Annotated in this window: 94 protein-coding genes, 1 pseudogene and 2 riboswitches; of the genes and pseudogenes, 66 read left to right on the forward strand and 29 right to left on the reverse strand. The window is 72.5% G+C overall.

The window, feature by feature from the left end:
• The first annotated feature begins 571 nt into the window (after nt 1–571).
• From ABEB07_RS08850 to ABEB07_RS08890, 9 genes are all read left to right on the forward strand, one after another.
• The gene (locus tag ABEB07_RS08850; RefSeq protein ID WP_345667750.1) at nt 572–1,759 is read left to right on the forward strand and encodes a L,D-transpeptidase; all 1,188 of its coding nucleotides are present in this window, start codon (nt 572–574) and stop codon (nt 1,757–1,759) included.
• A 180-nt stretch (nt 1,760–1,939) separates the two neighbouring features.
• A complete protein-coding gene (locus tag ABEB07_RS08855) occupies nt 1,940–3,199 on the forward strand; it encodes a L,D-transpeptidase (protein WP_345667751.1) in 1,260 nt (419 codons plus the stop codon).
• A gap of 223 nt (nt 3,200–3,422) precedes the next feature.
• The gene (locus ABEB07_RS08860) at nt 3,423–4,190 is read left to right on the forward strand and encodes an enoyl-CoA hydratase/isomerase family protein (RefSeq protein WP_345667752.1); all 768 of its coding nucleotides are present in this window, start codon (nt 3,423–3,425) and stop codon (nt 4,188–4,190) included.
• A 291-nt stretch (nt 4,191–4,481) separates the two neighbouring features.
• Entirely contained in the window at nt 4,482–4,985 is a 504-nt protein-coding gene (locus ABEB07_RS08865) for an ATP-binding protein (protein ID WP_164582827.1), read from the forward strand.
• A 97-nt stretch (nt 4,986–5,082) separates the two neighbouring features.
• Nucleotides 5,083–5,880, forward strand: coding sequence for a polysaccharide deacetylase family protein (locus ABEB07_RS08870; protein ID WP_345667753.1), 798 nt, complete (start codon nt 5,083–5,085; stop codon nt 5,878–5,880).
• Nucleotides 5,880–7,115, forward strand: coding sequence for a YVTN family beta-propeller repeat protein (locus ABEB07_RS08875; protein WP_345667754.1), 1,236 nt, complete (start codon nt 5,880–5,882; stop codon nt 7,113–7,115). The genes ABEB07_RS08870 and ABEB07_RS08875 overlap by 1 nt, the downstream gene beginning before the upstream one ends.
• A 98-nt stretch (nt 7,116–7,213) precedes the next feature.
• Nucleotides 7,214–7,840 (forward strand): ADP-ribosyltransferase, encoded by a 627-nt coding sequence (locus tag ABEB07_RS08880; RefSeq protein WP_345667755.1) that lies wholly within the window; start codon nt 7,214–7,216, stop codon nt 7,838–7,840.
• Between the two features lie 132 nt (nt 7,841–7,972).
• Nucleotides 7,973–8,185 carry an EF-hand domain-containing protein gene (locus ABEB07_RS08885; protein ID WP_164589436.1) on the forward strand — a complete coding sequence of 71 codons (213 nt, stop codon included), beginning with the start codon at nt 7,973–7,975 and terminating at the stop codon, nt 8,183–8,185.
• 82 nt (nt 8,186–8,267) lie between these two features.
• Nucleotides 8,268–8,996 (forward strand): NADPH-dependent F420 reductase, encoded by a 729-nt coding sequence (locus tag ABEB07_RS08890; protein WP_425588975.1) that lies wholly within the window; start codon nt 8,268–8,270, stop codon nt 8,994–8,996.
• A 16-nt stretch (nt 8,997–9,012) separates the two neighbouring features.
• Here ABEB07_RS08890 and ABEB07_RS08895 read toward each other — a convergent pair whose 3' ends face one another.
• Nucleotides 9,013–9,567 carry a GH25 family lysozyme gene (locus tag ABEB07_RS08895; protein ID WP_176150569.1) on the reverse strand — a complete coding sequence of 185 codons (555 nt, stop codon included), beginning with the start codon at nt 9,565–9,567 and terminating at the stop codon, nt 9,013–9,015.
• A 1,007-nt stretch (nt 9,568–10,574) separates the two neighbouring features.
• On the opposite strand from ABEB07_RS08895, the gene ABEB07_RS08900 reads away from it, so the two are divergent.
• Entirely contained in the window at nt 10,575–14,123 is a 3,549-nt protein-coding gene (locus ABEB07_RS08900) for a hypothetical protein (RefSeq protein ID WP_345667756.1), read from the forward strand.
• A 197-nt stretch (nt 14,124–14,320) separates the two neighbouring features.
• Here ABEB07_RS08900 and ABEB07_RS08905 read toward each other — a convergent pair whose 3' ends face one another.
• The 9 genes from ABEB07_RS08905 to gcvT form a co-directional block, all read right to left on the reverse strand.
• The gene (locus ABEB07_RS08905) at nt 14,321–14,740 is read right to left on the reverse strand and encodes a PIN domain nuclease (protein ID WP_345667758.1); all 420 of its coding nucleotides are present in this window, start codon (nt 14,738–14,740) and stop codon (nt 14,321–14,323) included.
• Complete coding sequence (locus ABEB07_RS08910) at nt 14,740–14,994, reverse strand: type II toxin-antitoxin system VapB family antitoxin (RefSeq protein WP_345667759.1); 255 nt, start codon at nt 14,992–14,994, stop codon at nt 14,740–14,742. The genes ABEB07_RS08905 and ABEB07_RS08910 overlap by 1 nt, the downstream gene beginning before the upstream one ends.
• Before the next feature lie 437 nt (nt 14,995–15,431).
• On the reverse strand, nt 15,432–16,202 hold the full coding sequence (locus tag ABEB07_RS08915) for a nucleotidyl transferase AbiEii/AbiGii toxin family protein (protein ID WP_345667827.1): 771 nt from the start codon (nt 16,200–16,202) through the stop codon (nt 15,432–15,434).
• 1 nt (nt 16,203) lies between these two features.
• Complete coding sequence (locus ABEB07_RS08920) at nt 16,204–16,329, reverse strand: hypothetical protein (protein ID WP_345667761.1); 126 nt, start codon at nt 16,327–16,329, stop codon at nt 16,204–16,206.
• Nucleotides 16,329–16,940: a type IV toxin-antitoxin system AbiEi family antitoxin domain-containing protein gene (locus ABEB07_RS08925; protein WP_345667763.1), complete on the reverse strand. Its 612-nt coding sequence runs from the start codon at nt 16,938–16,940 to the stop codon at nt 16,329–16,331. The genes ABEB07_RS08920 and ABEB07_RS08925 overlap by 1 nt, the downstream gene beginning before the upstream one ends.
• 221 nt (nt 16,941–17,161) lie before the next feature.
• Complete coding sequence (locus tag ABEB07_RS08930; protein WP_164589433.1) at nt 17,162–18,529, reverse strand: L-serine ammonia-lyase; 1,368 nt, start codon at nt 18,527–18,529, stop codon at nt 17,162–17,164.
• A 91-nt stretch (nt 18,530–18,620) separates the two neighbouring features.
• Nucleotides 18,621–19,883, reverse strand: a complete 1,263-nt coding sequence (gene glyA / locus ABEB07_RS08935; RefSeq protein WP_164589432.1) for a serine hydroxymethyltransferase — start codon at nt 19,881–19,883, stop codon at nt 18,621–18,623.
• A gap of 12 nt (nt 19,884–19,895) precedes the next feature.
• Nucleotides 19,896–20,273 (reverse strand): glycine cleavage system protein GcvH, encoded by a 378-nt coding sequence (gene gcvH / locus ABEB07_RS08940; RefSeq protein ID WP_164589431.1) that lies wholly within the window; start codon nt 20,271–20,273, stop codon nt 19,896–19,898.
• 112 nt (nt 20,274–20,385) lie between these two features.
• Complete coding sequence (gcvT, locus tag ABEB07_RS08945; protein ID WP_345667764.1) at nt 20,386–21,513, reverse strand: glycine cleavage system aminomethyltransferase GcvT; 1,128 nt, start codon at nt 21,511–21,513, stop codon at nt 20,386–20,388.
• Between the two features lie 78 nt (nt 21,514–21,591).
• Nucleotides 21,592–21,708: riboswitch (glycine riboswitch) on the reverse strand.
• Nucleotides 21,709–21,809, reverse strand: a riboswitch (glycine riboswitch). It abuts the riboswitch before it with no gap.
• A gap of 165 nt (nt 21,810–21,974) precedes the next feature.
• Here gcvT and ABEB07_RS08950 point away from each other — a divergent pair.
• From ABEB07_RS08950 to ABEB07_RS08995, 10 genes and pseudogenes are all read left to right on the forward strand, one after another.
• Nucleotides 21,975–22,673: an AAA family ATPase gene (locus ABEB07_RS08950; protein WP_345667765.1), complete on the forward strand. Its 699-nt coding sequence runs from the start codon at nt 21,975–21,977 to the stop codon at nt 22,671–22,673.
• Nucleotides 22,674–22,714: 41 nt separating this feature from the next.
• Entirely contained in the window at nt 22,715–23,518 is an 804-nt protein-coding gene (locus tag ABEB07_RS08955; protein ID WP_176150577.1) for an enhanced serine sensitivity protein SseB, read from the forward strand.
• Between the two features lie 128 nt (nt 23,519–23,646).
• Nucleotides 23,647–24,402 carry an enhanced serine sensitivity protein SseB C-terminal domain-containing protein gene (locus ABEB07_RS08960; protein ID WP_345667829.1) on the forward strand — a complete coding sequence of 252 codons (756 nt, stop codon included), beginning with the start codon at nt 23,647–23,649 and terminating at the stop codon, nt 24,400–24,402.
• 413 nt (nt 24,403–24,815) lie between these two features.
• Nucleotides 24,816–25,814: an ABC transporter permease gene (locus tag ABEB07_RS08965; protein ID WP_164585047.1), complete on the forward strand. Its 999-nt coding sequence runs from the start codon at nt 24,816–24,818 to the stop codon at nt 25,812–25,814.
• 58 nt (nt 25,815–25,872) lie between these two features.
• Entirely contained in the window at nt 25,873–27,627 is a 1,755-nt protein-coding gene (locus ABEB07_RS08970; RefSeq protein WP_459115376.1) for an ABC transporter substrate-binding protein, read from the forward strand.
• 69 nt (nt 27,628–27,696) lie between these two features.
• Complete coding sequence (locus tag ABEB07_RS08975; RefSeq protein WP_345667767.1) at nt 27,697–28,704, forward strand: ABC transporter permease; 1,008 nt, start codon at nt 27,697–27,699, stop codon at nt 28,702–28,704.
• Entirely contained in the window at nt 28,701–29,801 is a 1,101-nt protein-coding gene (locus ABEB07_RS08980; protein ID WP_164585050.1) for an oligopeptide/dipeptide ABC transporter ATP-binding protein, read from the forward strand. Before ABEB07_RS08975 ends, ABEB07_RS08980 begins: the two co-directional genes overlap by 4 nt.
• Nucleotides 29,798–31,055 (forward strand): annotated as a pseudogene (locus ABEB07_RS08985) (ABC transporter ATP-binding protein); the annotation flags it as partial. The gene ABEB07_RS08980 and the pseudogene ABEB07_RS08985, both read left to right, overlap by 4 nt.
• Before the next feature lie 787 nt (nt 31,056–31,842).
• Nucleotides 31,843–33,234, forward strand: a complete 1,392-nt coding sequence (locus ABEB07_RS08990; protein ID WP_164585715.1) for a M1 family metallopeptidase — start codon at nt 31,843–31,845, stop codon at nt 33,232–33,234.
• 56 nt (nt 33,235–33,290) lie between these two features.
• The gene (locus ABEB07_RS08995; RefSeq protein ID WP_176150580.1) at nt 33,291–33,947 is read left to right on the forward strand and encodes a trimeric intracellular cation channel family protein; all 657 of its coding nucleotides are present in this window, start codon (nt 33,291–33,293) and stop codon (nt 33,945–33,947) included.
• On the opposite strand, the gene ABEB07_RS09000 is transcribed toward ABEB07_RS08995, so the two are convergent.
• The gene (locus ABEB07_RS09000; protein WP_345667768.1) at nt 33,856–35,136 is read right to left on the reverse strand and encodes an alpha/beta hydrolase; all 1,281 of its coding nucleotides are present in this window, start codon (nt 35,134–35,136) and stop codon (nt 33,856–33,858) included. The two genes, ABEB07_RS08995 and ABEB07_RS09000, sit on opposite strands and share 92 nt — an antisense overlap.
• Nucleotides 35,137–35,312: 176 nt before the next feature.
• Here ABEB07_RS09000 and ABEB07_RS09005 point away from each other — a divergent pair, with 176 nt between their 5' ends.
• Entirely contained in the window at nt 35,313–36,173 is an 861-nt protein-coding gene (locus ABEB07_RS09005) for a thioesterase family protein (protein WP_345667770.1), read from the forward strand.
• Nucleotides 36,174–36,334: 161 nt separating this feature from the next.
• Here ABEB07_RS09005 and ABEB07_RS09010 read toward each other — a convergent pair whose 3' ends face one another.
• Nucleotides 36,335–36,934: a TIGR03086 family metal-binding protein gene (locus tag ABEB07_RS09010; RefSeq protein WP_345667771.1), complete on the reverse strand. Its 600-nt coding sequence runs from the start codon at nt 36,932–36,934 to the stop codon at nt 36,335–36,337.
• Between the two features lie 152 nt (nt 36,935–37,086).
• Here ABEB07_RS09010 and ABEB07_RS09015 point away from each other — a divergent pair, with 152 nt between their 5' ends.
• Nucleotides 37,087–38,058 (forward strand): helix-turn-helix transcriptional regulator, encoded by a 972-nt coding sequence (locus ABEB07_RS09015; protein WP_176150583.1) that lies wholly within the window; start codon nt 37,087–37,089, stop codon nt 38,056–38,058.
• 36 nt (nt 38,059–38,094) lie between these two features.
• Here the strand turns inward: ABEB07_RS09015 and ABEB07_RS09020 are convergent, their stop codons facing one another.
• Entirely contained in the window at nt 38,095–38,721 is a 627-nt protein-coding gene (locus tag ABEB07_RS09020) for a TetR family transcriptional regulator (protein WP_345667772.1), read from the reverse strand.
• Between the two features lie 151 nt (nt 38,722–38,872).
• Between ABEB07_RS09020 and ABEB07_RS09025 the strand changes: the two genes are divergently transcribed.
• The 4 genes from ABEB07_RS09025 to mnmA all read left to right on the forward strand — a co-directional run bounded on the left by ABEB07_RS09025 (nt 38,873) and on the right by mnmA (nt 41,884).
• On the forward strand, nt 38,873–39,037 hold the full coding sequence (locus ABEB07_RS09025) for a hypothetical protein (protein WP_176150585.1): 165 nt from the start codon (nt 38,873–38,875) through the stop codon (nt 39,035–39,037).
• A 31-nt stretch (nt 39,038–39,068) separates the two neighbouring features.
• The gene (locus tag ABEB07_RS09030) at nt 39,069–39,335 is read left to right on the forward strand and encodes a DUF4190 domain-containing protein (protein WP_176150586.1); all 267 of its coding nucleotides are present in this window, start codon (nt 39,069–39,071) and stop codon (nt 39,333–39,335) included.
• A gap of 137 nt (nt 39,336–39,472) precedes the next feature.
• Nucleotides 39,473–40,642 carry a cysteine desulfurase family protein gene (locus ABEB07_RS09035; protein ID WP_345667775.1) on the forward strand — a complete coding sequence of 390 codons (1,170 nt, stop codon included), beginning with the start codon at nt 39,473–39,475 and terminating at the stop codon, nt 40,640–40,642.
• Nucleotides 40,643–40,753: 111 nt separating this feature from the next.
• Nucleotides 40,754–41,884, forward strand: a complete 1,131-nt coding sequence (mnmA, locus tag ABEB07_RS09040) for a tRNA 2-thiouridine(34) synthase MnmA (protein WP_345667777.1) — start codon at nt 40,754–40,756, stop codon at nt 41,882–41,884.
• Nucleotides 41,885–41,915: 31 nt separating this feature from the next.
• Here the strand turns inward: mnmA and ABEB07_RS09045 are convergent, their stop codons facing one another.
• From ABEB07_RS09045 to ABEB07_RS09055, 3 genes are all read right to left on the reverse strand, one after another.
• Entirely contained in the window at nt 41,916–42,455 is a 540-nt protein-coding gene (locus ABEB07_RS09045) for an SRPBCC family protein (protein ID WP_345667779.1), read from the reverse strand.
• Nucleotides 42,456–42,559: 104 nt separating this feature from the next.
• The gene (locus ABEB07_RS09050; protein ID WP_345667780.1) at nt 42,560–43,339 is read right to left on the reverse strand and encodes an alpha/beta fold hydrolase; all 780 of its coding nucleotides are present in this window, start codon (nt 43,337–43,339) and stop codon (nt 42,560–42,562) included.
• Nucleotides 43,340–43,484: 145 nt separating this feature from the next.
• Nucleotides 43,485–43,817, reverse strand: a complete 333-nt coding sequence (locus ABEB07_RS09055) for a DUF427 domain-containing protein (protein ID WP_345667781.1) — start codon at nt 43,815–43,817, stop codon at nt 43,485–43,487.
• 76 nt (nt 43,818–43,893) lie between these two features.
• On the opposite strand from ABEB07_RS09055, the gene ABEB07_RS09060 reads away from it, so the two are divergent.
• The 5 genes from ABEB07_RS09060 to ABEB07_RS09080 all read left to right on the forward strand — a co-directional run bounded on the left by ABEB07_RS09060 (nt 43,894) and on the right by ABEB07_RS09080 (nt 51,113).
• Entirely contained in the window at nt 43,894–44,433 is a 540-nt protein-coding gene (locus ABEB07_RS09060) for an LOG family protein (protein ID WP_164587256.1), read from the forward strand.
• A gap of 23 nt (nt 44,434–44,456) precedes the next feature.
• Nucleotides 44,457–45,146, forward strand: coding sequence for an SDR family oxidoreductase (locus ABEB07_RS09065; protein WP_345667782.1), 690 nt, complete (start codon nt 44,457–44,459; stop codon nt 45,144–45,146).
• Between the two features lie 42 nt (nt 45,147–45,188).
• Complete coding sequence (locus tag ABEB07_RS09070) at nt 45,189–46,196, forward strand: methionine synthase (RefSeq protein WP_345667783.1); 1,008 nt, start codon at nt 45,189–45,191, stop codon at nt 46,194–46,196.
• A 15-nt stretch (nt 46,197–46,211) separates the two neighbouring features.
• Nucleotides 46,212–48,482 (forward strand): NAD-dependent DNA ligase LigA, encoded by a 2,271-nt coding sequence (ligA, locus tag ABEB07_RS09075; protein WP_345667785.1) that lies wholly within the window; start codon nt 46,212–46,214, stop codon nt 48,480–48,482.
• A 360-nt stretch (nt 48,483–48,842) separates the two neighbouring features.
• Nucleotides 48,843–51,113: a putative bifunctional diguanylate cyclase/phosphodiesterase gene (locus ABEB07_RS09080; protein WP_345667787.1), complete on the forward strand. Its 2,271-nt coding sequence runs from the start codon at nt 48,843–48,845 to the stop codon at nt 51,111–51,113.
• A 181-nt stretch (nt 51,114–51,294) separates the two neighbouring features.
• On the opposite strand, the gene ABEB07_RS09085 is transcribed toward ABEB07_RS09080, so the two are convergent.
• Nucleotides 51,295–51,882, reverse strand: a complete 588-nt coding sequence (locus ABEB07_RS09085) for a TetR/AcrR family transcriptional regulator (protein ID WP_345667788.1) — start codon at nt 51,880–51,882, stop codon at nt 51,295–51,297.
• A gap of 101 nt (nt 51,883–51,983) precedes the next feature.
• Between ABEB07_RS09085 and ABEB07_RS09090 the strand changes: the two genes are divergently transcribed.
• The 12 genes from ABEB07_RS09090 to ABEB07_RS09145 all read left to right on the forward strand — a co-directional run bounded on the left by ABEB07_RS09090 (nt 51,984) and on the right by ABEB07_RS09145 (nt 64,197).
• On the forward strand, nt 51,984–52,355 hold the full coding sequence (locus ABEB07_RS09090) for a DUF4267 domain-containing protein (RefSeq protein ID WP_345667789.1): 372 nt from the start codon (nt 51,984–51,986) through the stop codon (nt 52,353–52,355).
• 126 nt (nt 52,356–52,481) lie between these two features.
• Nucleotides 52,482–52,778, forward strand: a complete 297-nt coding sequence (gatC, locus tag ABEB07_RS09095; RefSeq protein WP_009190762.1) for an Asp-tRNA(Asn)/Glu-tRNA(Gln) amidotransferase subunit GatC — start codon at nt 52,482–52,484, stop codon at nt 52,776–52,778.
• A gap of 3 nt (nt 52,779–52,781) precedes the next feature.
• On the forward strand, nt 52,782–54,275 hold the full coding sequence (gatA, locus tag ABEB07_RS09100; RefSeq protein ID WP_345667790.1) for an Asp-tRNA(Asn)/Glu-tRNA(Gln) amidotransferase subunit GatA: 1,494 nt from the start codon (nt 52,782–52,784) through the stop codon (nt 54,273–54,275).
• A complete protein-coding gene (locus ABEB07_RS09105) occupies nt 54,272–54,514 on the forward strand; it encodes a hypothetical protein (protein WP_164587284.1) in 243 nt (80 codons plus the stop codon). The genes gatA and ABEB07_RS09105 overlap by 4 nt, the downstream gene beginning before the upstream one ends.
• A gap of 16 nt (nt 54,515–54,530) precedes the next feature.
• A complete protein-coding gene (gatB, locus tag ABEB07_RS09110) occupies nt 54,531–56,042 on the forward strand; it encodes an Asp-tRNA(Asn)/Glu-tRNA(Gln) amidotransferase subunit GatB (protein ID WP_176150601.1) in 1,512 nt (503 codons plus the stop codon).
• A 197-nt stretch (nt 56,043–56,239) separates the two neighbouring features.
• On the forward strand, nt 56,240–56,683 hold the full coding sequence (locus tag ABEB07_RS09115; RefSeq protein WP_345667791.1) for a hypothetical protein: 444 nt from the start codon (nt 56,240–56,242) through the stop codon (nt 56,681–56,683).
• Nucleotides 56,684–56,878: 195 nt separating this feature from the next.
• A complete protein-coding gene (locus ABEB07_RS09120; RefSeq protein ID WP_345667792.1) occupies nt 56,879–59,107 on the forward strand; it encodes an MMPL family transporter in 2,229 nt (742 codons plus the stop codon).
• Nucleotides 59,085–59,669, forward strand: coding sequence for a GNAT family N-acetyltransferase (locus ABEB07_RS09125; protein ID WP_345667793.1), 585 nt, complete (start codon nt 59,085–59,087; stop codon nt 59,667–59,669). The genes ABEB07_RS09120 and ABEB07_RS09125 overlap by 23 nt, the downstream gene beginning before the upstream one ends.
• Nucleotides 59,670–59,704: 35 nt before the next feature.
• On the forward strand, nt 59,705–60,307 hold the full coding sequence (locus tag ABEB07_RS09130) for a hypothetical protein (protein ID WP_345667794.1): 603 nt from the start codon (nt 59,705–59,707) through the stop codon (nt 60,305–60,307).
• 206 nt (nt 60,308–60,513) lie between these two features.
• A complete protein-coding gene (locus tag ABEB07_RS09135; protein ID WP_345667795.1) occupies nt 60,514–60,684 on the forward strand; it encodes a hypothetical protein in 171 nt (56 codons plus the stop codon).
• Between the two features lie 203 nt (nt 60,685–60,887).
• The gene (locus ABEB07_RS09140) at nt 60,888–63,947 is read left to right on the forward strand and encodes a helix-turn-helix transcriptional regulator (RefSeq protein WP_345667830.1); all 3,060 of its coding nucleotides are present in this window, start codon (nt 60,888–60,890) and stop codon (nt 63,945–63,947) included.
• A gap of 37 nt (nt 63,948–63,984) precedes the next feature.
• Complete coding sequence (locus ABEB07_RS09145; protein WP_345667796.1) at nt 63,985–64,197, forward strand: DUF6191 domain-containing protein; 213 nt, start codon at nt 63,985–63,987, stop codon at nt 64,195–64,197.
• A gap of 24 nt (nt 64,198–64,221) precedes the next feature.
• Here the strand turns inward: ABEB07_RS09145 and ABEB07_RS09150 are convergent, their stop codons facing one another.
• On the reverse strand, nt 64,222–65,382 hold the full coding sequence (locus tag ABEB07_RS09150) for a PQQ-dependent sugar dehydrogenase (protein WP_345667831.1): 1,161 nt from the start codon (nt 65,380–65,382) through the stop codon (nt 64,222–64,224).
• Nucleotides 65,383–65,454: 72 nt separating this feature from the next.
• Nucleotides 65,455–66,453, reverse strand: a complete 999-nt coding sequence (locus ABEB07_RS09155) for an aldo/keto reductase (RefSeq protein WP_345667797.1) — start codon at nt 66,451–66,453, stop codon at nt 65,455–65,457.
• Nucleotides 66,454–66,531: 78 nt separating this feature from the next.
• Between ABEB07_RS09155 and ABEB07_RS09160 the strand changes: the two genes are divergently transcribed.
• The 6 genes from ABEB07_RS09160 to serA all read left to right on the forward strand — a co-directional run bounded on the left by ABEB07_RS09160 (nt 66,532) and on the right by serA (nt 76,903).
• The gene (locus tag ABEB07_RS09160; protein ID WP_345667798.1) at nt 66,532–67,521 is read left to right on the forward strand and encodes an NAD(P)-dependent oxidoreductase; all 990 of its coding nucleotides are present in this window, start codon (nt 66,532–66,534) and stop codon (nt 67,519–67,521) included.
• Nucleotides 67,522–67,929: 408 nt separating this feature from the next.
• Complete coding sequence (locus ABEB07_RS09165; RefSeq protein WP_345667832.1) at nt 67,930–71,250, forward strand: putative bifunctional diguanylate cyclase/phosphodiesterase; 3,321 nt, start codon at nt 67,930–67,932, stop codon at nt 71,248–71,250.
• 279 nt (nt 71,251–71,529) lie between these two features.
• Nucleotides 71,530–73,374, forward strand: coding sequence for an acetolactate synthase large subunit (locus ABEB07_RS09170; RefSeq protein ID WP_176150610.1), 1,845 nt, complete (start codon nt 71,530–71,532; stop codon nt 73,372–73,374).
• A 20-nt stretch (nt 73,375–73,394) separates the two neighbouring features.
• Nucleotides 73,395–73,919, forward strand: coding sequence for an acetolactate synthase small subunit (gene ilvN / locus ABEB07_RS09175; RefSeq protein WP_164589093.1), 525 nt, complete (start codon nt 73,395–73,397; stop codon nt 73,917–73,919).
• Between the two features lie 119 nt (nt 73,920–74,038).
• Nucleotides 74,039–75,037, forward strand: a complete 999-nt coding sequence (gene ilvC / locus ABEB07_RS09180) for a ketol-acid reductoisomerase (protein ID WP_164589094.1) — start codon at nt 74,039–74,041, stop codon at nt 75,035–75,037.
• 276 nt (nt 75,038–75,313) lie between these two features.
• Nucleotides 75,314–76,903 (forward strand): phosphoglycerate dehydrogenase, encoded by a 1,590-nt coding sequence (serA, locus tag ABEB07_RS09185; protein WP_164589095.1) that lies wholly within the window; start codon nt 75,314–75,316, stop codon nt 76,901–76,903.
• 92 nt (nt 76,904–76,995) lie between these two features.
• Here serA and ABEB07_RS09190 read toward each other — a convergent pair whose 3' ends face one another.
• Nucleotides 76,996–78,555 carry an MFS transporter gene (locus tag ABEB07_RS09190; protein ID WP_345667799.1) on the reverse strand — a complete coding sequence of 520 codons (1,560 nt, stop codon included), beginning with the start codon at nt 78,553–78,555 and terminating at the stop codon, nt 76,996–76,998.
• 96 nt (nt 78,556–78,651) lie between these two features.
• Between ABEB07_RS09190 and ABEB07_RS09195 the strand changes: the two genes are divergently transcribed.
• A complete protein-coding gene (locus ABEB07_RS09195; RefSeq protein ID WP_345667800.1) occupies nt 78,652–79,260 on the forward strand; it encodes a TetR/AcrR family transcriptional regulator in 609 nt (202 codons plus the stop codon).
• Here ABEB07_RS09195 and ABEB07_RS09200 read toward each other — a convergent pair.
• On the reverse strand, nt 79,257–80,690 hold the full coding sequence (locus ABEB07_RS09200) for a PucR family transcriptional regulator (RefSeq protein WP_345667801.1): 1,434 nt from the start codon (nt 80,688–80,690) through the stop codon (nt 79,257–79,259). The genes ABEB07_RS09195 and ABEB07_RS09200 overlap by 4 nt on opposite strands.
• A 179-nt stretch (nt 80,691–80,869) precedes the next feature.
• Here ABEB07_RS09200 and ABEB07_RS09205 point away from each other — a divergent pair, with 179 nt between their 5' ends.
• Both ABEB07_RS09205 and pruA read left to right on the forward strand, forming a co-directional pair.
• Nucleotides 80,870–81,850 (forward strand): proline dehydrogenase family protein, encoded by a 981-nt coding sequence (locus ABEB07_RS09205; protein ID WP_345667802.1) that lies wholly within the window; start codon nt 80,870–80,872, stop codon nt 81,848–81,850.
• Between the two features lie 66 nt (nt 81,851–81,916).
• Complete coding sequence (pruA, locus tag ABEB07_RS09210) at nt 81,917–83,548, forward strand: L-glutamate gamma-semialdehyde dehydrogenase (RefSeq protein WP_345667803.1); 1,632 nt, start codon at nt 81,917–81,919, stop codon at nt 83,546–83,548.
• Nucleotides 83,549–83,626: 78 nt separating this feature from the next.
• Here pruA and ABEB07_RS09215 read toward each other — a convergent pair whose 3' ends face one another.
• Nucleotides 83,627–83,833: a DUF5988 family protein gene (locus tag ABEB07_RS09215; RefSeq protein WP_164583752.1), complete on the reverse strand. Its 207-nt coding sequence runs from the start codon at nt 83,831–83,833 to the stop codon at nt 83,627–83,629.
• Nucleotides 83,834–83,955: 122 nt separating this feature from the next.
• On the opposite strand from ABEB07_RS09215, the gene ABEB07_RS09220 reads away from it, so the two are divergent.
• The 4 genes from ABEB07_RS09220 to ABEB07_RS09235 all read left to right on the forward strand — a co-directional run bounded on the left by ABEB07_RS09220 (nt 83,956) and on the right by ABEB07_RS09235 (nt 87,390).
• A complete protein-coding gene (locus tag ABEB07_RS09220) occupies nt 83,956–84,495 on the forward strand; it encodes a GNAT family N-acetyltransferase (protein ID WP_345667805.1) in 540 nt (179 codons plus the stop codon).
• 288 nt (nt 84,496–84,783) lie between these two features.
• Entirely contained in the window at nt 84,784–84,915 is a 132-nt protein-coding gene (locus ABEB07_RS09225; protein WP_107058449.1) for a hypothetical protein, read from the forward strand.
• A 91-nt stretch (nt 84,916–85,006) separates the two neighbouring features.
• Nucleotides 85,007–86,050, forward strand: coding sequence for a 3-isopropylmalate dehydrogenase (locus tag ABEB07_RS09230; protein WP_164583754.1), 1,044 nt, complete (start codon nt 85,007–85,009; stop codon nt 86,048–86,050).
• 251 nt (nt 86,051–86,301) lie between these two features.
• Nucleotides 86,302–87,390, forward strand: coding sequence for a branched-chain amino acid aminotransferase (locus ABEB07_RS09235; RefSeq protein ID WP_345667806.1), 1,089 nt, complete (start codon nt 86,302–86,304; stop codon nt 87,388–87,390).
• A gap of 201 nt (nt 87,391–87,591) precedes the next feature.
• Here the strand turns inward: ABEB07_RS09235 and ABEB07_RS09240 are convergent, their stop codons facing one another.
• A complete protein-coding gene (locus ABEB07_RS09240; protein ID WP_345667807.1) occupies nt 87,592–89,037 on the reverse strand; it encodes a cytosine permease in 1,446 nt (481 codons plus the stop codon).
• Between the two features lie 157 nt (nt 89,038–89,194).
• On the opposite strand from ABEB07_RS09240, the gene ureA reads away from it, so the two are divergent.
• The 3 genes from ureA to ABEB07_RS09255 are packed head-to-tail and all read left to right on the forward strand — an operon-like array spanning nt 89,195 to nt 92,691.
• On the forward strand, nt 89,195–89,893 hold the full coding sequence (gene ureA / locus ABEB07_RS09245; RefSeq protein ID WP_176150621.1) for an urease subunit gamma: 699 nt from the start codon (nt 89,195–89,197) through the stop codon (nt 89,891–89,893).
• Nucleotides 89,890–91,614, forward strand: a complete 1,725-nt coding sequence (locus ABEB07_RS09250) for an urease subunit alpha (RefSeq protein WP_176150622.1) — start codon at nt 89,890–89,892, stop codon at nt 91,612–91,614. The genes ureA and ABEB07_RS09250 overlap by 4 nt, the downstream gene beginning before the upstream one ends.
• A gap of 36 nt (nt 91,615–91,650) precedes the next feature.
• Nucleotides 91,651–92,691, forward strand: a complete 1,041-nt coding sequence (locus ABEB07_RS09255; protein WP_345667809.1) for an agmatine deiminase family protein — start codon at nt 91,651–91,653, stop codon at nt 92,689–92,691.
• Nucleotides 92,692–92,707: 16 nt separating this feature from the next.
• On the opposite strand, the gene ABEB07_RS09260 is transcribed toward ABEB07_RS09255, so the two are convergent.
• The 3 genes from ABEB07_RS09260 to ABEB07_RS09270 form a co-directional block, all read right to left on the reverse strand.
• Entirely contained in the window at nt 92,708–93,877 is a 1,170-nt protein-coding gene (locus tag ABEB07_RS09260) for a methyltransferase domain-containing protein (RefSeq protein ID WP_345667810.1), read from the reverse strand.
• Nucleotide 93,878: 1 nt separating this feature from the next.
• On the reverse strand, nt 93,879–94,025 hold the full coding sequence (locus ABEB07_RS09265; protein WP_345667811.1) for a hypothetical protein: 147 nt from the start codon (nt 94,023–94,025) through the stop codon (nt 93,879–93,881).
• Nucleotides 94,026–94,195: 170 nt separating this feature from the next.
• Nucleotides 94,196–94,564 carry a hypothetical protein gene (locus tag ABEB07_RS09270; protein ID WP_345667813.1) on the reverse strand — a complete coding sequence of 123 codons (369 nt, stop codon included), beginning with the start codon at nt 94,562–94,564 and terminating at the stop codon, nt 94,196–94,198.
• Between the two features lie 230 nt (nt 94,565–94,794).
• Between ABEB07_RS09270 and ABEB07_RS09275 the strand changes: the two genes are divergently transcribed.
• From ABEB07_RS09275 to cimA, 5 genes are all read left to right on the forward strand, one after another.
• Nucleotides 94,795–95,055 carry a hypothetical protein gene (locus ABEB07_RS09275; protein WP_345667814.1) on the forward strand — a complete coding sequence of 87 codons (261 nt, stop codon included), beginning with the start codon at nt 94,795–94,797 and terminating at the stop codon, nt 95,053–95,055.
• Nucleotides 95,027–95,554 carry a DUF6879 family protein gene (locus ABEB07_RS09280; RefSeq protein ID WP_345667815.1) on the forward strand — a complete coding sequence of 176 codons (528 nt, stop codon included), beginning with the start codon at nt 95,027–95,029 and terminating at the stop codon, nt 95,552–95,554. Before ABEB07_RS09275 ends, ABEB07_RS09280 begins: the two co-directional genes overlap by 29 nt.
• A gap of 28 nt (nt 95,555–95,582) precedes the next feature.
• Nucleotides 95,583–96,431 (forward strand): helix-turn-helix domain-containing protein, encoded by an 849-nt coding sequence (locus ABEB07_RS09285; protein WP_345667816.1) that lies wholly within the window; start codon nt 95,583–95,585, stop codon nt 96,429–96,431.
• 223 nt (nt 96,432–96,654) lie between these two features.
• Nucleotides 96,655–97,257 carry a TetR/AcrR family transcriptional regulator gene (locus tag ABEB07_RS09290; RefSeq protein ID WP_164583770.1) on the forward strand — a complete coding sequence of 201 codons (603 nt, stop codon included), beginning with the start codon at nt 96,655–96,657 and terminating at the stop codon, nt 97,255–97,257.
• Between the two features lie 379 nt (nt 97,258–97,636).
• On the forward strand, nt 97,637–99,241 hold the full coding sequence (gene cimA / locus ABEB07_RS09295) for a citramalate synthase (RefSeq protein WP_345667817.1): 1,605 nt from the start codon (nt 97,637–97,639) through the stop codon (nt 99,239–99,241).
• Nucleotides 99,242–99,269: 28 nt separating this feature from the next.
• Here cimA and ABEB07_RS09300 read toward each other — a convergent pair whose 3' ends face one another.
• On the reverse strand, nt 99,270–99,875 hold the full coding sequence (locus ABEB07_RS09300) for a GOLPH3/VPS74 family protein (RefSeq protein WP_176150629.1): 606 nt from the start codon (nt 99,873–99,875) through the stop codon (nt 99,270–99,272).
• Nucleotides 99,876–99,942: 67 nt separating this feature from the next.
• Entirely contained in the window at nt 99,943–101,811 is a 1,869-nt protein-coding gene (locus ABEB07_RS09305) for a ricin-type beta-trefoil lectin domain protein (protein WP_345667818.1), read from the reverse strand.
• Nucleotides 101,812–102,078: 267 nt separating this feature from the next.
• Here ABEB07_RS09305 and ABEB07_RS09310 point away from each other — a divergent pair, with 267 nt between their 5' ends.
• Together ABEB07_RS09310 and ABEB07_RS09315 are read left to right on the forward strand one after the other, a co-directional pair.
• Entirely contained in the window at nt 102,079–105,099 is a 3,021-nt protein-coding gene (locus tag ABEB07_RS09310; protein ID WP_345667819.1) for a glycoside hydrolase family 3 protein, read from the forward strand.
• A gap of 151 nt (nt 105,100–105,250) precedes the next feature.
• Entirely contained in the window at nt 105,251–106,642 is a 1,392-nt protein-coding gene (locus tag ABEB07_RS09315) for a hypothetical protein (protein WP_345667820.1), read from the forward strand.
• 55 nt (nt 106,643–106,697) lie between these two features.
• On the opposite strand, the gene ABEB07_RS09320 is transcribed toward ABEB07_RS09315, so the two are convergent.
• Nucleotides 106,698–107,432, reverse strand: a 735-nt coding sequence (locus ABEB07_RS09320) for a CAP domain-containing protein (protein ID WP_345667821.1), incomplete at its 5' end; no start/stop codon positions are given.

The following is a 107,432-nucleotide window of genomic DNA, read 5'->3' on the forward strand; positions in this document are numbered from 1 at the left end:
CGACGGCGGCGGAGGCCGGCGCGAGGACGGCCCCGCGGCCGCCGGAGCGCCCCCTCCCGCCGGTCCGCCCCCGGCCGTCCACGCGACCCTGGCCGGCGCCGCGCCCACCGGGCGCTCCGTTCCCGCCCGGCGACCCGTTCCCGCCCGGTGCTCCGTTCCCGCCCGGCGGCCCGTCCCCGGGCGCGGCTCCGTCCGCGGGCGCCGGTCCGTGCCCGGGCGCCGGTCCGGCGTCCGGCGCCCGTCCCTCCCCGGTCGGCTCCGGGTCCCCGGGCGCGGCGCCGGGCACGGCCCCGTCGTCGGCGGTGTGCCCGTCCGTGGTGGCGCGCCCGCTCGCCACCGCCTCCCGCTCGGCTGCGCTGGACACCTGGTCGGCCCCTTTTTTCGGCTGTCGCGGCTCGTTCGGCGCCGGTCCGCACCTGCGGCTTCCCTCCCGGGCGCGGCTCCCCGGCGCGTGCTCCTCCCCACTGTTCTGCCCAGAGGCGGGGTCGCACTCACGTTTCCCGGAAGCGGGCCGGTCGTTGGGCAGCCCGTGAGGCACGTACAACGGCGCGCACGGCGCGCGAGGGCCGTGATGGCCGCCGTACTGACATGGACGGCCCTGCTGGCCGGGGCGGCCGGCTGCACCACGGGCGGCCCGGAATCCCTCGGCCGGGTCTTCGGCAAGCCGCCCGCGCCCGAGGACGTGGTCCGCGTCGCCCCGGCCGACGGCGCCAAGGACGTCCGCCCGGGGACCAGGCTGCGGGTGCGGGTGGCCGGCGGCCGCCTGGAGTCCGTACGGGTCGTCAGGGCCGAGGACGCGCAGGACACCCCGGTGCCCGGCCGCCTCTCCCCGGACGGCCGGAGCTGGCGGCCCGACGACGACCGGCTCGCCCTCGCCGCCAAGTACACCGTCGACGCGGTCGCCGTGGACGACGACGGGCACCGCGCCGCCCGGCACACCACCTTCACCACCTACGTCCCCGACGAACGCTTCATCGGCTACGTCACCCCCGAGAACCGCTCCGTCGTCGGCACCGGGATGATCGTCTCGCTCTCCTTCAGCCGCACGGTCACCGACCGCGCCGCCGTCGAGCGCGCCGTGCGCGTCAGCGCCGACCCGCCCGTGGAGATCCGCCCGCACTGGTTCGGCGGGGACCGCCTGGACTTCCGCCCCCACCACTACTGGCGCCCCGGCACCCGCGTCACCGTCGACCTGCGCCTCAGGGACGTCCAGGGCGCGCCCGGCGTCTACGGGCTCCAGTACAAGACGTTCTCCTTCACCGTGGGCCGCAGCCAGGTCTCCCTGGTCGACGCCGCCGCGCACACCATGCGGGTGCGCCGCGACGGCGAACTGCTGGCCACCGTCCCCATCACGGCCGGCGCGCCCGAGTCCACCACCTACAACGGCAAGATGGTGGTGATGGAGATGCTGGACGTCACCCGCATGAACAGCCGCACGGTCGGCTTCGGCGGCGAGTACGACATCCCCGACGTGCCGCACGCCATGCGCCTGACCGACTCCGGGACCTTCCTGCACGGCAACTACTGGTCGGTGCCGGACCCGTTCGGGCGGACCAACGTCAGCCACGGCTGCGTGGGCCTCAAGGACGTCAAGGGCGGCAGCTCCGGCACCCCGGCGGGCTGGTTCTTCGACCGCAGCCTCGTCGGCGACGTGGTGGAGGTCGTCAACAGCGAGGACCGCACGGTCTCGCCCAGCAACGGGCTCGGCGGCTGGAACATGAGCTGGGCCGACTGGACGGCGGACAGCGCGCTCAAGTAGCCCGGGAGGCAAGGGTTTCGGCCGGGGGGACAAGCGGTTTCCGGCAGCTGTCGAAGTTGGGACGGAACAGTGACACTTGGCGGGCGACCCGCCCCCTGACCTTGTGGTTACTATGCGCCCAAGTGCGCGTGGGACGCGCCGGGGCATGGGTCTTGACCGGCCCAGGGGAGGGGAGACGACTTGAACGTGCGGCCGATATCGGGGGCGTCGGTTGACGCGCGCGGACGCGGGGGGCGTCCGGGGCGCTGGGCGGGCAGGGGAGTGCTCGCGCTGACCACCGGGGCGATGCTGTTCGCCGTCACCGCGTGCGGCGGGGGCGACGCGGACGCGGGGTCCGGCAGGAGCGGGGGCAAGGACGGGGACACGGAGCAGAGCAAGCAGTCGCAGGCGGTCGTCACCGTCGCGCCCCGGGACGGCGCGACCTCCGTCGACACCAGCGGCGCCCTCAAGGTCGCCGCGCGCGGGGGCAAGCTCACCCAGGTCGTCGTCAAGGACCCCAAGGGCGCCGAGGTGGCGGGGGAGATAACCGGCGGCGGCGCCACCTGGACGCCGTCCTCCCACCTCGCGGCCTCGACCAAGTACACGGTCCACGCGGTCGCCAAGGACTCCGCCGGCCGCGAGGCCGCCGAGGACTCCGGCTTCACCACGCTGACCCCGAAGAACACCTTCGTCGGCGCCTTCACCCCCGAGGACGGCTCCACGGTCGGCGTCGGCATGCCGTTCTCGGTCAACTTCACCCGCGGCATCACGCATCCGGACGCCGTCGAGAAGGCCATCAGGATCAAGACCGAGCCGGCCGTCGACGTAGAGGGCCACTGGTTCGGCAACGACCGCCTCGACTTCCGCCCCGAGCGGTACTGGAAGGCCGGCACCAAGGTCACCGTCGAGATCGACCTGGACGGCGTCGAGGGCCGCCCCGGCGTCTACGGCAAGCAGTCCAAGACCGTCTCCTTCACCATCGGCCGCAACCAGGTGTCCGTCGTGGACGCCGAGAAGCACACGATGAAGGTCACGCACGACGGCAAGGTCGTCAAGACGCTCGCCGTCACCACCGGCAAGCAGGGCTACGACACCTGGAACGGCCGCATGGTCATCAGCGAGAAGCTCGCGGTGACCCGGATGAACGGCGAGACGGTCGGCTACGGCGGCGAGTACGACATCAAGGACGTCCCGCACGCCATGCGCCTGACCACCTCCGGCACCTTCATCCACGGCAACTACTGGGGCGGCGACGCCTTCGGCAACTACAACGCCAGCCACGGCTGCGTCGGCCTGCGCGACGTGCGCGGCGGCTACGACAGCGGGGTGCCGGCCGCGTGGTTCTTCAACCACTCGCTGATCGGCGACGTGGTCGAGGTCAAGAACTCGCACGACAAGACCGTCTCCCCGGACAACGGCCTCAACGGCTGGAACATGTCCTGGAGCCAGTGGAAGGCGTGAGCGCGCGGGCGGCGCGTCCCGTCCGGGAGTGACCGCCCCTCAGGGCACGGCCTTCGCAAGGACACGGCCCTCGGCATGGCACGGCCCTCGGCATGGCACGGCCCTCGGCATGGCACGGCCCTCGGCATGGCACGGCCCTCGGTATGGCACGGCCCTCGCGACCGGCCCGGTGTGATCGACCGCACCGGGCCGGTCGGCGTTAGTGGTGGTTAACCTGCTTGCCATGACCGTAACTCTGGAAGTCGCCGAGGGCGTCGGCACGCTGCGCCTTCACCGTCCGCCCATGAACGCGCTCGACGTCGCCACGCAGGACCGGCTCAAGGAGCTGGCCGAGGAGGCCGGCCGCCGCGAGGACGTGCGCGCCGTGGTGATCTACGGCGGCGAGAAGGTGTTCGCGGCCGGCGCGGACATCAAGGAGATGCAGGCGATGGACCACGCGGCGATGGTGCTGCGGGCCCGCGCCCTCCAGGAGTCCTTCACCGCCGTGGCCCGCATCCCCAAGCCGGTGGTCGCGGCCGTCACCGGCTACGCGCTCGGCGGCGGCTGCGAGCTGGCGCTCTGCGCGGACTACCGCGTCGCCGGGGAGAACGCCAAGCTGGGCCAGCCGGAGATCCTGCTCGGTCTGATCCCCGGCGCGGGCGGCACCCAGCGGCTGTCCCGGCTCATCGGCCCCTCCAGGGCCAAGGACCTCATCTTCACCGGCCGCCAGGTCAAGGCCGACGAGGCCCTGACGCTGGGCCTGGTGGACCGCGTGGTGCCGGCCGCCGAGGTGTACGAGGCGGCGCACGCCTGGGCGGCACGGCTCGCCCAGGGCCCGACGATCGCGCTGCGCGCCGCCAAGGAGGCGGTCGACGCCGGTCTGGAGACCGACATCGAGACCGGGCTCGCCCTGGAACGGAACTGGTTCGCGGGACTGTTCGCCACCGAGGACCGCGAGCGCGGGATGCGCAGCTTCGTCGAGGAGGGACCGGGCAAGGCGCGGTTCCTCTGACGCCCGGCACGGCCCGCCGGCCCCGCCCGTTACGCGCGGTTGACGCCGCGTCCGCTCGCGTGTCCCCCGAAGGGGCGGTTTAGCCGGGCCTTGAGGCAACCTCAAGGCCGACAGCCGGTATCGCGGGCCCCGCGCCGGGGGCCGTGCCGTCCTCGCAGGTCGGCACGGCCGCCGGGGCCGGCGCAGCCCCCGCGGCCCCGGGCGGACGCCCTCCGGGCGGCGGGAGCGCACGGGGGGCGTATTCCCCTGAACGGCCACCCGGGCCCGATGGGGGCCGCCATGATGGGGGGCATGGCGGGGCTGGAGGGCATGGAACAGCCGCGGGGACAGGGGCACGCCTCCGCGGCACGCTGGTCGCCCGCGGTCGAGGACGAACGGGCGCTGACCGCGCTGGAGTCGCACGGCAATCCCACGGAGGCGGAGGTTCCGCTGCCGTCCCGCCCCGAGTCCGCGGCCACCGCCCGCCGGCTGGTCCAGGTCGTCGTCCTGCGCCACTGGGGACTGAGCCCCAAGCTGACCGAGGACGCGGTGCTGCTCGTCTCCGAACTCGTCGGCAACGCCGTACGGCACACCGGCGCCCGGGTGTTCGGGCTGCGGCTGCGCCGCCGCCGCGGCTGGATCCGCGTCGAGGTCCGCGACCCCTCCCGGGGGCTGCCGTGCCTGATGCCCGTACAGGAACTGGACATCAGCGGGCGGGGCCTGTTCCTGGTCGACAAGCTCGCCGACCGCTGGGGCGTGGACCTGCTGCCGCGCGGCAAGACCACCTGGTTCGAGATCCGCACGACCGACCGCTGAGGCCCGCCCGGGCCGGCCGCCGGCGTCCGGGCGTGGCCGACGCCCACGCGGCGGCCACACGTGTGAATCGCCTGTTTTCTTACCTTCCGCACCTTAAATGGTGCGGGTGACCACCACTGATCGTCGCGGCGTGCTGCGGGCCGGCGCCGGGCTCGTCGCCGGGGGCGCGCTCGCCGCCGGGTGTTCCGCCATCGGCGCCGCCCCGCACCCCGCCGCGCCCGACGCCCCGCCCACCGGCGCCGCCACCCCCACCCCCGTCAGCTCCGCCGCCCCCGCCCCGCGCGCCTTCCCGCACCAGCCCGCCGAGATCGCCCACGGCCCCCGCGACCGGCCCCGCGTCGCCCTCACCTTCCACGGCCAGGGCGACCCCGCCCTCGCCCGCGCCCTGCTCACCACGGCCGAGCGGCACGGCGCCCGCCTCACCGTGCTCGCCGTCGGCACCTGGCTGGACGAGCACCCGGAGATGGCCCGCCGGATCGTGGACGGCGGCCACGACCTCGGCAACCACACCCAGCGCCACCTGGCCGTCAACGACATGTCCGAGGCCGACGCCCGCGCGGAGATCACCGGCTGCGCCGACCGCCTGCGCCGCCTCACCGGCTCGATCGGCGCCTGGTTCCGCCCCTCCCGCGCCCCGACCGCCACCGCGCTGGTCCAGCGGCTGGCCCGGGACGCGGGATACCCGCACGTGCTCTCCTACGACGTCGACTCCCTCGACTACACCCGGCCCGGCGCCCAGGCCGTCGTCCGCACCGTCATGGCGCGGGTCAGGGGCGGCTCCGTGGTGAGCCTGCACTTCGGTTACCCCGACACGGTCGCCGCCCTCCCCGACGTACTCGCCGAACTCGACCGCCGCGGCCTGCACGCGGTCACCACCACGGAGCTGCTGAGCTGATGCCACCCACCCCGCCCCCACCCCGCACCCGGCCCGCGCCGTCCCCCGCCCGCGCCCTCAGGACCCTGATCGCCGGCGCGGTCTGCGCCGCCGCACTGGCCGCGCTGCCCGCGTGCAGCGGGACGGACTCCGCCCACCGCGCCGACGAGGCCCTGGGCAGCCAGGCCCCCGCCCGGCCCGAACAGCCGAAGCCGGGCCGGGCCGACACCCTGCCCGGCATGCCGCCCGTGCTGGACGCCAAGGACGCCTACGCCGCCGACCGCCCGGGCCGCCTCGCCGCGGCCGTCAAGGACTTCCCCACCCGGATCTACGTCCCCAACACCCTCTCCGACACCGTCACGGTGATCGACCCCAGGACGTACAAGGTCACCGAGACCATCCCGGTCGGCCACCAGCCCCAGCACGTCGTGCCGTCCTGGGACCTGAAGACGCTGTGGGTCAACAACGACCTCGGCAACTCCCTGACCCCCATCGACCCGAAGACCGGCAAGGCCGGCAAGCCCGTCGACGTGCACGACCCGTACAACCTCTACTTCACCCCGGACGGGAAGTACGCCATCGTGATGGCGTCCAAGGACCGCCAGCTCGTCTTCCGCGACGCGCACACCATGGACCGGGTCAAGACCGTCCCCGTCACCTGCGGCGGCGTCAACCACGCCGACTTCTCCATGGACGGCCGCTACTTCATCGTCTCCTGCGAGTTCAGCGGCGAACTGCTCAAGGTCGACACCGCGAAGATGAAGGTCGTCGGGCAGCGGAAGCTCGACGTGCGCGGCGCGATGCCGCAGGACGTGAAGATGTCGCCCGACGGCAAGAGGTTCTACATCGCCGACATGGCGGCCGACGGACTGTGGATCCTGGACGGCGACACCTTCGCCAAGCCGGCCTTCCTGCACACCGGAAAGGGCGCCCACGGCCTCTACGTCAGCCGCGACTCGCGCGAGATGTACGTCTCCAACCGGGGCGAGGGCACGATCTCGGTCTTCGACTTCGCGAAGAACGAGCTGACCAGGAAGTGGCGGCTGCCCCAGGGCGGCAGCCCCGACATGGGCGGCGTCTCCGCCGACGGCAGGGTGCTGTGGCTGTCCGGGCGCTACAACTCCGAGGTGTACGCCATCGACACCCGCAGCGGGAAGCAGCTCGCCCGGATCAAGGTCGGCAACGGCCCGCACGGCCTCGCCGTCTACCCGCAGCCGGGCCGCTACTCGCTCGGCCACACCGGCATCTTCCGCTGACGGCGCCCCCAAGGACGCCGGCAACACACGGACCGGACACGCCTCCGATCAGGTGACGGTCCGCCGCCCGCCGCCGCGGGACCGGGATCGTGCTGCGCATGATCACCCTTCGTCCGCGGCGGCGGATCGCCGCCGCCGTCCTGTCCGTGTCGGCCGTCCTCGCGACCACCGCCGCCACCGCCCCCACGACCACCGCCGCCGCGGCCCCCGGCCGGGCCCTCGCGGCACGGGCCGCCGCCGCGCCCGCCTGCCCGCAGTTCGCCGACAAGGTCGAGGCCGCCGCCGACCGGCGCGTGGACGTCGGCCGGATCACGCCCGCCCCCGCCTGGCGCACCACCTGCGGCACCCTGTGGCGCAACGACAACCGGGCCCCGGAGACCGTCTTCCCGGAGGGCTTCTGGCCCCGCGACGTGCTGCGCGGCCAGTACGACGTCGAGCAGTACGTCCTGGTCAACCAGCCCTCGCCGTACGTCTCGACGACCTACGACCACGACCTCTACAAGACCTGGAAGTCGGCGTACAACTACTACATCGACGCCCCCGGCGGCGTGGACGTCAACAAGACCATCGGCACCACCCACAAGTGGGCCGACCAGGTCGAGGTGGCCTTCCCCGGCGGCATCGCCCGGCGGTACGTCGTCGGCGCCTGCCCCATCGACAAGGCCACGAAGACCGAGATCCTCAGCCGCTGCGAGAGCAACCCGTACTACGAGCCCTGGCACTGAACCGCACCCGGTCCCGGCGCCAGCCCCTACCGCCCGCAGGGCCGCCCCGGTCGTGCAGTTAATCTGACCTGCGTCAGTACCGTCGGTACGACGAGCAAGCCAGATCACACGCGACGCAAAAGGGGCGGACCGATGGCGGACATCGAGGAAGCACGCAAGCAGTTCCAGCGGATCGACGCGGACGGCGACGGGTTCATCACCGCCGCCGAGTTCAAGTCGGCCCTGGCCCAGGGCGGCGACTGGAACGTCACCGACACCGTGGCGGAGACCATCATCAAGCAGCGGGACCTCAACGGCGACAAGGTCCTCTCGTTCGACGAGTTCTGGGCCTACCTGAGCAAGTAGTGACGCGGCGGGAGCGCCCGGCGGCCGCGCCGGGCGCCTCACCCGTTCGCCCGCACCCGGAATACCCCGCCGCGCGCGGAGGTTGGCCCTGTCCTGCACAGCCGTACCACGGCACAGGCACCGACCTCCCGGAAGAGCGAGGCGAGTACAGATGAAGATCGGCATCATCGGCGCGGGCAACATCGGCGGCAATCTCACCCGGCGGCTCACCGCCCTCGGGCACGACGTCTCCGTCGCCAACTCCCGCGGCCCCGAGACCCTGACCGCACTGGCCGAGGAGACCGGCGCGACGCCGGTGCGGGTCGAGGAGGCGGCGCGCGGCGCGGAGATCGTCGTGGTCACCGTCCCGCTGAAGGCGGTCCCGGACCTGCCGTCCGGACTGCTCGACGGCGCCGCCGACGACGTGGCGGTCATCGACACCGGCAACTACTACCCGCAGCGCGACGGCCGGATCGACGCCGTCGAGGACGACGGCCTCACCGAGAGCCGCTGGACCGAGGGGCACCTCGGCCACCCGGTGATCAAGGCGTTCAACGGCACCTACGCCCAGGACATCCTGGACCGCCACCGCCCGGCCGGCGACCCCGGCCGCCTGGCGCTGCCGGTGGCCGGCGACGACGGGGCGGCCAAGGCGAAGGTCCGGGCGCTGATCGAGGAGCTGGGCTTCGACACGGTGGACTCCGGCGGCATCGACGACTCCTGGCGCCAGCAGCCGGACACCCCGGTCTACGGTCTCCAGGAAGGCGTCGAGGCGGTCACCAAGGCCCTCGCGGAGGCGTCCCCGGAGCGTCCGGCGGCCTTCCGCGCCTGAGCGGGACGGGCGCCCGTCACTTCTTGGCCCACTCCCGCAGCGCGGCCGTGCTGGCGAAGTTCGCGACGTTCGTGTCGTGCGGCTCGTCGGTGTACTGGTGGAAGAGCCACTTGGCCTTGATGCGGGGGTGGCCGGCCTTGACGTAGTCGGCGATCCACAGACCGTCGCCCGCGTACGAGGTGGTGTCGACGGTCAGCCAGAAGTGGCGGTTGGTGTAGAGCACCACCCGGTTGTGCGGGCGCAGCTGCTTCACCTTGCGGATGAAGCTGTCCTTCTCGGCGTTGGTGGCGTGCGTGCCCTCGGCCGTGTTCTCCCAGTCCACCGCCAGGACGTCGCCCCGCTTCTCGGGGGCGTGCGAGACGAAGTACTCGGCCTGGGCGCTGATGTTGCCCGGCCACAGGAAGTGGTAGAAGCCGACGACCAGACCGGCGTCCCGGCCGTGCTTGGTCTGGGCGCTGAGCCTGGAGTTGACGTACGAGCGGCCCTCCGTCGCCTTGACGAAGACGAAGGAGAGCCCGCTCGTGCCGTAGGTCGCGGACTGGAACGCGCTCACATCGATGCCCTTGAGCATGCAAACTCCCTGAGATGTGCCGTGGGGGAAGGAGTCGTCCCCTGATTCCTGCCCCACCCCGGCACGGCCGATCCCTCCGCCCCACTCGAACATCCGCCCGGCCCGCTCCCAGCCGATTCCGGCGGCACGTCCGCCTCAGCACTCGATGATGTTCACCGCCAGCCCGCCCCGGGCCGTCTCCTTGTACTTGACGGACATGTGGGCGGCTGTTGATTGCGGGATTGAGCTGCAGTTTTGGCATGTCCAGGCTTGCCTTGAATCACGTCAGGGACTTTGTGGGGACTATTTGCCGAGAGCTGAATGCAACGTATCCCATGTCGCGTGAAACGCTTGCCGAATTGAGCAGTTGACGCTCGGGTGCCACGCGATGGCTTCGGCGAGCCCCGCACTCGTCATGCGTAGGTCTCGGGTTCGAATCCCGAAGGCGGCTCCATGGCGAACCCCAGGTCAGGCCTCTGACCTGGGATTTCTTGTTCCGGATGACCTTGGAATCTCGGCAATTCGGGCACCTTCCGTCTGTGCATCGTAATGCGTAGGTCGGAGGTTTGGTTTCTGTGACGAGATCGACGGTTCAACCCTCTGACCTGGTATTTTACCTGCCCGTAGGGGGTGGAGTGTGTTGGCGCAAAGGATGCCGGTGGACACCCGGTGGACAGCTGTGCGTGACACTCCATCAGGGGGCTCTCGCTGACCCTGGGGCGAGGGTGAGATCCACCCGTCGCCGATGGGGCGACCGGCGTCGTCGAGACTGTCTGGTCCTGACAGATCTCATGTCCGGCTCGGGCCCTGGCGAAGATTGGCCGTGAGAACACTCCGTAGCTGATCTGAGGGCGAAGAAGGGGCGGCTGCGTCGGTGCGTGCGGGAGCGTCGGCCCATTTCAGGATGAGCACTATAGGTTCGGCGCTCTCGTTGTCCCTAGATCCCAGGTGCGCGGCCTGTCATCGAGCCGGGCGGCGAGCGGCAAACGGTATCAGTACGACATAAGGTGCGCGTAGCATTAGTGGTCATGGATCTCATGGCACGCGTACGCCGGGCGTTGGGTGAACAGGCTATCCACCCAACGGAGTTTGAACGCTGTGCCTGTGCGCTCCTGCAATCGCAGTACCCCGGTCTGTCCGCGGTTGAGGGCGGGCATGACTTCGGCCGCGACGCCGATATCTACTTTCCGTGGGGCTCCGAGGACGTGGACGCTCGTGGGCGTCTGCTGGTCACCACCGGTGATCCGGTGGCGAACCTGCGTACGGGCCTTCGCAGAATGCGCGAAGAGGATGTGCAGGCCGATCTGATCGTGATGGCCTGTTCACAACCGGTTGACGCAACGAAGCGCGCGTCCATGGATCGGCTGTGTACCGAACGTGACCTCCCAGCACCACACATCTACGCCCAGGATTGGTTTGTCACCCGCCTCGCCACTGAGCCGGTGTGGCGGTTCAGCCTCCTCGGCATCAGAGGAGAGCTGGGTGCTCTACTTGATCGGCCGTTGGACCTGCCTGAGGACCTGGCTGACCGAACCGACCTCCTCGGACGGGAAGCCACCCTCGCCACGCTTGCCGACGCTGTCGCCCGTGGCCAGGATGTCGTGCTGGTGGGCGTGCCTGGTGTGGGTAAGACGCGGCTCACCACCGAATTGGAAGGCCAGGTCGCTTACCTTGAGCAGGCGCAAGCGGACCGCATTCTGGATGAGCTGTTGGAAACTCGACCCGCTGCCGTTGTCGTCGACGACGCCCACATTCGCCTCGATGAGATGCGTGTGCTGCGGCGGGCGCGTCACGGGGCGGAGCATGCCTTCGCCATCGTCGCGACTACCTGGCCTGACAGGGCAGACGAGGTAACAGCGGCCCTTCCCAGAGCTCTCCGCGTCAACGTTGACCTGTTGGAGCGATCCGACATGAACACACTGGTCACCTCACTGGGCGTCACCGGTCACCGGGCCCGGATGGTGATCCTCGACCAGGCGGCCGGACGGCCGGGCTGGGCCCTCACCTTGTGTGAGATGTTCGCCAAGGGCGAGGGCAGCCAGGTGGCCAGCGGCGCAGCGCACCTCGCGAACGTAGAACGACACCTCCGCCGTATCACCGAGTCCGAGACGGCCGTCGATGCTCTGGCCTGCGTAGCGGCACTGGGAGGGGCTTCCAGCGAGACGCTGTACGCGCTCGCGCCCCTTGTCGGCGAGCCGCCGGCCAGCATGTCCGGCCTCATGGAGCGCCTAGCGCGCAATGGCCTCGTTGAGACTGTCAACGGTGTCTGGCACCTGCAACCTGCATTGCGCGCACCGCTGATTGCCCGGTGGTTCTTCACACGGCCGGCAGGCAGGCCGTGGTCCACCCTCTGCGACGCCTTCCCAGACCGGGACCGTGACCTCGCCTCCGCCGTGATGTCCGCCGCCCGAGCCTCGCCCTCCCCTGACGCTCGGATGACCGCCGATGCCTGGGTCCGAACGCTGCCCACCCCGACCGAGTGGGGCACCGGAACCTTCGCTGTAGTGTCCGAATACGCCCGGCTGGACCGGGGAGCCGCTCAGTTCGCTGTCGCCCAGGCCTGTACGGTCCTCGCCAGCCCGCGCGAGACCGAGCAGACGTGCGGGATCACCGTCGATCCGCAGGGTGATGCCGCTGCTCGTCAACTTGCGCAGTCGGCCGCTCAGTATCTGCTGCCCGAGGCCGTGACGGGCCTGCTCGACCTCGCAGTGGGAGACAACCGTCCACGCCATTCCACCCCTCAGCACCCGCTGCGCGTGCTCAGCGGTGTGGCCAATGCCATAGACCCGGACTTCGGAACCGCGTTCGAGACTCGAGGGCTGTTGCTGCGACCAGTGCTGGAGTGGCTGCGTACTCACCGCGCCCCGTCGGACTGGGCCGTGGCCACCGAGGTGCTGGCGAGTGTCTTTGCCGTTGAAACATCGGGGAACTGGTCTGACCCGGGTGATTTGAACACGGTCACCCTCGCCCAGGGTGTCGAAAGCGCCGAAAACCTGGCGCGACTCATCTCCTTGTGGGGGGAGGTTGTGCCCGTTCTCGCAGATACCGAAGTGCAGGATGACCTGAGCAGCGCCCCGGCTGCGGTGGTTCCACTACTGGACCTGGCGGGCTCATGGGTGAGACTCGGAGAAGGGTTCGTGCCGTACAACGGTGAACCGAGCGAGGCGCAGAAGGGCCAGGGAGCGGAGGGAGGAGCTCGCATCCTGGCCACACTGCATCCACTGCTCCAGACCTATCCTGGGCTCGCCCTCCGTGCCCGGCGCATGCTCAATGCTGCATACGCCCGTGGTGGCGACAGGGGCCGCAGGCTCCCGGAGCTGGACGTCGACCCTGACTTGGAGTCTTTCACCGGCTGGAGTCGTTGGGGCGACATGGATACCCGCGATGAAGCCGCACAAGGCCGGGCCCACGCAGTGGAAGCCCTAGCACAGAAGATCGCGGCGCTCGGACCGCTCGACGGAGTCGTGAGATTCGACGCCCTGGTCGAGCAATCCGAGCTTGCTGGCGACCACGGGGGCGGCGTCTGGGTAGCTGACCGAATGGTGCCTCACCTCGCCGATCCCGCTTCTTGGCACGCAGCCGCAACCGCAGCTGGTAGCCCACTCATGCTTCGCGCCGCATTGACCCGATGGCTCACCACCTCGCCCGGCATGTTGTCGGCAGATGTCCTCACTGCTGCACTGGATGATCCCCGCTTCAGGACCGGCGTCATCTCGACCGTCCTCGGACGAGGCGAAGATGACGAGGCTGCCGAGTTCGTGATCGAGGCGATGCGCACGGAGGACGCCTGGCTGCTCGACTCGCTATTCATCCAGGACGAGTCGAACGAGGTGCTGCACCGTCTGCTGCTCCATCCGATTCCGGCAATCGCCAGCAGCGCGGCGGTCACCTTCGCCGTTGGCCAACCCCACGGTCCCTCACTGCCGGAAACCTGGCGCTCTGCTTGGCGCGACGCTGTGCAGCACCTCCGCCCCGAGGACCTGTCCCAGCACGACCACTGGCGTGCAGGCCAGTTGCTCGGCCATCTAGCCGACCATGATCCTGACCTGCTCGAAGCGTGGTACACCGAACGGCTCTGCGACATGGCCAACCGCGGGTACTTCGTCGCCCCTGAACCCAACGGCTGCGATCTCCACCTGGACCGCCTTCCACAGGCGCACCGCTACCGGCTTTCTGTCCGCTGCGTCGGCCTCCCGCGCATCGGCCATAGCCCACTCATCCAGCTCGTCGGTGCAGACCGCGACCTGGCAGAGCGTCTGCTCCACGACTGCGCCGTCACTCCCGACAACCTCCTCGAAACCCTCGTGGGACAGCGCAACGAGACCCTGGAGCGCCTCGGCCCGCTGCTCCTCGACCACGGCGTACCCCCCGCCCACATCGCGGCCAACGTGGCTTGGGTCGACTCCTGGTGGGGAGATGACTCCGCCAGACATCAGCACCTCATCGACTACTTCACTACCCTCTCAACACGCGTTCCCGCCCTCGCCTCCGTCGCCACAGTGGGTCGGGCTCAGCAGGAGGAGCTGCTGCGGGAGGCGGAACGCAAGGAGCGCGCTGAGCGGGTGCGGGGGCAGTAAAGCGAGGCCGGCGGATGATCGCGACCCTCTGGTCTGGAACTTAGGCGGAGTAGATGAAGTCATGTTCGGTAGCCGCTTCTTCCCGAGGAGGCATGGCCATACGCGTCGGGCCGCGCGTTGTTCGGCCACAGCCCAACTAATCCACTCCAGTGCACCGCGTCAGACATCTCATCGGAGGTGGGGGAAGGGCGGCATTCTCATCGGTCGGCGCTGCCGGGCGGGACGACCCATTCGGTGGGTTGGCCGGTGAGGGAGGCGATCATGTCGAAGTCTCCGTCGTAGTGGAGGATCGTTCGCCGGTTCAGTTCCGCTGTGGCGGCGATCAGCAGGTCAGGGAGGGACAGAGCGCGGTGGAAGCCTGCGTTGAGGGCATGGCGCTGGATCTCGAGCGCGCGGGTGAAGGTGTCGTCGTCGGTGCGGAGGTAGTCGAAGGCATGGAGCCAGGTGCTGATCCGGGTTGCTTCTGAACTGTCCCGTGCGGAGTGGATCATCTCGAACTCGGTGGGCTGGCACACCGCGAGGAGGTAACGCTCGTGCAGGGGCTTGAGCACCTCCTTGACGCTCGGTTTCGTCCAGCGGGCGAGGGCGGACTTGTCGATCAGGTAGCGGTCCTGCATCAGGCGACCTGGCCCCCGTTGTGGTCACCGTCGTGCTTGAGGGAGCCGTCGGCGTTGCGGGGGCCGGTGCTCTCGACGATCTCGCTGAAGTCGAGCTCGCCGGCATCCATGGCGTCGAAGAACTCCTGTCGCAGGTGTCGCTTGACGGCGTCTTCCATGGCGAGGCGGACGGCTTTGGCCTTCGTTTTAGTCCCGAAGATGCGCATGGCCTCGGTGACCATGTCTTCATCGAGGTCGATGACGGTTCTGGCCATGTGGACGGTCCCTTCACAGATACTCTCGTGAGTGAAACGATACCATTTACCGACCGTTGGAGATATCGTTTTGACCCGGAGGTCTCGTCGTGGATGGAGACTGCGGCGTTCGCGGTGAAGCGCCGCCCGGTCGCTCCTTGTGAGAAATGGACAGTCGTCCTTATGTCAGGCTCCGCCCCTGCCAGGGGTCTCGTCAGAAGCGGTGGGACGGCGAGAGGTTGCCGGCCAAGCGGCCCCGCCGGTGGACAGTCGGTGGACAGACGCCTTTGGACGGTGCATCACGGGGTAGTGCGGGTCAACCTGCCGCACGCGGTCTGATCAGGAGAAGCGTCACGGGGCGGCACGACGGGGCACCACGCAACATGGACGCTCGTGGTCTCGTAATGCGTAGGTGTCAGGTTGGCGCCGCGGGGCCTGGCTGTCCTGTCAGGTCTGGTTCACGACCATGTAAGGGTCGCTGCACTCCATGTGAGTGTGGCGGCGTCGCCGTTGAGAAGTGTGTCTGCGAAGGCGGTGACCTGCCGGACGACGTCCGTGAAGCGTTCGGGGTAGCCGGTCGCGGCGGTGCCTTGCCGACGGCGCCAGGCGATGTAGGAGGCCTGGCGGCGTTCGCCGAGGTCGGTGATGGTCGTGCTGAGGGGTTTCAGAGTGATGCCGCGGTGTGTGGCGGTGGCGGTCAGCGCTGTGGTGAGTTCTTGGCCGTCCAGGTCGTTGAGGGTGAGCAGGCGGTAGAGGTCACCGTAGTCGCGGTCGCGAGTGTTGAGGTCGCCGAGTGAGACGGCAGTGGAGAGTTTTTCAGCGATCACGGTGGCGAGTGGGTAGCCGAGGAGTTGGAAGCTTTCCGCCGTGAGTTGCTGTGGATAGTCGATGATCCGGGGGCCGGGGGTGACGGGGTCGCCGAAGCTGATACCCAGTTGGAGCTTGAGTCGCGCTCGGGCGATAGAGGCGGCCATGGACAGGCGGAGACCGTGGTACTCGTCCTCCTCACGAATGGGGACGGTCTTGAGCGTCGTGGGATCGAACGCGACGCCGTCGTCGATCTCGGTGGCGGCGATGGCCGCGACCCTGCGGATGATCTCGGTTTCGGTGCCTGGGAACGAGCGGCCGAGGATGTCGATGTCGCGGGTCATTCGACGTGCGCCGAACTGGGCGAGCAGCAGGCCACCCTTGAGGACGAAGTGCTCCCGGCCCAGGGGCGATGCGGCCAGACTAGAGGAACCGTTCGAGGACGTACTCGACCATGACCTCGTCCGTGGACCGGCTGGTGCGGCGTGCCAGGTTGCGCAGGTCGTTGTAGACGCGGCCGGCGATGGTGTCGCGGGCGGGGCTGGCCATCAGGCGAGCACCGCCTCTACGGCGGGGCGGACGACGGAGAGAGCGCCCAACTCGCGTGCGATGTACTGGAGTTCGCCGACCCCGCCGCGTCCGCTCCGGCGCAGGTAGCGGCCGAGCGCGGACAGGGCGAGGGTCTCGCCGAGGCGGCTGCGGTGGCGCATCGCGTCGACGACGCTGCGGGCTGCGTTGTACATGGGGATGGTCTCTCCCGGGGCTGCTTCGAACCGTTCGATACCGAGGTCGAAGGTCTTCGCGGCGTACTGCGCCACCACGGTCGGCGGGTAGGAAATCGTCGGGCGGCGTGTACCGCGCGGCACGGCGATGTGTACCGCTGCGGGGATGTCGTCGATCAGCTCATGCAGGGCCAGGGCGGATTCACCGCACACGACGGCGCGAGGGGCCCGTGCGCACACGGCCAGCAGATCCGCGTGCGCCGTTTCCGGGGCGTCTGCCCGCCGGCCCCACGGGACGGTTCGTCTATCTCCCCCTCCGTGACCAAGTGCGCCATATAGCGAGGGGAGAGCAGAGCCTGTCGTGCCTGCGCCGTCGTGAATGTGGGCGGAGAGGCCGGCCAGCCGCTGCTTCAAGCGCGGGTTTTCCGCAGCGTTCATGTATCGAATGGCACCCCTTGAGCGGGGGTAAGGGATCGATTTGAAACATCAGCTGGTGGGTGAACGGCACATCCGGCGTTGATCACGTTCCGCGAACCTGCAGGTCAGAAGCCCCTTCCAGGGGGATGTCACAGGGACTTCCCAGGGACTTTCCGCCGCGTAAACAGGGAAGGCCCCGACAGCGCCGAAAGGCACGAACGCACTGGTCAGGGCCCACATCCTCAGCACTCGATGATGTTCACCGCCAGCCCGCCCCGGGCCGTCTCCTTGTACTTGACGGACATGTCGGCGCCGGTGTCCTTCATGGTCTTGATGACCTTGTCCAGGGAGACCTTGTGGGAGCCGTCGCCGCGCAGGGCCATGCGGGCGGCGGTGACCGCCTTGACCGCGGCCATGCCGTTGCGCTCGATGCACGGGATCTGGACGAGGCCGCCGACCGGGTCGCAGGTCAGGCCGAGGTTGTGCTCCATGCCGATCTCGGCGGCGTTCTCCACCTGCTCGGGCGTGCCGCCCATCACCTCGGCCAGGGCGCCCGCCGCCATCGAGCAGGCCGAGCCGACCTCGCCCTGGCAGCCGACCTCGGCGCCGGAGATGGAGGCGTTCTCCTTGAACAGCATGCCGATCGCGCCGGCCGCGAGCAGGAAGCGGACCACGCCGTCCTCGTCAGCGCCGGGGATGAAGTTGATGTAGTAGTGCAGGACGGCGGGGATGATGCCGGCCGCGCCGTTGGTCGGGGCGGTGACCACCCGGCCGCCGGCCGCGTTCTCCTCGTTCACCGCCATCGCGTAGAGGGTGATCCACTCCATCGAGCGGGCCGCGGCCTCGCCCTCGGCGCGCAGCTGGCGCGCGGTCATCGCGGCCCGGCGGCGCACCTTGAGGCCGCCCGGCAGGATGCCCTCGCGGGTCATGCCGCGCCCCACGCATCCCTGCATCACCCGCCAGATCTCCAGCAGGCCCGCGCGGATCTCCTCCTCGGTGCGCCAGGCCCGCTCGTTCTCCAGCATCAGCGAGGAGATCGACAGGCCGGTCTCCTTGGTGAGGCGCAGCAGCTCGTCGCCGGTGCGGAAGGGGTACTTCAGGACCGTGTCGTCGAGCTTGATCCGGTCGGCGCCCACCGCGTCCTCGTCCACGACGAAGCCGCCGCCGACCGAGTAGTACGTCTTGGCCAGCAGCTCGGCGCCCGAGGCGTCGTACGCCCACAGGGTCATGCCGTTGGCGTGGTAGGGCAGCGCCTTGCGGCGGTGCAGGACCAGGTCGTCGTCGAAGGAGAAGGCGATCTCGTGCTCGCCGAGAACGTTCAGGCGGCCGGCGGACTTGATCTTCTCCACGCGCGCGTCGGCCGTCTCCACGTCCACCGTGCGCGGCGAGTCGCCCTCCAGGCCGAGCAGCACCGCCTTCGGGGTGCCGTGGCCGTGGCCGGTCGCGCCGAGGGAGCCGTACAGCTCCGCGCGCAGCGAGGCGGTCGCCTCCAGCAGGCCCTCGCCGCGCAGCCGGCGGGCGAACATGCGGGCCGCGCGCATCGGGCCGACCGTGTGGGAGCTGGACGGGCCGATGCCGATCGAGAACAGGTCGAAGACCGAGATGGCCACGGGGACTCCTCTAGACGGGGGTGATGCGAGGGGGACGGGGACACCGCGCGGGCGCCGGGATCGCCGGCGCCGCGCGGTGCCTCCGGGCGGCTTACTTGTTCAGACCCGGGTAGAGCGGGTGCTTGTCGGCCAGGGCGGTCACCCGGGCCTTGAGCGCGTCGGCGTCGTAGGACGGCTTCAGCGCCTCGGCGATCACGTCCGCGACCTCGGCGAAGTCCTCGGCCGTGAAGCCGCGGGTGGCCAGGGCCGGGGTGCCGATCCGAAGGCCGGAGGTGACCATCGGGGGACGCGGGTCGTTCGGGACGGCGTTGCGGTTGACCGTGATCCCGACCTCGTGGAGGCGGTCCTCGGCCTGCCGGCCGTCCAGCTCCGAGTCGCGCAGGTCCACCAGGACCAGGTGCACGTCGGTGCCGCCGGTCAGCACGTCCACGCCCACCGCGCGGGCGTCGTCCCGCACCAGGCGCTCGGCCAGGATGCGGGCGCCCTCCAGGGTACGCCGCTGGCGCTCCTTGAAGTCGTCGGAGGCGGCCACCTTGAAGGCCACCGCCTTCGCGGCGACCACGTGCTCCAGCGGACCGCCCTGCTGACCGGGGAAGACCGCGGAGTTGATCTTCTTGGCGAGCTCCTGGGTGGACAGGATCACACCGCCGCGCGGGCCGCCGAGGGTCTTGTGCGTGGTGGTGGTGACCACGTGGGCGTGCGGCACCGGGTTGGGGTGCAGGCCCGCCGCGACCAGACCGGCGAAGTGCGCCATGTCGACCATCAGGTACGCGCCGACCTCGTCCGCGATGCGGCGGAACTCGGCGAAGTCCAGCTGCCGCGGGTAGGCGGACCAGCCGGCCACGATCAGCTTCGGCCTGGACTGCTTGGCCAGCTTCTCCACCTCGGCCATGTCGACCAGGCCGTCCTCGCCGACGTGGTAGGCGACCACGTCGTAGAGCTTGCCGGAGAAGTTGATCTTCATGCCGTGGGTCAGGTGGCCGCCGTGCGCCAGGTTCAGGCCCATGATCGTGTCACCGGGCTTGAGCAGCGCGAACATCGCGGCGGCGTTCGCCTGGGCGCCGGAGTGCGGCTGCACGTTGGCGTGCTCGGCGCCGAACAGCTCCTTGACCCGGTCGATCGCGATCTGCTCGATCACGTCGACGTGCTCGCAGCCGCCGTAGTAGCGGCGGCCCGGGTAGCCCTCGGCGTACTTGTTGGTGAGGACCGAGCCCTGCGCCTCCATGACCGCGACCGGGGCGAAGTTCTCCGAGGCGATCATCTCCAGCGTGGACTGCTGGCGGTGCAGCTCGGCGTCGACCGCGGCGGCCACGTCCGGGTCCAGCTCGTGCAGGGGCGTGTTGAGGACAGTCATCGCGTCCGCTCCTCAGCCGGCGTTCTGGGCGGCGTACTCGTCGGCGCTCATCAGGTCGGCCGGCTCCTCGGTGAGGCGCACCCTGAACAGCCAGCCGTCCTCGAAGGGCGCGGAGTTCACCAGCGACGGGTCGTCCACCACGTCCTGGTTGATCTCCGTGACCTCACCGGCGACCGGGGAGTACAGGTCGGACACCGACTTGGTCGACTCCAGCTCGCCGCAGGTCTCGCCCGCGGCCACCGTGGAGCCGACCTCCGGGAGCTGGGCGAAGACGACGTCGCCGAGCGCGTTGGCCGCGAACTCGGTGATGCCGACCGTCGCGACGCCGTCCCGGGCGGGCGACAGCCACTCGTGTTCCTTGCTGTAACGCAGCTGCTGGGGGTTGCTCATGGCCTGAATTCTCCTGTACGCGGGAGGGTGCTGGTGAAGGGAGGGGGACTGCGGAAGGCGCGCGTGAACAGGGGCGATGCGCCCCGGGCCACGGCGGTCGGTTACGACAGTGTCACTTCTGCCGCTTGTAGAACGGCAGGGCCACGACCTCGTACGGCTCGTGACTGCCCCGGATGTCCACGCCGACACCCTCGGCGCCGGGCGCGGCGTGCGCGGCGTCGACGTACGCCATGGCGATCGGCTTGCCCAGGGTGGGGGAGGGGGCGCCGGAGGTGACCTCGCCGACCACCTCGCCGCCGGCCACCACCTGGTAGCCCGCGCGCGGGACGCGGCGGCCCTCGGCGATGAGGCCGACCAGCGTCCGCGGCGGGTTCTGCGCGGCGCGCTCGGCGGCCCGCTCCAGGGCCTCGCGGCCGACGAAGTCGCCCTCCTTGTCGAACTTGACCACCCGGCCGAGCCCCGCGTCGAACGGGGTCAGCGACGTCGTCAGCTCGTGCCCGTACAGCGGCATGCCCGCCTCCAGGCGCAGCGTGTCGCGGCAGGACAGACCGCACGGGATCAGCCCGGCCTCCGCGCCGGCCTCGGTCAGCGCCTGCCACAGCTTCTCGGCGTCGGCCGGGTCGACGAACAGCTCGAAGCCGTCCTCGCCGGTGTAGCCGGTGCGGGCGATCAGCGCGGAGACGCCGGCCACCGTGCCGGGCAGGCCGGCGTAGTACTTCAGGCCGTCCAGGTCGGCGTCGGTCAGCGACTGGAGGATGCCGGGGGAGGCGGGGCCCTGCACGGCGATGAGCGCGTACGCGTCGCGGTCGTCGCGGACCTCGGCGTCGAAGCCGGCCGCCCGCTCGGTCAGCGCGTCCAGCACCACCTGCGCGTTGGAGGCGTTGGCGACGACCAGGTACTCCGTCTCGGCCAGCCGGTAGACGATCAGATCGTCCAGGATGCCGCCGTCGGCGCGGCAGATCATCGTGTAGCGGGCGCGGCCCACGCCGACGGAGGCGATGTTGCCGACCAGGGCGAAGTTCAGCAGGGCGGCGGCATCGGGCCCGGTGACCGCGATCTCGCCCATGTGGGAGAGGTCGAACAGACCGGCCCGGGTGCGCACCGCGAGGTGCTCGTCGCGCTCGGAGCCGTAGCGCAGCGGCATGTCCCAGCCGGCGAAGTCGGTCATCGTCGCCCCGAGCGAGCGGTGCAGCGCGTCGAGCGCGGTACGGCGCGGCGGACGGGAGGCGGAACTGCTCATCGGTCGGTCTCCAAGGCGATGGGGTCTCCCACGCGCCGGCGCGTGCCGGCGTACGGGAGGACGAGGACAGGACTCGTGTCCTCCCCATCTGTCATCGGAACCTGAGAGGTTCGCCATGACCGCCGTCGCACGGACGGGTCACGGCTTGCACCTTGGGTGGAGCCACTGCGGCAGCGGCCCGCTTTTCAGATGTGCCTCGCCCGCGCGGTAACGGGGCCTGAGAGATTCAAGGGAGGGACTTGCTCCTTCGGCGCCCCGGACAGACGTGCTGCCGGGGACTCTCCCGCGCGGATTCAAGCGGCCGGTATGCAGTTGGCGCGCCCATCATTGCACGGCTCGCCGCCGCCCGGCAGGGCCGCATCCGTAACCGGCCTGTGGCAGAACGCGCACGGGAACGCGGGCAGAAGCGCATTACGTTCTTTTTACCGGGGGTAGGTGAACCCCATCACCAGGGGAGGACGATGACGGTGAACAGACCCGTGCCGGCGTACGCCACGACCCACGCCCCCGCGCTGCCCGCCCAGCGGACCGGCCGCACCCGCGCGGCCGCCGGGCCGGCCCCCGCGCCCGTCGTCCGCGACCTGCGCGAGCGCTCCGGCCGCGGCCCGCGCGCGCTGCTCTTCGGCCCCCGCGACCTGGTCGTCGTCACCGGCCTGCCCGGCGGCGGCAAGTCGACCCTGATGCGGCGCGCGGCCGACGGCGTCCGCATCGACTCCCAGGACGCCCGCGACCGCTTCGCCGCCCGGCTGCCCCGCCGCCTGCCCTACGCCCTCTACCGCCCCCTGGTCCGCCTCGCCCACTACGCCGCCCTGCGCCGCGCCCTGCGCACCGGCGCACCGGTCGTGGTGCACGACTGCGGCACCCGGACCTGGGTCCGCTCCTGGCTGGCCCGCGCCGCCCGCCGCCGCGGCGGCGCCCTGCACCTCCTGCTGCTCGACGTCACCCCCGACGCCGCCCTGCGGGGCCAGCGGCGGCGCGGCCGCGGCGTCTCCCGGCACGCCTTCGCCCGCCACCGCCGCTCGGCCGCCCGGCTGCTGCGCGCCGTGGAGGGCGGCGAGGTGCCCGCCGGCTGCGGCTCCGCGGTCCTGCTGGACCGCGCGGCCGCCGCCGCCCTGCACCGGATCGGGTTCACCGGCGAGGACGCGGACGGCACCCGTTAGCCTTTCGGTCACATCAGTGGTTCCCAGCAGGCGGTAGGCAGATGGACTTCCCGGCGGACTTCTCCGCGGACCTTCCGGGGGATTTCCCGGTACCGACACACCCCCAGCCGCACGGCGGCTGGCCCGGCAACGAACTGGAGGAAGTGCTCTCGGCCTCCCTCGGCGTGCCGACGGCCGGCGCCCGCGTCGTCGAGGTGCTCGGCCGCAGCTTCCTGTGGGTGCCGCTGCCCGGCGGCGGCGGCCCGCACAGCGGCCCCCTCGACCTGCCCGCCCTGGAGATCGACGGCCAGGCCTACGTGCCCGTCTTCAGCTCCGAGGAGCAGCTGCGCCGGGCCGCCGGCCCGCACATGGCGTACACCATCGCGCCCGCCGTCGAGTTCGCCCGCGGGCTGCCCCCGCAGATCGGCCTCGCGCTCAACCCGGACGGCGTCGTCGGCCTCCCGCTGCCGCCGCAGGCGGTGGCCGAACTGTGCCGCTCCGGCCGCAGCGCGCTGGACGGCCCGGCGAGCGGCGGCCGGGTCCGCCTGTTCGAACCGGACTGGCAGGACGACCCGGTGGACTTCCTGGCCGCCGCCTCGGCCGAGTTCGCCGGGACGGGCGTCGTCGTCTCCGCCCGGCGCTGCCTGGCGGCCGTCGAGACCGCCGACCCGGTCATGTTCATAGGCGTCGAACTGGCCCAGTGGGAGGGCGACCTGCGCGTCCGCCCGCTGGACGCCCTGGGCCGGGCCCTGGCCGCGGCCCCGGTCGCCTGGCCGGTGAACCTGGTCCTCATGGACGTGGCCGACGACCCGGTCATCACCTGGCTCCGGGACAACGTCCGCCCCTTCTACCAGTACGGGCACTGAAGTCACGGCAGCGACCGAGCCGGTAGGCGGCCTTAAGCTAGTCGCACAGCTCGGTGAGGAGTTACACGAAGGGGCGGTAAAAGGTGAGCGCCAGCGCGAGCGGCACCGCGGCCGGGCACGTGGAGCAGATGCTGCGCCAGGTGACCCCCGGCCGCTACGACGCCTACGAGTCGCTCCTGCACGCGCTCGCGACCCCCGCCACCGGCCAGATCTGGATGCTGCTGTGGCACGGCCAGGCCGGCGCCCCGGACGCCCAGTACGGCCGCATGGAGGTCGACGGCCACGGCTACGCGCCCTGCGTCACCTCCGCCCAGGAGCTCTCCGCGAGCGGCTGGATGCGGTCCTACGAGGTGGTGGACGCCCTCGACGTCGCCCGCACCCTCTACCCCGACCGCTACGGCCTGTGGCTCAACCCGCACGCGCCGGGCGGCGGCGTCGGCGTGCCCTGGCTGGACCTGCGCCGGATCGCGGCCGGCCTGGACCGCCAGCCGGCCGGGCCGCTCAGACTGTCCGAACCGGCGATCGAGATCCCGCAGTTCTACGCCCTGCTCACCCAGAACGCCCACCGCACCCCGGCGCTGCGCTCGCTGCGCCGGGCCTGGGTGCAGCCCGCCTTCGGGGCGCCCTACCTCGCCATCGGCCTGGACGTGTACGACACCTCGCCGCCGGCCGTGGACTCGGTGCGGGCGATGATGCAGCGCTCCATCGGCGCCGTCCCGGACGGGCTGCCGGTGTCGACGGTGGCGATGTCCGACGAGTTCGACCCGGTCGCGATGTGGCTGCGCGCCAACTCCCGCCCGTTCTACGACCGCGACGCCCACGCCCTGCCCGCCCCGGGGCCGACCGGCGGCTACGGTTACCCGCCGGTCGGCGGCGCTTACTGAACGGAGCGGCCCGGTGTGGCCGCTTTCCGGTTTGCGCACAGGATCTCCGCAGGGTCCCCTCTTCTGCGCGCGTAGATTGTCGGCGATTGGCCCCGAAGAGCGCAGGATCGCCGTTGTGTCCCAACTGTTCAGTGTTCGAGGGGCGTTACCCGCTGTTCGGATAACGGAATCCCCCGGACTGCATCACGGTTGCGCATACATTCGCCGTCCCCTCTGGCGGGTGATCGCGACCACGCTGAAGACTCGCGAGTCAGACACGAGGTCGACGACCCGTGTTCAAACGCAAGTTGACGTAACAGCCGGGTCACAGTGGCCGCTCCACCCGCGGACCGAGCCCGGCAGCCACGTACCAAACGCCGCGCACAGCGGCAGGGCGCAAGCCGGTCACCACCGGCGAGAGGGGTCGGGTCACAGTGACCGCACCGATCGAGACCACCGGGGCGGCAGCCGAGGCGCAGCCGGAGGCTGTGCTCACCGGCGCCGGTGAGGGGCGGATCGAGGGTCGTTCGCTCGGGCAGATCGCCTGGTCGCGGTTCAAGAAGGACAAGGTCGCCGTCGCCGGCGGCGTCATCGTGATCCTGCTGATCCTGCTGGCGGTCGCCTCGCGCCCGCTCCAGGCCCTGTTCGGCCTCGACCCCAACGCCTTCAACCAGGACCTGATCGACCCCAACACCTCGCTGCCGCAGGGCGGCTGGGGCGGCATGAGCATGGACCACCCGCTGGGCGTGGACCCCAAGTTCGGCCGCGACACCGCCACCCGCATCCTCGAAGGCTCCTGGGTCTCCCTGGTGGTCGCCTTCGGCGCGACCATCCTGTCCAACGTGATCGGCGCGATCATGGGCGTCGTCGCCGGCTACTACGGCGGCCGGGTCGACTCGGTCATCAGCCGCCTGATGGACACCTTCCTCGCCTTCCCCCTCCTGCTCTTCGCGATCGCCATTTCCGCCACCCTCCAGGGCGGCGCGTTCGGCCTCAACGGGCTGCCGCTGCACCTGAGCGTGCTCATCTTCGTGATCGGCTTCTTCAACTGGCCCTATCTGGGACGCATCGTCCGGGGCCAGACGCTCGCGCTGCGCGAGCGCGAGTTCGTGGACGCCGCCCGGGGCATGGGCGCCAAGGGGCCGTACATCCTGTTCCGGGAACTGATGCCCAACCTGGTCGGCCCGATCATCGTCTACTCGACGCTGCTCATCCCGACCAACATCCTCTTCGAGGCGTCCCTGAGCTTCCTCGGCGTCGGCATCCAGCCCCCGCAGGCCTCCTGGGGCGGCATGCTCCGCGACGCCGTCCAGTACTACCAGGTGGACCCGGAGTACATGATCGTTCCGGGCCTCGCCATCTTCGTCACCGTCCTCGCGTTCAACCTGCTCGGCGACGGTCTCCGCGACGCTCTCGACCCGCGCAGCCGCTGACGCCTGCTCGCTGAGAGCCCATCAATTTTTCCGATCTATGGAGGGGAAGCAGACCATCATGCGAAGGTCAGCGCTGGCCGCGGTCGCGGCCATCGGCTCCGTCAGCCTGCTACTGGCAGGCTGCAGCAAGGCCGACGACAACAAGGACGGCGGCAAGCCGAAGGCGGCCGGCGCCAACGCGGCGACCAAGGGCGTCGTCAACGCGTCCGACAAGAAGGGTGGCACGGTCACCTACGAGATGTCGGACGTCCCGGACTCCTTCGACCCGGGCAACACGTACTACGCGTACATGTACAACCTGAGCCGGCTGTGGGCGCGTCCGCTGATGACGTTCCAGCCCGGCCCCGGCACCCAGGGCAACACCCTGGTCCCGGACCTCGCCGCGAGCAAGGGCGTCTCCAGCGACGGCGGCAAGACCTGGACGTACAAGCTGCGTGCGGGCCTGAAGTTCCAGGACGGCACCCCGATCACCTCGAAGGACGTCAAGTACGCCGTCGAGCGGTCCAACTTCGCGCGTGACGTGCTCTCGCTCGGTCCGAACTACTTCCAGCAGTACCTGGACGACCCGGACCACTACAAGGGCCCGTACAAGGACAAGAGCGCCAAGGGCCTGTCCTCGATCGCGACGCCCGACGACACCACGATCGTCTTCCACCTGAACCGCGCCTTCCAGGAGTTCGACTACCTCGTCGCCGCTCCGCAGACGGCCCCGGTGCCGCAGGCCAAGGACGACGGCGTCGACTACGTCAAGCACATCGTGTCCTCCGGCTCCTACCAGTTCCAGAGCTACGAGGAGGGCCAGAAGGCCGTCCTGGTGCGCAACAAGAACTGGGACGCGAAGACCGACCCGCTGCGCAAGCAGCTGCCGGACAAGATCGTCATCAACCTGAAGGTCAACGCCGAGACCATCGACCAGGACCTCCAGTCCGGCAAGGCCACGGCGGAGCTGACCGGCATCGGCGTCGGGTCCTCGACCCAGGCTAGCCTGCTCAACTCGGCGGACGGCAAGGCCAGCACCGACAACACCTTCGGCGGCCGGCTCGTCTACGCCGCGCTGAACACCAAGGTGAAGCCGTTCGACAACGTCGCCTGCCGCAAGGCCGTCGAGTACGCCATCGACAAGGTCTCCGTGCAGACCGCGATGGGCGGCCCGGTCCGCGGTGAGATCGCCTCCACCGTCGTGCCGCCGGACATCACCGGCTACGAGAAGGCCGACCAGTACGCGTCCGCGGACAGCAAGGGCGACGTGGCCAAGGCCAAGGACCAGCTCAAGGCCTGCGGTCACACCACGATCAACACCAACATCTCGGCCCGCTCCGACCGCCAGTCGGAGGTCGACGCGGCCACGGCGATCATCAGCTCGCTGAAGAAGGTCGGCATCAACGCGACCCTCAAGCAGTACCCGCAGGGCAAGTACTTCACCGACTACGCGGGTGTGCCGAAGTTCACCGAGAAGCAGAACATCGGCATCATGATGATGCAGTGGGGCGCCGACTGGCCGTCCGGCTACGGCTTCCTCCAGCAGATCCTGAACAGCAAGGCCATCAGCCAGTCCGGCAACACGAACCTGTCGCAGTTCGCGAACAAGGACGTCGACGCCAAGCTGGCCGAAGCGATCGCCAACCCGGACGTGGCCGCGCGCAACAAGCTGTACGCCGAGATCGACAAGACCACCATGGACCAGGCGGTCATCGTCCCGCTGACCTACTTCAAGGTCCTGCTCTACCGCTCGCCCTACGCCACCAACGTGGCCTCGTCGGCGGCCTGGAGCGGTCAGTACGACTACCTCAACATCGGCACCACGAAGAAGTAGCCCCGGAAGGCAGGTGAAGGCATTGGCGCCCGCGGGTTTCGCCACCCGCGGGCGCTGGCGCCGGCCCCCGTGATCTCGTACATCCTCCGCCGGACGTTCGCGGCAGTGATCCTGCTGCTGGTCGTCTCCGCGGTCACCTTCGCCATCTTCTTCCTGCTGCCGCGGCTAGTCGGTCAGACCGCTGACCAGCTGGCGCAGCAGTACATAGGCAAGAGCCCGTCGAAGGCCGACATCCTCGCGGTGAAGCACAACCTCGGACTGGACCAGCCGGTCTACGTCCAGTACTGGCACTTCATCAAGGGGATCGTGGCCGGCGCCGATTACAGCATCGGTCCCACCACGGTGCACTGCGACGCGCCGTGCTTCGGCTACTCCTTCAAGACCCACGAGGCGGTCTGGCCGCAGCTCACCTCGCGCCTTCCGGTGACCCTCTCGCTGGCCGCGGGCGCCGCGGTGCTGTGGCTGCTGTCCGGCGTCACGGTCGGCGTCGTCTCCGCCCTCAAGCCGCGCTCGCTGTTCGACCGCACCTTCATGGGCATCGCGCTCGCCGGTGTCTCGCTGCCCATGTTCTTCACGGGCCAGCTGGCGATCCTGCTCTTCGTCTTCAAGTGGCCGATCTTCGGACGCGACTACGTCCCGTTCACCGACAACCCCCAGCAGTGGGCCAACACCCTCCTGCCGGCCTGGTGTTCGCTCGCGCTGCTGTACTCCGCCGTCTACGCCCGGCTCACCCGCTCGGGCATGCTGGAGACGATGAACGAGGACTTCATCCGCACCGCCCGCGCCAAGGGCCTGCGGGAGCGCAAGGTCGTCGTCCGGCACGGACTGCGGGCCGCCCTCACCCCGATCATCACCGTCTTCGGCATGGACCTCGGCCTGCTGCTCGGCGGCGCCGTGATCACCGAGAGCGTCTTCTCGCTGCCCGGTGTCGGCCAGTACGCGGTGCAGGGCATCACCGACAACGACCTGCCCAAGATCCTCGGCGTGACCCTGCTCGCCGCGGCCTTCGTCGTCATCGCAAATCTCCTGGTGGACCTGCTCTACGCGGCCGCCGACCCGCGGGTGAGGCTCTCGTGACCGAACTCTCCAAGACCGGCGCCGCAGTGAGCGAGCCGGCCGCCCCCGCCGAGAAGAAGTCCCCCGAGGCCTTCCTCGACGTCCGCGACCTCAAGGTGCACTTCCCGACCGACGACGGCCTGGTCAAGTCCGTCGACGGGCTCAGCTTCAAGCTGGAGAAGGGCAAGACCCTCAGCGTGGTCGGCGAGTCCGGCTCCGGCAAGTCGGTCACCTCGCTGGCGATCATGGGCCTGCACCGGCTCGGCGCGCGCGGCAAGAACGTGCGGATGTCCGGCGAGATCTGGCTGGACGGCAAGGAACTGGTCTCCGCCACCCCGGACGAGGTGCGCAAGCTGCGCGGCCGCGAGATGGCGATGATCTTCCAGGACCCGCTGTCCGCGATGCACCCGTACTACACGGTCGGCAACCAGATCGTGGAGGCGTACCGCAACCACCACGACGTCAGCAAGAAGGTCGCCCGCACCCGGGCGATCGAGATGCTGGACCGGGTCGGAATCCCCGAGCCGGCCAAGCGCGCCGCCTCCTACCCGCACGAGTTCTCCGGCGGCATGCGCCAGCGCGCCATGATCGCCATGGCGCTGGTGAACAACCCCGAGCTGCTGATCGCGGACGAGCCGACCACCGCGCTCGACGTGACCGTCCAGGCGCAGATCCTCGACCTGATCCGCGACCTCCAGAAGGAGTTCGGCTCCGCGGTCATCCTCATCACCCACGACCTCGGCGTCGTCGCCGAGATCGCCGACGAGGTGCTGGTGATGTACGGCGGCCGGTGCGTGGAGCGCGGCCCGGTCGACGAGATCTTCGAGCGGCCCCAGCACCCCTACACCTGGGGCCTGCTGGGCTCGATGCCGCGCGTCGACCGCGAGACCTCCGACCGGCTCATCCCGGTCAAGGGCCAGCCGCCGAGCCTCATCAACGTCCCCTCGGGCTGCGCCTTCCATCCGCGCTGCCCCTACGCGGACCTCCCCAAGGGGAACGTCACCCGCACGGTGCGCCCCGAGCTGCAGCAGGTCGACGGCGGCCACTGGTCCGCCTGCCACCTCTCGCCGGAGGACCGTACGCGGATCTGGACCGAAGAGATTGCGCCGAAGCTGTGAGTGAGACGAAGAAGACGGACGCCGCGGCCGAGGCCGCGGAGCCGAAGCGGGCGGCGGACGACGACCGCGAGGTGCTGCTCAAGGTCACCGGCCTGACCAAGCACTTCCCCATCAAGAAGGGCATCCTGCAGCGCCAGGTCGCCGCCGTGAAGGCGGTCGACGGCATCGACTTCGAGGTGCGCAAGGGCGAGACCCTGGGCGTCGTCGGCGAGTCGGGCTGCGGCAAGTCCACGATGGGCCGGGTGGTCACCCGCCTGCAGGACCCGACCGGCGGCACGATCCACTTCGAGGGCCGGGACATCACCCGGCTCAGCGCCGGCCAGATGCGTCCGCTGCGGCGGGACATCCAGATGATCTTCCAGGACCCGTACGGCTCCCTGAACCCGCGCCACACCATCGGCTCGATCGTCTCCGCGCCGTTCCGGCTGCAGAACGTGACGCCCGAGGGCGGGGTGAAGAAGGAGGTCCAGCGGCTGCTGGAGCTGGTGGGCCTGAGCCCCGAGCACTACAACCGCTACCCGCACGAGTTCTCCGGCGGCCAGCGCCAGCGCATCGGCATCGCCCGCGCGCTCGCGCTCAAGCCGAAGCTGGTGGTGGCGGACGAGCCGGTGTCCGCGCTGGACGTGTCGATCCAGGCCCAGGTCGTCAACCTGATGGACGACCTCCAGCAGGAGCTGGGCCTGACGTACGTGATCATCGCGCACGACCTGTCCGTCGTCCGGCACGTCTCGGACCGGATCGCGGTGATGTACCTCGGCAAGATCGTCGAGCTCGCCGACCGCACCTCGCTGTACGAGGCGCCGATGCACCCGTACACCAAGGCCCTGATGTCGGCCGTGCCGGTGCCCGACCCCAAGCGCCGGGGGCAGAAGAGCGAGCGCATCCTGCTCAAGGGCGACGTGCCCTCGCCGATCGCCCCGCCGAGCGGCTGCCGCTTCCACACCCGGTGCTGGAAGGCGACGCAGATCTGCAAGACGACCGAGCCGCAGCTGGTGGAGCTGAAGCCAGGGCAGCGGGTGGCCTGCCACCACCCGGAGAACTTCGCGGACCAGGCCCCGCAGGACACCGTGCTGCTGTCGGCCGCGAAGGAGGCCGCGGAGCTGGTCCCCGAGGAGGCCCTGGCCAAGTCCGCCGAGACGTCGGCGGCGGTGGCCGCGGCGCAGCCGTCGACGGCGGACGAGCCGGCGGCGGCTCCGGCCGCCGAGGTGACGAAGGCCGAGCCGGTGGCGGACGAGTCCGCCGCCGACGCCCCGGCGAAGCCGGCCCAGGCGGACACCCCGGCCGTGACCGGGGCGGACGCGAAGCCGGCGGCGGAGACGGCGGCGGAGACGACCGAGCCGAAGCCGGTCGTCGCTGCCGAGTCCGAGGCCGAGGCCCTGGCGGCCGAGGAGTCGAAGGCGGCCGAGGCCGACGGCGAGACGGAGCCCGCGCCCCTGGCGAAGACTCCGGCCGGGACCGAGGCGGAGGCGAAGCCGGCGGCGGAGAAGACCGAGTCGGCTCCGGCCGGCACGGCCGACGTCGAGGCCAAGTCGACTCCGGCTGCCGCGTCCGACGCCGAGACCCCGGCCGAAGCCGAGCCGAAGCCGGTCGCCGCTGCCGAGCCCGCGACCGACGTCGAGGGCCCGGCCGAGGCCGAGCCGGCGGCAGCCGATGCAGCGGAGCCGGCCCCGGTCGGCAAGGCCGAGCCCGTGTCCGCGACCCCGGCCGCCGAGCCGAAGGCCGAGGCCGCCGAGCCGGTCCCGGCCGTCGCCGAGGCGAAGCCCGCCGCCAAGAAGCGCGCCCCGGCGAAGAAGGCCCCCGCGAAGAGGGCTCCCGCGAAGAAGGCCGCGGCCAAGAAGGCCGCGACCGCTGACGCGGCCCGGGACGGCGACGCGGCCCAAGACGGCGAAGGCGACAGCCGAGCCGACCGCACCGGTCAGGAGTGACCGTCGACTGAGGCATGACAAGTTGGCAAAGTCATGCACATGACCGAACGGGAGAGCGCAGAGTCGTCTCCGTACGTGCGATCCACCGATCGACGCACGCGCGAAGGGATGACCTCATGGCACTCTCCCGTTCGGCACGTCTGGGGGCCGTCGTCACCGCGGCGCTCTCCTTCCTGACCGTCGCCGCCTCCTCCGCCCCCATCCACGGCGCCCCGGGCATCGGCGACCCCTACTTCCCAGACCTGGGCAACGGCGGCTTCGACGCCCGCCACTACGCGCTCGACATCGCCTACGACCCGGCCACCGGCCGCCTCGACGGCCGTACCACCCTCACCGCCCGCGCCACCGACGACCTCGCCTCCTTCGACCTGGACCTCCAGCAGCTCCAGGTCACCGACGTCCGGGTGGACGGCAGACCCGCGCGGTTCACCCGCGACGGCGACGAGGTGCGCGTCACCCCGCGCCGCACGCTGCGCAAGCACCGCGACTTCCAGGTCGCCGTCACCTACGGCGGGGTGCCCCAGCCGCTGAGCGGCCCGATCGTCTTCGGCTCGAAGTACGGCTGGATGAAGACCGCGGACGGCGTCTTCGTCGCCTGCGAGCCCAACGCCGCCTCCACCTGGTTCCCCTCCAGCGACCACCCCGCCGACAAGGCGACCTACGACATCCGCATCAAGGCACCCAAGGGCCTGACCGGCGTCTCCAACGGCCGCCTGGTCTCGACGTACGACCGGGGCGGCTCGACGTACACCCACTGGCGCGAGAACCGGCCCATGGCCACCTACCTCGCCACCGCCACCATCGGCAAGTTCGACGTGCGCACCGGCCGGACCCCGGCCGGCACACCGATCTACGTCGCCGTCGACCCCGTACTGAAGAACAGCAACAGCGTCGACGTGTACGGGGTCACCGCGGCGGCCACCGACTACTGGTCGCAGGTGTTCGGGCCGTACCCGTTCGAGGAGACCGGCGCCATCGTCGACGACATGCCGGAGGCGGGCTTCTCGCTGGAGGTGCAGAGCAAACCGGCGTACTCGGCGGTGCGCAGCGAGGGCACCATCGTGCACGAGCTGGCCCACCAGTGGTTCGGCGACTCGGTCTCGGTGGACCAGTGGAAGGACATCTGGCTCAACGAGGGCTTCGCCACCTACGCCGAGTGGCTGTGGACCGAGCACCGGGGCACCCGCTCCGCGCACGACTCCTTCCGCGCCGCCTACGACGCCCGCCCGGCCGACAGCTCCTTCTGGCAGATCAAGGTGGCCGACCCGCAGCGCGACACCATGTTCGCCTCCGCCGTCTACTACCGCGGCGCGATGACGCTCCAGGCGCTGCGCGAACGCATCGGCGACAAGGCGTTCTTCAAGCTGCTGCCGGCCTGGACGAAGGCGCACCGCTACGGCAACGCGGACACCGCCGACTTCGTGCGCCTGGCCGAGCGCGTCTCGGGTCAGCAGCTGGACGACCTGTTCGACAAGTGGCTCTACACGACGGGCAAACCCGCCCTGTAGTCCGTACCACGCCTTGTATCGCAAGGCGCACCTCGCGTCCTGAGTAAGAATGTGGGGTGCTTCAGCAACTGTTCAGCCCCTCCGTCCAGCACACGGTCGACATGGTCGGCATCTTCGTGTTCGCCATCTCCGGCGCGCTGCTGGCCGTGCGCAAGAACTTCGACGTCTTCGGCATCGCCGTCCTCGCCGAGGTGACCGCGCTGGGCGGAGGGCTGTTCCGGGACATCGTCATCGGGGCGGTGCCCCCGGCCGCCTTCACCGACCTCGGCTACTTCCTCACCCCGCTGCTCGCCACGGTCGTGGTCTTCTTCCTGCACCCGCACGTGGAGCGCATCCAGCGCGCGGTCTACGTCTTCGACGCGGCCGGCCTCGGCCTGTTCTGCGTCTCGGGCACGACGAAGGCGTACGACTACGGCCTCGGCCTCACCTCGTCGGCGACCCTCGGCCTGGCCACCGCGGTCGGCGGCGGCGTGCTGCGCGACGTGCTCGCCAACGAGGTGCCCTCGCTGCTGCGCTGGGACCGCGACCTGTACGCGGTCCCGGCGATCGTCGGCTCCACCATGGTGGTGCTGTGCATCCACTACGACGCGCTGACCCCGCTGACCACCGCGCTCGCGGCGGTCAGTGCCTTCGCCCTGCGCCTGCTCGCGATGAAGTACCACTGGCGAGCTCCGCGGGCGTGGAACCGGCGCTCGACGGTCCGTGAGGAGTAGCCGGCCGGCCGTGCGGGCCGGCGCCCGGGGCGGCGGGTGAGCCGGCGCCCGGGTGCGCGCCGGCCGCCTTGCCGCTCAGCTCGGCGGTCAGCCAGCGGAACGCCACCGGCACCTGCGGCCGCCACAGCGCCATGGTGTGCCCGCCGGCGCTGCGCGGCAGGAACACCGGGCGCACGGTCGTGGGCGCCTTGGCGGCCTGTGCCAGCGCCACCGCGGCCTCGTAGCCGTCGCCGGCCTCGCCGGACACGTAGAGCGCGATCCGCGGCGGCGTGCGGGCCTCGCGCAGCAGCACGTAGGGGTTGTTCGCCCGGCGCAGTGCGGGGGACTGGTTGGCCAGCGAGTCGCGTTCGCCGATCGGGTCGTTGTAGCCGGACAGACTGATCGCGGCCCGGTAGCGGTCGGGGTGGGCGACGGCGAGCTTGGCGGCGCAGTGGGCGCCGGCCGAGTAGCCGGCGGCGGCCCAGCCGTCCGGGGCGGGCAGGGCGCGGAAGTTGTCCGTGATCATCTTGGGCACGTCGATGCTCAGCCAGGTGTCGGCGTTGACGGTGCCGGGGATGTTGGCGCACCCGGTGTCGGCCTTGGCGACCAGGTTGGTGCGCGGGGAGACCAGGATGAAGGGGGCGACCCGGCCCGCGCGCATCAGCGGTTCCAGCTGCTCGTGCACGTGCATCGAGCCGAACCACGCCTTGGCCGAGCCCGGGTAGCCGGACAGCAGCTCGACCACCGGGAACTTCTTGTCTTTGTAGGCGGGGTCGTCGTACTGCGGCGGCAGCCAGACGTACACCTCCGCGGAGACGCCCGAGACGCGGCCCTTGAGCTGGGTGACGCGGACCCCGCCGGCCTCGTGCATCCGGGGTCCGTCGGCCTGCTCGAAGTCCTGCTTCACCTTGGGCAGCTTGCGGTAGGCGATGCCGCCGGTGCCGTCGGCGCCGAGGTCGGCGGCCCGCTGCACGTGGTTGCCGGTGCCGAGCAGGTCGGCCCAGTTGTCGTAGAGGTTGTTGCTGTTGTTGACCAGGACGAAGACCAGGGTGACGGCCGTGGTCTGGGCGAACAGCAGCATCAGCGCCCGCAGCGCGGCGCGCACCGCCCGGGGGCCGCGCAGCCGCGTCCACAGCAGGAACGGCAGCGCCAGGGCGAGGGCGGCCAGCGCCACGGCGGTGTAGAGGAACGCGGTCCCGGTGAGGCTCATGTCCCCGTAGAGGGGATTTCGTCCCTTCGGGTTACGGGCGCGTACGGACACTTACCGGACTATTGCCGATGTCTCATCCGCGCGGAACCTATGGGGAACCTGCGGGCGGGGAGGTGTTCACCTCGGCGCAACACACAAAGCTACCGCTTAGTAGTTTCCTGCTGTACCGTTCAGCCATGTCACAAGCAGCCTCCGCCCCGGCCGCGCGGGCCACCGTCGGCGACAGCGAGTTCGACCGGGACACCGCGGTCGCCAGGCGCGCCCCGGGCGTCTACGACATCGACCTCTCCGCCGGCTGGACGATCTTCGGCGCCGTCAACGGCGGCTATCTGCTCGCCGTCCTCGGCCGCGCGCTCGGCGACGCCCTGCCGCATCCGGACCCGTTCACGATCTCGGCGCACTACCTGACCGCGTCCCGGCCCGGCCCGGCCGTCGTGCGCACCGAGGAGATCCGCACCGGCCGCACCCTCTCCACCGGCCAGGCCTCCCTCTTCCAGTACGACGACGAGGGCCGGGAGGTGGAGCGCATCCGCGTCCTGGCCTCCTACGGCGACCTGGCCGCCCTGCCCGACGACGTGCGCACCACGGCCGAGCCGCCCGTCCTCCCGCCGATGGCCCAGTGCTTCGGCCCCGAGGACGGCCCGGCCCCCGACGACAGCGTCTCCGCCATCGCCGAGCGCCTGATGCTCAAGCTGGACCCGGCCACCCTCGGCTGGGCGCTCGGCGCGCCCTCGGGCAAGGGCGAGATGCGGGCCTGGTTCGGACTCGCCGACGGCCGCGACGCCGACCCGCTCTCCCTGCTGCTCGCGGTGGACGCGCTGCCGCCGACCGCCTTCGAACTCGGGCTCCAGGGCTGGGTGCCGACCGTCGAGCTGACCGTGCACGTCCGCTGCCGCCCGGCCCCCGGCCCGCTGCGGGTGTCCATCACCACCCGCAACCTCGCCGGCGGCTTCCTGGAGGAGGACGCCGAGGTGTGGGACAGCGCCGACCGCCTGGTCGCCCAGTCCCGCCAACTCGCCCGCGTCCGACTCGGCTGACCGGTTCACTTGGGGGCGGGCTGGGGAGCGATTCGCCTGGGGTCGGGCTCGGCCGAGGGATTCGCCCGGAGTCAGACCCGGCTGACCGGCTCGCCAGGGGGGGGCAGGGCCGGCCGAGGGTCGGCCCGGGGTCTGACCCCGGCCGAGGGGCTCGCCCGGGGTCAGACCCGGTCGAGCGGGCGCCGGCCGAGCCACGCTGCCAGGCGGTCGTTGGCGTCGGCCCCCTCGGGGGCCGGCCGGGCCGCGTCGAAGGGCCGCCGCGGGTCGCGCTCCGGCTCGGGCAGCGCCCGGTGCGCGGCCGCGAGCGCGAACTCGCCCAGCTCCGGGTCGAGGACGAGCGGCCGGCCCAGCGCCTCGTTGAGGTCCCAGGTGTGGGCGACCAGCTCCATGACGAAGCCGGACAGGGCGGCGCGCCCGGGCATCTCGCCCCACGGCACCCGGGTCGGCGCGGCCATCCGCTCGTCGCTCTCCCAGGCCCGGATCACCCTGGTGCGGACCTCCTCGTAGGCGGCGGACCAGCCGTCGTCCGGCACGCCGTCCGTGGCGGTGTCCACCGCGCGCGGGACGCCGTCCGCGCCGACGGCCGCGAGCCGCAGGCTGACCACGACGACGTGGTCCAGCAGGGCCCGCACATCGAACTCGCGGCACGGCGTCGGCCCGGCCAGCTGCTCGGGCCGTACCGCCGCGATCACCGCCGCCGCCTGCTCGGTGGCGCGGGCGTAGACGGGACGGGGGTCGGGGAGGGGGGTGGTGGAGTCCATGCTGCTGCCTTCCTCAAAACATCGCGCGTTCTCGAAGCCGTCGAGCCGCACGCCGGGGGCGCCGACCCGATGACGAGCCCAGCATCGGCGTAAAACCTGACACCTGCCGTCAACATTTGTCCCCGGCCCGCGCCGGACGCGATCCTGGGGCCGTGAAGTCCGACCGCCTGCTGTCCGTCCTGCTGCTCCTCCAGACCCGGGGCCGGGTGCCCGCGCGCGAACTCGCCGAGCGCCTGGAGGTGTCGGTGCGCACCGTCTACCGGGACGTCGAGGCGCTGTCGGCCGCCGGGGTGCCGGTCTACGCCGAGCGGGGCCGGCACGGCGGCATCGCCCTGCTCGCCGGGTTCCGCACCGACGTCACCGGCCTGACCGCCGACGAGTCCCGCGCCCTGTTCGTGCTGGCCGCGCAGGGCGCGCACGCCGCGCTCGGCCTGGACGCGGCGCTCGGCTCGGCGCTGCGCAAGGTGATGGCCGCGCTGCCCGCCCCGCACCGTCCGGCGGCCGAGGCGGCCGGCCGGCGCATCCTGGTCGACGCCACCCGCTGGAAGAGCGGCCCGCACCCGCCCGTCGACCTGGGCGTCCTCCAGGACGCGGTCTTCGCCGACCGCCGCCTCAGGCTGCGCTACCGGCACGGCGGCGAGAGCGAGCCGCGCACGTACACCGTCGATCCCTACGGCCTGGTCGCCAAGGCGGGCGTCTGGTACCTGGTCGCCGACCGGCGGGGCCGGCCGCGGCTGTTCCGGGCCGACCGGGTCCGCTCGGCCCGGTCGCTGCCCGACCCGGTACGGCGCCGGCCGGGCGTCGAACTCGCCGACGCCTGGGAGGTGCTGCGCCGCCAGGTCGAGGAGCGCCCCGAGGGCTTCGAGGTGACCGTCCGGGTGCGCCGCGCCGGCCTGGACATGTTCCTGCGCCTCCAGGGCGCGTCGATGACCGGCCGCCCCGAGGACGACGGGGAGGGCGAGTGGGTCACCGTACGGCTGTCGTACGGCAGCCCCCGCGCGGTGCGCCAACTGCTCGGTTTCTGCGACCAGGTGGAGGTGGTGTCACCGCCCGAGGCGCGCGAGGAACTGCGCCGGGCGCTCACCTCGGTGGCGCGGATCTACGACGGTCCGCAGGGGGAGTGATGAAGCCGGGCCGCGGGCGCTTCGGGGCGCGCGGCGTCAGTCCCGCCAGTGCCGGCGGCCCACGCTGATCAGCCGCAACTGCCGGGCGGCGAGCCGGGCGACGCGCTCGCGCTCGGCCGAGGGGGCGGGCGGCGCCTCCAGGAACAGCGAGGCGGTGACCAGCATCTGGTCGACGTAGAGATGGGCGAGCATGAGCAGGTCGTCCGCGCTCCAGCCCGCCGACTGCGGGTCCTTGGCCAGTTCGTCGCACACCTCGCGGGCGAACCGGCCCAGTTGCTCCTGGATCGCCGCCCGCACCCGCTGGACCCCGCCGTGCCGCTCGCGGGCGATGAAGCGGACGTGGGCGGGGAAGGCGTCCACATGACGGGCGATCAGCTCGACGGCGCGCGCGATGCGCTCCTCGCTGTCGTCCGCGTCGGACACCGTGGTCCGGATCATCGGGTGCAGGCTGCCCAGCGCCTCGTCGACCAGCGCCACCCCGAGGTCGGCGGTGCACCGGAAGTGCCGGTAGAAGGCGGTCGGGGCGACGCCCACGGCGCGGGTGACCTCGCGCAGGCCCAGACTGCTCAGGCTCTGCTCCTCCAGCAGCGTCAGAGCCGCGTCCAGCAGCGCCCGCCGGGTCTTCAGCTTCTGCGCCTGGCGCACGCCGGGAGTGTGACTCATGCCATGCAGTTAACAACTGTTCTCCGGAATTTCCAAGCGATCGCGCACGCTAGACTGGGTAGTCAGTGAACAACTGTTACTACAAGCGTTCACCGCACGTTCCCGGCCGCGTCACAGAGGTCCGGGAGAACGCTGGAGGGGGATCCGTCCCATGCTGTTCCTCGTCGCCGCACTGCTGCTGTTCGGGCTGACCCTGGGCACCGTGGCCCACGCGCCGCTCGGCCTCAGCGCCGTCGCCGCCGTCGTGATCGCCGTCTGGCTGGCCGTCTTCGCGCTCCGCGAGCGGCACGCCCGCAGGCATGGCACGTCCCACTGACGCCCCGCACCGACCGCAGGGAGCACGCACCATGCACCTCACCGCACCGGCCGCCCGCCGCACCGGACTGCGCGACGCCGACGGCGCCGCCGTCGCGTCCTTCGTCCTCGGCCTGCTCGGCCTGCTCGTCCTCAACCTCGTCCTCGGCCCCATCGCCATCGCGCTGGCCGCGGTGGCCCTGTGGCGCGGCACCCACCGCCGCGGCCGCGCCCTGCTGGGCCTCGGCCTGGGCGTCGCCGACCTCCTCGTCCTGGCCGCCTTCATGCAGGCCGACCACACGGTGTCCTGGAACTTCTAGCCACCGCGTCCCGCCCCTCGCGGGCGCCGCGTCCCGCGAGGGCCGGTCCGCCGTGAGGCGCCGCGCGCGGGCGGGCGGAACCCGGCGCGACCGCGCCCCGGGGCCATGGCGGCACGCCCCGTAGAATCGGGCTCACCATGGCTTACCTCGACCACGCCGCGACCACGCCGATGCTCCCCGAGGCGGCAGCGGCGATGACCGCCGCGCTGGGCGTCACCGGCAACGCCTCCTCCCTGCACGCGTCCGGCCGCCGGGCCCGCCGCACGGTCGAGGAGTCCCGCGAGACCCTCGCCGAAGCGCTCGGCGCGCGCCCCAGCGAGGTCGTCCTGACCGCCGGCGGCACCGAGGCCGACAACCTCGCCGTGAAGGGCCTGTTCTGGTCCCGCCGCGCCGCCGACCCGGCCCGCGTCCGCGTCCTGGCCAGCCCGGTCGAGCACCACGCCGTCCTCGACGCCGTGCACTGGCTCGGCGAACACGAGGGCGCCACCGTCGAATACCTCCCCGTCGACTCTTACGGCCGCGTCCACCCCGAGGCGTTGCGCGAGGCGATCGCCCGCGACCCCGGCGACGTGGCGCTGGCCACCGTCATGTGGGCGAACAACGAGATCGGCACGGTGCAGCCGGTGCGCGAACTGGCCGACGTGGCGGCCGAGTACGGCGTCCCGCTGCACGCCGACGCGGTCCAGGCCGTCGGCCAGCTCCCGGTCGACTTCGCCGCCTCGGGGCTCGCCGCGATGACCGTCTCCGGCCACAAGATCGGCGGCCCGTACGGCATCGGCGCGCTGGTCCTGGGCCGTGAGCACACCCCCGTGCCCGTGCTGCACGGCGGCGGCCAGGAACGGCACGTGCGCTCCGGCACCCTCGACGTGCCCGCCGTCGCCGCGTTCGCCGTGGCCGGCCGGCACGCCGCCGCGCACCGCGAGCGGTTCGCCCGGGAGATCGGCGCGCTGCGCGACCGGCTGGTCGCCGCCGTCCAGGACGCCGTGCCCGACGCGATCCTCAACGGCGACCCCGCGCCCGGCGGCCGGCTCCCGGCCAACGCCCACTTCACCTTCCCCGGCTGCGAGGGCGACTCCCTGCTGCTCCTGCTGGACGCCCAGGGCATCGAGTGCTCCACCGGCTCCGCCTGCACCGCCGGCGTCGCCCAGCCCAGCCACGTCCTGCTCGCCACCGGCACCGAAGCGGACCTGGCCCGCGGCACCCTGCGCTTCTCCCTGGGCCACACCTCCACGGAGGCCGACGTAGAGGCGGTCGCCAAGGCCATCGCCCCAGCGGTGGAACGCGCCCGCGCGGCGGGCCTGACGTGACCGTGCTCCACCTGGACGACGACTTCGACACGGTGGCCCGGGTGCTGCCGGAACCGCGCGAGCAGAACGTCCGCGACCGCTGACCCCGCGTCCCCGTACCCTGTAAGGGCTATGACTGACACCCCGCAGCGCCCCCGCCCCCTCCGCGTCCTCGCCGCCATGTCGGGCGGCGTCGACTCCGCCGTCGCCGCCGCGCGCGCCGCGGAAGCCGGCCACGACGTCACCGGCGTCCACCTCGCGCTCTCCGCGAACCCGCAGTCCTTCCGCACGGGCGCGCGGGGCTGTTGCACCATCGAGGACTCCCGCGACGCCCGCCGCGCCGCGGACGTGATCGGCATCCCGTTCTACGTCTGGGACCTCGCCGACCGCTTCCGCGAGGACGTCGTGGAGGACTTTGTCGCCGAGTACGAGGCCGGCCGCACCCCCAACCCCTGCCTGCGCTGCAACGAGAAGATCAAGTTCGCCGCGCTGCTGGACAAGGCGCTCGCGCTCGGCTTCGACGCGGTGTGCACCGGCCACTACGCCAAGGTGGTGCGCGGCGCGGACGGCGCGCGCGAACTGCACCGCGCCTCCGACATGGCCAAGGACCAGTCCTACGTCCTCGGCGTGCTGGACGAGAAGCAGCTCGCGCACGCGCTGTTCCCGCTCGGCGACACGGTCACCACCAAGGAGGAGATCCGCGCGGAGGCCGAGCGGCGCGGCCTGGCCGTCGCCAAGAAGCCCGACTCGCACGACATCTGCTTCATCGCCGACGGCGACACCCAGGGCTTCCTGGCCCGTCGCCTGGGCCGGGCGGAGGGCGACATCGTGGACGAGAGCGGCGCGGTCGTCGGCAGCCACGAGGGCGCGTACGGCTTCACCATCGGCCAGCGCAAGGGCCTGCGCATCGGCACCCCGGCCCCCGACGGCAAGCCCCGCTACGTCCTGGACATCTCCCCGGTGGACAACACGGTGACGGTCGGCCCGGCCGCCGCCCTGGACGTCGACGCCCTCACCGCGATCAGGCCCCGCTGGTGCGGCGCGGTCCCCACCGGCCCCGGCGTCTACACCGCCCAGCTGCGCGCCCACGGCGGCGAGAGCGAGGTGAGCGCCGAACTCGTCGACGGCGAACTGCGGGTGACCTTCACCGAGCCGGTCCGCGGCGTCGCCCCCGGCCAGGCGATCGTCCTGTACGACGGCACCCGCGTGGTGGGCTCGGCGACGATCGCCTCGACGCGCAGGGCGACGGCCGGCGCGGTCTGAGCGTCGCGGCGCGGGGGCGGCGCACCGGTGTTCAGGGGCGGCGGTCGCCCTCCGCCGTCTCCTTGATCCCGCCGAGCGTCGCCTCCATGCCCTTGCCCAGCTCGTCCAGGCGGAAGGCGACGATCGCCTCCTCGCGCTCCGGGTGCTGCTCGATGTACGCGCTCAGGCCCGAGCGGCCGGGGCCGATCGTCACCGACTGGCGCAGCACGGTGCCGCCCTCCGGGGCGGGGGAGAGGGTGAAGGACCAGGTGGCCATGCGGGACGCGGAACCGTCGGGGGCCTTGCCGAACCGGCCGTCGACGTCCAGGACGCACCACGTGAGGGTCCGCCCGGGCGCGTACTCGGTGATCTCGGAGACGGTCCGCCACTCGCCGTTGACGGGATGCCGGTTGTGACCGGTGTACCGGGCGCCCAGGGCGGGTCCGGTCGCCCCGTCGCACCACTCCACCCGCTCCAGCTCGGGACTCCAGCGGGTCATCGCCGGCACGTCGGCCACGATCTCCCACACCCGGGCGGGATCGGCGGCGACGCGCACCTCGCGGTGCGTGGCGGGCTGGTCGGCGTAACGCATGGCGGCTCCCCGTGCGGACGCGGTCGTGCGCCGCGCCCGCCCAAGATCCTAGAGCCGCCAAGTGAGGCCGGTGGGTGTGGAGTTGGTTACAGCGAGAGCGGCGCTCAGCCGGTCAGGAACTCCACCAGCTCCGGCGCCAGTACGTCCGGGTCGACCAGGTGCGTCTGGTCCGCCAGGCAGCGGTAGGCGCCCTCGGGGGCCGCGTCCGCCGTCGCCCGGGCCGCCTCCCGCATCCACGCCGGGCTCGCGCCGCCCGCCAGGGCCAGCACCGGCGCCGTGATCGCGGCCAGCCGCTCCACCGGGACCCGGCCGCCCGCCATCACCGCGTCGTCGTGAGCGAGGGACGGCGCGATCGCCTCCATGTCCGGCCACATCGGGGAGGTGCGGGCGTGGGCGATCATCGCGGGCGCCAGCCCGGTCAGGGCCAGGAACAGCTCCACCGCGTCCCCGCGCCGCCCCTGGTCCAGCGCCTCGGTGAGCCGCGCGGTGTACGCGGCGCGCTCCTCCGCGCCCTCGTCGGACAGCGCGAACGGCGGCTCGTACACCGCGACCCGGGTCACCGGCAGCCCGCTCGCCGCCGCCTCCAGGGCCAGCGCGGCGCCCGACGAGACGCCGTACAGCGCCGCGCCGCCGCCCGCCGCCCCGATCAGCGCGGCGATGTCCTCCACCTCGCGCTCGACCGCGTACGGCGCCGTATCACCGCTCGCGCCGCGCCCCCGGCGGTCGGGGACGAGGACGTCGAAGCGGCCGGCGAGGCGCGCGGCCAGCGGCGCCAGCGTCGCGCCCGTCGACATCGCCCCGCTCACCAGGACGAGGGGCGGGCCCTCGCCGGTGCGGGCGTACGCGAGGCGGGTGCCGTCGCGTGAGGTGACCTGATGGTCCATGGCCGTCTCCCTGCCGTTCTCCATGCCTAGGCAGACTGCCACGCCGGAGGGAACTCATCGGGGAGGCGGCGAGAAGTCCGGGGACCCGGGTCCACTGGGCTCCGGGTCCACTGGGCTGGGGCTCGGCGACCCGGGCCCCGGGGGTTCACACCACTTCGGTGTCGTAGAAGCACAGGTGGTCCTTGATCGCGGCCACGTCCGGCTTGGGCTCGGGGTACGCCCACACCAGGTCCGGCGCGTCCGGCAGCGACCAGTAGGACGCGTCGCCCTTGAAGGGGCAGTGGGTGTGCGTGCCGGAGGGCGTCAGCAGGTCGAGGCGGACGTCCTCGGGCGGCAGGTAGTAGCGCGGCGGGCAGCCCGTCTCGCGCAGCACCAGGGGGCGGCGGCTGTCCGCCAGGACCTGCCCGCCGCGCACCACGCGCACGTGCTCGCCGCTCGGCTCGACGGTGATCGTGTGTCCTCGGGTTTCTCGGGTCATACCAGGGGCAGCACCGGCCGGGCCCCGCATCTTCCCGTGTGTCATACACCTACCCGCCCCGCGTACCGTGGGCCGCATGAACATCTGCGTCTTCCTCTCCGCCGCCGACCTCGACGACCGCTACACCCGCCCCGCGCGCGACTTCGCCCGGCTGCTCGGCAAGGGCGGGCACACCCTGGTGTGGGGCGGCTCCGACAGCGGCCTGATGAAGGTGGTCGCGGACGGCGTGCAGGAGGCGGGCGGCCGGCTCGTCGGCGTGTCGGTGGACTTCCTGTCGGCCAAGGCGCGGCCCGGCGCCGACGAGATGGTCATCGCGCGCGACCTCGCCGAGCGCAAGCGGCTGCTGCTGGAGAAGGCCGACGCCGTGGTGATCATGGTGGGCGGCACCGGCACCCTGGACGAGGCCACCGAGATCCTGGAGCTGAAGAAGCACGGCCGCACCGAGAAGCCGGTGGTGCTGCTGAACACCGCGGGCTTCTACGACGGCCTGCGCGAGCAGTTCCGCCGGATGGAGGAGGAGGGCTTCCTGCCCCGGCCGCTGGCCGAGCTGGTCTTCTTCGCCGACCAGCCGGCGGCCGCGCTCGCCTACCTGGAGGAGTCCCTGGACGCGGCCTGACGCCCGGGTGCGAGCATGGCGGCATGGCTACACACGTGATCACCGGAGCCGGCTCCGGCATCGGCGCGGCCGTCGCCCGCCGCCTGCACGCGCGCGGGGACCAGCTCGTGCTGCACGCGCGCGACGCGGGCCGCGCCAAGGAACTGGCGGCCGAATTCCCCGGCGCCCGGACCCTCGTCGGCGACCTCGCCGACCCGGACCGGCTCAGCTGGGCGTTCTCCCACCAGACGCTCCCCGAGCGGGTCGACTCCCTGCTGCACGTCGCCGGCGTGGTCGACCTCGGCCCGGTCGGCGAGCTGACCCCGAAGGCGTGGCGCCACCAGCTCAACGTCAACCTGATCGCGCCCGCCGAGCTGACCCGCCACTTCCTGCCCCAGCTGCGCGCCGCACGCGGCCACGTCCTGTTCGTCAACTCGGGCGCCGGCCTGAGCGCGAGCCCCGACTGGTCCGCCTACGCCGCCTCCAAGCACGGCCTGAAGGCGCTGGCCGACGCCCTGCGCCAGGAGGAGCACGGCAACGGCGTGCGCGTCACCTCCGTCTACCCGGGCCGCACCGCCGGCCCCATGCAGGCCAAGGTGCACCAGCAGGAGGGCAAGGAGTACGACCCGGCCCGCTGGATCGACCCCGAATCGGTGGCGACGACCATCGTGATGGCCCTCGACCTGCCGCACGACGCCGAGGTCAACGACCTCACGGTCCGGCCGGGGCGCTGACCGGTGCGCCGGCCCGGGCGCGCCGCTGCGTAGGCTGCGCGGGTGAGCGAAAACAGCCAGTTCCAGTTCGGCGCCGCCACCGGGGTCGGATCGATGCCCGGCGGCGACGCGCGGGAGGCCGCCAAGACCGCCGTGGGCAGTTTCGAGGACTTCCCCTTCCTGCCGGAGCTGCCCGCCCGCGGGCCCGGCGCCGACATGATCGGGCGCACCGCCGGCCTGCTGGTCGAGCTGTACGCGCGCGTGGAGCCCAGCGGATGGCGGCTCGGCGACCGGCCGGGCCGCGACACCCGGCGGGCCCGCTCCTGGCTGCGGGAGGACCTGGACGCCCTGGAGGAGCACACCCAGGAGCACCAAGGGCCGCTGAAGGTGCAGGCCGTCGGCCCCTGGACGCTCGCCGCGAACCTGGAGCTGCGCAACGGCGAGGCGGCCCTCTCCGATCCCGGCGCCTGCCGCGACCTGGCCGCCTCCCTCGCCGAGGGCCTGCGCCCGCACCTGGCCGAGGTGCGGCGGCGGGTGCCCGGCGCGCAGGTCGTCCTGCAACTGGACGAGCCCTCCCTCACCGCCGTCCTGCGCGGGCAGGTGCGCACCGCCAGCGGCTACCGCACCCACCGCGCCGTGGACCGCCAGGTGGTCGAGGCGACGCTGCGCGACGTCGTCGGCGTGCACGCCGAGGGGCCCGTGGTGGTCCACTCCTGCGCGCCCGACGTCCCCTTCGCGCTGCTGCGCCGGGCGGGCGCGGCGGGCGTCTCCTTCGACTTCTCGCTCGTCACCGAGCGCGACGACGAGGTGCTCGGGGAGGCCGTGGAGGCCGGCACCCGGCTGTTCGCCGGTGTCGTGCCGGCCACGGACGGCCCGTTGTCAGACCCTGCCGGTAGCGTCATGGGTGTCAGAACGCTGTGGCGCAGGCTGGGGCTGCGACCGGGGCTTCTCGCGGACGCGGTCACCGTCACCCCGGCGTGCGGACTCGCGGGCGCTTCCCCCGCGTACGCACGCCAGGCGCTCGCCCACTGCGTCCGGGCGGCGAGATCCCTCGCGGACAACCCTGAGTAACGGGAGGACCACACGGTGGCCGGCGACAAGCAGCAAGCGGAGACAGCGGTGCCCGCCGAGGCCCGCGAGGAGCACGCGCGGCTCGCGGAGCAGGTCGAGGAGCACCGCTTCCGGTACTACGTCAAGGACGCGCCGGTCGTCAGCGACGCCGACTTCGACCGCCTCCTGCGCTCCCTGGAGGCCCTGGAGGAGCGCCACCCGGAGCTGCGCACGCCGGACTCGCCGACCCAGAAGGTCGCCGGGTCCTACGAGACGGAGTTCACCGCGGTCGAGCACCGCGAGCGGATGCTCTCGCTGGACAACACGTTCAACGACGAGGACATGGCCGCCTGGGTGGACCGGATCGCCAGGGAGCTGGGCGAGCAGGAGTACCACTTCCTGTGCGAGCTGAAGGTCGACGGCCTCGCCGTCAACCTGACGTACGAGCACGGCCGGCTCACCCGCGCGGCCACCCGCGGCGACGGCCGCACCGGCGAGGACATCACGCCCAACGTCCGCACCATCGCCGAGATCCCCGACCGCCTGCACGGCGACCGGGTCCCCGACCTGGTCGAGATCCGCGGCGAGGTCTACTTCCCGATGGCGGGGTTCGAGGAGCTGAACGCCCGCCTGGTCGCGGCCGGCGACAAGCCCTTCGCCAACCCGCGCAACGCCGCCGCCGGTTCACTGCGCCAGAAGGACCCGCGGGTCACCGCCACCCGCCCCCTGCACATGGTCGTCCACGGCATCGGCGCCCTGGCGGGCTACGAGGGCCTGACCCGCCTGTCCGAGGGGTACGACCTGCTGAGCGGCTGGGGCCTGCCCACCTCCCCGTACAACAGAGTGGTGGACGGCCTCGACGGCATCCGCGACTTCATCGCCTACTACGGCGAGCACCGCCACTCGGTGGCGCACGAGATCGACGGCGTGGTCGTCAAGCTCGACGAGATCCGCCTCCAGGGCCGCCTCGGCTCCACCGCGCGCGCCCCGCGCTGGGCGATCGCGTACAAGTACGCGCCCGAGGAGGTCAACACCAAGCTCCTCAACATCCGCGTGGGCGTGGGCCGCACCGGCAGGGTCACGCCGTACGCGCAGGTCGAGCCGGTCACCGTCGCCGGCTCCGAGGTCGAGTTCGCCACCCTGCACAACCAGGACGTGGTCAAGGCCAAGGGCGTCCTCATCGGCGACACCGTCGTGCTGCGCAAGGCCGGCGACGTCATCCCGGAGATCCTCGGCCCGGTGGCCGACCTGCGCGACGGCAGCGAGCGCGCGTTCGTGATGCCGGACGAGTGCCCCGAGTGCGGGACGCCGCTGCGGCCCATGAAGGAGGGCGACGTCGACCTGCGCTGCCCCAACGCCCGCGCGTGCCCCGCCCAGTTGCGCGAGCGGCTGTTCTACCTCGCCGGCCGCAAGGCGCTGGACATCGAGCACTTCGGCTACGTCGCCGCCGCCGCCCTCACCAAGCCGCTGGAGCCGGCCGAGCCGCCGCTGCGCGACGAGGGCGACCTGTTCGACCTCACCATCGAGCGGCTGCTGCCCATCAAGGCGTACGTCCTCGACCAGGACAGCGGTCTGCCCAAGCGCGACCCGAAGACCGGCGAGGAGAAGATCGCCACCGTCTTCGCCAACCAGCAGGGCGAGCCGAAGAAGAACGCGCTGGCCATGCTGGAGAACATCGCCGCCGCCAAGCAGCGCCCGCTGGCCCGGGTGCTCACCGGCCTGTCGATCCGTCACGTCGGCCCGGTCGCCGCCGAGGCGCTGGCCCGCGAGTTCCGCTCCATCGACCGCGTCGAGCAGGCGAGCGAGGAGGAGTTGGCGGGCACCGACGGGGTGGGCCAGATCATCGCGGCCTCCCTCAAGGAGTGGTTCGCCGAGGAGTGGCACCAGGAGATCATCCGCAAGTGGCGGGCCGCGGGCGTGCGCATGGAGGAGGAGGGCCCCGGCGAGGACGAGGGCCCGCGCCCGCTGGAGGGCCTCACGGTCGTGGTCACCGGCACCCTGGAGCACTTCACCCGGGACGGTGCCAAGGAGGCGCTCCAGAGCCGCGGCGCCAAGGTGACCGGCTCGGTGTCCAAGAAGACCTCCTTCGTGGTCGTCGGCGACAGCCCCGGCTCCAAGTACGACAAGGCGATGCAGCTGAAGGTGCCCGTGCTGGACGAGGAGGGATTCGGCGTCCTGCTCGACCGGGGCCCGGACGCGGCGGCCGAAGTGGCGCTCCCCGACGCGGCGGCCGAAGCCGCGCCCGACGCCGTTCCCGACGCCGTTCCCGACGCGGCGGCCGAAGTCGCGCTCCCCGCCGAGGAGTAGTGGCCGAAGTCGGGCTCCCGAGAGGAGCGGTGGCCGAAGTGCTACCCCCGAGGGGCGAGTAGTGGCCGAAGTGGCCGCCCCGACCGGCGGGTAGCGGTTGAAGGCCACCCGTACGGCGCATATCAGATGCATACGGGTGGCCGGGGCGCATTCGGGCAACCGTCGGCGACCGCTGCCCGTGCGAGCCTTCCGCGGCCTACTGTTGAGGGGTGCGCCCGCCGTGTCCGGCCGCGGTCGGGGCATCCCCCGTGCTCCGACGAGCGCGGGGAAGGGTTTTCCGGCGCGGTGCCGGTGCGGGCCGAAGGGGCGCCGCACCGGGGCCGCGTGGTGTGGGCACCGCCGGCTGTGAGAGGGACGGGAATGGAACCGACCGAGAGCGCCGCCCCGCACTCGCGGCTGCGCCGGGTGACCGGCGCATGGCGAGGGTGCCTGCGGCGGACGGCGGAGCGTTCGGGTACGGAACAGCACGCGGGGCGCGCGCCCCTGGCCGTGCGCCCCGCCGCACACCACACCGTCGCGCGCCCGCAGCTCCACCCGGCGGCGGCCGGCCGAACGGCCGCCGGACCGCTCGGCGCGGGATCCCGCACCGAGCGCCCCGCGCCGCGCGCCGCGCTCGCCCCCGCGGTCGTCACCGCCGCCGCCCTCGTCCTCGGGGCCGGCGTCCTGCGGTCGTTCACCGGCGCGCACGCCCTCTTCCCGTCCGGCGCCGCCGGCTGGTCGCTGGCCGTGCTCACCGGCGTCGTCGTCGGCCACCTCGTCATGCTCGGCCGCGCCCGCTGGTCGGGCGGCACCGGCTCCGGCGCCGCCCTCACCCTCGCCGTGCTCCTGCTCTACGGCTGGGTGCCCGCCGCCATGGTCAGCCTCGCCGTCGTCGTCCTGGCCGGCGTGGCCCGGCGCGGGCGGTGGCGGCCCGGTGTGCTGTGCGGCGCCGCGGACCTCCTCGGGATCGCCGCCGCCGCGCTCCTGCTGGGCGCCTGCGGCCGGGTGCCGACCGTGGAGCAGCCCTGGGACCCCGGCGACTGGACCGCGTACGCCGTCCCCGAAGTGGTGCTGGCGGCGGCCGTCTACCTCGCCGTCACCCGTCTGCTGATCTGGTGCCTGCACGCCCCGCGCACCGGCCCGCTGCCCACCGTCGCCCGCCCCGCCCTGATCCGGCAGGGCCTCCTCGCGATCGCCCTGCTCGGCATCGCGCCCCTGCTCTGTGTCGTCGCCGTCGCCCAGCCGGTGCTGCTGCCGCTGTTCGCCATCCCGCTCATCGCGCTCGACGCCACCTTGTGGATCGCCCGCGCCCGGGCCGAGGAGCAGCTGCGCGACCCGCTGACCGGCCTGCCCAACCGGCAGTGGCTGCTGGAGCGTATCTGGACCGCCCTGGACGACACCGAACGCGCCGGCGGCCGGGCCGCCCTGCTGCTGATCGACCTCGACCGGTTCCGCTCGGTCAACGACACGCTCGGCCATCTCGCCGGGGACCGGCTGCTGCTCCAGATCGCCGACCGGCTGCGGCAGGCGCTGCCCCGCGGGGCGGAGGCCGCGCGGCTGGGCGGCGACGAGTTCGCCGTGTTACTGCCGGTCGCCGACTCCACCACGTCCGCGACCCGCATCGCCCGCCAGCTCGTCACCGCGCTCAGTTCGCCGCTCGACCTCGACGGCCTGACCCTCGTCCTGGAGGCCAGCGCCGGCGTCGCCGTCTTCCCCGACCACGCCCTGGACGCCGAGGGCCTGCTGCGCCGCGCCGACGTGGCGATGTACCAGGCCAAGCGGGACCGCACGGGGGTGGAGGTGTACGAGTCCAAACGGGACTCCAACACCCCCGACCGGCTCGGCCTGCTCGGCGATCTGCGCCGCGCCCTGGACGCCCACGAGGTCCAGCTGCACTACCAGCCCAAGGTCCGCTTCGACGGCCAGGTCGCCGGCCTGGAGGCACTGGTGCGCTGGGTGCACCCGGAGCGGGGCAAGGTCCCGCCGGACGAGTTCATAGCGATCGCCGAGTCCTCGGGGCTGATGCCCCACCTCACCGAGTACGTGCTGGAGACCGCCCTCGCCCAGGTCGCCCGGTGGCGCGCCCAGGGCCTGTTCACCCCGGTCGCCGTCAACGTCTCGCCGCGCGACGTGCACACCCCCGGCTTCGCCGGCTCGGTGGCCGCCCGGCTGGCCCGGCACGGCGTCCCGGCCGGCGCGCTCCAGCTGGAGATCACCGAGCACGTGCTGCTGGAGGACCCGCAGCGGGCCGCCGACACGCTGGCCGGGCTCACCGCGCACGGGGTGAAGATGTCGCTGGACGACTTCGGCACCGGCTACTCCTCGCTGGTGCACCTGCGGCGGCTGCCGGTGAGCGAACTGAAGATCGACCGTTCCTTCGTGGCCCGCCTCGCGGTGGACACCGAGGACGCCGCGATCGTGCGCTGCACGGTCGACCTCGCCCACTCCCTCGGGCTGCTCGTCGTCGCGGAGGGCGTCGAGGACGACGAGACCTGGGAGCGGCTGCGGGACCTGCGCTGCGACGCCGTGCAGGGCTGGCTGGTGGCCGCCGCGATGCCGCCCGAGGAGACCACGGCGTGGCTCCGCGCCCGCGGCTCCCAGGGCTGGGTCCGCCCCGCCGCGGCCCTTCCCGCCGCGGCCACCGACGACTGAGCCGCCACCCCCCGACGAACCCCCGCCCCCCTCCGGGGCCACCCGGGCGCGCCCCGCACCCATCCCCTCGGCCTCCCGCCCATTCCCTCGGCCTTCTGCCGGTGACTTCGGCCGCCGCCGTCCGGCCTCCCGCCGCCGTCCCGGTGGCCCGCCGCCCGGAAGTCCGCGGGCCGGTTCCGGGTCAGTCCCGGTCGGGGGGTGCGAAGTGGCTGGTCAGGAGGGCCAGGCGGCGTTCGTGGGCGGGTTCGGGGAGGCGGCCGCCGCGCATCAGCGTGACCAGACCGTGCAGTCCGGCCCAGTAGGTCTCCGTCAGCAGTCCCGGCTCGTCGCCCTGGGCCGCGACCGGCTCGACGGCCCGGACCAGTTCGCCGAACGCCTCGTGCAGCGCGGCGGGGGCCTCCGGCGTCGCGAACGGCAGGTCCACCGGGTGGGTGAAGATCGCGTCGTAGAGCGCGGGCCGCCGCCGGGCGAAGGCGGTGTACGCCTCGCCGACCGCCGCCAGCGCCCGCCGCGGGCTCCCCGCCGCCGCGCGCGCGGCGCGCAGCTCGGCCGCGAGCTCCGCGCAGCCCTGCACCGCGACCGCCGCCATGATGGCGCTCTTGCCCCTGAAGTGGCTGTAGAGGACCGGCTGGCTGTACTCGATCTCGGCCGCCAGCCGGCGCGTGGTGACCGACTCCCAGCCCTCCTCCTCCGCCAGCTTCCGCGCGGCCGTCACGATCAGCCGCTCCCGCTCCGCCCGTTCACGCTCCCTGCGCCGCTGGATCGTCATGAACGGATTCTATCAGTGCTAGCCAATCTGTCGTCGCTCTGCTAGCTTCGCTTCATCGCCTAGCGACGCTAGGAACCGGATCGCCGATGAGGAGAAGTGACATGACCACCACCGCCTACACCGTGGCCGTCCTGCTCGACCTGTTCTGCGTGTTCCTCGCCTACCGCTTCCTCTTCCAGCCCGGACCGGCCGCGGCCGGCTACGGCGTCCCGGCCGACCCGCGCGGCGACGCCGGCGCCTACCTCTCGATCAAGGGCGTCCGGGACGGCGCCCTCGGCGTGGTGGGCCTGGCCCTGCTGGCCTTCGCCGGCGCCCGCGCCGAGGCGTGGTTCATGCTCTGCGTGGCACTCGTCCCGCTGGCCGACACCCTGATAGTCCTGCGCCACGGCGGCGCGAAGGCGGTCGCGTTCGGCGTCCACTTCGCCACCGCGGCCGTCGTCCTGGTCTGCGCCGGACTCCTCTTCGCGCTCTGAGCCGGGCGCACCGGGAGCCCGCGGGGCCGCCACGCCGGGATGCGGGGAGAAACCGCTGCACGGGCACACGGCCCCGCCCCATAGGATTGGCTCCACACCACACACACTCACCCAGAGGAACGCTGCATGCCTGGCATCACGCGCGAGGAGGTCGCCCACCTCGCCCGGCTGGCGCGTCTGGAGCTGAAGCCCGAAGAGCTCGACCACTTCGCGGGACAGCTGGACGACATCATCGGCGCGGTGGCCCGCGTCAGCGAGGTCGCCGACCGAGACGTACCGCCGACCTCCCACCCGCTGCCGCTGACGAACGTCATGCGCGCGGACGAGGTCCGTCCGTCGCTCACCCCCGAGCAGGCGCTCTCCGGCGCCCCGGCCCAGGAGCAGCAGCGTTTCAAGGTGCCGCAGATCCTGGGGGAGGAGTAAGCCATGACGGACATCATCAAGCTCACCGCGGCCGAGACCGCCGAGAAGATCGCCTCCGGCGAGCTGACGGCCGTCGAGGTCACCGAGGCGCACCTGGCCCGCATCGAGGCCGTCGACGAGAAGGTGCACGCCTTCCTGCACGTGGACCGCGAGGGCGCCCTCGCCCAGGCCCGCGCCGTGGACGAGAAGCGGGCCCGCGGCGACAGGCTCGGCCCGCTGGCCGGCGTGCCGCTCGCGCTGAAGGACATCTTCACCACCGAGGGCGTGCCGACCACCGTCGGCTCCAAGATCCTCGAAGGCTGGATCCCGCCGTACGACGCGACGCTCACCCAGCGGCTCAAGGCCGCCGACGTCGTCATCCTCGGCAAGACCAACATGGACGAGTTCGCCATGGGCTCCTCCACCGAGAACAGCGCCTACGGGCCCACCGGCAACCCCTGGGACCTCACCCGGATCCCCGGCGGCTCCGGCGGCGGCTCCAGCGCCGCGCTCGCCTCCTACCAGGCCCCGCTGGCCATCGGCACCGACACCGGCGGCTCCATCCGCCAGCCGGCCGCCGTCACCGGCACGGTCGGCGTCAAGCCGACCTACGGCGCGGTCTCCCGCTACGGCATGGTCGCCTTCTCCTCCTCCCTCGACCAGGGCGGCCCCTGCGCCCGCACGGTCCTGGACGCGGCCCTGCTGCACGAGGTGATCGCCGGCCACGACCCGCTGGACTCCACCTCCATCGACGAGCCGGTCCCGCCGGTGGTCGAGGCCGCCCGCAACGGCAGCGTGGCGGGCATGCGCGTCGGCGTGGTCAAGCAGTTCCGCGGCGAGGGCTACCAGGCCGGCGTCGTGCAGCGCTTCGACGAGGCGGTCGAGCTGCTGCGCTCGCTGGGCGCGGAGATCGTCGAGCTGGACTGCCCGTCCTTCGACCTCGCCCTGTCGGCGTACTACCTGATCGCGCCGTCCGAGTGCTCCTCCAACCTGGCCCGCTTCGACGGCCTGCGCTACGGCCTGCGCACCGGCGACGACGGCGGCCACTCGGCGGAGGAGGTCACCTCCCTCACCCGTGAGGCGGGCTTCGGCCCCGAGGTCAAGCGCCGCGTCATCCTCGGCACCTACGCGCTCAGCTCCGGCTACTACGACGCGTACTACGGCAGCGCCCAGAAGGTCCGTACGCTCATCAAGCAGGACTTCGACAAGGCGTTCGAGCAGGTCGACGTGATCGTCTCCCCGACGACCCCGACCACCGCCTTCCCGATCGGCGAGCGCGCCGACGACCCGATGGCGATGTACCTCGCCGACCTGTGCACCATCCCGACCAACCTGGCGGGCAACGCGGCCATGTCCCTGCCCTGCGGTCTCGCCCCGGAGGACAACCTCCCGGTGGGCCTGCAGATCATCGCCCCGGTGATGAAGGACGACCGCCTCTACAAGGTGGGCGCCGCCGTCGAGGCCGCGTTCGTGGAAAAGTGGGGACACCCGCTGCTCGAGGAGGCTCCGTCGCTGTGAGTAACGCACTGTCCAAGGCCAAGGGCTTCAAGAAGTCCAAGTCCGGTACGTACCTGTCGATGGCCACGACCGCGTTCGGCGCGCTGGGCGTCGCCAAGCAGATCAAGAAGGCCCGCGCCGAGAGCGACACGCTGCGCCTGATCGACGCGTCCGTGTCCGCCGTCGCGATCGTCACCGGCCTCGCCATCCTCTACCGCGAGCTGAAGCGGCTGGGCGACGACGACGTCCTGCTGGGCTGAGAGGGAAGTTTTCACCGTGACCACCACGACCGACCTGGTGTCGTACGAGGACGCGCTGGCGTCGTACGACCCCGTCATGGGCCTTGAGGTCCATGTCGAACTCGGCACCGCCACCAAGATGTTCTGCGGCTGCTCGACCGCGCTCGGCGCCGAACCGAACAGCCAGACCTGCCCGGTCTGCCTCGGCCTGCCCGGCGCGCTCCCGGTCGTCAACGCGACCGGCGTCGAGTCCGCCGTCAAGATCGGTCTCGCGCTGAACTGCGAGATCGCCGAATGGTGCCGCTTCGCCCGGAAGAACTACTTCTATCCGGACATGCCGAAGAACTTCCAGACCTCCCAGTACGACGAGCCGATCGCCTTCGGCGGCTACCTCGACGTGCAGCTGGAGGACGGCGAGACCTTCCGCGTGGAGATCGAACGCGCCCACATGGAGGAGGACACCGGCAAGTCGACGCACGTCGGCGGCGCCACCGGCCGCATCCACGGCGCGTCCCACTCCCTGCTGGACTACAACCGCGCCGGCATCCCGCTGATCGAGATCGTCACCAAGCCGATCGTCGGCGCCGGCGAGCGCGCGCCCGAGGTCGCCAAGGCCTACGTCCGTGAGCTGCGCGAGCTGATCCGCGCACTCGGCGTCTCCGAGGCCCGCATGGAGATGGGCCAGATGCGCTGCGACGTGAACCTGTCGCTGATGCCCAAGGGCGCGGACAAGTTCGGCACCCGCAGCGAGACGAAGAACGTCAACTCGCTGCGGTCCGTCGAGCGGGCCGCCCGGTTCGAGATCCAGCGGCACGCCGCGGTGCTCTCCTCCGGCGGCACGATCATCCAGGAGACCCGCCACTTCCACGAGGACACCGGGTCCACGACCTCGGGCCGCGTGAAGGAGGAGGCCGAGGACTACCGGTACTTCCCGGAGCCCGACCTGGTGCCGGTGGCGCCCTCGCGCGCCTGGGTCGAGGAGATCCGCGCCGCGCTGCCCGAACTGCCGCTGGCCCGCCGTACCCGCCTGCTGGCGGAGTGGGGCATCTCGGCCACCGACATGCAGGCCATCCTCAACGCCGGCGCGCTGGAGCCGATCGTCGCCACCATCGAGGCCGGCGCCGACGCGACGTCCGCCCGCAAGTGGTGGATGGGCGAGCTGGCGCGCAGCGCCAACGAGTCCGGCACGTCCCTGGACGAGCTGGCGATCACCCCGCGGCAGGTGGCCCGGGTGACCGAGCTGGTCACCTCCGGCGACCTGAACGACAAGCTGGCGCGCCAGGTCATCGAGGGCGTCCTCGCGGGCGAGGGCACCCCGGACGAGGTCGTCGACAAGCGCGGTCTGAAGGTCGTCTCCGACGACTCCGCGCTCGGCACGGCCGTGGACGAGGCCATCGCCGGCAACCCCGGCGTCGCGGACAAGATCCGCGGCGGCAAGGTCGCGGCGGCGGGCGCGCTGGTCGGCGCGGTCATGAAGGCCACCCGCGGCCAGGCCGACGCGGCCCGCGTCAAGGAGCTGATCCTGGAGAAGCTGGGCGTCTCCGAGTAGCACCCGCGCGGCGGTGCCGGCCCCGGCCGGTTCCGCCGCCGCACCGAAGGGCGCGTCCCGGTCCACTCCGGGGCGCGCCCTTCGGCCGTCTCCGCCCGTTCCCCGCGTGGCGTCCCCCCGCCCCGGGCCGCGCCGGGCGCCGGGCGGGCCGCCCCCGCCGACCGCCGCCCCAGGTCCGGCGGCTACGCTCGCCCGCCATGAGTGGACGCGTCGATTCCGAAGCCCCCGCCGCCATACCCCGGCCGGACGGCGCCGAGACCGCCGACCCGCGGGACGAAGCTCCTGACTCACGGGACGAGGCCACCGCCCCGCGGGACGAGACCGGGACCGCACCCCTGACGCCCTCGGGAACCGCCCCCGGCGAGGACGATCACGACGGCTCCCACGACCTCGCCGAGGTCGCGCGCCGGGCGCGCTGGACGGCGGGCGGGGCCGGGGCGCTGCTGGCGCTCGCCGGACTCGCCGCCGCGCTCCTGCGGCTGACCGGCTCGGCCCCGGCCCTCGTGGGCTGCGCCTACGCGGTCGGCGCCGCCCTGTGCGCCCCGGCGTCCCTGCTCGGCCTGCGCGGGCACACCCGGCGGGCGCTGTGGCTGATGGTCGCCGGCGTGATGGTGATGGCACTCGGAGACCAGTTCGACTGACCGTCCGGCCCGCCCGGCAGCCCCCGTCCCGTGACATCACCCATAATGATGTGAATAACGACACGAACACGGTCAACGATCACATTCGCCTGCAAGAGTGTTTCTTCCTTGCTCATGCGTTCTTTGCGGGCCGTTCCGTTCATGGACGACTGTTCCCGGTCAAAGATCCACAAACCGTCCTCTGGGAGCACGTTCGTGGCAGCCCTCGCGCGCTGGTGTGTCCGGCACCGCCTCGTCACCGTTCTGCTCTGGCTCCTCGCCCTCGGCGGGGTCACCGTCGCCGCCGCCGTCACCGGCCCGGCGTACTCGAACGACTACGAGGTCCCCGGCACCGAGTCCGGCCGCGCCACCCAGCTGCTGCGCGAGGGCTTCCCGGATCTCGGCGGCGACAGCGACACCGTCGTCTGGCACACCGCGTCCGGCACCGTCCGCGCCGCCGACGTGGAGCAGACGATGACCCGCACCCTGGACCGCGTCGAGTCGCTGCCCGGGGTGGCCTCCGTGGTCAGCCCCTACCAGGGCCGGGGCGCCGGCCAGATCAGCGCCGACAGCCGCACCGCGTACGCGACGGTCACCTTCACCCATGCTGCCCAGGACATCCCCGAGTCCCAGAGCCGGGCCGTGGTCGGCGCGGCGAAGGCCGCCCAGGGCGACGGGCTCCAGGTGGAGCTGGGCGGCGGCGCGATCGGCGGCACCCAGTCCTCCGGCGGACACCTCGCCGAGATCGTCGGCGTGGCGATGGCCGCCGTCGTGCTCCTCCTCGCGTTCGGCTCGCTCGCCGCGTCCCTGCTGCCCATCGCCACCGCGCTGGTGAGCGTCGGCACCGCCTACGGCGCCATAGAGCTGCTCGGCCACGCCATGACGGTGGCCGACTTCGCGCCCATGCTGGGCATGCTGATCGGCCTCGGCGTCGGCATCGACTACGCGCTGTTCATCGTCACCCGGCACCGGCGCGGCCTCAAACGCGGGCTCACCACCGCCGAGGCGGCCGCGAACGCCGTCGCCACCACCGGGCGCGCCGTCGTCTTCGCGGGCGCCACCGTCTGCATCGCCCTGCTCGGCATGCTGATCCTGCGGCTCGGCTTCCTCAACGGCGTGGCGATCGCCGCCGCCTCGACCGTCGCCCTCACCGTCGCCGCCTCGGTGACCCTGCTGCCCGCCCTGCTGTCCTTCATCGGCCCGCGCGCCCTGAGCCGGCGCGAGCGGCGCAGACTGGCCGAGCACGGCCCCGAACCCGAGCTGCCCACCGGGTTCGCCGCCCGCTGGTCGGCCTTCGTGGAACGCCACCCCAAGCTGCTCGGCGTCCTCGCCCTGGCCGTGATCACGGTGCTCGCGCTGCCCACCCTCTCCCTCCACCTCGGCACCTCCGACCAGGGCAACGACCCCGCCTCCTCGACCACCCGGCGGGCCTACGACCTCGTCGCCGACGGCTTCGGCCCCGGCGTCAACGGACCGCTGACCCTCGTCACCCGCGTGGACGACGCCAAGGACCGGCTCGCCCTGGAGGACCTCGGCAGCGCCCTGCGCACCACCGACGGCGTCGCCGACGTCACCCCGGTCACCTACGACGGCGGCGGCGCCACCGCCTACCTGACCGTCGTCCCCGACTCCGCGCCCCAGTCGCAGCGCACCAGCGAACTGGTCGACCGGCTGCGCACCGAGGTGCTGCCGCGCGCCGAGACCGGCACCTCGCTCGACGTGCAGGTCGGCGGCGTCACCGCCGGGTACGACGACTTCGCGGGCGTGATCGTCGGCCGGCTGCCGCTGTTCGTCGGCGTGGTCGTCGGCCTCGGCTGCCTCCTGCTGCTGCTCGCCTTCCGGTCCGTCGGCATCCCGCTCAAGGCCGCCGCCATGAACATCGCCGCCGTCGCCGCCGCCTTCGGCGTCGTCGTCGCGGTCTTCCAGTGGGGCTGGGGCAGCGAGTTCCTGGGCCTGGGCCGGGCCGGCCCCATCGAGCCGTTCCTGCCCGTGATCATGGTCTCGGTGCTGTTCGGGCTGTCCATGGACTACCAGGTGTTCCTGGTCAGCCGGATGTACGAGGAATGGCTGGCCACCGGCGACAACCGCCGGGCGGTGCGCGTCGGCCTCGCCGAGACCAGCCGGGTGATCAACTCGGCGGCGGTCATCATGATCTCGGTCTTCCTCTCCTTCGTGCTCGGCGGCGACCGGGTGATCGCCATGTTCGGCATCGCGCTGGCCGCCGCGGTCGCGCTGGACGCCTTCGTGCTGCGCACCCTGCTCGTGCCCGCCCTGATGCACCTGCTCGGCCGCGCCAACTGGTGGCTGCCGCGCCGGCTGGACCGGGTGCTGCCCCGGATCAGCATCGAGCCGCCCGAGTGCCGCGCCGCCCATGAGAGGCTCGGCGACGTCGTCGTGGCACTGGAGAAGGAGCGGCAGCCGGATGTACGCGATATCGCTGGGTGAGGACGGAGCACGACTGCGGCCCCTGGAGCCCTGGCACGCCGAGGAGTTCCTCGCCCACCTGGACCGCGGACGGGAGTTCATCACCCGGCACATCCCGTTCGGCGCGCACGCCACGGACCCTAACTCCGCCCGCGCCCTCCTCCAGGCGTACGCGGACAAGCACGCCGCGGGCACCGGCTTCCTGCACGGGCTGTGGCTGGACGGCGTACTGGTCGGCGGGCTGCTGTTCCGGATCTTCGACACGGCGAGCGGCACCTGCGAGATCGGCTGCTGGCTGGAGCCGGCCGGAACCGGGCGCGGACTCGTCGCGCGCGGCGCGCGCGTCCTGATCGACTGGGCCTTCGAGGAGCGCGGCATGCACCGTGTGGAGTGGCACGCCTCCTCGGCCAACGAGCCGAGCGTCAACGCGGCGCGGCGCCTCGGCATGACCCGTGAGGGCGTGCTGCGCCAGAGCGTCTCCTACCGGGGCGTGCGCCAGGACATGGAGGTGTGGGCGGTGCTCGCCCCCGAGTGGCGCGCGGCCCGCGCGGGTACCGCGCCCGCCGGTCGCGACGATCATTAAGAGACCTCTCAGAGAGCGTCCGTACGGTGCGGAGCATGGGAACCAAGACCGCAGCCGAGACCGCCGCCGAACCGAAGATCGAAGACAAGAAGGCGGACCTTGCCGGGTCCGCTCCCACCGAGGACACCGCCGCCGCCCCCGCCGCTGAACCCGCCACCACCCCGGCGCCCGCCGCCGAGGAGACGGCCGCCGCCGACGCGGATGCCGTGGACGCCGCGGACCCCGCAGGCGACGGCGGGCAGGCCCCCTCCCCAGTGGGCCAGGGCGCGGGCGCCGTCGTCGCCGCCGCGCTGGGCGTCGTCTCGCTCAGCGGCGGCTGGCTCGGGACCGTCGCCTCCGCCCGCGAGCAGCTGATCGGCCAGCTGCGGACCTCCACCTCCGCGAGCGTCGCCACCCAGATCAAGGAGGTCTACGGCGACGCCTGGCACACCACCGCGCTGTGGGCCGGGGTGTTCGCGCTGGCCGCCGTGATCGTCGGCGTCGTCGTCCTCGCCCGGCCCGCGTTCGGCGCCGCGCGCGCCCCGCAGACGCCGTGGATCAAGTCGGTGGCCTGGGCGGGCGTCGTCCTCGGCGTCGTCGGCCTGCTGCTGGCCGTACTGAAGTACACCGACGCCCTCCTCGCCCTCCCGTCCGCCTGACCGGACCGGCACCGCGACCGCAAGGGGTCCTCAGGCCCGCCGTACGCACCCGACGGCGGCCCTAAGGACCCCTTCCGCACGTCCCTAAGGCGTCGGGCGCCGCCCAAGATGCGGAACTCTCCCGATGCCCGCGACCCCCTGGGAGACGAAGGTGGACGCATCGCCACCCGGCGACGCCACGACCGCCTCTCACCCAGGGACACACCATGTTCGAGTACGAGTACCTCCAGCTGCGCTCCGCCGAACTGCGCCGTGAGGCCGAGCAGGCGCGACTGGCCCGTTCCGTGGCCCGCGCCCGCCGCGCCGCCCGCCGCGAGAACCGCGAGGCGGAGAGCCAAGACACGCCCTTCCGCCATCGCTTCACCCCAGCCGCGTGAGCACACAGGCGGACGGGGCCGGTCCCACGGGGGTGGGCCGGCCCCGGTCGTCGCTGACCCCGGCGCCCGCCCGACCCGTACCCGCCCGACCCGTACCCGCCCGATCCGTACCCGCCCGACCCGCACCGGCCGTGAGCCGCACCGCGGTCGTCCGTCCGCCCGCCGCCGGGAAAACCGTTCCCGCGCTGTCGGCGCCGCATGCGATGCTCGGGCCTGTGGAGAACAGGTCCGTCAGTCCGGTGTTCGTAGGCCGCCAGAGCGAACTCGGCACGCTGAACGACGCGCTCGCCCGCGCGGGGGCGGGGGAGCCGCAGGCGTTGCTGCTCGGCGGCGAGGCCGGGGTCGGCAAGACCCGCCTCATCGAGGAGTTCGCGGCCGCCGCCACCCGCCGCGCGGCCGTCGTCGCGCTCGGCGGCTGCGTGGAGATCGGCGCCGACGGGCTGCCCTTCGCCCCGTTCTCCACCGCCCTGCGCGCCCTGCGCCGCGCCCTGCCCGGCGAGTTCGACGCCGCCGCCGCCGGACAAGAAGAAGAACTCGCCCGGCTGCTGCCCGAACTCGGCGGCGAACCGGCCGCCGCCGCGCGCGGCGCCGGCCGGCACGACGAGGAGGGCATGGCCCGCCTCTTCGAACTCACCGCCCGCCTGCTGGAGCGGGTCGCCGCCGGCCACACCGTGGTGCTCGTCCTGGAGGACCTGCACTGGGCCGACGCCTCCACCCGGCACCTCCTCGCCTTCCTGCTGCGCACCCTGCGCACCGGCCGCCTGCTCGTCCTGGCCAGCTACCGCTCCGACGACATCCACCGCCGCCACCCGCTGCGCCCCCTGCTCGCCGAACTGGACCGGCTGCGCACCATCCACCGCATCGAACTGGCCCGCTTCACCCGGCAGGAGGTGGCCCGCCAGATCGCCGGCATCCTCGCCGCCGAACCCGACCCGGCCCAGATCGACCAGATCTTCGAACGCTCCGACGGCAACGCCTTCTTCGTCGAGGAACTCGCCAGCTGCACCGGCACGGACTGCCCCGACCTCAGCGACTCCCTGCGCGACCTGCTCCTGGTCCGCGTGGAGACGCTGCCCGAGACCGCCCAGCGGGTCGTGCGGATCGCCGCCGAGGGCGGCTCCACCGTCGAGTACCGGCTGCTGGCCGCCGTGGCCCGGCTCGCCGAGGACGACCTGATCGAGGCGCTGCGCGCCGCGGTCAACGCCAGCGTCCTCACCCCCGCGCCGTCCGGCGACGGCTACCGCTTCCGGCACGCCCTGGTCCGCGAGGCCGTCAGCGACGACCTGCTGCCCGGCGAGCGCTCCCGCCTGGACCGCCGCTACGCCGAGGCCCTGGAGGCCGACCCGACGCTCGTCCCCGCCGACCAGCGCGTCACCCGCCTGGCCAGCTACTGGTACCACGCCCACGACCCCGCCAAGGCGCTGCCCGCCGTCCTGGACGCCTCCGTCGCCGCCCGCTCCCGGCACGCCTACAGCGAGCAACTGCGCCTGCTGGAGCGGGCGATGGAACTGTGGGACGCCGCACCCGAGGAGGTCCGCGCCCGGCTGCGGGCCGCCGACTACGTCGAGGCCTACCTCGCCTGCGGCAGCGACGGGGCGCCCGTCCCGCTGCGCTACCTCGACCTGCTGGCCGAGGCCGCCGTCGCGGGCCGGCTGTGCGGCGAGCGGGAACGCGCCATGAAGCTCGCCAAGCGGGCGCTGCGCCTGCTGGACGAGGAGCACGACCCGCTGCGGGCCGCCTGGTTCTGGGTCCAGCGCTCCCGGCTGGTCCAGCAGAGGTCGCACGGCGACGGCTGGCGGGAGCTGGCCACCGCCCAGGACCTGGTGCGCGGACTGCCGCCCTCCGAGGTGCACGCCGAGGTACTGGCCCACGTCGCCAACTGGTCCATGGTCCACATCCCGGGCCCGGAGGCCGTCTCGGCCGCCGAACGGGCCGTGGAGTACGCGCGCATGGTCGGCGCCCGCGAGATCGAGATGAACGCGCGGCTCACCCTGGGCGGCCTCATGGTCGACGCCGGGCACGTCGAGGCGGGCCTCGCCGAGATGCACGAGGTCAACCGGCGCACCGTGGCCGACGGCATCTCCGCCGTCGCCGGCCGCTCCTACATCAACCTGCCCTCCGAACTGGAGGCCGTGGGCCGCTCCCGCGAGGCCGTACCGCTGCTGGAGGAGGGGCTCGCCTACACCCGCGGTCACGGCCTGCTCGACCACGAGGCCTGGGTGTGGGGCAACCTCGCCGAGTCCCTGTCCAGCCTGGGCCGCTGGGACGAGGCCGCCGAGGCCGTGGCCCGGTCCGAACGGATCGGGCAGAGCGCCAAGCCGGGCGCCTTCCACGCCAGGAACCGCGCCGAACTCGCCCTCGCCCGCGGCGACCTGCCCGAGGCGGCACGCCAGCTGGCCCTGGCGCTCGACACCTACGGCAAGTACGACAACGCCCCGCAGCACTCCATCCCGCTGGCCCGGCTCGCCATCGCCGTCGCCGCGGGCGAGGGCCGCCTGAGCGACGCCCGCGCCGCGCTCGACCGGGTCCTGGAGAGCGGCTTCCCGCCCGGCACCCACCGCTACGGCTGGCCCGTGCTGTTGACCGCCGCCGCCATGGAGGCCGGGGCCGCCGACCCGTCCGCCGCCGACCCGGAGCGCGCCGCCGTCCTCGAACGCGTCCGGCGCGCCGCCCGCACCCTGCCCACCGTCGTGCCGCTGTGGCGGGCGTACGAGAGCTGGGTGCGGGCCGAGCTGCTGCGCGCCGAGGGCCGCGACCGGCCCGAGGAGTGGACCGGCGTCGTCGCCGCCTTCGAGACCCTGGAGCGCCCCTACGACCTCGCCCGCGTCCGCTACCGCCTCGCCGCGTCCCTGCTGGCCGACGAGGACGGCGACCAGCGCGCGAGGGCCACGGAACTGCTCCGCCTCACGCACGCCGTCGCCGAGCACCTGCACGCCCGGCCGCTCGCCGACTCCGCGACCCGGCTCGCCCGGCGCGGCCGGCTGACCCTGACCACCGCGCCGGACCGGCGGGCCGCGGACGCCGACCCGGCCGAGTCCCTTGGCCTGACCCGCCGGGAGCACGACGTGCTGCGCCTGGTCGCCCAGGGCCGCACCAACCGCCAGATAGCCGAGGAGTTGTTCATCTCCCCGAAGACGGCCAGCGTCCACGTCTCCAACATCCTCGCCAAGCTCGACGTCTCGGGCCGCGGGGAGGCGGCGGCGGTGGCGCACCGGCTGGAGCTGTTCGCCCACGACACGCTCTCCGCCCCGGCGGTCGGATAGTCGTACGGTGGGGGGGACGACCGGAGGGGAGCGGGCCGTGTTCAACGCTTTCGAGGAACTGTTCGCACCAGGGCGCAAGCACACCAGCGACGAGAAGCGGCGCCTGGAGCTGACCCGGGAGGACACCGGCGACGGCGACCCCGGACGCGGCCCCGTCGACCTCGGCTCCGGAAGGATCGTCGTACGCCTGCCGAGGACGCCCCCGGAGGACTCCGGGCCCGACCAGGAGGCCGGCCCCGGCGAGGACTGAGCGCGCCGGACCACCGCGCCCCCGCTACGTCACCCGCAGCTCCAGGATGCGGTCGTCGCCCTTCTTCGGTGTGCCGCGGCCGTCGGTGTCGCTGGTGACGAGCCACAGCCGGTCGCCGCCCGCGGCGACGACCGTGCGCAGCCGTCCGTAGGTCCCGGTCAGGAACGCCTGCGGCGCCGCGGAGGCCGCCGTGCCCTTCAGCGGGACGCGCCACAGCCGCTCGCCGCGCAGACCGGCCAGCCAGATCGAGCCCGCGGCGTAGGCGATGCCGCTGGGGGAGGCCCGGTCGGTGTGCCACTGGGCGATCGGGTCGCGGAACCGGCCGTCGCCGGACTTCCCTTCCGCGTCCGGCCAGCCGTAGTTTCCGCCGGGCGTGATCGCGTTCAGCTCGTCCCAGGTGTCCTGGCCGAACTCGCCGGCGAACAGGCGCTGCTTGCCGTCCCAGGCCAGGCCCTGCACGTTGCGGTGGCCGTACGAATAGACGGGGGAGTCGGGGAAGGGGTTGCCGGGGGCGGGCGCGCCGTCCGGGGTCAGCCGCAGGATCTTGCCGCCCAGGGACTTCCGGTCCTGGGCCAGCCCGCGTTCGCCGCTCTCGCCGGTGCCCGCGTAGAGCATGCCGTCGGGGCCGAAGGCGATCCGGCCGCCGTTGTGGATGACGCCCTTGGGGATGCCCTTGAAGATCGTGTCGGGCGCTCCCAGCTGGTCGCCGGCCGGGCGCTTCGGGTCGTAGAGCATCCGGACGAGGCGGTTGTCGGAGGCCGAGGTGAAGTAGGCGTAGATCAGGTGGTCGGAGGCGTAGCGGGGGGAGAGGGCGATGCCGAGGAGGCCGCCCTCGCCCTGCGCCGCCACCCCGGAGACGGCGCCCAGCTCGGTCTTGCGGCCCGTCTTCTCGTCGACCCGGACGATCGTGCCCCGGTCACGGGAGGAGACGAGCAGGCCGCCCTCCGGGAGCGGGGCGAGTCCCCACGGCGAGTCCAGGCCCTCGGCGACCGTGCGCACCACCCGCACCGTGCCCTTGGCCGGCGGCGCGGTCTCGGCCGGCCGGGCCGGGGCCGGGGACGACGCCGTGGCGCCGGGCGTTGTGGAGTGATGGCCGGACGGCGACCGGCCGGAGGAGCATCCGGCCGCCAGCACGAGGACGGCGGCGGCCAGCAGCCCGGGCACGGCTCGACGTTGCACGATCAGGTCCCTTCGACGCGGCGGGTCCTCCCACTGATACACCCTCGTGCACCGCTCGCGCCCGGTACGGGACCCACCTCAGTCCCAGGACCCCCGCGCCGCCGGCAGCCGTCCCAGCTCCGCCAGGTCCCGCGCCGTCAGCCGCAGCCGCGCCGCGCCCGCGTTCTCCGTCACCCAGCGCTCCTGCTCGGCGCCCGGCACCGGGATCACCTGCGGGCCCTGCGCCAGCACCCAGGCCAGCGCCACCTGCGCCGCGGTCACCTGCTCGCCGTGCCGCGCGGCCACCCGCCGCAGCCCGGCCACGATCGGCTGGTTGGCGGCCATCATCTCGGCGGTGAAGCGCGGATGCCGGGCCCGTACGTCGTCCGGCTCGAAGCCCTGGCCCGGCGTGAGCGTGCCGGTCAAAAAGCCGTTGCCCAGCGGCATCGCGGCCAGGAAGCCGACGCCCCGCGCCGCGCACCACGGCAGCAGCGCGACCAGCGCCTCCGGCGACCACACCGACAGCTCCGCCTGCACCGCGCTCACCGGGAACACCTGCTGCACCCGCTCCAGCCGGCGCACCGCCCCGTCGTACGGCAGCGTCCCCGGCCGGCGCCGGCCGTGCGCCTCCAGCGCGCACAGGCCCAGCGCCCGCACCTTCCCGGCCCGCACCAGCTCCGCCATCGCCCCCCAGGTCTCCTCCACGGGCACCTCCGGATCGGGCCGGTGCAGCTGGTAGAGGTCGATCACGTCCGTCTGGAGCCGCCGCAGCGACGCGTCGCAGGCCCGGCGCACGTACCCGGGACGGCCGTTGGCCACGATGTGCTGGTCGCCCGCCAGCAGGCCCACCTTCGTCGCGACGAAGGCGTCCGCCCGGCGCTCCTTCAACACCCGCCCCACCAGCAGCTCGTTGGTGAACGGGCCGTACACGTCGGCCGTGTCCAGCAGCGTGGAGCCGAGGTCGAGCGCCCGGTGCACGGCCCGCAGCGAGGTCTGCCCCCGCTGCCGGGACGCGCTGTAGGAACAGCTCATCGGCATGCACCCGAGTCCCACGGCCCCCACCGCCCGTGCGCCCGCGCCGATCGTCCTGCGCTCCACCTCGCCGTAACCCTCCCTCGCCTGCGGTTGACCAACCTAACCTCTGCCTCTCCGCGCCCCTGACATAGCCTCCTGACCATGACCGCTGACGTGTGGCTGCCCATCCCGCCGGACGAGATCGCCGGGCTCCCGGACGGGCCGCACTACCTGTTCTGGGAGGGCGGGGACGACGGGCGCCAGGAGTACCCCGCGGACCCCGCCGACTGCGCCTTCTACGTGGTGCCGTACATGCGGCCCGCCGCCCTCGTGACGCGCCCCATGCCGCTGATGCGCTCGGTGCGCGTCGTGCAGACGCTGTCCGCCGGCACCGACAACGTCGAACCGGGCCTGACGGCGCTGCCGGACGGCGTACGGCTGTGCAACGCGCGCGGCGTGCACGAGGCGAGCACCGCCGAACTCGCCCTGACCCTCGTCCTGGCCGCCCTGCGCGGCATCCCCGGCTTCGTGCGGGCCCAGGACCGCGGCGAGTGGCCGGCCGGCGCCTTCTACCCCGCCCTCGCCGACCGGAGCGTCCTCATCGTCGGCTACGGGGCCATCGGCGCCGCCATCGAGGACCGGCTCGCGCCCTTCGAGCTCGCGCGGGTGGCGCGCGTTGCGCGCTCCGGTCGCACCACGGCGCGCGGTCCCGTGCAACCGCTCACCGATCTGCCCGAGCTGCTCCCGCACGCCGACGTCGTCATCCTGTCCACGCCCTTGACGCGGGACACCCGCGGCCTGGCCGACGCCGCGTTCCTGGCCCGGATGAAGGACGGCGCGCTGCTGGTCAACGTGGCGCGCGGCCCGGTCGTCGACACCGGGGCGCTGCTGGCGGAGCTGGAGAGCGGCCGGATCACCGCCGCCCTCGACGTCACCGACCCCGAGCCGCTGCCGCCGGAGCACCCCCTGTGGCACGCGCCCGGCGTCCTGATCAGCCCGCACGCCGGCGGCCCGACCTCGGCGTTCCGGCCGCGCGCCGAACGGTTGCTGGTGGGCCAGCTGACCCGTTTCGTGAACCGTGAGCCGCTCGCCAACGTGGTCCTCACGACGGGCCCGGCCGGCCGGACGACCACGGGCGCGAAGGGCGCGTAGTTCCGCTTCGGGCACCGTCCGCGATCCTCCGGACGCGGTGCGTACCCGCATATGCGCTGGTCGTCACGGAGCGTAGAGCAGCTATGTCCCTGAGTGACGATACTGGTGTATCGTCCCGACAGGGGCTGCGCCGGGGACATCGGCGCCGGGGACGGACATTCCAGACTGTGAACTGTGAGGGGGGCGACGGGCGATGCACGGCCTATGGACGAACCATCCGACGCGGCGGGGCCGCCACCGCAAACCCTGGAGCACGGCGGCGCGCGACCGCGGCCGGCCCCCGCACGGCGGCCGGCCCCAGCGGCACCGGCCCGCAATCCGCGGCCGGCACCCGCAGACGGCGCGCCGGGACCCGCTGGACCCGTCGGCGCGCACCGGGAGGGACCGGTGAGCCCGCCTCCCTCCGTCATGACCACGCTCAGCAAGACGCCGCGCGGCCAGCTGGCGCCCGGCGTCCTGCCGTCCCGGTCGCCGGCCACCGCCGACGCCGCCCGCAAGACCGTGCCGCAGCTCGTCCTGGCGCTGGTGTGCGCGGGGTACGCGGTGGGGTCCGCCACCGGCTGGGGCTCGCACGAGGTCGCGCTCGTCATGGGCGACTTCGGGCTCAGCGCCGCGGCCGCGGCCGCCGCCGTCTCCTGCGTGCGGTACGCGCGCGGCCACGGCGTCCGCTTCCGGCTCGCCTGGCTGCTCTTCGGCCTCTCCTCCACGATGGCGGCCCTGGGCAACGCGGTCTGGGGGTGGTACGAGGTCGTCCTCGACGAGCAGGTGCCCAGCCCCAGCTACGCCGACCTGTTCTTCCTGTGCTTCGCCCCGCCCGCGATCACCGGCCTGCTGGTGCTGGCCAAGCGGCCGGTGAACCGGGCCGGCTGGGTGTGCCTGGCGCTGGACGCCTGGCTGATCGGCGGCTCGCTGCTCACCCTCTCCTGGAGCCTCGCGCTGGCCCAGGCGGCCAAGTTCGACGGCCCGAGCGTCGCCTACACCGCGCTCTCGCTGGCCTACCCGCTGCTGGACATCGCCCTGGTCAGCATGGTGCTCGCGCTGCACTTCCGGCGCTCGCGGAGCAACCGCAGAGCGGTGAACACGGCGATCGGCGGCCTGGCGCTGACCGTGCTCAGCGACGCCCTGTTCACCTCACCGCTGCTGCACCACACCTACCGCTCCGGGCAGCTCCTGGACGCGGGCTGGTTCGCCGGCTCGCTCATCCTCGCCTACGCCCCCTGGGCGGCGACCCGGTTCGCCCGCACGGCCACCGAGCGGCACGCGTCGGCCCGGCCCGGCACCGGCCCCGCGGCGCCCGAGGCGCACCCGCACGACGCCCGCCCGCCGGCGGACACCGCCCGCCCGCACACCGGCGAGCACGACGGTCCCGCCGGCGACCACGTGGGCGACTACGGCGGCGACTACGGCGGCGACCACGGAGGCGACGCCCACGAGCGCGTGGCCGACGGACCCCCGCCCGCCGACGGCCGCCCGGGCGGCGGCGCGTCCGGACACGTGCCCGGGCAGCGCCCGGGCGAGGACGGCGGCCGCCTCCGCCCGCCCACGCCGGACGGCGACCACGGCCGGCGCCCGCCCGGCGGGCGCGAGCGCCACCCGAACGGCGAGCACGACCGCTACGCCGACGGCGGCCACGACCGCTACCCGGCCGGCCGGCCCCTCGCCGGCTCCCTGGCCGCCCTCACGCCGTACCTCGCCGCCGCCGTCTGCACCCTGGGCATCCTCTACAACGTGCTCGACGGGCACAGCGTCGACCGCGTGGTGCTGATCACCGCCGGAGCCGTGGTGCTCGCCCTGCTCGTGCGCCAGGGCATCACCCTGCTGGAGAACATCACCCTCGCCCAGGAGCTGGCCCACAAGGAGAACCACTTCCGCTCCCTGGTGCAGGGCTCCAGCGACGTCATCATGATCGCCGCGCCCAACGGTGTCCTCCGGTACGTCTCCCCGGCCGCCGCCGGGGTCTACGGCCGGCCCGCCGAGGAACTGGTCGGCACCGAACTGGCCAGTCTCATCCACCCGGAGGACCTCGGCTGCGTGGTCCACGAGGTGCGCCGCTTCCTGGCCGCCAGCCCGCACGAGGAGCCGACCACCCGCATCGAGTGCCGCTTCCGCTCCGGCGGCCGCAGCGCCGTCCGCCCGGGCGGCGCCGAGAGCGGGGGCGGCTGGCTCAACGTCGAGTCGACCATCAACCGCCACCACGGCGGGCTGATCTTCAACAGCCGGGACGTCACCGAGCGGGTCCGCCTCCAGGCGCAGCTCCAGCACAACGCCGAACACGACCCGCTCACCGACCTGCCCAACCGCGCCCTGTTCACCCGGCGCGTGCGGCAGGCCCTGTCCGGCCGACGCAGCACCGACCGGGGCACCGCCGTGCTCTTCCTCGACCTGGACGGCTTCAAGGGCGTCAACGACACGATCGGCCACCAGGCCGGGGACGAACTGCTCGTCCAGGCCGCCCGCAGACTCCAGGAGGCGGTCCGGCACGGCGACACCGCCGCCCGGCTCGGCGGCGACGAGTTCGCGGCGCTCATCGTCGGCGACGGCGGCCGCGACCACACCGCACGCGAGGGCCACATCCTGGAGCTGGCCGACCGGCTCAGAGTGACCCTGTCGCAGCCCTACCTCATCGACGGCAACGATGTCCGCGTCGCCGCCTCCATCGGCGTCGCCTTCGCCGAACCGGGCCTCGGCGCCGGCGAACTGCTGCGCAACGCCGACCTCGCGATGTACCGCGCCAAGGCGGCCGGAAAGGGCCGGGTCGAGCTGTACAAGCCGCAGATGCAGCAGGACGTGGTGCGCCGGGCGGGCCTGGCCGGCCGGCTGCGCTCCGCCCTGCACGACGGCGAGTTCACCCTGCTGCACCAGCCGGTGGTGCGCCTGGCGGACGGCCGGATCACGGCGGTCGCCGCCCAGGCCCGCTGGCGCTCCTCCCAGGGGGTGCTGTTCACCCCGGCCGAGTTCCTGCGGGCCGCCGAGGACGGCGACCGGCCGGCCGAACTGAGCCGCTGGCTGCTGGAGGAGGCCGTCGCGCAGGCCGCCGATCGGGCCAGGACCGGGCCGGCCGTCTCCGTGGTGGTCCGGATCGCCGCCCGCCGCCTGGTGGACCGCACCCTGCCCCCCGGCGCCGTCGAGACCCTGCTGACCCGGCACGGGCTGCCCTCCGGCGCCCTGGTGATCGAGCTGGCCGACACCGACCCCAGAGTGCCGCTGGACGAACTGGAACGCCGGCTGTCCGCCCTGCGCCGGCTCGGGGCGCGGATCGCCCTGGACGGCTTCGGCGGCGGCCACGGGACCGTCACGGCCCTGCGCAGGCTCCCCGTCGACGTGCTCGGGCTCGACCGGGGCCTGGTCGAGGGCGTCGTGGAGTCGGCCCGGCTGCACAAGATCACCGGCGGGCTGCTCCGGATCGCGGGCGATCTCGGACTCCAGTCCGTGGCCGAGGGCGTGGACCTGCCCGAACAGGTCGTCGCCCTGCGCGCGATGGGCTGCACCCACGCCCGGGGCGCGGCCTTCGCCGGCCCGCTGGACGAGTACCGGCTGCGCCGGGCGCTCACCGCCGGCTGCTACCCGGTGCCGCCCGGGCCAGCCGAACCGGTCTTCGCCGGCAAGGGAGTGGCCGCGTTCACCGCCGGGGTGCCGGCGGTGCTCGGCGGCGGGGCGAAGGCCGGGGTCGGGAGCGGGGGCGGGACGGCCCTGCGCCCACATGATGAGACGCCCGTCCCACCCACTTGACAGTGGGTGCGCGCCGGGGGGAGGGTCAGTGCCATGCGCACCCGAATTCTCGTACTTGGACAGCGCGTCGGCTGAGCTGGGACCCACCGGAGGAGAGATCCGGAATCCCCAGCGACCCACACCGGCGCGCTCCCCTCGCTTGCCTCACGGCACGAGGGGTTTTTTGTTGCACGGGCACCCTCCGTACAGCACTCGCACACCGTGCGAACCCGGCGAAAGCCGACAGCAGACCCTCGCACAATCCTCGCAAAAGACCTCAGCATCGAGAAGAGAATGCCGATGACCGAGCAGGCCACCGGGGCCCATCCGCAGCCGCGGCCCCGATCCGGAGGACACCAGTCGGCGCCCGAGCACGTCACGGGTGCGCAGTCCCTCATCCGCTCTCTCGAGGAGGTCGGGGTCGACACCGTATTCGGTATTCCCGGTGGCACGATCCTTCCCGCGTACGACCCGCTGATGGACTCCAGCCGGGTGCGCCACGTGCTGGTCCGGCACGAGCAGGGCGCCGGCCACGCGGCCACCGGCTACGCGCAGGCCACCGGCAAGGTCGGCGTCTGCATGGCCACCTCGGGCCCCGGCGCCACCAACCTCGTGACGCCGATCGCCGACGCGAACATGGACTCGGTGCCGCTGGTCGCGATCACCGGCCAGGTCGTCTCCGCCGCGATCGGCACCGACGCCTTCCAGGAGGCGGACATCGTCGGCATCACCATGCCGATCACCAAGCACAGCTTCCTGGTCACCAAGGCCGAGGACATCCCGAAGACGATCGCGCAGGCGTTCCACATCGCCTCCACCGGCCGCCCCGGTCCGGTCCTCGTCGACATCCCCAAGGACATCCTCCAGGCGCGGACCACCTTCTCCTGGCCGCCGGTCATGGACCTGCCCGGCTACCGGCCCGTCACCAAGCCGCACGCCAAGCAGATCCGCGAGGCCGCCAAGCTCATCACCGCCGCCAAGCGGCCGGTCCTCTACGTCGGCGGCGGCGTGCTCAAGGCCAAGGCCACCGCCGAGCTGAAGGTGCTGGCCGAACTCACCGGAGCGCCCGTCACCACCACCCTGATGGCGCTCGGCGCGTTCCCCGACAGCCACCCGCTGCACGTGGGAATGCCGGGCATGCACGGTGCGGTCACCGCCGTCACCGCGCTGCAGAAGGCCGACCTGATCGTCGCCCTCGGCGCCCGCTTCGACGACCGCGTCACCGGCAAGCTGGACAGCTTCGCCCCGCACGCCAAGATCGTCCACGCCGACATCGACCCGGCCGAGATCGGCAAGAACCGCGAGGCCGACGTGCCGATCGTCGGCGACGCCCGCGAGGTCATCGCCGATCTGGTCCAGGCCGTCCAGAAGGAGCACGCCGAGGGCCACCGGGGCGACTACACCGCCTGGTGGAACGACCTCAGCCGCTGGCGCGACACCTACCCGCTCGGCTACGACCAGCCCGGCAACGGCTCGCTCGCCCCGCAGCAGGTCATCGAGCGCATCGGCCGGCTCGCCCCGGAGGGCACGATCTTCGCCGCGGGCGTCGGCCAGCACCAGATGTGGGCCGCGCACTTCGTCCAGTACGAGCAGCCCGCCACCTGGCTCAACTCCGGCGGCGCGGGCACCATGGGCTACGCGGTGCCGGCCGCCATGGGCGCCAAGGCCGGCATGCCCGAGCGCACCGTGTGGGCGATCGACGGCGACGGCTGCTTCCAGATGACCAATCAGGAGCTGACCACCTGCGCCCTGAACAACATCCCGATCAAGGTCGCCGTCATCAACAACGGCGCCCTCGGGATGGTCCGCCAGTGGCAGACCCTGTTCTACAACCAGCGCTACTCCAACACGGTCCTGCACTCCGGGCCCGACGACGTCAACCCGCAGGCCAAGGGCACCCGCGTCCCGGACTTCGTCAAGCTGTCGGAGGCCATGGGCTGCTACGCGATCCGCTGCGAGTCCCCGGACGACCTCGACAAGGCGATCGAGGAGGCGAACTCCATCAACGACCGCCCGGTCGTCATCGACTTCATCGTCCACGAGGACGCCATGGTGTGGCCGATGGTCGCCGCCGGGACCTCCAACGACGAGATCATGGCCGCCCGGGACGTCCGCCCCGACTTCGGCGACAACGAAGACGACTGACAGAGAGCTGAGCGATACCCATGTCCAAGCACACCCTCTCGGTCCTCGTCGAGAACACCCCGGGCGTCCTCGCCCGGATCACCGCCCTGTTCTCCCGCCGCGGCTTCAACATCGACTCCCTGGCGGTCGGCGTCACCGAGCACGCCGACATCTCCCGCATCACCATCGTGGTCAGCGTCGAGGACTTCCCGCTGGAGCAGGTGACCAAGCAGCTCAACAAGCTCGTCAACGTGCTCAAGATCGTCGAGCTGGAGCCCACCCAGGCCGTCCAGCGCGAACTGGTCCTGGTGAAGGTGCGCGCCGACAACGAGACGCGCTCCCAGATCGTCGAGATCGTCCAGCTCTTCCGCGCCAAGACCGTCGACGTCTCCCCGGAGGCCGTCACCATCGAGGCCACCGGCTCCACCGACAAGCTGGCCGCGATGCTCAAGATGCTGGAGCAGTACGGCATCAAGGAACTGGTCCAGTCCGGCACGATCGCGATCGGCCGCGGCGCCCGTTCGATCACCGACCGATCGCTGCGCGCCCTGGACCGGTCGGCCTAGCGCCACGTTCGGGCGGCCGGGCGACACCGGCCGCCCGTATCCCGAGACCCCGAGACTTCCCGCCCTCCCACCGGCATACGGTGGGACGCACAACCTGCACACCAAGGAGAGAACCCAAAGTGGCCGAGCTGTTCTACGACGCCGACGCCGACCTGTCCATCATCCAGGGCCGCAAGGTCGCGGTCATCGGCTACGGCAGCCAGGGTCACGCCCACGCGCTGTCGCTGCGCGACTCGGGTGTCGACGTGCGTGTCGGTCTGCACGAGGGCTCCAAGTCCAAGGCCAAGGCCGAGGAGCAGGGCCTGCGCGTGGTGAGCCCGTCCGAGGCCGCCGCCGAGGCCGACGTCATCATGATCCTGGTGCCGGACCCGATCCAGGCCCAGGTCTACGAGGAGCACATCGCCCCCAACCTGAAGGACGGCGACGCGCTGTTCTTCGGCCACGGCCTCAACATCCGCTTCGGCTTCATCAAGCCCCCGGCCGGCGTGGACGTCTGCATGGTCGCCCCCAAGGGCCCGGGCCACCTGGTGCGCCGTCAGTACGAGGAGGGCCGCGGCGTCCCGTGCATCGTGGCCGTCGAGCAGGACGCCTCCGGCGACGCGTTCGCGCTGGCGCTGTCGTACGCCAAGGGCATCGGCGGCACCCGCGCCGGCGTCATCAAGACCACCTTCACCGAGGAGACCGAGACCGACCTCTTCGGCGAGCAGGCCGTGCTGTGCGGCGGCACCGCCGCCCTGGTGAAGGCCGGCTTCGAGACCCTGGTCGAGGCGGGCTACCAGCCCGAGATCGCCTACTTCGAGTGCCTGCACGAGCTGAAGCTGATCGTCGACCTCATGTACGAGGGCGGCCTGGAGAAGATGCGCTGGTCGATCTCCGAGACCGCCGAGTGGGGCGACTACGTCACCGGCCCGCGCATCATCACCGACGCCACCAAGGCCGAGATGAAGCAGGTCCTTGCCGAGATCCAGGACGGCACGTTCGCCCGCAACTGGATGGACGAGTACCACGGCGGTCTGAAGAAGTACAACGAGTACAAGAAGCAGGACTCCGAGCACCTGCTGGAGACCACCGGCAAGGAGCTGCGCAAGCTCATGAGCTGGGTGAACGAGGAGGCGTAAGCCTCACGGTGAAAGGGGCCGGAGCACAGGCTCCGGCCCCTTTCACCGCACCCGGGGCGCTACCGGAGGCCATGGGCGGCGCACCGCGTTGTCCACCCCGTCCAGCCACGGACGGGTGATCCTTCCGCAGCGGCGTATTACGGCGCCCGCGACGCCACTAGACTGCTGCTCAACAACGCGTCAGGCCCACAGCGTCGTGCGTCTTCCACGCGGCATGCCCCTCCACCGCCTGCGGCCGTCGGGACGGCCGTCCGCATTGGACTTGTGAGGACTCACGTGAGCTCGAAACCCGTCGTACTCATCGCTGAAGAGCTGTCGCCCGCCACCGTCGACGCGCTCGGCCCCGACTTCGAGATCCGGCACTGCAACGGCGCCGACCGCGCCGAACTGCTTCCCGCGATCGCCGACGTCGACGCGATCCTGATCCGCTCGGCCACCAAGGTCGACGCCGAGGCCGTCGCCGCCGCCAAGAAGCTGAAGGTCGTCGCCCGCGCCGGCGTGGGCCTGGACAACGTCGACGTCTCCGCCGCCACCAAGGCCGGCGTGATGGTCGTCAACGCGCCCACCTCCAACATCGTGACCGCCGCCGAGCTGGCCTGCGGTCTGCTCCTGGCCACCGCGCGCAACATCCCGCAGGCCAACGCCGCGCTCAAGAACGGCGAGTGGAAGCGCAGCAAGTACACCGGCGTCGAGCTGGCCGAGAAGACCCTCGGCGTCGTCGGCCTCGGCCGCATCGGCGCGCTGGTCGCCCAGCGCATGTCCGCCTTCGGCATGAAGGTCGTCGCCTACGACCCGTACGTGCAGCCCGCGCGGGCCGCGCAGATGGGCGTCAAGGTGCTGACCCTGGACGAGCTGCTGGAGGTCTCCGACTTCATCACCGTCCACCTGCCCAAGACCCCCGAGACCCTCGGCCTGATCGGCGAGGAGGCGCTGCGCAAGGTCAAGCCGAGCGTGCGCGTCGTCAACGCCGCGCGCGGCGGCATCGTCGACGAGGAGGCGCTGTACTCGGCGCTCAAGGAGGGCCGGGTCGCCGGCGCCGGCCTGGACGTGTACACCAAGGAGCCGTGCACCGACTCCCCGCTGTTCGAGTTCGACCAGGTCGTGTGCACCCCGCACCTGGGCGCCTCCACGGACGAGGCCCAGGAGAAGGCGGGCATCGCCGTCGCCAAGTCGGTGCGTCTCGCCCTCGCCGGCGAGCTGGTGCCCGACGCGGTCAACGTCCAGGGCGGCGTCATCGCCGAGGACGTCAAGCCGGGCCTGCCGCTCGCCGAGCGCCTCGGCCGCATCTTCACCGCCCTCGCCGGCGAGGTGGCCGTCCGCCTCGACGTCGAGGTCTACGGCGAGATCACCCAGCACGACGTCAAGGTGCTGGAGCTGTCCGCGCTCAAGGGCGTCTTCGAGGACGTCGTCGCCGAGACCGTCTCCTACGTCAATGCCCCGCTGTTCGCCCAGGAGCGCGGCGTGGAGGTGCGGCTGACCACGAGCAGCGAGTCCAGCGACCACCGCAACGTCGTCACCGTGCGCGGCACCCTCGCCGACGGCGAGGAGATCTCGGTCTCCGGCACGCTGGCCGGACCCAAGCACCTCCAGAAGATCGTCGCCGTCGGCGAGTACGACGTGGACCTCGCGCTCGCCGACCACATGGTCGTCCTGCGCTACGAGGACCGTCCCGGCGTCGTCGGCACGGTGGGCCGGATCATCGGCGAGGCGGGCGTCAACATCGCCGGCATGCAGGTCGCCCGCGCGGCGGTCGGCGGCGAGGCGCTGGCCGTCCTCACGGTGGACGACACGGTGCCCGCGGCGGTGCTCGCCGAGGTCGCCGCGGAGATCGGGGCCACGTCCGCCCGGTCGGTGAACCTCGTCTGACGCGTGATCGCCCGAAGGCGCCGGCGGAGCCCAGCTCCTCCGGCGCCTTCCGTGTGCGGCGGGCCCGTACGGGCCGGGCCGGTACCAGCGGGTCAGACCGCGGCCCGCGCCGGCTCCACCGGCTCCGGCTCCGCATCAGGGGCCCTGACGTGGACCTTCCGCAGGGTCGCCCCCGCGGCCGCCGCCGCCAGCAGCAGGACCGCCGTCGCCGCGAGCGCCGCGCCGTGCATCCCCGTGGTGAAGGCGTGCCGGGCCGCCGTCGCCAGGGCCGTGCCCGCCTCGGCCGGCAGGCGGTCGGCGACCGCGAGCGCGGCGCCGAGGGTCTCGCGGGCCGGGGCCGGGGCGCCGGCGGGCATCTCGTGGCGGTAGACCGCCGTGCCGACGGAGCCGAGCACCGCCATCCCCAGCGCGCCGCCGAACTCCTGGCCCGTCTCCAGCAGTGACGCGGCCGAGCCCGCCCGCTCCACCGGGACCGCGCTCAGCGCCAGGTCGGTCATCTGGGACAGCACCATCACGATCCCGGAGGCGAGCACCGCGCACCCGGCCAGCAGCAGCCAGAGCGAGTCGGTGCCGGTCAGCGCCAGCAGGCCGTAGCCGGCCGCGCCGATCGTGAAGCCCGCCGTGACGACGTAGGCCCGGTTGACGCCCTTCTGCACCAGCTGGGTCGCCAGCGGCGCCGCCAGGCCGATCGGCACCGAAGGCAGCAGCGCCCACAGGGCGGCCTCCAGCGCGCTCTTGCCGAGCACCGACTGCAGGTACTGCGTGGTGAAGAACGCCGAGCCCATCATCGCGAACGACGAGACCAGGTTGAGGAGCACCGCGGGGGCGAAGGCCCGGCCGCGGAACAGGGCCGGCGAGATCATCGGCGAGGCGGCCGTGCGCTGGCGCTGGACGAAGAGGGCCGCGAAGAGCAGGCCGACGCCGATCGAGACGGCGTACAGCGGGTGCACGCCCTCGGCGGCGATCTCCTTGAGGCCGTAGACCACGGGCAGTACCGCGGCCATCGACAGCGGCACGCCGACGAGGTCGAAGCGGCCGGGCGCGGGGTTCTTCGACTCGGGCAGCAGGATCGGGCCGAGCACCAGCAGCAGCGCCATCGCGGGCAGGTTGACCAGGAAGACCGAACCCCAGCAGAAGTACTGCACCAGGACGCCGCTGAGCACCGAGCCGAGCGCGATGCCGCCGGTCATGACGCCGGACCAGATGCCGATCGCCTTCGCCCGCTGGCCCGGGTCGGTGAACATCGTGCGGACGATCGCCATCGTCGAGGGCATCAGGGTCGCGCCGCCGATGCCGAGGACCGCGCGGGCGGCGATCAGGGTCTCGGCGCTGTTCGCGTACGCCGCCGCGAGCGAGGCGGCGCCGAAGGCGGCGGCGCCGGTCAGCAGCAGCCGGCGGCGGCCGACGCGGTCGCCGAGCGAGCCCATCGTCATCAGCAGGCCGGCCAGGACGAAGGCGTAGATGTCGAAGATCCACAGCTGCTGGGTGCCGCTGGGCCGCAGGTCCGCGTTGATCGCCGGGATCGCGAAGTACAGGACCGAGACGTCCATCGAGACCAGCAGCAGCGGCAGCATCAGCACGCCCAGGGCGGTCCATTCACGGCGGCCGGCCCGTGCGGCCGGGAGCGGGGTGGTGCTCGTCGGGTTCGTCATGACGAGGAATGTACAAGCGTCTTAAACAGTTGTATAGAACGTTTGTATAGGACAGTCGTCTGGGACAGCCGTATGAACGGTGGGTAGGGTGGGCGCATGGGACATCGTGAGGATCTGCTGGAGGGCGCGAAGCGCTGCCTGCTGGCGAAGGGCTTCCTGCGCACGACGGCGCGCGACATCGTCAAGGAGTCGGGGACCAACCTCGCCTCCATCGGCTACCACTACGGGTCCAAGGACGCGCTGCTGGTGGAGGCGTACATCTCGCTGGTCGAGGGGATGAGCGAGGGCGACGGCGGTTCCGGCTGGGGGGCGGGCGGCGGCACCGGCAGTCGCGCCGGCTCACTGGAGCGGTTCCAGGAGGTGTGGGCGAACGTCATCCGCTCGGTGCCCGAGACGCGCGCGATCTGGCTGGTCAGCTTCGAACTGGTCCTCCAGGGCGACCGCATGCCGGAGGTGCGCAAGCTGCTGGCGCAGGCCCAGGAGGAGGGCCGCTCGGGCATCGTCCCGCTGTTCACCGACGTCCCGGAGGCCGACCTCGACACGGAGACCGCCGACACCGAGGGCCGCCTCTACCAGACCCTCCTTCAGGGCCTCATGGTCCAGTGGCTGTTCGACCCCGGCACCGCCACCCACGCCGACCAGCTCACCGAGGGCCTGCGCCGGGTGATCGCGGGCGCCACGGGGGAGCGGGCGGGCGAAGGCTAGAGCCGCGCCGCCTTCAGGGCCATGTGCAGCAGCAGCCGGTCCTCGCCGTCGTCCAGGTCGAGACCGGTCAGCTGCTCCACCCGGGACAGCCGGTAGTACAGCGTCTGCCGGTGGATGCCCAGCTCGGCGGCGGTGCGGCCGGCCTGGCCCGCGCAGTCGAGGTACACCTCGGCGGTACGGGCCAGCTCCTCGTGACCGGGGGCGAGCAGCGGCCCGGTCACCGCGTCGCGGGTGGCCGGCGGGGGCAGCGAGGTCAGCAGGCGGTAGGGGCCGATCCGGGCCCACTCGGCGACCGGGCCCAGTCGGGGTTCGGCCAGCGCGGCGCGGGCCGCCGCCGACGCCTGCGTCCAGGCGGCGGCCAAGTCCGCGAGCCCGGTCCGCCCGGCGGCCACACCGGCCGCGGCCCGCCCCCGGCCCACCGCGCCCCCGGCCGCCCCGGCCCCGGCCGCCCTCCCGGCGCCGCCCCGTCCGCCGGCCCCCTTGCCGTCCTCGGCCCTGCCCCCGGCCGCCTTCCCGTCCCCCGCTCGACCGCCGGCCCCCTTGCCGTCGCCCGGCTTCCCGGACGTCACCGCGCCGTTCCCGGCCGAAGCCGAAGCCGAAGCCGAAGCCGAAGCCGAAGCCGAAGCCGAAGCCGCAGCCGCGCCCGCCGGGCTGCTCGCGGGCACGGCGCCCGCCTCCGCCTGCTCCAGCAGCCGGGTCGCCGCCGACACCGCCGCCGTCAGCGTCTCCGGGGCGCGCAGCCGCACCAGCACCGCGAGACTCTGCCCGGTGGTGCCCCACGGCACCGTGCACAGGGCCGTCGCACCCGGCAGCGTCCGCACCGAGGGCGCGTCGTCCGGGTCGGCCGAGGGCCACGGCGCCACGCACACCACCGTGTGCGGCCCGTCCGCCCGCACCCCGAGCGCCGTCCGCAGCTCCGCCACCGCCATGTCGCGCGGCCAGCCCGCCTCCGCGGTCAGCACCGCCCGCAGCTCCCGGGTCAGATCGGCGCCGTGCTGCGCCTCGTCCGCCAGCAGCGCGCCGATCCGCCCGGTCACCAGCATCGCGGCGGCCAGTTGCCGCTCGCCAGGTCCGGGATCGTCGTCCAGCAGCCAGACGTACCCGAGGACGACACCCCGATGGCGTACCGGCAGGCAGATCCGTCCCCGGTACACGCCCGCCTCGGGGGTCGGAGGGATGCGCACCGGCCCGGTCGCCCGGGTGATGCCGAAGCCCTCGAACCAGCGGCGCACCGCGGCCGTGGAGCGCCGGGTGAGGATCGAGCGGGTGCGCACCGGGTCCAGGGCGGACGGGTCGAGGTCGCCCTCGCTGTCGTAGGCGCCGAAGGCGATCAGCTCGAAGGTGCGGCTCTCCAGGGTGGCCGGAGCGCCAAGCAGCTCCGAGATCTCGTCCACCAGCTCCTGGTAGTCACCTCTGTACGCCGCCGTCACCCCGCCATTGTCCCGCACTCCGGCAGCGCCTTCATACATCTGTCTGAGATCGACTCCGCTGATGCGTGACAGCTGTCGATGGCCGAGGATCGGAGGGTTCCCTAGCTTTCACAGTGGTTCTCCGTGCCGTTCCCGAATGAACGGGTAGCGGACTTTTACTGACTGTTGTGGAGGTTCCCGTGCTGGGTCCCGTGATTCTTGCCGCGTCGCGCAGCGACCGGATGCGACGTCTGATCTCGGCGGCCCCGGTGACCAAGCAGGTCGTGGACCGCTTCATCCCCGGCGAGACCGTGACCGACATCGTCCCGATCATCGAGGACCTCACGGCCAAGGGCCTGGAGCTGACCATGGACGTGGTCGGCGAGGACATCACCACGCCCGAGCAGGCCACCGCCGCCCGGGACGCCTACCTGGCGCTGATCGACCACATCGAGGACCTGGACCTCGGCCCGCGGGTCGAGATGTCCGTCAAGCTCTCCATGTTCGGCCAGGCCCTCCCGTCTCCCGCCACCGCCCTCAACGGAGAGCCCTCCGGGCTCGCCCCCGCATTCAACGGCGGCCACGAGCTGGCCCTCGCCAACGTCCGCCCGGTCGTCGAGGCCGCCGCCGCCATCGGCACCACGGTCACCCTGGACGCGGAGGACCACACCACCCTCGACTCGATGTTCGCCATCCACGAGGAGCTGCGGAAGGACTTCCCGCAGACCGGCTGCGTCATCCAGGCCTATCTGTTCCGTACCGAGGCCGACGCGCGCCGCCTCGCCGCGGCCGGCAGCCGCGTACGGTTGGTGAAGGGCGCCTACAAGGAGCCCGCCGAGGTCGCCCACCAGAACAAGCACGAGATCGACAAGGCGTACGTGCGCATCCTGAAGACCCTCATGGAGGGCGACGGATACCCGATGATCGGCTCGCACGACCCGCGGCTGATCTCCATAGGCCAGGAACTCGCCCGCACGGCCGGCCGCAAGCTGGACGAGTACGAGTTCCAGATGCTCTACGGCATCCGCGGCGACGAGCACCTGCGCCTGGCCGCCGAGGGCCACCGCATGCGCGTCTACACCGCCTACGGCACCGACTGGTACGGCTACTTCATGCGCCGTCTCGCGGAGAAGCCGGCCAACCTGCGCTTCTTCTTGCGTTCGATGGTCAGCAAGGGCTGAGCCCGCACCCCCGCGGCCCGCACCCCCGGCCCGCAACACCGCTCACCTCAAGGAGTTACGGAACACATGGACGCTGTGACCCAGGTCCCCACCCCGGTTAACGAGCCGGTGCACGGCTACGCCCCCGGCTCGCCCGAGCGCGCCCGCCTGGAGGCCAAGCTGAAGGAGCTGGCCGAGAACCCGGTCGACCTGCCCTGCACCATCGGCGGCGAGAAGCGCCTGGGCGGCGGCGAGCCCTTCGAGGTCGTGCAGCCGCACCACCACAAGGCCGTCCTCGGCACCTACCGCAACGCCACGAAGCAGGACGCCCAGGACGCCGTGGACGCCGCCCTCGCCGCGGCCCCGGCCTGGCGCGCCATGTCCTTCGACGACCGCGCCGCGATCATCCTGCGCGCCGCCGAGCTGCTGGCCGGCCCCTGGCGCGAGACCATCGCCGCCTCCACCATGCTCGGCCAGTCCAAGACCGCCCAGCAGGCCGAGATCGACAGCCCCTGCGAGCTGGTCGACTTCTGGCGCTTCAACGTCCACTACGCCCGCCAGATCCTGGCCGAGCAGCCTCCGGCCAACGCGCCGGGCGTGTGGAACCGCATGGACCACCGCCCGCTGGAGGGCTTCGTCTACGCGATCACGCCGTTCAACTTCTCGGCGATCGCCGCCAACCTGCCCACCGCGCCCGCGCTCATGGGCAACGTGGTGATCTGGAAGCCGTCCCCGACCCAGACGCACGCCGCCGTGCTGCTGATGGCGCTGCTGGAGGAGGCGGGTCTGCCCAAGGGCGTCATCAACCTGCTCACCGGCGACGGCATCGAGGTCTCCGAGGTCGCCCTGCACCACCGCGACCTGGCCGGCATCCACTTCACCGGTTCGACCAAGACCTTCCAGCACCTGTGGAAGACGGTCGGCAACAACATCGAGAAGTACCGCGCCTACCCGCGCCTGGTCGGCGAGACCGGCGGCAAGGACTTCGTCGTCGCCCACCCGAGCGCCGACCGCGCCGTGCTGAAGACCGCCCTGACCCGCGGCGCCTTCGAGTACCAGGGCCAGAAGTGCTCGGCCACCTCGCGGGCGTACCTCCCGGCCTCGCTGTGGAACTCCGGTTTCAAGGAGGAGTTCGCGGCCGAGGTGGACGGTCTGGCCATGGGCGACGTCACCGACCTGTCGCACTTCATCGGCGCGGTCATCGACGAGCGCTCCTTCGCCAAGAACAAGGCCGCCATCGACCGCGCCCAGGCCGACCCGGCCTGCACGATCGTCGCCGGCGGCAGCTACGACGACTCGGTGGGCTACTTCGTGCGCCCGACCGTCATCGAGTGCACCGACCCGGAGAACGAGGTCTTCACCACCGAGTACTTCGGCCCGATCCTCGCCGTGCACGTCTACGAGGACGACAAGTACGACGAGATGCTGACCCAGATGGAGTCGGTGTCGGACTACGCGCTCACCGGCTCGGTCATCGCGAACGACCGCGCCGCCGCCGCGTACACGATGGAGAAGCTGCGCTACGCGGCCGGCAACTTCTACATCAACGACAAGTCGACCGGCGCTGTGGTCGGCCAGCAGCCCTTCGGCGGCGGCCGTGCCTCCGGCACCAACGACAAGGCCGGCGCCCCGCAGAACCTGATGCGCTGGACGCTGACCCGCGCCATCAAGGAGTCGCTGGTCTCGCCGACCGACTACACCTACCCGCACATGGGCTGACACCCAGGTGTGCGAACGGGCCGGATCCTCCTGGACCCGGCCCGTTCGCGTGTCCGCGGGCCGTGCCGTACGGGCGGACTAGCCGGGCATCTCCGTGCGCTCCCACCACTCGTACACGGGCAGCCTGCCCTCCGGCGTGTCCGTCTCGCGCCCGGTCGGCCGGAAGTGCTCGTAACCGCCCCGCAGTTCGATCTTCGCGTCGTCGCCCGGTGCAGGGCGCGCGACGATCCGTCCGGGCAGGTCCTGCGGGCCGCCCTCCAGAAGTGCCTTGGCCGTGTCGTCCATGACCTCACCGTTCCCGCGCCGCACCCCGATGCCGCCTGTCGGGCCGAGGATCAGCCGGGTGGGCGATGCGGGCCGCCGAAAACCCCTCGCCCGCCGTGGCCGGGCACTCGGATACTGACCCGATGGCCCTCCTCATCCGCACCGCCCACACCGCCGAACTCGCCCCGACCGAACTGCGGGCCGTCCGCGACCTGCTGGACGACGCCTTCGAGGGGGACTTCAGCGACGACGACTGGGACCACACCCTGGGCGGCGTCCACGCGCTGGCGTACGACGCGCAGGGCCTCGCCGGGCACGGCTCCGTGGTCCAGCGGCGGGCGCGCCACCAGGGGCGGTGGCGGCGGGTCGGGTACGTCGAAGGCGTGGCGGTGCGGGGGGACGTGCGGCGCACCGGGATCGGCGGCCGCGTCATGACCGCTCTGGAGGAGGTCGTCACGCGCGCGTACGCGTTCGGGGCGCTGTCCGCCAGCGCCGCCGGCGCGCCGCTGTACACGGCCCGGGGCTGGCGGCCGTGGGCCGGGCCGCTGTGCGCGCTCGGCCCGGACGGCGTGGTGCGGCTGGCCGGGGAGGAGGGCTCCACCTATCTGTGGCCCGCCCCGGCGGGCACGGACGATCCCGGCGCCGAACTGGTCTTCGACTGGCGCGACGGCGATGTCTTCTGACCCGATTCCGGGAGAACCGCAGGTCACGGCGGTGCGGGGGCGATCGCCGTCTCAGATAGTAGGAAGTCCGAGTAATTATGCAGACAGCCGCGCGCTCCTCGCTTAGTTTTGTAGAAGACGAACGTCACGCTCGACCCAGCGAAGGGCGGTCGTGAGCCGGGCCCCGTGCAGGCCACCCCTGCGGCGCCGCGCTCCCCGCCCACTCCGGCGTCTCGCCACCCCCCTCTGCCCCACGCACTCCGGGTGCTCCCCGCCCCGTGTGCGCTCCTTCGAAGGAGTCGATCCGCCATGGCCGAGACGACCGTCCGCCGCCGAGTCCGCCACGCCTCCCGTACGAGCGAGTCCGACCGCAAGAACGCCGCCGCCGCCCTCCAGCGCGCCCTCGACCGCCGGGACAACGGCGGCCAGACCGGCCACTGACCTCCATCGATCCGCACCGGTCCCGGCCGGGGAGGCGTCCATATGGCGGACATGCCGTGTCATCTCTCGGGACGAGGAGTAGGGTGCCGACATGTCTCGCAGCATCGATCTCGCAGTGATCCCCGGTGACGGCATCGGCCAGGAAGTGGTGGCCGAGGGCCTGAAGGTCCTGACCGCCGTCCTCCCGCAGGACGTGAAGCTGGAGACCAAGGAGTTCGACTTCGGCGCCCGGCGCTACCACGCCACGGGCGAGACGCTCACCGACGCCGACCTCGACGCCCTCAAGGCGCACGACGCCATCCTGCTCGGCGCCATCGGCGACCCGTCGGTGCCCTCCGGCGTCCTGGAGCGCGGCTTCCTGCTCAAGCTGCGCTTCGCCTTCGACCACCACGTCAACCTGCGCCCGAGCAAGCTCCTGCCCGGCGTCGCCACCCCGCTCGCCGGCGACCCGCGGATCGACTTCGTCGTCGTCCGCGAGGGCACCGAGGGCCCCTACACGGGCAACGGCGGCACCATCCGCAAGGGCACCGCGCACGAGGTGGCCACCGAGGTCTCGGTCAACACCGCCTTCGGCGTCGAGCGCGTCGTCCGCGACGCCTTCGCCCGCGCCCAGGCCCGCCCGCGCAAGAAGCTCACGCTGGTCCACAAGAACAACGTGCTGACCTTCGCCGGCCACCTGTGGACGAACATCTTCAACAAGGTGGCCGAGGAGTACCCCGAGGTCGCCACCGAGTACATCCACGTCGACGCCGCCACCATCTACCTGGTCACCCAGCCCGAGCGCTTCGACGTCATCGTCACCGACAACCTCTTCGGCGACATCATCACCGACCTCGCCGCGGCCGTCTCCGGCGGCATCGGCGTGGCCGCCTCGGGCAACATCAACCCGAGCGGCGCGTTCCCGTCGATGTTCGAGCCGGTCCACGGCTCGGCCCCGGACATCGCCGGCCAGGGCAAGGCCGACCCCACCGCCACGGTGCTCTCCGTCGCCCTGCTCCTGCGCCACCTCGGCTACGAGGCCGAGGCGACCCGGATCGAGGACGCCGTCTCCGCCGACCTCGCGGAGCGCGGCGGGCTGCCCGCGCGCAGCACCTCCGAGATCGGCGACGCGCTGGCCGTACGAGTAGCCGGCTGACCCGCCGCTCGCACCATCGAAGCCGTCGGGTCGCATTCCGCGCCCGGCGGCTTTCCCGTGTCCGCCGCCGGGTGCCACCATCAAACCCCGGGCCGCCTTTCACCCCGATTCCGTCCGCAGCGGGCCCCGCGCGATAATCGAACGCGGAGCCGCGGCATGAGGGAATGCTCGGACGTCCGACCACTGGCCGGAAACGGTCGTGACGGGCGTGAATGCGGCCCGTCACGACAACCGGTGAAGGACATCCATTCATGACGACGCCCACGATCGAGCTCAAGCCCTCCGCCCATCCGCTGTCCGCCGCCGAGCGTGAGGCGATCCTGGCCAGCCCCGGCTTCGGCCGCCACTTCACCGACCACATGGTGACGATCCGGTGGACCGAGGGCCGCGGCTGGCACGACGCGCAGCTCGTCCCGTACGGCCCGATCTCCATCGACCCCTCCTGCCACGTCCTGCACTACGGCCAGGAGATCTTCGAGGGGCTCAAGGCGTACCGCCGGCCCGACGGCTCGGTCGCGGTCTTCCGCCCGGAGGCCAACGCCCGCCGCTTCCGGGGCTCCGCCCGCCGGATGGCCATGGCCGAGCTGCCGGAGGAGCTGTTCATCGAGGCGCTGGACGCGCTGCTGACGCAGGACGCCGACTGGGTCCCGCCGCACGGTGGCGAGGAGTCGCTGTACCTGCGGCCGTTCATGTTCGCCTCGGAGACCGGGCTCGGCGTCCACCCGGCCAACGAGTACCTGTTCATGCTGATCGCCTCGCCCTCCGGCGCGTACTTCGCCGGCGGCGTCAAGCCGGTCACCATCTGGGTCGCCGAGGACCACGTCCGCGCGGTGCCCGGCGGCACCGGCGACGCGAAGACCGGCGGCAACTACGCGGCCTCCCTGCTGCCCCAGGCCGAGGCCGCCGCGCACGGCTGCGACCAGGTCGTCTACCTCGACGCGGTGACCCGCACCAAGGTCGAGGAGAGCGGCAGCATGAACGTCGCCTTCGTCTACGGCGACCGGATCGTCACCCCGGAGCTGAGCGGCTCCATCCTGGAGGGCATCACCCGCGACTCCCTCCTCCAGGTCGCCCGCGACCTCGGTCTTCAGGCCGAGGAGGGCGTGATCACCCTGGAGCAGTGGCGGGCCGACGCCGCCTCCGGCGCGCTCACCGAGGTCTTCGCCTGCGGCACCGCCGCGGTGGTCACCCCGATCGGCCACGTCAAGACCAAGTCGGACGCCTGGACCCACGGCGACGGCACGCCCGGCGAGGTCACCCTGCGCCTGCGCGAGGCGCTGCTGGGCATCCAGCGCGGCGCCGTCGAGGACAAGCACGGCTGGATGCACAAGATCGGCTGACGCCCCGCGCCCGGGACCGGCCGGCGCCGCGCGCCCGGGACCGGCCGGCGGCCCACGGAGAAGAACCGGCCGCGCCCCATGTCCGGACCGGGCCCCGCGAGGGCCTCGGTCCGGACGGGCGTCCCGGCCGGGCACCGCGAGTGACCCGGCCGGGAGTCTCGTCGCCCCTGCCGCGGACCCGGGTCCGCGGCAGGCGCCGGTCTACAGCTCCCCGCTCACCGTCAGGGCCGCCGCGGCCTCCCCGTCCGCGGCGGCCCCCGCGCGTTCCCGGCCGCCGGCCGTCAGCGCCAGGTAGACCAGGCCGCCCGCCGCGCCCGACAGCAGGAAGCTGCAGTCCACGCCGCCGGTCAGGTGCAGCAGCGGACCCTGGTAGGAGGGCAGGGAGACGGCCAGCAGCCCGACGCCGGCGCCCACCGCCCAGGAGGCGGTCGCCCGCACGTTCCAGCCGGCCCGGTACCAGTAGATCCCGCCCCGCGAGCGGCGGTTGAAGACCTGGAGGGCGTCGGCGTCGTAGCGGCCCCGGCAGCGGACGAAGCCGATGAGGGTGACGACCGCCCACGGGGTGCCGATCGCGGTGAGCAGCAGCACGAACGACGTCATCGCCGACTGGGCGTTCCAGGCGTAGTGCCCGGCGAAGACGCAGACGGTGGCGACGACGGCGACGGTGTAGGTGGCGCGGGCGCGGGAGGCGCGCGGCAGGATCGCGTCCAGGTCCAGGCCCATCGAGTACAGCATCAGCCCGGCGTTGCCGACCGAGCCGGCGGAGGCGGCCAGCAGCAGCGGCACCAGGTACCAGCCGGGGGAGGCGTCGACCAGCGGCCCGGCGTAGTCGAACGCGGCCCGCGCGCCGTACGCCGTGAAGGTGCCGAACAATTGCGGCACCAGCAGGCCGGCGATCAGCCCGAGCCAGGTGGCGCGCAGCACCCGGCGGGGGGAGTGGCGGCGCGGGGAGATGTAGCGGGTGTAGTCGCCCAGCAGGGTGATGAAGGCGATCGGCCCGGACAGTCCGGCGGCCACCGCGGCCAGGAACCAGGTCGGCCAGAACCCGCCCAGCAGGTAGCCGCCGGTCTCGGGCAGCGCGGCGGTGCCGAAGTGCGGGGCGTAGGCGAGCACGCCGAGGGCGAGCAGGGCGGTCATGCCGACCGCGAGGACGCGTGACATGGCGAGCAGTACCCGGTAGCCGTAGACCGCGCCGGTGACGGTGGCGGCGGCGAGCAGCGTGTAGACGATCGCGTACGCCGCTGAGCTCGGGGCCAGTCCGAACAAGCGGTGCAGGACGCTCACCATCACGTCGCCGCCGATCCATACCGTCAGCGCGGTGTAGCCGAGGGCGAGCAGCAGTCCGACCACCGAGCCGACCAGCCGGCCGCGCACCCCGAACTGGGCGCCGGAGGAGGTCGACAGGTTGGTGGCGGTGCGCAGCGAGACCAGGGCCAGCGGTGCGGTGAACAGGGCGCCGACGACCGTGCCCGCCACGACCGCGCTGACCGAGGCCCACCAGCCGAGGCCGAAGGACGCCGGCAGCCAGCCGAAGATGATCACGCCGAGGCAGAGGTTGGAGCCGAGGAGGATCGACACCAGGTCGCGTGGTCCGCTGCCGCGTTCCGCTTCCGGGATGGTGTCGACTCCGTGCTGTTCTATCGGCATGGCCGGGACTCCTTCGACTGCCGCCCGCTGGGGGTGAGGGAGGTTAGATCGACGTTCAATGTGACGCGGCTGATACCGTGCCGTCAATCTTTCGCTTCCATGAATTTCACGTTTAGAGTGGTGTTCTAAAGTGCGAAAGGCAAGGAGGTGCCGAGGCGTGAGACTGACTCCCACCGAACGTGACCGGCTGCTGCTCTTCGGGGCCGCCGAACTGGCCCGCGCCCGCCGGGCCCGGGGCCTGCGGCTCAACGTGCCCGAGGCCACCGCCCTGATCGCCGACACGGTGTGCGAGGCCGCCCGCGACGGCGCCCGCCTCGCCGAGGCGATCGAGCGCGCCCGTGCGGTGCTCGGCCCGGACGACGTCCTGCCGGGCGTCGCCGACGTGGTCACCGAGGTCCATGTGGAGGCCGTCTTCGACGACGGCTCCCGGCTCGCGATCGTCACCGAGCCGCTGGCCGGCGGGAGCCAGGGCGAGGCGGCGCCGGGCGCGCTGCTGCCCGGACCGCAGCACGCCGACCCCGAGCCGGCCGTGTGCCTGACGGTCACCAACACCGCGGCCGTCCCCGTCTCCGTCACCTCGCACTTCCACTTCTTCGAGGCCAACCCGCGCCTCGACTTCGACCGCGCCGCCGCCTACGGCATGCGCCTGGCGGTGCCCGCCGGATCGTCGGTGCGCTTCGGGCCCGGCGAGAGCGCCGAGGTCGGTCTCGTGCCGATCGGCGGGGCGCGCGTCGCGATCGGCTTCGCCGGACTGGTCGACGGGCCGCTGGACGCGCCCGGGGCGAAGCAGGAGGCCCTGCGCCGGGCCGCCGCCTGCGGCTATCTGGGCATCACCACGGAAGGAGACGAGCGATGAGCCGATCCAAGGGACGCGAGGTGAGCCGGGCGATCCACGTCGACCCGCACGCCTACGCCGCCACCCACGGCCCGCGCGCCGGAGACCGCGTCCGCCTCGGCGACTCCGGGCTGGTCGTCCGCGTGGAGTCCGACGCGCAGCGCTACGGCGACGAGTTCCTCGCCGGCTTCGGCAAGACCGCCCGCGACGGACTGCACCTGAAGGCCGCCGCCGTCCGCGAGACCTGCGACGTCGTGATCAGCAACGTCGTCGTGATCGACGCGGCGCAGGGCATCCGCAAGGTGTCCATCGGCATCCGCGAGGGCCGCATCCACGCGATCGGCCGGGCCGGCAACCCCGACACCCTGGACGGCGTGGACGTCGTCGTCGGCACCGGCACGACCATCGTCTCCGGCGAGGGCATGATCGCCACCGCCGGCGCCGTCGACACCCACGTCCACCTGCTGTCGCCGCGCATCATGGAGGCCTCGCTCGCCTCCGGCGTGACCACGATCATCGGCCAGGAGTTCGGGCCGGTGTGGGGCGTCGGCGTCAACTCGCCGTGGGCGCTCAAGCACGCGTTCGGCGCCTTCGACGCCTGGCCGGTCAACATCGGCTTCCTGGGCCGGGGTTCGTCCTCGCACGAGGCCCCGCTGATCGAGGCGCTGGCCGAGGGCGGCGCGTCCGGCTTCAAGGTGCACGAGGACATGGGCGCCCACACCCGCGCCCTGGACACCGCGCTGCGCGTCGCCGAGGAGCACGACGTGCAGGTGGCCCTGCACAGCGACGGCCTCAACGAGTGCCTGTCGGTGGAGGACACCCTGCGGGTGCTGGAGGGCCGCACCATCCACGCCTTCCACATCGAGGGCTGCGGCGGCGGACACGTCCCCAACGTGCTGAAGATGGCGGGCGTGCCGAACGTCATCGGCTCCTCCACCAACCCCACCCTGCCCTTCGGCCGGGACGCGGTCGCCGAGCACTACGGCATGATCGTCTCCGTCCACGACCTGAAGACCGACCTGCCCGGCGACGCGGCGATGGCCCGCGATCGCATCCGGGCCGGCACGATGGGCGCCGAGGACGTGCTGCACGACCTGGGCGCGATCGGCATCACCTCCTCCGACGCGCAGGGCATGGGCCGGGCCGGCGAGACCGTCCGCCGCACCTTCGCGATGGCCGGCAAGATGAAGGCCGAACTGGGCCCGATCGACGGCGACGGCGACGGCGACGACAACGCCCGCGTGCTGCGCTACATCGCCAAGCTGACCATCAACCCGGCCATCGCGCACGGCCTCTCCCACGAGGTCGGCTCGCTGGAGGTGGGCAAGCTCGCCGACATCGTGCTGTGGCGCCCCGAGTACTTCGGCGCCAAGCCGCAGCTGGTGCTGAAGTCGGGCTTCCCGGCGTACGGCGTGGTCGGCGACCCCAACGCGGCCACCGACACCTGCGAACCCCTCGTCCTCGGCCCGCAGTTCGGCGCGCACGGCGCCACCCCCGCCGAGATCTCGGTCGCCTTCGTCGCCCAGGCGGCCCTGGACCAGGGCCACGACACGATGCCCACCCGCAGGCGCCGGGTCGCCGTCCGGCACACCCGCGGCATCGGCCCCGCCGACCTGCGGCTCAACTCCCGCACCGGAGCGGTCGACGTCGACCAGCGCACCGGCCTGGTCACCCTCGACGGCGACCCGCTGCGCTCCGAGCCCGCCGACTCCGTCTCCCTCAACCGCCTGTACTTCCTCTGAGGCCCGGCCCCAGACTTCCGCTAAGGACCGACGCACATGACCACCCCCGCAGCCGACGGCTTCCGCATGCCCGCCGAGTGGACGCCGCACGAGCGCACCTGGATGGCCTGGCCGGGCCCCAACCCGACCTTCGAGACCCCCGAGGAGGTCGCCGGCTCGCGCGCCGCGTGGGCCTCGGTCGCCCGCGCCATCCGCCGCCACGAACCGGTCACCGTGGTGTGCGGCCCCGGCCAGTCCGCCGAGGCTCGCGCCCTGCTCGGCGAGGACGTCGAGACGGTGGAGCGCGAGCTGGACGACGCCTGGATGCGCGACATCGGCCCCACCTTCCTGACCAACGGCGCCGGCGAACTGGCCGCCGTGGACTGGACGTTCAACGGCTGGGGCGCGCAGGACTGGGCGCGCTGGGAGCACGACTCCAAGATCGGCGCGTACGTCTGTGACCTGGCCGGCGCGAAGACGTACGCCTCGAAGCTGGTCAACGAGGGCGGCGCGATCCACGTCGACGGCGAGGGCACCGTCCTGCTGACCGAGACCGTCCAGCTCGGCCCCGAGCGCAACCCGCACTGGACCCGGGAGCAGGTCGAGGCGGAGATCCACGCCCACCTCGGCACCGAGAAGGCGATCTGGCTGCCGCGCGGCCTGACCGGCGACTACCCCCCCTACGGCTACGGCACCCTCGGCCACGTCGACATCGTCGCCGCCTTCGCCCGCCCCGGCGTGGTCGTCGCCCACCACCAGCCCGACCCCGCCCACCCCGACCACGAGGTCACCAAGGAGGTCATCGGCCTCCTGAAGTCCGCCACCGACGCCCGGGGCCGCCGCCTGGAGGTGGTGGAGATCGCCGCCCCAACCGTCCTGGAGGCGGACGGCCACTGGGCCGACTACTCCTACATCAACCACTACCTCTGCAACGACGGCGTGATCCTGTGCGCCTTCGACGACCCGCGCGACGAAGAGGCGGCCGCCGTCTTCCGCCGTCTCTTCCCCGACCGCACGGTCACCCTCGTGGACGCCCGTACGATCTTCTCCGGAGGGGGAGGCATCCACTGCATCACCCAGCAGCAGCCGAAGGTCTGACCGGGCGGGCCCTGCTTCACACGTCCCAGACCTCCGTCGGGCAGTCGAGCCAGGCGTGCTGACCGTGTGCCGTAACGGTGAGGCCGAACCGTTCGTAGCCCGGTTCGCCGGCCGCCCGCCACCAGGAGAGGGCGGCCGACACCTCGTCCCACAGGCGGCGGGGGCCGGACTGCCAGACCTGCGCTTCGGCCCGGCCCTCGCGGAACATGACACACGCCCAGGACCGGTCCGTCAGGCCGTAGAACCAGACCGGCCGGGCGCCGTCGCGCTCGGCCGCCGCCTGATGGTGGCAGTCGCGCACCCTGAGCCCGACGGCGAACCGTGTGACGGCGAACCGCCCGTCGCCGAGCAACTGCTCCTCGGTCACGGTCGTCGTGCCGCGGTCGGCACCGCTCACGCCGTCCGGCACGTACGCCCGGTGGCCGGCGAACGAGGACCGCTGGGAGCGCAGCTTCATGAACTCCACCGGTCCCAGGAAACGGCCTGACGCGGACGCCTGATCCTCCGCCAGGTCGAGGCGTACGAGGGCGTCCTCGTTGCCGAAGTGCGTTCCCCACGGCGCGACGACGCGGCCGCCGTGGGCGGTGTCGCGGAGCCAGGCGGGCGGGATCTGCCGGACGCCGGCCGTGGCGATGATCCGGTCGTACGGGGCGCCGGTCTCGTCACCGTCCGCGCCGTCCCGGGTGAGGACGGTGCACGGGAGTTCCTCGGCCGCCAGACGGCCGCGTGCCGCGTCGGCCACGTGCGGGTCGATCTCGATGCTCGTCACGTTGTCCACGCCGAGCCGCGACGCCAGGAGCGCGGCGTTCCAGCCGGTGCCGGTGCCGATCTCCAGGACGCGATGGCCGGCTTGGACGTCAAGCGCGCTGAGCATACGGAAGACGACCGAGGGCATGGACGCGGACGACGTCGGCACGCTGCCGCGTCCCTCGCCGGCACCGTCGTCCCACTGGGTGACGATCGGGACATCGGCGTTGGCGTACGCGGCCCACAGCTTCGGCTCGTCGCGCCGGTCGACGGCAACGGTGTCGCCCGTGGTCATGTCGTACGGCCACATCAGGTCGGGCAGGAATGCGGACCGGGGCACGGCGAGGAAGGCCGGCGTCCAGTCAGGCGTCAGGTGCTCGCGTCCGAGGAGGGAGCGGCCCAGCGCGGTCCGCTCCTCCTCCGCTCCGGTGAGTTCCATCTCAGCCGAGGAACCTCGGGCCGCTGTCGGGGGACGGCGGTTCCTGCGGGCCGGGCCACGGCTCACCGGGCAGGCCGTCACCGCCCTCGCCTCCGCTGCCGTCTCCGCTGCCGCCTCCAGCCGTTCGCCAGGTGAACTCGTCCTTCATCGCTCTCTCCTTCGGTGTGTCCGTCGTGCGCGCCGCCGCCCCACGGGGGAAGGCGGTCGACGGGCGGCAGAGTGTGGGGCAGAGGTACACGTCCCGCGCGGCCCCCGACGCCGAGTCGACCGGGATCACTTCCGGCTCGCCCTCGATGGGCTCGGCGCAGCGGTCGCAGATCACCGGCGCCCCTCCCGCACCAGCCGGTACAGGGCCCGCCCGACCGGGCAGAGAGCGGCCTCGCCCACGCACCGCTCACACGCTGGGGTGTGGGCGAAGAGGCCCTCGTGCGCGCGCTTGGCGGCGCACTCGCGGCAGGCGCGCGGGAACCAGCCGGGGCCGGTCTCGTCGTGCTGCTCGCCCAGGTCCACGGCGGTCTCCGCGTTCAGCGGGCCGCGGGCGCACCACACGCAGTCGGCGCCGCGGGCCTGGCTGTCGGTGACGCTCTCACGGGTCGGGAGCCGCAGAACCTCGAGGACGGCGGCCGTGAGCCCCCGTAAGGCGGCGGGCGCTGCTGGGATGGGTGTTGCGACGGTGCCGTTCGTCATGTCGGCGCTCCTCGGGCGTCGGCCACAGCCCCGGGAGGTGACCGCCTCGCCGGGGCTCTGTCGTCCTTGCCGACGCTAGGAGTGTGATGCGCGGCGCTTCCACTGATGTTCGCCGATGTTCACGACTATCCGCCGAACGGGTGTAATGGCCAGAACACGGCTTGCCGCCGTACCGCCGAGTGGCCGAGTGTGATGAACATCCGTGCACATCACGAGTGAGGGAGACCGCCGTGTCAATACAGTTCATCGGCATCGACCCGAACACCGGACAGGGCGAAAGCCCCACGGTCTGGGTCGATGAGAGCAAGGGCGAACTCATCATCCAAGGGTGGAAGCCGGACGCCGAGACGGAGGCCGAATGCGCCCGCTTCCAGGCGCCGGACCACGCCGCCGGCATCCCGGACCACGAGCAAGTCGTACGGATCCCCGCCCGCATGACGTCGATCCTGAGGGAGGCATGCGATGCCGCGGAGCGTGCCCAGCTTCGCTGATCTGCTGGACGGCGCCCGACGCTCCGCCGTCCACCTCGAGATGCGCGACAGCTACGGAGTCTCCAGCGAGGCAGATGACTTCGCCCGGTGGCAGGCCACCGGCCAGGTGGACACCGACCCGGACTCCCCGTACTGGGCGCCCTGGACCGACCTGATCCGCCGCATCACCGCCCGCGGGGTCATCGTCCGCCGCGCCCGCATCGTGTCCGAGCCGGTCAGCGACTACATCCGCTACGAGCACGCGGGCACCGGCGTCAACCTCGCCGCCGGCGAGTCGGTGCGCTGGCTGCCCCGTCGGCGCGCGTCGGACATCGCCCTGCCCGGGAACGACTTCTGGCTGATCGACAACCGCCTCATCCGCTGGAACCACTTCACCGGCGACGGTGCCGGCGCACCCGGCGAGATCAGCGAGGATCCGGCCGCGGCGCGCCTGTGCGCCCAGGCCTTCGAAGCCGTGTGGGAACGCGCGACCCCGCATCACGAATACAAGATCCAGTAGCACCACACGAAAGGCTCAGGCGCAGCACATGGCCACCTCCCCCTCCTCCTCGGGACAGGAGGCGCGCGAACGCGTCGCGCGTCGCCTGCGGGACCTGCGCGCCGACGCCGGTCTGACGGGGACGGAGCTGGCCGTGCGCTGCGGCTGGACCCACCCCAAGACCAGCCGCATCGAGAACGGCCGCACACCACCGACCCCCGACGACATCCGCCGCTGGTGCCAGGCCTGCGACGCCGAGGGCCAGGCGCCCGACATCATCGCCGAGTCCCGGGACGCGGAGTCCGCCTACGTGGAGTGGCGGCGCAAGGTGCGCGCCGGCCTGAAACGCCTGCAGGACAGCTACCTCCAGCTGTACCGATCCACCGAACTGTTCCGCATCTACTCGCCCACCCTGGTGCCCGGCCTGCTGCAGACCGAGGGATACGCGCGCGCCGTCCTGTCGGCCACGGCGGACTTCCTCGAACTGCCCGACGACGCCGAAGCGGCGGCCGCCGCCCGCGTGCAGCGCTCCCAGATCATCCACGAGCCTGGTCGCCGCTTCGTCATGGTCATCGAGGAGAGCGTCCTCTACCACCGGCTCGGCGACACCGACGCAATGGCCGCCCAGCTCGGCTACCTCCTCACCGCCGGCGCGCTGCCTCTCGTGTCGCTGGGCATCATCCCCCACAGCTCGCCGCGCGGACTGTGGCCGCAGGAACTGTTCCACGTCTACGACGACCAACTCGTGTCCGTCGAGCTGATGGCGGCCCGCGTCCGCATCACCCAGCCGTCCGAAGTGGTCCTCTACCTGAAGGCCTTCGAGCAACTGCGCGCCATGGCCGTGTACGGCGCCGACGCCCGCGCCCTGGTCCTGCGCGCCATCGAGGCACTGCACTGACACTCGGACACGAGGAAGACCCCCACCGACCGAAACCGGTGGGGCCCAGGGACGCCGCGAGGTCCGGTACGGGCTGTTCGCGACGGGTGCGGATCGCGTGCGGGCACGGGGCCCGGGCGGCGCCGGCCTCCCCGCTCCTGAGAAGATGGCCCCGCGGTGGCGGTCACCACGTCACCTCACCCCGGCGCCAGCCGAAGTCACGAACCCGTCAGGAGAGTCGCAGATGGCCGATGGGGTGCGGGCGCGCCGGAGCGCGCCGCCCCGCGAGGAGGTCCTCGCAGCCGCCATGGAGATGATCGCCGAGCGCGGTCTGGAGAAGCTGACCATGGCGGCGCTCGGCCGTGCGGTCGGGATGAGCAGCGGGCACCTGCTCTACTACTTCGGCTCCAAGGACGAACTGCTGCTGCGCACCCTGGAGTGGAGCGAGAGCCGGCTCGGCGCCGAGCGCGGCCGGCTGCTCACCCGCGCCGCCCCCGCCCGCGAACGCCTGGCCGCCTACGTCGACCTGTACGTGCCCGACGGCCACCGCGACCCGCACTGGACGCTGTGGCTGGAGGTCTGGAACCGGTCGCTCGGCGCCGTCGCGGACGCCCGCGACCGGCAGGCCGCCATCGAGGGCGCCTGGCACCGCGACCTGGCCGCCCTGGTCGCCGAGGGCGTCTCCCGCGGCGAGTTCCGCCCCGTGGACGCCGACCGCTTCGCCGCCCGCCTGCGCGCCCTGCTGGACGGCTTCTCCATCCACGTCGCCATCGGCCTGCGCGGCACCGACCGCGAGCAGGCCCTCGGCCACGTACGAGAGTTCCTGACCGAGTCGCTGTACCGCTAGCCGCGCGTCGCCCGCCCCTCGCCGGGGCAGCCGCCTGCCGGACCTCACCCGGGTGAAGGCCGCCCGAGGCGTCCACGCCGACGCCCGCATCCTGAGACGGCGGTGAGCGCGCGGGCGGTACTGTGCCAGACTGCCCCCGTGCTCTCGTTCGCCATGATTATTGGCAGCAGGCGCGCCGGTCCGCAGTGACCGTCACGTACGACCAGGTACGGACGGCCACCGTCGTCCTCGACCCGCGCGCAGACCTCTCGCACCCGCGAGGGGTTTTTCGTTTTCCTGGCCCACCCGCAGCCGGGAGCGAGGCGCGAGGGAGTATTGGGGGGACGGTGGAGCCGGTCATTCCGGTACGACCGAGATCCCTTTCCAGGAGCCCAGAGACATGACCGAAACCAGCCGGCTGGACGATTCGTTCCACGTCTTCGACACCACCCTGCGCGACGGCGCCCAGCGCGAGGGCATCAACCTCACCGTCGCCGACAAGCTGGCCATCGCTCGGCACCTCGACGACTTCGGCGTGGGCTTCATCGAAGGCGGCTGGCCCGGCGCGAACCCGCGCGACACCGAGTTCTTCGCCCGCGCCCGCGAGGAGATCGACTTCCAGCACGCCCAGCTCGTCGCCTTCGGCGCCACCCGCCGGGCCGGCGCCAAAGCGGCCGACGACCCGCAGGTCAAAGCGCTGCTGGACTCCGGCGCCGAGGTGATCACCCTGGTGGCCAAGTCGCACGACCGGCACGTGGAGCTGGCGCTGCGCACCACCCTGGAGGAGAACCTGGAGATGGTCCGCGACACCGTCTCCCACCTGCGCGCCCAGGGCCGCCGCGTCTTCGTCGACTGCGAGCACTTCTTCGACGGCTACCGCGCCGACCCCGAGTACGCCAAGGCCGTCGTCCGGGCCGCCGCGGAGGCCGGCGCGGACGTCGTCGTGCTGTGCGACACCAACGGCGGCATGCTGCCCGCCCAGATCCAGGCCGTAGTCGCCACCGTCCTCGCCGACACCGGCGCCCGCCTCGGCATCCACGCCCAGGACGACACCGGCTGCGCCGTCGCCAACACCCTCGCCGCCGTCGACGCCGGCGCCACCCACGTCCAGTGCACCGCCAACGGCTACGGCGAGCGCGTCGGCAACGCCAACCTCTTCCCGGTCGTCGCCGCCCTGGAACTGAAGTACGGCAAGCAGGTGCTGCCCGAGGGCCGGCTGCGCGAGATGACCCGCATCTCCCACGCCATCGCCGAGGTCGTCAACCTCACCCCCTCCACCCACCAGCCCTACGTCGGCGTCTCCGCCTTCGCCCACAAGGCCGGACTGCACGCCTCCGCCATCAAGGTCGACCCCGACCTGTACCAGCACATCGACCCCGAGCGGGTCGGCAACACCATGCGGATGCTGGTCTCCGACATGGCCGGGCGCGCCTCCATCGAGCTGAAGGGCAAGGAACTCGGCATCGACCTCGGCGGCGACCGCGAGCTGGTCGGCCGGGTCGTGGAGCGGGTCAAGGCGCGCGAGCTCAAGGGCTACACCTACGAGGCCGCCGACGCCTCCTTCGAGCTGCTGCTGCGCGCCGAGGCCGAGGGCCGGCCGCTGAAGTACTTCTCCGTGGAGTCCTGGCGCGCCATCGTCGAGGACCGCCCCGACGGCACCCACGCCAACGAGGCCACCGTCAAGCTGTGGGCCAAGAGCGAGCGCATCGTCGCCACCGCCGAGGGCAACGGCCCGGTCAACGCCCTGGACCGTGCCCTGCGCGTCGCCCTGGAGAAGATCTACCCGCAGCTGGGCGCCCTGGAGCTGGTCGACTACAAGGTCCGCATCCTGGAGGGCAAGCACGGCACGTCCTCCACCACCCGCGTCCTGATCTCCACCTCCGACGGCACGGGCGAGTGGTCCACGCTCGGCGTCGCCGAGAACGTCATCGCCGCCTCCTGGCAGGCCCTGGAGGACGCCTACACCTACGGCCTGCTGCGCGCGGGGGTCGAACCGGCCGCCTGAACCGTCCGGACCCCGGCCCCCGGCCGCCTCATGGACCCCGCCAGATGTTCTGGAACGCCGCGTCCTCGATCCGCCGCCGCTGCCGCACCGCCTCCAGCTCGGTCACCGCGCCGTTGACGGCGGCCAGCACGGTGACCGCGGCCTCGTCCTCGGGGACGGGGATCTCCCCGGCCCCCTCGGGCTCGATGCCGAGCGCCGCGGCGAGCCCGGCGAGGACCGGCTCGTGGAAGGCCCAGCGGTCGCCCGCCGACCGCCGCGCCGGGCCGTCGACCGGCACCGGCCGCTCGGTGCCCCGGGGCAGCAGCCGGCGGCGCGGCGTCGCGAGCTGCCCCTCCGCCTCCAGCACACGGACGTAGGCGGCGGCCAGCGCGCGCCCGCGCCGCCACAGCCAGTCCTCGACCGGCTCGTACGGCGCTTCGCGGACCAGCGCGGCCACCGCCTCGTCCAGCATCCGGTCGCCGGTGGCCGACGCCGAGCCCGGTACGACGCGCTCGCCGTCCAGCGCGACGCGCCCCGCCGCGAGCAGGTCGGCCAGCTCGGCCCCGGCCAGGGCCAGCGACAGGTCGCCCTGCTCGACGGGGCGCGTGCCGGGCACGTCCAGGGCCACGATCAGCAGGTCGCGCGGTGTGGTCATACGCTCCAGCATGTCGCGGCCCCGCCCGATCCGCAGCACGGACCGCGACCCCTGGCCCCCGTGGTTCCTACTGGAGCCGCCACTTCTGGTTGGCCGCCCCGGTGCACGACCAGATCTGCGCCCGTGCCCCGTTCGCCGACGAGTTGTCCGTGACGTCCAGGCACTTGTCGGCGGCCGTGTTCACCACGTCACCGGTGGAGCTGTTGTACGACCACTGCTGCGCGCCGGTGCCGTTGCAGCCGTAGAGCTGCGTCTTCGCGCCGTTCGCCGTCGAACCGGAGACCACGTCCAGGCACTTGCCGAGCGCCCGGACCGTGCCGTCGCCCTGCACGGTCCACTGCTGGGCGGTGCTGCCGTTGCAGTCGTAGAGCTGGACCGCCGTGCCGTCCGCGCTCGAACCGCCCGCCACGTCCAGGCACTTGCCCGCGAGCCCGCTGAACGCCCCCGTCCTCGCCCCGCCCCCGGACTGCGTGCCGGACCAGGTGAAGGTGGCCGAGGTCTTCGCGGGCAGCGCGTAAGTGGCGTGCTGGGAGCCCCAGTTCACGGTGACCGTCTTCGCGCTCGTGCCGCCGTTGTAGGCGATCAGCGCCTTGGAGCCGTCCGGGTTGCGCCAGGCCACGTTCGGCACCGCCGTGGAGGCGGTGGAGGCGATGCGCTGCGCGCCGGGGCGGACGAACTTCGTCAGGTGGCCCATCGTGTAGTACTCGACGGTGTAGTCGACCTGTCCGGACCTGCCGTCGCCGTTGTGCACGGTGATCAGCCCGGTGCAGGTGCCGCAACCGCCGTTGTGCGGGCCCATGTTCTGGTCCACGGCCAGCGACCACTTGGTCACCGACTTCGCCCAGTTGCGGGTGTAGTCGATGATGTTGGACATGTCCTCGCGCTGCTGGTCGGCGATCCAGGTGCCGCCGGAGTGCTCGGTGCCGAAGGCGTCCAGCGACGGGTACTGGTTGTGCACGCTGGTCTGCTTGGTCACGTCGCCGCCGTAGCCGTGCCAGGCGATCCCGCCGAAGTTCGGGTGGGTGCGGATCGCCGCGTCGTCCACGCTGGGCGCGGCGTAGGAGTCGTAGGTGTCCCAGTTCCAGTCCAGCGCCAGGACCTTGGTGCTCAGGCCCGCCGCCTGGAGCTTGGGCAGCAGTTCGCTCTTGAGGAAGTACTGGAGGCCGCTCGCGTTCCAGCTCATCGAGGGGTAGCCCGAGCAGCAGGTCGGCTCGTTCTGCGCGGTGACGTAGGAGACCGGGACGCCCTGGTCCTTGTACGCCTGGAGGTACTTCACGAAGTACGAGGCGTACGCCCCGTAGTCCTCCGCCTTCAGCCAGCCGCCGTTGAGCTGGCCGCTGTCCTTCATCCAGGCCGGCGCGGTCCACGGCGAGGCCATCACGGTCGCCGCCGGGTTCAGCTGGAGCGCCTGCCTGGTCAGCGGGACGACGTCGGCGAGGTCGTGCGCGATCGAGAACTTGGCCAGCGACGGGTCGCTCTGCCCGGCGGGCACGTCGTCGTAGGTGTAGCCGTAGCGGGCGAGATCGGAGGCGCCCATCGGATTGCGCAGGAAGGACAGGCCGATGCCGTCGGTGGGCGAGAACAGCTTGCGCATCGTGGCGTCGCGCGTCGCCTGGGACAGCGCGCCGCTGCTGTTCATCAGGTAGGCGGCGGTGTCGGTGAAGGAGGCGCCGCCGCCGGTGAAGGTCTGGTAGCGGGTGTTCTCGTCCACGGTGATGTTCTCGCCCGAGCCGCCGGTCCCGGACTGGAAGGCGAACGGGGTCTGCGGCTCCAGACCGCGCACCACGTGCCGGCCGCCGCTGTCGTCGGTCGTGGTCAGCCACGCGGTGACCTGCTCGCCGGCCGCGTGCGCGGTGGGCGCGGCCAGGGCCGTCAGCCCGGCGGTGGTGAGCAGCCCGGCCAGCAGCAGCCGGACCGCGCGCAGGGGTCTTCTCATCGTGCGCCGCCCTTTCGGAAGGTGGGGGGAAGAGAGGGGGAGGCGTGCGAGCCGTGAGTAAATGACGGCACGGGCGGCCCGTCAAGGGGGTGTGCGTTCATTGCTCGAAGCGACAACGGCCCGTAAGTCGCCGGGAGTTGAGCCGCGTACCAGTTCCGGTGTGAAGTCTTGACGGATCGCCGCCGCCCCATTTAACTCACGCCCTGATCTAAGTCATGAGTGAATCGTGAGCCTCAGGAAGCCCCTGAGACGAGGGAAGGTCCGTGCATGCGAAGAACCGCCCTGCTCGCCTCCGCCGCGCTGCTCACCGCGCTGGTGCCGCTGGCCACCGCACAGGCGGCCCCCGCCTCCGACGATCCCGCCCCCGTGCCCGTAGACCGCTTCGAGGGCGAGGTGCCCTTCGCGGGCCAGCCCGCCGAGGGCATCTTCACCTGGGGCGGCGACAGCGACGACCCGCCCGCCCTCCAGCTCACCGCCCGCTCCGACGCACCCGAGGGCGAGAAGGTCCTCACCGGCACGTACGACATCAGCGGCTACGGCGGCTTCACCCACGACTACGCCGCCGGCCTGCCGGCTCACGACTGGTCGGCCCACAAAGGCATCCGCCTGTGGTGGGAGGGCCAGAACGACGGCAAGAAGATCCCGTTCGAGATCAAGGACGGCGGCGCCAACGGCGAGGCGTCCGAGCTGTGGACGACGTCCTTCACCGACGACTTCACCGGCTGGAAACAGATCGAGCTGCCGTTCGCCGACTTCACCTATCGCACGGACTACCAACCGGTCGGCGGCATCGACCACGTCCTCGGCCTGACCCAGATGTGGGGCTACTCCCTCACCCTGCCCACCGGCGTCAAGGGCCGCTTCGCCATCGACGACGTGGAGCTGTACGGCAAGGCCGACCAGTCGCTGCGCGCCTCCGTCACCACCGACGCGCCCGTCTACGCGGTCACCGAGGGCGGTACGGCGAAGGTGCGGATCACCGTCGCCACCACCGGCGCCGCCCCGCTCACCGAGCCCGTCACGGTCGCCTACCGCACCGCGGGCGGCACCGCCGACGCCGGCAAGGACTACACGCCCGTCTCCGGCACGCTCACCTTCCCGGCCGGCACCGCCTCCGGCGCCTCGCGCACCGTCGAGGTGCGCACCCTGAAGGACAGGGCGGCCGAGAGCGCCGAGACGATCCCGCTCGCCCTGACCGTCACCGGCGCCAAGGCACCCGCGCAGCAGCCGCAGGTGGTGGTGGACGCCCACGGGCTGCCCTACCTCGACACGCGCCTGCCGGTGAAGAAGCGCGTCGCCGACCTGGTGTCCCGGCTCTCGCTCGCGGAGAAGGCCGGCCAGATGACCCAGGCCGAGCGCGGCGCGATGAGCAACCCCGGTGACATCGCCGGCTACGCCCTCGGCTCCCTGCTGTCCGGCGGCGGCTCCACGCCCACGCCCAACACCGCCGCGGCCTGGGCGAAGATGATCGACGGCTACCAGCTCCAGACCCGGGCCACCCGCTTCCAGATCCCGCTGGTCTACGGCGTCGACGCCGTCCACGGCCACAACAACCTGGCCGGTGCGACGATCATGCCGCACAACATCGGCCTCGGCGCGAGCCGCGATCCGCGCCTGGCCGAGCAGGCCGGCGCGGTGACCGCCGCCGAGGTCCGTGCCTCCGGCCCCCAGTGGGACTTCGCGCCCTGCCTGTGCGTCACCCGCGACGAACGCTGGGGCCGCTCCTACGAGTCCTTCGGCGAGGACCCGGCGCTGGTGACATCCATGGAGACGGTGATCCAGGGCCTCCAGGGCCGCGCCGACGGCAGCGACCTGGACCGCGACGACAAGGTGCTGGCCACCGCCAAGCACTTCGTCGGCGACGGCGGCACCGTCTACGGCTCCTCCACCACCGGCACCTACACCATCGACCAGGGCGTCACCGAGGTCACCCGGCAGCAGCTGGAGGACATCCATCTCGCGCCCTACCAGGACGCCGTGGACCGGGGCATCGGCACCGTCATGCCGTCCTACTCCTCCCTCGACATCGCCGGCGACGGCGAGGGCCCGGTCAAGATGCACGCCCGCGGCGACATGATCAACGGCGTGCTCAAGGACCGGATGGGCTTCGACGGCTTCGTCATCAGCGACTACAACGCCCTCGACCAGCTCCCCGGCGCCTACCCCGCGCAGGTCACCGCGTCCGTCAACGCGGGCGTCGACATGATGATGGTCCCCTACAGCTACACCAAGTTCACCTCCACCCTGATCGACGAGGTGAAGGCGGGCCGGATCAGCGAGCGGCGGATCGACGACGCCGTCTCCCGCATCCTGACCGAGAAGTTCGAGCTGGGCCTCTTCGAGCACCCCTACACCGACACCCGCAACGCCTCGGAGATCGGCTCCGCCGACCACCGCGCGGTCGCCCGCAAGGCCGCCGCCGAGTCGCAGGTGCTCCTGAAGAACAACCAGAACGTGCTCCCGCTGAAGAAGAGCCAGAAGGTCTACGTCGCCGGGTCCAACGCCGATGACATCGGCAACCAGACCGGCGGCTGGACCATCACCTGGCAGGGCTCCTCCGGGAACATCATCAAGGGCACGACGATCCTCCAGGGCATGCGGAACGCCGGCGGGAACGTCACCTACTCCAAGGACGCCTCCGCGCCCACGAGCGGCTACGACGTCGGCGTGGTCGTCGTCGGCGAGACCCCGTACGCCGAGGGCGTCGGCGACGTCGGCAACGGCCACAGCATGGAGCTGTCCGCCGCCGACAAGGCCGCCGTGGACAAGGTGTGCGCGGCGATGAAGTGCGCGGTGCTGGTCGTCTCCGGCCGCCCGCAGCTCGTCGGCGACCGCCTCGGGACCATCGACGCCCTGGTCGCCTCCTGGCTGCCGGGCACCGAGGGCGACGGCGTGGCCGACGTGCTCTACGGCAAGCGCGCCTTCACCGGCAAGCTCCCGGTGACCTGGCCGAAGAGCGAGGCACAGCTGCCGATCAACGTCGGGGACGCCTCCTACGACCCGCAGTTCCCCTACGGCTGGGGCCTGACCACCCTGACGAGGACGCCGTCGGGCGGCACGGCCACGCTGAAGGCGCTCGGCATCGCGGCGACCCTCGCCGAACGGGCGCACGCCGCCGACGCCGGCCGCGCCTTGGTCGGCCAGGCCCGGCTGATCGTCCAGCAGAAGGCAGCGAACAGCATGAGCGCGGCGGTGGCGAAGCCCTTCGCCGACGCCGACCACCTGCTGCTGACCGGAAAGTACGGGGCCGCGGTGGAACGGCTGACGGCGGCGTACCGGGCGGCATGACCGGGTAGCCGCACACCGGGGAAGGCGCACGGCAGGACGGCGCACCTACGGATCTCCGTAGGTGCGCCGCTCTCGTCGCCGCACCCGCCCGGCCGTCCGGCCCGCACCGGCGATGCGCCCCTAATGCCCTGTTTTCCGGTAATTTCTCACTATGAAGGCCGCCGCCGTGACCCGAGCACGCGTCCCCGTACAGCTGCTGCTGGCGCTCGCGGTGGCCGTCATGGCCGCCCTCGCGACCGGCGTCCCGCCGGCCGCCGCCGACACCTCCGTCTCGGCCGTCGCCCGGGCGCTGCGCGAGAGCCCGGTCTACGTCGACCCGGCGGCCCGGGCGCAGCTGCCGGCCGGCGACGCGGACGCACTGGCCCGACGGATCAAGGACGCCGGCAAACCCCTGTTCATCGCGGTCCTCCCGGCCGGCTATCCCACCCAGAGCCTCTTCACCGACCTGCGCACCGCGACCGGCGTCACCGGCGCCTACGCCGTCCGCCTCGGCGACCGCTTCGACGCCCGCGCCGACTCCTCGGTGCTGCCCCGCACCGCCGTCCAGAACCTCGTCACCAGCGTCCAGGGCGAGGACACCAGGACCCAGCTCACCGACTTCACCGACCGGGCACTGGCCAACATGCGCGGCTCGGCCCCGGCCTCCTGGGGCGGCTCCGGCCGCGGCGGCACGTCGAGCACCGCGCTGATCACCGCGGGCGCGGTCCTGGTGGCGGGCGGCGTCGGCGCGTACGCCCTGGTCCGGCGCGGCCGCAGCCGGAAGGCGGCCGAGCAGCGGGCCGCGCTGGAGCGGCTGCGGGTGGTGGTGGACGAGGACATCACGGCCTTCGGCGAGGAACTCGACCGCCTCGACTTCCACCCCGCGGAGGCCGGCGCCGACGACGCCATGCGCGCGGACTACGAGCGCGCCCTCAACGCCTACGACCAGGCGAAGCAGTCCATGGCCGAGGCCCGCAGGCCCGAGGACGTGCGGCCCGTCACCCAGGCCCTGGAGGACGGCCGCTTCAGCCTCGCCCAGCTCGCCGCCCGCCGCGCGGGCCGGCCGCTGCCCGAGCGCCGCCCGCCCTGCTTCTTCGACCCGCGCCACGGCCCCTCGGTCGCCGACGCCGCCTGGACGCCCGTGGGCGGCGCGCCCCGCGAGGTCCCCGTCTGCGCCGCCGACGCCACCCGCCTGGCCGACGGCCGCGACCCGGTGGTCCGCGAGGTCGACACCGACTGGGGCCGCCGCCCCTACTGGGACGCGGGCCCCGCCTACGGCCCGTGGGCCGGAGGCTACTTCGGCGGCGGCATCCTCCCCGGCCTCCTCGTCGGCACCCTGCTCGGCAGCATGATGTCCGCCCCCGCCTACGGCGCCTACTACGGCACGGGCTACGGCGACTTCGGCGGCGACGCCGGCGGTTTCGGCGGCTACGACGGCGGCGACGTCTCCGGCGCCGACTTCGATCCCGGCGACTTCGGCGGCGGCTTCGGCGGCGGGGACGCCGGGGGCGGCGGCGACTTCGGCGGGGGAGGGAACAGCGGCGACTTCGGCGGCGGGTTCTGAGCCGCCCGCCTCGCGCGCGGAGCCGGGGGAGCCGGTCCGGGCGGCGGGGCGGACGTCACATGCGGGTGCCGAAGTCCTGGGTCCACCAAGGGCCGCCCGAGCCCTTGTGCACGCCCACGCCGAGGTTCTTGAACGCGCAGTTGAGGATGTTCGCGCGGTGGCCGGGGCTGTTCATCCAGGAGTCCATCACCGACTGGGGACTCTGCTGGCCCCGGGCGATGTTCTCGCCGTACGTCGACCAGCGGTAGCCCGCGGCGGTGATGCGGTCGCCGGGGTCCTTGCCGTCGGGGTTGGTGTGCTCGAAGAAGTTCCGGGCGGCCATGTCGTCGGAGTGGGCCTGCGCGGCGGCGTCCAGCTGGGAGTCGCCGGTGACCGGGCCGCAACCCGCCTTGGAGCGCTCCTGGTTGACGAGCGCGATGACCTGCGCGACGGTCCCGGCCGGAGCGGGCTGGGCGGGCTGGGCGGGCGGTGCGCCGGTCGCGGTGCGGGTGGGCCGGGGCTGCGGCTTGCGCGTCGGGGCGGGCGTGGTCCTCTTCGGACTCGGGCTCCTGGACGCGCTCGGGCTCTTGGACGGCGAGGCGGACGGGGACGCGGACCGGGAGGCCGACGCGGAGGCCGAGGGCGAGAGCGCCGGGCTCGCGGCCGTCGCGGCGAGGTCGGTGACCGGGGTGGTGGGCGCCTCGGCCACGGTGTCGCCGTCGTGCGAACCGCCGCCCGGACCGGTGCCGACGTACCAGGCGCCGCCGCCCGCGAGGCAGACGGCCACGACCGCGGCGGCCGCCGCCCGCCT

The organism is Streptomyces similanensis, from assembly GCF_039543625.1.
Lineage (GTDB): Bacteria > Actinomycetota > Actinomycetes > Streptomycetales > Streptomycetaceae > Streptomyces > Streptomyces similanensis.

What these genes read in the sequence shown, in the direction of transcription:
- ABEB07_RS08850 (WP_345667750.1), top strand. Translation starts at nt 572, where the DNA reads ATGGCCGCCGTACTGACATGGACGGCCCTGCTGGCCGGGGCGGCCGGC.
- ABEB07_RS08860 (WP_345667752.1), top strand. Translation starts at nt 3,423, where the DNA reads ATGACCGTAACTCTGGAAGTCGCCGAGGGCGTCGGCACGCTGCGCCTT.
- ABEB07_RS08865 (WP_164582827.1), top strand. Translation starts at nt 4,482, where the DNA reads ATGGCGGGGCTGGAGGGCATGGAACAGCCGCGGGGACAGGGGCACGCC.
- ABEB07_RS08870 (WP_345667753.1), top strand. Translation starts at nt 5,083, where the DNA reads ATGGTGCGGGTGACCACCACTGATCGTCGCGGCGTGCTGCGGGCCGGC.
- ABEB07_RS08875 (WP_345667754.1), top strand. Translation starts at nt 5,880, where the DNA reads ATGCCACCCACCCCGCCCCCACCCCGCACCCGGCCCGCGCCGTCCCCC.
- ABEB07_RS08880 (WP_345667755.1), top strand. Translation starts at nt 7,214, where the DNA reads ATGATCACCCTTCGTCCGCGGCGGCGGATCGCCGCCGCCGTCCTGTCC.
- ABEB07_RS08885 (WP_164589436.1), top strand. Translation starts at nt 7,973, where the DNA reads ATGGCGGACATCGAGGAAGCACGCAAGCAGTTCCAGCGGATCGACGCG.
- ABEB07_RS08895 (WP_176150569.1), bottom strand. Translation starts at nt 9,567, where the DNA reads ATGCTCAAGGGCATCGATGTGAGCGCGTTCCAGTCCGCGACCTACGGC.
- ABEB07_RS08900 (WP_345667756.1), top strand. Translation starts at nt 10,575, where the DNA reads ATGGATCTCATGGCACGCGTACGCCGGGCGTTGGGTGAACAGGCTATC.
- ABEB07_RS08905 (WP_345667758.1), bottom strand. Translation starts at nt 14,740, where the DNA reads ATGCAGGACCGCTACCTGATCGACAAGTCCGCCCTCGCCCGCTGGACG.
- ABEB07_RS08910 (WP_345667759.1), bottom strand. Translation starts at nt 14,994, where the DNA reads ATGGCCAGAACCGTCATCGACCTCGATGAAGACATGGTCACCGAGGCC.
- ABEB07_RS08920 (WP_345667761.1), bottom strand. Translation starts at nt 16,329, where the DNA reads ATGGCCAGCCCCGCCCGCGACACCATCGCCGGCCGCGTCTACAACGAC.
- ABEB07_RS08925 (WP_345667763.1), bottom strand. Translation starts at nt 16,940, where the DNA reads ATGAACGCTGCGGAAAACCCGCGCTTGAAGCAGCGGCTGGCCGGCCTC.
- glyA (WP_164589432.1), bottom strand. Translation starts at nt 19,883, where the DNA reads ATGACTGTCCTCAACACGCCCCTGCACGAGCTGGACCCGGACGTGGCC.
- gcvH (WP_164589431.1), bottom strand. Translation starts at nt 20,273, where the DNA reads ATGAGCAACCCCCAGCAGCTGCGTTACAGCAAGGAACACGAGTGGCTG.
- gcvT (WP_345667764.1), bottom strand. Translation starts at nt 21,513, where the DNA reads ATGAGCAGTTCCGCCTCCCGTCCGCCGCGCCGTACCGCGCTCGACGCG.
- ABEB07_RS08950 (WP_345667765.1), top strand. Translation starts at nt 21,975, where the DNA reads ATGACGGTGAACAGACCCGTGCCGGCGTACGCCACGACCCACGCCCCC.
- ABEB07_RS08955 (WP_176150577.1), top strand. Translation starts at nt 22,715, where the DNA reads ATGGACTTCCCGGCGGACTTCTCCGCGGACCTTCCGGGGGATTTCCCG.
- ABEB07_RS08960 (WP_345667829.1), top strand. Translation starts at nt 23,647, where the DNA reads ATGCTGCGCCAGGTGACCCCCGGCCGCTACGACGCCTACGAGTCGCTC.
- ABEB07_RS08970 (WP_459115376.1), top strand. Translation starts at nt 25,873, where the DNA reads ATGCGAAGGTCAGCGCTGGCCGCGGTCGCGGCCATCGGCTCCGTCAGC.
- ABEB07_RS08990 (WP_164585715.1), top strand. Translation starts at nt 31,843, where the DNA reads ATGGCACTCTCCCGTTCGGCACGTCTGGGGGCCGTCGTCACCGCGGCG.
- ABEB07_RS09000 (WP_345667768.1), bottom strand. Translation starts at nt 35,136, where the DNA reads ATGAGCCTCACCGGGACCGCGTTCCTCTACACCGCCGTGGCGCTGGCC.
- ABEB07_RS09005 (WP_345667770.1), top strand. Translation starts at nt 35,313, where the DNA reads ATGTCACAAGCAGCCTCCGCCCCGGCCGCGCGGGCCACCGTCGGCGAC.
- ABEB07_RS09010 (WP_345667771.1), bottom strand. Translation starts at nt 36,934, where the DNA reads ATGGACTCCACCACCCCCCTCCCCGACCCCCGTCCCGTCTACGCCCGC.
- ABEB07_RS09020 (WP_345667772.1), bottom strand. Translation starts at nt 38,721, where the DNA reads ATGAGTCACACTCCCGGCGTGCGCCAGGCGCAGAAGCTGAAGACCCGG.
- ABEB07_RS09025 (WP_176150585.1), top strand. Translation starts at nt 38,873, where the DNA reads ATGCTGTTCCTCGTCGCCGCACTGCTGCTGTTCGGGCTGACCCTGGGC.
- ABEB07_RS09030 (WP_176150586.1), top strand. Translation starts at nt 39,069, where the DNA reads ATGCACCTCACCGCACCGGCCGCCCGCCGCACCGGACTGCGCGACGCC.
- ABEB07_RS09035 (WP_345667775.1), top strand. Translation starts at nt 39,473, where the DNA reads ATGGCTTACCTCGACCACGCCGCGACCACGCCGATGCTCCCCGAGGCG.
- mnmA (WP_345667777.1), top strand. Translation starts at nt 40,754, where the DNA reads ATGACTGACACCCCGCAGCGCCCCCGCCCCCTCCGCGTCCTCGCCGCC.
- ABEB07_RS09045 (WP_345667779.1), bottom strand. Translation starts at nt 42,455, where the DNA reads ATGCGTTACGCCGACCAGCCCGCCACGCACCGCGAGGTGCGCGTCGCC.
- ABEB07_RS09050 (WP_345667780.1), bottom strand. Translation starts at nt 43,339, where the DNA reads ATGGACCATCAGGTCACCTCACGCGACGGCACCCGCCTCGCGTACGCC.
- ABEB07_RS09055 (WP_345667781.1), bottom strand. Translation starts at nt 43,817, where the DNA reads ATGACCCGAGAAACCCGAGGACACACGATCACCGTCGAGCCGAGCGGC.
- ABEB07_RS09060 (WP_164587256.1), top strand. Translation starts at nt 43,894, where the DNA reads ATGAACATCTGCGTCTTCCTCTCCGCCGCCGACCTCGACGACCGCTAC.
- ABEB07_RS09065 (WP_345667782.1), top strand. Translation starts at nt 44,457, where the DNA reads ATGGCTACACACGTGATCACCGGAGCCGGCTCCGGCATCGGCGCGGCC.
- ABEB07_RS09080 (WP_345667787.1), top strand. Translation starts at nt 48,843, where the DNA reads ATGGAACCGACCGAGAGCGCCGCCCCGCACTCGCGGCTGCGCCGGGTG.
- ABEB07_RS09085 (WP_345667788.1), bottom strand. Translation starts at nt 51,882, where the DNA reads ATGACGATCCAGCGGCGCAGGGAGCGTGAACGGGCGGAGCGGGAGCGG.
- ABEB07_RS09090 (WP_345667789.1), top strand. Translation starts at nt 51,984, where the DNA reads ATGACCACCACCGCCTACACCGTGGCCGTCCTGCTCGACCTGTTCTGC.
- gatC (WP_009190762.1), top strand. Translation starts at nt 52,482, where the DNA reads ATGCCTGGCATCACGCGCGAGGAGGTCGCCCACCTCGCCCGGCTGGCG.
- gatA (WP_345667790.1), top strand. Translation starts at nt 52,782, where the DNA reads ATGACGGACATCATCAAGCTCACCGCGGCCGAGACCGCCGAGAAGATC.
- ABEB07_RS09115 (WP_345667791.1), top strand. Translation starts at nt 56,240, where the DNA reads ATGAGTGGACGCGTCGATTCCGAAGCCCCCGCCGCCATACCCCGGCCG.
- ABEB07_RS09125 (WP_345667793.1), top strand. Translation starts at nt 59,085, where the DNA reads ATGTACGCGATATCGCTGGGTGAGGACGGAGCACGACTGCGGCCCCTG.
- ABEB07_RS09130 (WP_345667794.1), top strand. Translation starts at nt 59,705, where the DNA reads ATGGGAACCAAGACCGCAGCCGAGACCGCCGCCGAACCGAAGATCGAA.
- ABEB07_RS09135 (WP_345667795.1), top strand. Translation starts at nt 60,514, where the DNA reads ATGTTCGAGTACGAGTACCTCCAGCTGCGCTCCGCCGAACTGCGCCGT.
- ABEB07_RS09140 (WP_345667830.1), top strand. Translation starts at nt 60,888, where the DNA reads ATGCTCGGGCCTGTGGAGAACAGGTCCGTCAGTCCGGTGTTCGTAGGC.
- ABEB07_RS09160 (WP_345667798.1), top strand. Translation starts at nt 66,532, where the DNA reads ATGACCGCTGACGTGTGGCTGCCCATCCCGCCGGACGAGATCGCCGGG.
- ABEB07_RS09165 (WP_345667832.1), top strand. Translation starts at nt 67,930, where the DNA reads ATGACCACGCTCAGCAAGACGCCGCGCGGCCAGCTGGCGCCCGGCGTC.
- ABEB07_RS09170 (WP_176150610.1), top strand. Translation starts at nt 71,530, where the DNA reads ATGACCGAGCAGGCCACCGGGGCCCATCCGCAGCCGCGGCCCCGATCC.
- ilvN (WP_164589093.1), top strand. Translation starts at nt 73,395, where the DNA reads ATGTCCAAGCACACCCTCTCGGTCCTCGTCGAGAACACCCCGGGCGTC.
- ABEB07_RS09190 (WP_345667799.1), bottom strand. Translation starts at nt 78,555, where the DNA reads ATGACGAACCCGACGAGCACCACCCCGCTCCCGGCCGCACGGGCCGGC.
- ABEB07_RS09195 (WP_345667800.1), top strand. Translation starts at nt 78,652, where the DNA reads ATGGGACATCGTGAGGATCTGCTGGAGGGCGCGAAGCGCTGCCTGCTG.
- pruA (WP_345667803.1), top strand. Translation starts at nt 81,917, where the DNA reads ATGGACGCTGTGACCCAGGTCCCCACCCCGGTTAACGAGCCGGTGCAC.
- ABEB07_RS09215 (WP_164583752.1), bottom strand. Translation starts at nt 83,833, where the DNA reads ATGGACGACACGGCCAAGGCACTTCTGGAGGGCGGCCCGCAGGACCTG.
- ABEB07_RS09220 (WP_345667805.1), top strand. Translation starts at nt 83,956, where the DNA reads ATGGCCCTCCTCATCCGCACCGCCCACACCGCCGAACTCGCCCCGACC.
- ABEB07_RS09225 (WP_107058449.1), top strand. Translation starts at nt 84,784, where the DNA reads ATGGCCGAGACGACCGTCCGCCGCCGAGTCCGCCACGCCTCCCGTACG.
- ABEB07_RS09230 (WP_164583754.1), top strand. Translation starts at nt 85,007, where the DNA reads ATGTCTCGCAGCATCGATCTCGCAGTGATCCCCGGTGACGGCATCGGC.
- ABEB07_RS09235 (WP_345667806.1), top strand. Translation starts at nt 86,302, where the DNA reads ATGACGACGCCCACGATCGAGCTCAAGCCCTCCGCCCATCCGCTGTCC.
- ABEB07_RS09240 (WP_345667807.1), bottom strand. Translation starts at nt 89,037, where the DNA reads ATGCCGATAGAACAGCACGGAGTCGACACCATCCCGGAAGCGGAACGC.
- ABEB07_RS09250 (WP_176150622.1), top strand. Translation starts at nt 89,890, where the DNA reads ATGAGCCGATCCAAGGGACGCGAGGTGAGCCGGGCGATCCACGTCGAC.
- ABEB07_RS09255 (WP_345667809.1), top strand. Translation starts at nt 91,651, where the DNA reads ATGACCACCCCCGCAGCCGACGGCTTCCGCATGCCCGCCGAGTGGACG.
- ABEB07_RS09260 (WP_345667810.1), bottom strand. Translation starts at nt 93,877, where the DNA reads ATGGAACTCACCGGAGCGGAGGAGGAGCGGACCGCGCTGGGCCGCTCC.
- ABEB07_RS09265 (WP_345667811.1), bottom strand. Translation starts at nt 94,025, where the DNA reads ATGAAGGACGAGTTCACCTGGCGAACGGCTGGAGGCGGCAGCGGAGAC.
- ABEB07_RS09270 (WP_345667813.1), bottom strand. Translation starts at nt 94,564, where the DNA reads ATGACGAACGGCACCGTCGCAACACCCATCCCAGCAGCGCCCGCCGCC.
- ABEB07_RS09280 (WP_345667815.1), top strand. Translation starts at nt 95,027, where the DNA reads ATGCCGCGGAGCGTGCCCAGCTTCGCTGATCTGCTGGACGGCGCCCGA.
- ABEB07_RS09285 (WP_345667816.1), top strand. Translation starts at nt 95,583, where the DNA reads ATGGCCACCTCCCCCTCCTCCTCGGGACAGGAGGCGCGCGAACGCGTC.
- ABEB07_RS09290 (WP_164583770.1), top strand. Translation starts at nt 96,655, where the DNA reads ATGGCCGATGGGGTGCGGGCGCGCCGGAGCGCGCCGCCCCGCGAGGAG.
- cimA (WP_345667817.1), top strand. Translation starts at nt 97,637, where the DNA reads ATGACCGAAACCAGCCGGCTGGACGATTCGTTCCACGTCTTCGACACC.
- ABEB07_RS09300 (WP_176150629.1), bottom strand. Translation starts at nt 99,875, where the DNA reads ATGACCACACCGCGCGACCTGCTGATCGTGGCCCTGGACGTGCCCGGC.
- ABEB07_RS09305 (WP_345667818.1), bottom strand. Translation starts at nt 101,811, where the DNA reads ATGAGAAGACCCCTGCGCGCGGTCCGGCTGCTGCTGGCCGGGCTGCTC.
- ABEB07_RS09310 (WP_345667819.1), top strand. Translation starts at nt 102,079, where the DNA reads ATGCGAAGAACCGCCCTGCTCGCCTCCGCCGCGCTGCTCACCGCGCTG.
- ABEB07_RS09315 (WP_345667820.1), top strand. Translation starts at nt 105,251, where the DNA reads ATGAAGGCCGCCGCCGTGACCCGAGCACGCGTCCCCGTACAGCTGCTG.